This window comes from Myroides sp. DF42-4-2 (assembly GCF_030326445.1).
Lineage (GTDB): Bacteria > Bacteroidota > Bacteroidia > Flavobacteriales > Flavobacteriaceae > Flavobacterium.
This window is the reverse complement of record NZ_JACAKI010000001.1, coordinates 147,937-237,414: the sequence shown is the minus strand read 5'-3', so window position 1 is coordinate 237,414 and position 89,478 is coordinate 147,937. Positions and strand designations below refer to the sequence as shown.

Genomic DNA, 89,478 nt, shown 5'->3' with positions numbered 1-89,478 from the left:
TCGTGGAAAGCTCTGCTTTTCTAAGAGGTTATACATACAAAAAAACAAGGCAAAGCGCAGCGGTGCCGTGGTTTTTCCTTGTGAAAAATACCCCTTCTAGGGAAAACCGTAGCGCAGCGTAGGTAATCCCTTCCTCTCTGCTAGGAAAACCACCAACGGATGTTGGTGGTTTTTTTGTGTTTATATACCTCGTGGAAAGCTCTGCTTTTCTAAGAGGTTATACATACAAAAAAACAAGGCAAAGCGCAGCGGTGCCGTGGTTTTTCTTGTGAAAAATACCCTTCTAGGGAAAACCGCAGCGCAGCGGAGGTAATCCCTTCCTCTCTGCTAGGAAAACCACCAACGGATATTTGGGTTATTAAATAGGCACTACAAATATCCGTTGTTTTGTATTTTGTTGACATTGTCCTATAGATTGAAACAACTATTTTTACCGCACGATTATAAATCCGCCCGATCGGGTGTTTACTATATATTCAATACTAACGTACAGATTGCCGCGCCATTGGGTCACTATAAATCTACTGCCAATATGATCCATTCAATTAATAATTCTCAAAGTACTACTACACAAGAATTATACTTAGGTAGCTATGACAGTATTCCATATACAGAGTTACAACACCCTATACAGAGTAAGCCCCTAACAAAAACCGATAAAAATCTATTGGTTTTCTGTCAGTGATTTACTTTCGAATAAATCGCGGTATCCACAAATTTTCCGTTGTGGTATTCCTTATCTTTAAAATAAGCTTCTCGTACAAAACCACATTTTTCAACTACGCGAATAGAGCCTTTATTCTCGGGATAGATAACTGCTTCTAGGGAGTGAAACCCCAGGTTGTTAAGTCCGAAATCAACTAAGCGTTGTAGTGCTTCGGAAGCATAGCCTTTCCCATAAAACGCTGGCAGCAACATATAGCCGACTTCGGTTCGGTAATGTTGGAGTTGCATGCGATAGAATCCCATCGTGCCGATCATTTCCCCTGTTTCTTTTAGGGTGATCGACCAATTCAGGCATTCTTTATTTTTCATTCGCTCGTCTAGAGAATGGATATAGTCTTCCGCCTCTTTTACATCTGTTGCTAAGGGTACGGGAATATATTGCATCACTATTGCACTAGAACGCATAGAAAATATAGGTTGAACGTCGTCTAAAGTGGTTTGTCTAAGGCGTAATCGATCCGTTTCTAAAACGGGAAATGTAGGTAGGTCTAAAGTTAACATGGTTTACATTCTTGTAATAGGCTTAAAAGTAGGAAAAAAAGCCTTGCTCTCGTCGAAAAAAATAGATTCTTATACCGTCAATACTATTTTAGCTATGCTAGCCCCCTACTATTCAGCAGCAGTGTCGCTCTCAACTCATCCCATCAGTATGTCAGCAAAAAACTTGTTCTTTGAGTACTTGTTTTTTTTATCTTTAAACAAAAAATGATGCAGAAAATTACTCTTTGTTTCTTCTTTTTGTTTTCGGTTCTTACTTGGGGACAAATCACAGAATTTAAAGCACCAGACTACGAAGCTATCGGCAAAGCGATACAGGATGAATCGTCAGATGTATACTATCCTAGGCTCCTGCGCCAGTTCAAGTCGAATACTACAGCACTAACCCCTCGTCAATACGAGCATTTATATTATGGTTATGCCCTACAAGACACCTATAATCCTGATATAATCTTTTCAAAAGAGAAAGAACTGAAGGCATACGCAAGTAAAATACCCGATAGGGCCGATGTTCCTCAAATCAAAGCTTTACTCCAAGAGGCATTAGATGAATTTCCCTTTGATTTTACACAATTGTTATTCCTCTCGTATTTGTATGATTTCACTGGTGAGGAAGAAAAATCAACACTCATTTCCAATCATGTTGAATCACTGGCTAAAATCATTAGTCGCTCAGGGAATGGATTGGCATGTGAAACTGCTTTTCACGTGATTGCCACATCCCATGAATCCTTTATGCTTGATCTTTTTTCCATAGCATCTATAAACCAACAAGTGGATGGTAAGTGTAATTTTTTTGAACTAGACCCTGAATTATATACCCTTGCTGGGTTGTATTTTGACGTAAGTCGATTACAGCAAGCAGCGTACAAAAAGAAAAATAAATAAAATGAATAAGTTAGAGAAAACAGCAGAAATGCTTGATGAAGCACAATTTTGGAGTCTGGTTGATGCCTCTTTAAAAAACACAAAAAATCAGGCGGAACAAGAAGCCTTTTTAATTCAAGCCCTTGAAAAATTAACGCCAAAAGAGCTAATTGGCTTTCGCTTGAGAACAGACAAACTCCTATACGACACCTATGATTCAAGGATGTGGTGTGCGGGTTACCTAATGAATGGCGGATGTTCCGATGATGGATTTGAATACTTTAGAAATTGGGTGATCTCCAGAGGAAAAGAAGTTTATGAAAAGGCAAAGAAAAATCCCGATTCACTCATCGATCAAAAAGACTGCGCAGAAGATGATTTATTCGACTTTGAAAGCTTTTGGTATGTGGCCTTAGAAGCGTTTGAAAATCAAACAGGAGAAGAGTTATACGATTATATCGATGAAGAGAATTTCGAATTGACAGAGGACAATTATCCTTCTTTTGAATTTGATTGGAATGACGATGAACCCGAGAGCATGCAAAAACTTTGTCCACAATTATACGCACACTTTTGGAACTAACTGATCTTACTGTCACTGACCGAAAGAGCTTTGCTGCTTTTTTGGTCCTCCTCCGTCAAAATTTAATCGACCATCCTGAAGAATGGGAAAATCAAAATTTACCTGACTTTTTAGATGCTTTGGCAAGTTATACGGAAGATATACAAGGCTATTACGACAACACCCAACAACGGATCAATGCTGATGAACCTAGTTGGGATACTTTTGCTACTATATTCAAAGGAGCCAAAGTATATGAATAAGAAGAAGTTATCTATAAATAGAAAGAATATGACACCTAAACGATAGTCAACCTAATAGCTCATTAATTTATACAAAGTGTTCAACCAAGAAGAAATAGAAACAACCCAATAGATCGAATATTCTCAATATTTACGATGTGATTTCATTAGTTTACCCCGATGATATGCAGTACATTTGAAATATACTATAGCCAAAAATAAATCATGAAATACCTCAATATCGGGATTGTTCTGCTTGCCATATCCATAATCACAAGTTGTAGCTTTACCAAAAATGCCAAGACATATGAATCCACGACGGAATCTTTTATTGAAGCCTTAAAACAAGAAGATTTTGATACTTGTCTTTCGCTTATGCAAATGGAAAATGGAAAAGGACAACGTCTAAATCCAGATACATTACGCGTAGAATTCACCCAGTTTAAAAGGATGCTAAACGCGCACTTTGGCGAAAAACCATATGAATATGAAGTAGTTAAATGGGAAAAGACGCTATCGACCAATCCTGAAGAAAGTACACCAACCAATGCAACGCGAGCATTTGTAGAATTCAACAACGGAGATGAGCTAGGCGTATTTCAGCTTCTATTTGACGATACCACTAATAAAATCCTAGATATTCGAGCTTTGGATATCAAGGTGAACAAAGCGGATTTACTGTTATTTTGGCTATTGGGGTTGATTCCCTTAGCCGTTGTTCTTTTCAATATTTATGTTATTCGCGAAATAAAGCGAAGTAATTTACAGAAAAAGTGGTTGAAATACCTCGCTGTAATTCTATTGAATGTGCCTACATTTACCTATACTGCTGCAGGGAACGCAACTTTTCACTTGCTGTCCTTCCAATTTCTTTTTGGTGCAGGATTTAGCGGTCAAGGAATAATAGAATCTGCCTGGTCTGTTGGACTCCCTTTAGGAGGATTGTACTGGCTATGGATGCTTAAAAGGTGGAAATAATCTTTATACTACAACATGATGTCTATCTTTTCCTATCACCTCACTCGACTTCCGCTGTTTTCCGCACTAAAAACATTGGCTTTCCCACCTAAAGCGGCAACAACACCGGGATTAATTCACGCGGATACTATGCATATTATGGTATTAGGATCTCCAATTTTATCGCCTTCCCGATTTTTGTTGCGTCAAATCGCAGTTTTTGCCCAATGGGAAAATGAAGAAGCACTCAATCATTTTTTAGCCAAAGATGTTATGGGAAAAAAGTTGGCAAAAGGTTGGCACATTCGCCTGCAATTTGCTCGACAATGGGGCACTCTTTCCAACTATCAAATACCGAGAGAAGGTACACCTATAGCCCTAGAGAATGAAGCCGTTGTAGCAATAACACTTGCTCGGATGAAGTATTTTCAGATTCCGCGTTTTATCCGTTGGGGTAGACCCACTGAAAAACTAGTTCGCGATCATCCTGCGACTACCTTAGCCTTGGCGTCCTTTAGTTTTCCGACGACCATTTCTACGTTTTCCATCTGGCCTTCTGTACAAACAATGACGGATATGGTGATGGGCCACAGTAAAGTAGAACAACCTCAGCGGCATAAAAAAGCCATGCAAGAACAAAGTCGCAAGGATTTTCACCTTGAGTTTAGCACTTTGCGCTTTAAACCTATTGCCGAATATGGAACTTGGCATGGACAACAACGCTTTGTACCTAAACCCAACCCAAAATAGAATAATATGCAACGCGTCTCTACCAAACAACGACTGCAGGATTGGTTTACCCAGCGATGGGTAATGGCAGGAGGGCGGAAACTCAATCCACAAACGACCCCTTGGCTTATCGGTCCTTTTGGAAAGGTGGGCGACGTGGGAGAGCAATTTATTTATCGATTGGCTAAAGAAGAACAATTAAGCGTTCAACGTACTTGCGTCAATACAGGTTTACTTCCTTCGATAAAAGCCCTGGGATTATCTCCAACTCAAGAGGCTCAGATTTCTCCTATTGTTGTTGACTTTTATGAGCGAACCTCATCGTATTACCTAAGTATGAGTCTACGCTGGAATCCGCTTTTTATTGGTTTTGGCTTTTTAGTAAATACGCTATTTAGCAACCGATTGAAACAGTTGTATATTCCTACAAATACAAAAATTAAAAATTCCCCCCTTACCAGCGAAATCATTCAACTGATAACACCCGAAACGAAAGAAGTTCGCTATACGTTTTGGTTGCGAACTCTTGCTTCTTGTGATAGGATCATTTTTTCAGGTGTTTATGGTAGCTGCCAATTGCCTTCGGGAGCTACTGCAGTAAAAGCCGTATTTCCCCTACCCAATGGCAACGCAACAGTATTGATGAATCCTCAAGTGGGTCAAAAAGGAGAATTAACCCTTAATTCTAGTGGTACAAGCTGGGGAGATGCAGGTTTTTACTTCCTCCTACAAGATGCACAAAACCAATATTGGGCGAAGTTTATCGCCTCTTTCAAAGATAAACTGACCGTCCGACCGCATACAACTGGACTACTCGCACAACAGCGCCTGAGACTTTGGGGATTACCGGTCTTATCCATCGTCTATCAAATCAACCTGAAAGATAAGCCCGATCGATCCAAATAAACTTGCGATTTTTCAACAGCAGAAGATTGCCTATTCCACACAAGCGGTTACTACCTAAAAGAAGAAAACGATTGCGTTACTCTTTTTTTGTGTGTTGAAACAACCAATTATACAAGTCGTTATGACGGTACAAATCTTCTACACTACCGTGATTCCCCCCTTTGATGACTTGCAATTCAACAGGTGCATCTGACTTGCACTTTTTAATGGCATTCATTATGTTTTTTGATTCTTTTAGTGGCACTATAAAATCCTTATCTCCATGGATGAGCTTAATGGGTACATTAGTCAAATTACAGGCATCTCTATTTTCACCACCACCACACATGGCAATAGCTGCAGCTAGGCGATTGGCGTACTTACTTGCATATTTCATGGTTCCGTAACCTCCTAAACTCATCCCTGTAACATAAATTCGACGCTCATCGATCGCGTAATGATCAATCATATATTGAACAATCTCATCTACCTTATCGGGATTCCACGGTCCGGAAGGCAATTGTGGAGCAACCAAATAAGCGGGGATCTCCAGTCCCTTTTTCTCAATTCCTCTCAAGGGACCATAGCGTTTAACTCGTTCAATATTGGTTCCGGATAAACTTCTTCCATGTAAAAAGATAACTAATGGATTCTTTTCTTTTACTTCAGTAGGGGCATTGACCCAAAACTGATAAGACGTTTGATCTAAAATTGCTTGAGGTTGAGCCCATAAGCTCAACGAAATCAAACTAATAAACAACGGAAGTATGCGCATATAATTTTTAACTAAATATAGATGTATTCTCTTATTTATTTATATAAATAAATAATTTTTATCTCCATCTTATAACAAAAATTTAAGTGAATACTATTTAAATAAAATCTTATTTTCTATTTATATCTACATTTTATCTACATTTGGTTTAAATATCACATACTTTTAAATATCAACCATGAAAAACACTATTAAACCAATTCTATTTGCTTCCTTGAGCTTATTCTTGTTCAACTGTAGTTCGGACGATTCCACTACCCCTCCACCACCTAAGTATTACATTGAAAAAACGCCCTACATAAGTGAAATCAAACAATACTTTTACGAGGAACCTGATACAACTAGAGAGGGTAATCCACAAGATAAAGCTATCGATATAGCCTACAACTTTTTGTATGATGCTGATTTCAAGTTGCAACACATCAACTATACTGATATGGTGTACAAAAATCAAGTGGTCGTACAACAACAAAACTTAAACCTACAACCAACCTTTGACCAACAAGCTCGCTTACAACTTTGGGAGATTAAAGAGGATGGAGCTGTGGTAGATAATTACGTCTACCATTACCAGAATGACCAACTACATGCTATAACCTATAACCTCAACTCTAGAGGCGGTAGTTTTACGAGTCAGCTTAGCTATAACGACAAGAATCAACTAATTTTGAACGAGGCCTTGGAAGCAAACTTGCTCATCGATTATAAGTATAACGCCAAAAATCAAATCGATAAAATGAAATTCAATGGGCAGAACATTGTTTTTACCTATGACGATAAAAAATCACCTTTCTACACTTTACCATTTGATTTATCAAGTATATTGATCAATTTCAACATGATTCTTCCTTATACCTATCACTTTGAGAATAATGTTACTTCAATTACTTTAGGAGGTGAAACACTGCATGTTGATTTTACATACAACACGGACGATCTTCCTACAAAAGCAGTGTACTACACTCTGGATCAAGAAGAGAAAATTGTTGATTTTGAAATTTATTTCACCTACAAAATGAAAGAGACTAAAATAGAACTAACGAATATATAAGTCGCCTTTTACGTATCGATCAAAACCGATGATCCCATACTGTTCATCGGTTTTTTATTTCCCTTTATTTTCAGCGATGCGCCTCTCGATAGTCTAATGGGCTCATCCCTACATATTTCTTAAAATAGCGACAAAACGTTGTAGAATCAGCAAAATGCAGTTGCTCCGCGATTTGATAGATCGGTAAATCCGTCGCTACTATGTAATTTTTCGCTTTGATTAACACCATTTCAATGATTACTTTCGAAATGGATGTACCTGTACGTTGGCGAATTAACGTGGTTAAGTACTTCGGGCTTAACTTCAGTTGGTCTGCATAAAATCCCACTGACTTTTCCACGAGGTAATACTGATGCAATAAGTTGTAAAACTGAAAGACAATCGCATCTTTTCTCGTACTGGGTTGCATCGCTTCCTCCTCTTGTTGATACACGCGATTAATCTGTGCAATAAACGAATACAAGAGATAGCGCAAAGCATCGTCCTGAAAAATAGACAAGAGGGAAGCTTGTTGTTGAAAGAGCTGCATATACTGTTCAAAAAGAAGTACATCGGCTTCCTGTAACCTCACATGGGGCTGTTCAACCAAGACATTCAAAAAATTGTAATTGGTTGGTAGTATCAGCTCATTCAGGGTGTGAAAATCAAAAACAAGATGAACAAATGCTAGATCCGCACTGTCTTGTTGTACAACAACTAATGACTGGGGTAAAAGCGTTAGTACACTCCCTTTTGACAAGTGGCACGTCTTTGCATTGACTAGAACGGTTGCTGATCCGCCCATGCAATACGATAGCACGATTTGCCCCTCTACTTCACCTCGATCTACATCATCCTGACGAAACAGTCTACTAGCCTTTATTACTTGAATTGTACTCATGCAATCGTTATTTTATCTACAAATATAACCTTTTGCACATTATTTGTTTCAAATAAACAACCAACTTTTTAATTGAATACTAGTACTTTGCATTTTAATAAAGATGAATAATGCAGACGAAACAACTGACACTAAACAACAAAACTTACACCTTGCACATCGCGTATCAAGCCAATGAACGCATGCGCCAGGCCTTTAATGCCATGACCTTTGATTTTTGGGAATTCACCTTTGAGCCCTACTATCAATCAGGTTACTGGGACGATAACTGTATCCTCTTCTCTCTTTTTGAAGGAGAACAGCTTGTTGCACATACCACCTTGAGTTTGTTTACAACCTATACCGCTGATCAACGCTTGCATTTGGGGCAATTGGGGACGGTGATGACCTTACCTAGCCATACCAAACAAGGGCTTTCGCGTTTTTTAATGGAGTCCATTTTTGAGTCTTACAACGATAAACTCGATGGCTATTTCTTATTTGCCAATGACACCGTCTTGGAATTTTATCCCAAATTCGATTTTTATGCTGTACCTGAACATCAGGCAAGTAAAGCGTTCTGTAAACAGCCCACTACGCATACCGTCCAACGATTAGATTTAACTGATATCACTGATTTACAGTGTTTTCAGCACTACCTAAAAAATGGTCACACAGGCTGTCGCTTTGATACCCGTAGCTATGGTTTGGCTCACTTTTACTGCTATGCCAATCCAGCATTTGGATATGCGGAATCCATCTACCTTATTCCGGAACTAGACACGCTTTTAATTGCCCAGCATGAAGAGGATGATCTCATGATCTACCAAGCCTATTACCTAAAAGACAACCTAGTAGATCAAGCGTTTAACGCCTTAGCTGATGCACAAACCAACCGGGTAGTCTTAGGATATACACCTATTGATACAGGTTATACCTATAATCCGTACAAAGAAGAGGACCTTACACTTTTCGTCAGTCCTGCACTTATAACCTACTTTGAAAAACAACCCACGATGATTCCCTTACTTTCTCATACGTAAAAGAAGGGGGCTAAAAAGCCTAAAAAACAAAATCCCGCCTTTTTTAGACGGGGTTTTTTATTGTTTGTCCCAATCGCACGGATCCCTGCTCGCGCAGATTTTTGTTTTTACATGAATGTAGACGAAAAAGAAGTGCTTCATTTCTTGCAGTAAATCGATAAAGGAGGTTGGGGTTTGTTCGGGTCTTGTTCGAGTCAGCTTCGAGTCAGCTTCGGTAAATCGGGCTTAAACCCCCGTAAATACGAAGGTTTATCGAAGAAGACCCGAACAACACTAAAACAAAACTAAACAAACAACTGAATAACAGCCATTTGTGTTATTTAATAAAGGAAAAACAACCCCTTTTTTGCTTTCTTCTTGCAAATCCTGTTGTACTTTTTATCAATCGTATAAGTTTTCGTATACCTTTGTACTACAGTACTTATAATAAACCGCTAATCATGCATAACTTAGACGAAATAGATTTAAAGCTACTCAACTTATTATCAGAGAATTCGAATGTAACTACTAAAGAACTCGCCCAACAAGTAAATCTATCTTCTACTCCTGTTTTTGAACGAGTAAAACGCTTAGAACAAGAAGGATTCATCAAAGGATATATCGCCTTGATTGATGCCGAAAAATTAAACCGTGGCTTTGTTGTTTTTTGCAATATTAAACTCAAACAACACGAACGCGTGATCAACAATAAATTTATTGAAGACATCCTAAACATTGAAGAAGTAGTTGAATGTTATAATATATCAGGGGAATACGACTTTTTACTGAAAGTGTACGCCAATGATATGCGTCACTATCAAGATTTTGTATTTAACAAATTGGCTATGGTCGACAGCATTGGTAGTACGCATAGTTCTTTTGTTATGCGCGAAATTAAGAATGACCACAACATTAAGATCAGCCTATTATAAATTGCCCCCCTTTGCTATGCCTCTTTTATTGCACGACTACAGGTGGCTAATCAGTTGGCTCACATCCGGGTGATATACAGCAGGCTTTTTCATGCTTGGCGTTCATTTTTTCTTCCATTAGAAATAAAAAAACCAAAGCATACTGCAAATTTTATTCATTTTCAGTACATTAATTCTTAGTTTTGTAAGAAAAGGAAGCTATGAAACATTACATTTATTTATTTTTACTACTAGCGCTTAGTGTTAGTTGTAACAGTACCAATAAAAATGCCGAAGATATTTTGCAATTTGAGCAAAAGGATTTTGTACAATCTTCTGACAACTGTATTGACGATGAGTGCACGAGAATTAAGCTGAGCGTTCCGGTGATCACCAACGAATCAAACGAAGTTGCAACAAAAATCAACCAACAGCTTATTGCTAAAATTGACAACATCATTGCGGTAGATGATAGAACGGCAAGCAGTAAAAATTTGGATGAGTTAACAGCCAATTACATTGCCAATTACGATGCATTCAAAGCAAAATATCCAGACGAGACCCTGCCTTGGAAAGCGGAAATAGAAGGTGATATTACCTTTTATAACGAAGATTTGCTTTCGATTGCTTTGGAGTATTATACCTTTGCAGGAGGGGCCTATGGGTTTAAAAGTGAAGTGGCGATGAACTTCAATCCCAAGACTGGGGAACAATATAAAGTAGAGGATTTGATTGGCAATTGGGAGGAATTACAGAAGTTAATGGCACTACAGCTCAAAGATAAAATGGACATCTGGACCAGCAACAATCAATTGGAATATCCTGAGAGTATTTTCTTTTACGAAGACATGGTTGGATTTCTATACAATGCTGTTGATGACGATGCGCAATACAATGGTCCGACGAAAATTGACTTCCCAAAAGCGAGTATTCTCCCTTTCTTAAAAATAAACCTCGACCCCAAGACAACAGAAAAATAAGCTTGATCCTTAACGCTCGACACCGTGAGTATTTATAAAAAAATTTTCCAACAAACAGCCATCTACGGATTGGCTGCTGTTTTTCCAAAAGTAATTGGTTTCTTTTTAGTTCCGTTTCACACGGACTTGATGAAAAATGACGCCTATGGTGAGTACAGCGTGATTTTTTCGATCATGATGCTGTTGAATGTTGTCTTGTCTTTCGGAATGGAAACGGCGTTTTTTAGGTTTTACAATACCCGAGATAACAAACAAGAGGTCATCAATAACAGTATGTTGTTTCTCAGCGGTACCACCTTAATCTTTGGGTTAGTCGGATTTTTCTTGCTCGACTTTTGGGCGAATCTCCTACAGATTCCCACCAACTTGGTGCAATACGTTTTATGGATTCTGATCTTAGATGCCTTGGTTATTGTTCCATTTGCCAAATTACGCGCAGATCAACGACCGATGTACTACAGCGCCATTCGCATTGGTAATGTTTGTATTTATTCCTTGTTGAATGTATTCTTCCTCTATTTCTTGCCTTTATTAGCGACAAATAACCCTTCCTCTGTTTTTGCATCGATGTATGTGGAAAACTTTCAGGTAGAATATATTTTCATTGCCAATCTAGTAGCAAGTGCAGCGACGTTTTTGGTTTTTACTAAGAACTATTTGCAACTCCACTTCAAAATCAACAAAGAACTATTGCAACAAATGTTGCGCTATAGTTTCCCCGTTATGGTGGCCGGATTGGCCTTTGCTATTAACGAGAGCTTTGACAAAATACTCCTACAGCGTTTATTGCCTGCGGATATTGCTTCTGCAGAAGTTGGGAAATATGCTGCTTGTTATAAATTGGGGCTGTTTATGGTACTCTTTAGACAAGCCTATACCTTGGGGATTGAGCCTTTCTTTTTTAACTACGCCAAAAATGACGATGCTCCAACGAAATACGCCACCGTAACCAAATACTTCATCTTAATGGGAAGTGCGATTATGCTGGGGGTTGTTGTCTTTTCTGACGTTTTAAAGGTGTTATTTATTCGCAATGAGAGCTATTGGGATGCGATGATTGTCGTGCCCTTAATTATCTTAGCAAACCTATGTATGGGGATTTACACCAACCTATCCGTTTGGTATAAATTGCGTGACAAAACCAGTATGGGGGCTTATATCTCCATTTTTGGTGCTGTACTGACTTTGATCTTCAACTACCTCTTGATCCCTATTTGGGGCTATATGGGTTCGGCAATTGCTACCTTGCTCGCCTATGGATCCATGATGGTCGTTTCCTATGTGTTAGGTCAAAAGTATTACCCTATCCCCTATGATAAAAAAGCCATTGGTTTATATATGGGACTGTCTATTCTCTTGTCGTATGTTTATTTTTATCACTTCAGAGAAAACTATTTCGTTGGCTTGATCGCGATTGTCCTTTTTGGATTGATGGTATACAGCCAAGAAAAAAATACGCTGAAACGAATGCTTAAAAAATAAAAATCAGATTGTACAATCACCAATAAAAAAGCCACGCTAAGCGTGGCTTTTTTATTTCTTCTTACTAATAAGAGGTTTGTATATTTTTATCTTTACTATACTTCATCGTATAACTCAGGCGTACTTTTTTCACTTCATTCGGTTGCAATTGAACCTCCCAAGTCACCAACCCTTTCTCCTCATTCACTATTCCTTTTGGCGATTCATCTAACACAATTTCAATAGAATTATCCGTACTGATTGGATATTGATCTTCTACTTGAACCGTAACCGCTTCTTTTTTGCTGTTTTTGACAGTAATCTCATACGTAAAGGTCTGTTCCTTCTTGGAGGATAACGTTTTCGTTCCTGACTTATCCGAAATTAACGTACGGCTAATGGAAATATTAGGATCTTTACCGATGTTTAGGCGCAGTTTTTCTTCTGTATTTTCTGTAGATAAATACGTTTGTCCGATATTCATACCATCGTAAATCACATTCGCTTGTCCAGGTAATAAATTGTGTTTACCATAGTCTTTAATCTCTGCTACTAAATACGCATTGGCGTCGAGTTTCGGTGCAGCATAAAACCTGTACTCCCCACTAATAGTAAACGTATTCAAGTCCACACTGTGGCGTTTGCCATTACTCAAAATCGAATACGGAATGGCAATGTCAAAAGTTACGTTCAATTCACTTTCACTTACCGTTGTATACTCTGCAAGAGTCTTTCTATCTTCGTATGAAACATCTTCAAGTGCTGGAGCAATCGATTCATAGCTATCGTAAGAGGTTATTGCATTTTCTGAGATTCTCGCAACAGATCCAGTTATTGAGCGTTTAGATAACGAGCCATACCCTGTAACAACCACTTCATTTTGTTTTTCATACTGTACAAACCACGTCTTCCACGTTGGTAGCGTATAATTTTGGTTTAATTTTCCAGATGTCAAGCTCAAACGCACATTGCGCCAATCGATTCCTGAAGTTTGAACCACTTGAGCCTTATACATCATTTTAATAGGCGCGTTCACCTTTTCTATACGCAAATCATAAGAAGGGACCCATTGTGCGCTATTGGTAGCATAATTAATGCGGAAGGGAACATTCCCCTCTTTTGCACTCATCACTTGTACAATCAACTTTCCTCGACTTACGCGTTCTGTTTTATCCCCACCTAGTGTTAATTGTCCTTTTAAATCATTCCACTTGGTCTCAATTACTTCCTTTTCCTTTTTCTTTACAAATAAGGCATTTTGTACTTCTTGACGTTTTTTTCCGTAATACTCTACCCATTTGGTTACATCGGTAAAACCGAAATTAGCAAAGGATTGACTCGTACTGGTGCGATCCAATAGATTAATAGTCTGCGTATCCGCATTAATTGCATTGGTTATTTTCTCCAACTGAAATTCCACTGCCGCAATACTATCGCGCAAGGGTTTCATCAAAGGGGAGTTATTGACGTTGTCATACTCTTCAATATACGCATTGGAAAACTGTACGGACATAACTGTTACGTCGTTAATCGACCCTACTTTGATGGTATTTTCCATCAATTGATCGGACACATTGGTAATCACAACTTCCGATAATCCTTTGGGTAAGGTGACTTGGGTATTTTGTGTTAATTCTGCTCCGTCGTAATACACCCGTGCGCTTTCTAAATTCGCTTTTGTGTACACGGGCTTTTGTGCCCACACAGCAACAACACTCAGTGCCATTGCTAAAACAATTCCTTTTCTCATCATGCTTTTTTTCAATTTTTATCCAAAAAGATGTTCGACAACATCTTCAATTTTCGTTACTACAATTACTTTTATTCCCGTTCCATGGTAGGATATCTTGTTGTACTTGGAAACGAGTATTTCCGAAAACCCCAACTTTTCAGCTTCTTGAATGCGTTGATCCACGCGGTTTATCGGTCGAATTTCCCCTGAAAGGCCGACTTCTCCAGCAAAGGTTACTCCTTTTTGAATGGAGATATCTTGATCGGAAGATAAAATAGCTGCGACCACACCTAAATCAATCGCAGGATCATCTACCGTGATACCTCCTGTTATATTTAAAAAGACGTCTTTTTGTCCTAAGCGGAATCCCGCACGTTTTTCTAGCACCGCCAATAACATATTCAATCGCTTGAGGTTATAGCCCGTTGCACTGCGTTGAGGGGTTCCGTAAACAGCAGTACTCACTAGCGATTGCACTTCCACCATGAGCGGACGCATCCCTTCTAAAGTGGCTGCAATTGCCGTTCCGGACAACTCTTCATCTTTGTGGGAAATTAAAATTTCGGATGGATTAGACACTTCGCGCAACCCACTGCCTTGCATTTCGTAAATACCTAATTCGGCCGTTGATCCAAAGCGGTTTTTATTCGCGCGCAAAATACGATACACGTGATTGCGATCGCCCTCGAATTGCAAAACGGTATCCACCATGTGTTCTAACATTTTTGGGCCTGCAATACTTCCATCTTTAGTGATATGTCCAATAATTAAAACAGGTGTTCCCGTTTCTTTGGCAAATTTGGTTAACTCCGCCGTAGTTTCTTTGATTTGAGAAACGGTTCCAGCAGAGGATTCGATATAATCCGTATGCAGGGTTTGAATGGAGTCAATAATCAACACATCGGGTTGAATTTCTTCAATCTGACGAAAGATATTTTGGGTATTGGTTTCAGTTAATATATAACAATTTTCGTTATTGGGATTGATGCGTTCAGCGCGCATCTTGATTTGTTTCTGACTTTCTTCTCCAGAAACATAGAGTACCTTATACGGCAAGCGAAGAGAAATTTGTAGGAGCAAGGTACTTTTTCCAATGCCAGGTTCGCCTCCTAGTAGTACCATCGACCCAGGTACAAGCCCCCCTCCTAAAACGCGATTCAATTCACCGTCCAGCGTATTCATGCGAATCTCTTCTGCACTGTCGATCTCACTCACACGCAAGGGTTTTGCAATGCGTTTTGTTGTGGAAGCAGTGGTACTAACCGCCTTCCATGCTGTTTTCTCTTCTTTTTGGATTACTTCTTCTACTAGTGTATTCCATTCCTTACACGTGGGACATTGTCCCATCCATTTAGGCGTTTGAGCCCCACAACTTTGACAGAAAAAAGCAGTCTTTACCTTTGCCATACAACCGTATACTTAAATTTTTAAATATCAAATTTACGATTAAATACCCAAATATGGATTCCTTGTTTATAGTTATGAAACATCCTAGTATTTTCTTACCGTCAAATGGAGATAAATACGGAGTGTGGAGGGAAATACCTCCTGTTAAGTATTTTTTACCGCGGTTTTTTTAATGATGTGTCTGCACCCATTGTTGAAAATCATCCACATAGGTTTTACCAATAGGTATGATTTTATCTTTTACAAAAATTCGATTGCGCTCAATGGTATCAATCTGATCCAAACGCACAATATAAGAGCGATGAACCCGCATAAAATATCCCATCGGCAATTTCTTTTCTAATTCGAGAAACGTATCGAGAATAATTATTTTTTCTGTTTTTAAATGTAAACACAAATAATCTTTCAATCCTTCGACAAAGAGCAATTCTTTAAAAAATATCTTGACCAATTTTCCGTCAGTTTTGACAAATAAAAAATCGGATTCTTCCTTTACTTGCGGAGCTAAAGCAGGGGGAATCAGGGGTTGCTCGATCGGTTGAAAATGCATTTTTGCCTTCTGAATACTCTTGTAAAAACGCTCAAAGGAAATAGGTTTAAGCAAATAATCCAACACTTGATACTCATAGCCTTTTAAGGCATACTCACTATAGGCTGAAGTCACAATATACTTGGTCTGATTACCTAAGATATCCATGATTTGCAAGCCTGTTAGCTCAGGCATTTGGATATCGATAAACAACAAATCAATGGCATTTTCTTCCACTATTTTCAATGCATCAAAGGTAGAAGTACTCGAACCAACCAATTCCAATTGCGGTATTTTTTTGGTGTATTCCGTCAGCAATGAAATTGCCAAAGGCTCGTCATCTAGGATAAAACAGCGAATGGGATTCATAATTCAATCGTTAAGTTACAAAAATACGTAGTTTCCGTTTGTGTAATAGTCAAGGTATGCCGTTGGGGATACTGCAAAGCGAGACGTCTTTTGATATTTTCAACTCCTATCCCCTGTTGTTTATCTTTTTGATACTGGTTTATTTTGTTGCTTGTCTCGAAAATCAATTTCCCTTCTTGCTGAACAATGCGGATTTGCAGTGGATAATTCTCATCGGTAATTTCACCGTGTTTAAAAGCATTTTCAACAAAAGGGAGCAACAAAAGCGGAGGTAATTGTAGCAGAGGTTGTTCAATTGTCTTTTCTAAAACAATAAAGTGTTTTCCATTAATACGCATACACTCCAATTCCATATAGTTGGTTATATAATCCCACTCTGCTTCAAGAGAGACCCATTTCTCTTGACTTTCATAGGTGATATACCGCATCAAATGACTTAATTTCTCAATAGCAGGTAAAGCTAAATCCGATTTTTGGTACACCAAATAATAAATATTGTTCATGGTATTAAAGATAAAATGCGGATTAACTTGAGATTTAAGAAAGTTAATTTCTGCTTCTGTCTTCAATTTTAATGCTTCTGTTTTTTCTTTTTGCGATTGAACAAATTGAACAACAACCCAAATAGTAATGGAAGGAACAATGCTCAAGCTGGCAAAATAAAGATTGTCTACAATATAGAAAGACGTCGGCAGCATGGGGTTATAATTGGTAAAACCAAAAAACACAAACAATAAATATTCCTCTATAAAATAACGCAATCCGATAAAAACAGAATAGATGAAGATAATCCCCAAAACAATGCGCCACAACTTCTTTGACCCGATGAATTTTGGAATCACATATAAATAATTCAAATAAAAAACTACGCTACTCAAGAAGGTAAACAACAGCGGATAGTAACGAAATACTTTTTTCTCAGCTGCATCTCCCCAAAATGCGAGTTCAAACTGCAAATTATCATAATTAAAGTACGTCGAACTGCGGACAATAAAAATGAGCCAGAAAACGATATGAATAATCCAAATTTGCTTCTTTGTCATAATATTTTTGCTAAATACACGCTTTAAAGGTAAGGCTAAAATCAAAACCACTTGACAAACTTCGACCAACACCACCAAATATCCGACGAACATCACATCGGAAAAAAGAGGACGTTGGTCGAAAAAAAATAGGAGGACACAGATGCATTCGCATCTTTGCTTCAAACACATAATCATGAAGTATAGCCTACTCTTTTTTTTGGTTTCTCTTTATTCATTCGGTCAGACTGTTCAGGTAAAAGGTCAGATTTACGAAGGAGAACGCCCCACCGAATTCACTGAAATTCGCTTAACCGACAAGACATCGCAAGCCGTTGTCCAAACCTATACCCAGGCTCAAGGAACCTTTGTCCTTTCCGTTGTTCCAGCTTTTTACCAATTGGCGCTGTATCAATACAACCAAGAAGTCTATCAGGTGGATCTTGACCTCACACATGATATCGACCTAGGCAAGATTACTCTGGAGGAAACAAAACTCTTAGAAGAAGTACAAATTGTCGCTCAAAAACGTTTGGTAGAACGAAAAATTGATCGCTTAGTTTTTAATTTAGAATCTGCCGTAATCGGAACAGGAGGCAATGTCTTAGAAGCCTTAAAGGTAACTCCTGGAGTACAGGTTTCTCCCTCCAGCATTTCGATAATAGGTAAAAATCAAGTCTTAGTTCTACTTGACGATCGCCCAACGTATTTATCTGGCGATGAGCTCCTTCGATTTTTAGAAAGCATCAATAGTTCGGATGTAAAGAGCATTGAAGTGATGACCACACCTCCCGCTAAATATGAGGCAGAAGGAAACAGCGGAATTATCAATATCATTACCAAAAAAACACCGAAAGACACGTGGAATGCAACCTTAGGTTCTACATATCAACGCAGCAAGCGAAATACATTGCGCTACAATGCAGGATTTAACTTGAACCAAAAAAGTTGGAAGGCTAAAGCAACAGCGAATTTTGGCGATGCGCGTTTTCTTCGTACATGGAGCAATGACTTATTCTATACCGATGAAACTTGGGAAAACCGTGCCACCACAGATGGGAAAAACAAATATTACAACCTCAATTTAGACCTCTCATACCAATGGAGTAAAAATTGGGAAATGGGAATTAAATTAGCCAATAACAACTACGATTTCAAGGGAATCATGGAGGGGAAAAACGCGCGTTTCCAATCCAAAGGAATTCATTCCTTTATTACTGAAGACTCCAATGAACAATCCAAATCCGATCGTTTTATACTATCCTATTTCAATGAAATTAAACTAGATACCTTAGGAAAAAAAATAAGCTTGGACTTAGACTACATTAGTGGTAATCAGCCGAGTTATCGCAATTTCACTTCTGAGACACTCGATCCATTGTATCAACCAATCCCTAAAAGCTTTATTGAAGGAGGAAATGACAATCAAAACACAATTGATAATTACATTGGAAAACTAGATCTAGACCTTCCTTTTTCAGGGGTTACCCTTAATGTAGGAGCTAAAATTGCCACTTCAAAGACGAAAAACAAATTGCATATTTACAATTCAACTCTTCCTACTGGAATACAAAAAAATCAATTCGATTACCGCGAGAACAACCAAGCCTTTTATGTGTCGGGAACCAAAACATGGTCAGAGGCCTTGACCCTTCAAGCGGGTTTACGAGTAGAAGCCACACAAACGAAAGGATATGCTGCCGCATTAGATCAAACCAATAGAAATAACTATGTCAAATTCTTTCCTACATTGTATATCAACTATCAATTAAACGAAGAACAAACCTTGGGATTTAATTATGCAAGACGAATTAACCGCCCAAATTTTGAGAGTTTAAACCCGACGCGCTCTACCATTAACGCATACAGCTATCACGAAGGAAATCCGTTTTTAAAGCCGGCCTATACAACAAATATAGAATTAATTCACACCTATAAAAAAATAGAGTCCAAGCTGTACTACAGCCACATGAAAGACGGTATTTCACAAGTTTCTCAAATTAATGCCGAAACAAAACACTACAATTACATATGGATGAACTACGTAGAGGTAAAAGAAATCGGACTATCCGAAAGTCTCTATTTTAAACCAACTCCGTGGTGGAATAGCTCGAATGAATTTACCTTGACCTACTCTTCTGCACAACCTGTTTTAGAAAATGAAGCAGAAGTAAAAGGAACAGCTGCATATTTTTCAACTTCTAATGATTTTATTTTGAACTTACGCCAGACTCTCTTTGCAGGTTTTCAATACACTCAAAGCTTTAAAGGAGTATCCAACAACTTCCATTCCAAAGCTTATGCGGATCTAAACCTAAACGTGAAATATCTTTTAATGGATAAAAAATTAGAATTATCACTTCAATTGAGCAATGTGTTAAACAGCGTGTATTCTACCTATAAAGAGACAACAGAAGCAATGCAGCGCTTTCAAAACCATTGGGACAACCGCACAGTTCGCTTCTCGGTAAATTATAAATTCGGACATAGCACCTTGAGAGTGAAACAAAGAGCAAATGCCTATGAAGAAGAACTAGGCAGAATGTAGTCTTAGGATTTTTTTGTGTGATAGAGCGGTAATACAAAGAAAGATAAAGCCCCTAACACGACAACAATAGCGGTTTGTGTGGTCCACAAAATCCAACCAAAGGCGGTTCCTGCAACAGGAGAGATGTGGTAGAGCACCAAGAGTTCGGCTACAATTAACGGAAATGCACCGAAGCCGCCATTGGTAAATGAAACGGCAAAACTACCAGCAACAAAGGCAGACATAATCATGGGAAAAGTCAATATACTCGTTTCATTTAAGGCCAACGTACCAAAGAAAAAAGTTGCGATATACCCAATCCAAATGAGCAACGTATAAAACAAAAACCCCAGTTTAGCAGGCATTTTAAAAATGCTGTTTACCCCTTCAACGAGTCCTTTTAGCTTGCGTTTCACAAATAAAATAGGCTTCCAAGTCAGCAACATAAATGCAGCAACACACACGCCTAAAGCAACGAGGGCAAGCAAGCCAACCTTCAACAATTGCTCAACAGGAACATAGCGCAAAAGAAAGTGTTCCAATACGTCATATTGCAAAATAAGCGCTGTAAAAACGCAGAGTAACAGGCAAATTAAATCGACCACGCGTTCAGAGACAATACTGCCAAAGCTCTTGTCAAAGGGAATCTGCTGATACTTTTGAAGCACCAACGCTCGAGAAACCTCTCCCGAACGGGGAACGGTTAAATTCATTAGGTACCCAATGTTAATCGCCATAAAATTAGTGGCTGTAGAAGAAGTATATCCCATATAGTTCAAGGCATACTTCCATCGATGGGCACGTGCCCAAAGACTGAGAACAGAAAAGATTGAAGCGATGAAGATATACCTGTAGTTTGCTCCTTTAAAGTGCAGCAACATCTCTTCAATCTGTTCTTGAGTAAATTTTGAAAATGCGTAATAAACTAAAAAAACTCCCAACGCAAGTGGGAGTAGAATATGGATTAATTTATTAACGGTCTTCTTCAATATGCTAAATTAAGTTAGACTATTATTCTCCTCATTTGGAAAAACAATAGCAGGTCTAAAGGTCTTAGCTTCTTCAAAATCCATTATTCCGTACGAAATAATGATCACGATATCTCCTTGGTGCACTTTGCGTGCAGCAGGTCCATTTAACGTAATTTCTCCACTGTTTCTAGGCCCTGGAATAGCATACGTTTCAAAGCGCTCCCCATTGTTGATGTTCACAATAGAAACTTTTTCACCTTCAATCATATTAGCAGCCTCCAATAAAGCTTCGTCTATTGTAATACTTCCAATATAATGTAAATCGGCACCTGTTACAGTTACACGATGAATTTTTGATTTTACTACTTCAACTTGCATTTCGCGATAGTTTAGTTAAAAGATAAATTGTCAATTAATCGAACCCCTTCAATGTGAGCAACCAGAAAACCTCTGTACTTGCGTCCTTCCTCTTTTGAGTTAGCCACTTTTAGTGTTTCTTCCTCAGCAATTGTAAAGTATTCGAGGTCAAAGGTAGAATTATTTTTAAATTGAGACTCAACAAATTGATTAACTTTTTCAATCTCTTGTGTTTTAAACAACTCCCGTGCTTGTACTAAAACCTGATATAAAAACGTCGATTGCTCCAAGCCTTGGGCAGAAATACGTTCATTTCTTGAACTCATGGCTAGTCCATCCGATGCTCTAAAGATAGGAACTCCTATAATTTCCACGTTGAGCTCTTCTTTTTCCACTAGTTTTCGAATGATCTGCAACTGCTGAAAATCCTTCTCTCCAAAATAAGCTTTGGTCGGTTCAACCAATTCAAAAAGTTTTTTAACTATCGTGCCTACGCCATCAAAATGACCTGGACGCTGTGCCCCCTCCATTTCGAATTCTAATCCGTCGTAATCGAACTTTTTAGCTACCGTTTCTCCGGCGTACATTTCCTCTACTGCCGGCGAAAAAACAACAATTTGATCTGATAATGAGCGGATAATCGCTAAATCTCGCTCTAATGTACGAGGATATTTGGCCAAATCTTCCGCATTATTGAACTGCGTTGGATTGACAAAAATACTCACCACAGTACACCCATTTTCTCCTAAAGATTGCTCCATCAAAGAAAGGTGACCGCTGTGTATTGCTCCCATTGTAGGGACTAAACCAATGGATTGGTTCGCCTTGTGAAAAGTCTCTAAATATGCTTGTAATTCGACTTTTGTATGAAAAAGAAACATCTACTACCTGTTTTAAATAATGGCAAAATTAGTTAATTCGAGAAATAACTCCATAAAATTTCGTAAATTTGCACAGTTTTATTTATTTCAACAGAAACTATTTTTGAAGATGAAAGATAAGAGGATATTGTACGTATCATCTGAAGTGGTACCTTATTTAGCAGAAAATGAAGTTTCATTAATGTCTTATGATGCGCCTAAAATGATTAATGAACAGGGAGGGCAGATAAGAATTTTTATGCCGAAATACGGTAGCATCAATGAAAGAAGACACCAATTACACGAAGTAATCCGCCTATCGGGGATGAATCTCGTAGTGAATGATATGGATATGCCTTTGATAATCAAAGTGGCTTCTATTCCTAAAGAGAGAATTCAGGTTTACTTCATCGATAATGATGAATACTTTAAAAGAAAATCAACGTTTTCCGATGAAGACGGTGTATTATACCCAGACAACGACGAGAGAGCTATATTCTTTACCAAAGGGGTAATCGAGACTATTAAAAAACTGAACTGGGTGCCTGATATCATCCATGTACAAGGTTGGATGGCTTCTTTACTACCTACGTATTTGAAGAATTACTACAAAGACGAAGCTATTTTTGCTGATACTAAAATAGTTACTTCTGTGTTTAACGAAGGGTTTGAAGGAACTTTAAGCAGCTCAATGCACAATAAAGTAGCCTTTGACAACTTGCCAAAAGAAGATATTGCAGATTTTGAAAAAGCAACTTACCACAACATAATGGTTAATGCAGTTAAAAATTCGGACGGAGTTATCTTAGCTTCTGAAAACATCCCATCAGATTTAACAAAATATATACAATCTTCAAATAAACCTTTCTTACCTTACGCTACTAAAGAAGAATTTGCTGAAGCATATACTACTTTTTACAATCAATTTTTATAATACTAACGCATATATCGACCTAGTAGATGAATTACAAAAGCATCATAAAAACAGTAGTAATCCTAGCAAGCGTGGCTAGTTTACAATCATGTGATAAAGATTTTAGTGAAGTTGGAGGTGATATTATTGGAGACAATAATTTAAATATCGACACCTATCAGGTAAGTGATCTTACCGCTTATACCCAACCTTATGGTGCGTTGGGCACCCAAAATTTAGCTAATATGCCTTTCGGTTCCCTCGATAATGGTGAATTCGGAAGAACAAACAGCAGTTTTGTAGCCCAAGTTTTGTCCTCTGCCACCTCTTTTAATATGATGAAACCCAATGCGGTGATGGATTCTGTATACGTCTATATTCCCTACTACTCTCAGTATGATAAAGTAGAAAACGAAAAAACGTATTACAAACTATTAAACGTAGTCGGAGACGCCTCATTCAACTTGGAAGTATACGAAAACGGGTATTACTTGCACGATGTGAATCCTGGAACAGGAAAGACTTTGGACTATTTCTCTGACGCAGCAGCGCAATACGAACAGTTCAAAAAACCTACGCTCTTAAACGATTCAAAAAACATCAAGCAAAACAAAGAGTTTACCTTTACAAAAGAGAATATCATCCTCTACAAAAGAGATGAAAATGGCAACGTAGTTTCAGATGAAACAACAGGTAAACCAGTAGAATTAGAGCGATTAGCGCCTGGTTTATGGCTGGATTTGAATGCAGAATATTTCCAAAAATTCGCAGCAAGTGGCGTCAACTTAAATGATCCTTCTCAATTCAAAAACTTCTTTAGAGGGTTGTATTTCAAAGCAACTGGAAACGGCACTACCGGTGCATTAGGCTTGTTAAACCTATCGCTTGGTAAAATTGTGATTAAATACCACCAAGAAGTAGAAGAAACTGATGACGAAGGAAATCCAGTAAAGAAAAAACAACATTTAACGGCGACATTACCGTTCTCAAAAGCTGCAAATGCTGGTGAGGAAGCAACTATTTTTGGAGACAACATCAACGTTAGTTTAAACCAAAACGAAGGCAGCAACCACAATCAAGTTGGAAATAAAACAACCGGAGACGCTAAGGTATACGTCAAAGGTGGAGAAGGAAATGTAGCTGTTATTGATCTTTTCAGCAAAAACGATTTTGAAGAGTTGAAAAAATTAAGAGAACTAGATATCCTTGTCAATGACGCAATCTTAACTGTTCACGTCGACGTAGATGCAATGCCAAAAGATCAAATTCCACAGCGTTTGTACTTATACAACTATGACAATGGAACACCAGTTTCTGATTTCTTAAACGATAATTCCGCTAATTCCCTTTACAGCAAATTAGTTTATGGAGGAATTTACCAACCTGTAAACGAAGAAACCAAAGTCAAAAGCAACACCTATAAATTCAGAATTACGGAATACATTCGAGCGATTCTGAAAAATAAAGAATTAAAAAGTCCAAAATTGGCTATTGCTGCAACTTTTAACTACAATGACCTCCTTATCAACACCGTAACTAAGGGAGTCAACAGTAAATTAAAAACCGAAATAGAAAACACACCTGAAAACGTAACGTACATCCCTTCTTTATCAGCTATGCAGCCGTTAGGAACTGTGTTGTACGGAACAAATACTAGTTCTGACAAAAAAATGACACTGCAAATTTTTTATACTAAAACTAAAAACTAATTATTTATGTGTGGAATCGTTGGATACATAGGGCATAGAGATGCATACCCCGTAATCATCAAAGGACTAACTAGACTTGAATACCGCGGTTATGACAGTGCTGGGTTGGCCGTATTTGATGGAGAAACGATTAATCTTTGCAAGACAAAAGGAAAAGTTGCTGACTTAGAAGCAAAAGCTACGGATGCAATAAAAAATGGTACAATCGGAATTGGTCATACCCGTTGGGCGACACACGGAGTACCGAATGACGTAAATTCTCACCCACATTTTTCAAATTCAGGAGAATTAGTCATTATACACAATGGAATCATTGAAAATTATGATTCCCTAAAACAAGAACTCATTAAGCGCGGTTATATCTTCCATTCTGAGACAGACACAGAAGTGTTAATCAACTTAATTGAGGATGTACAAAAGACACAAAAAGTAAAACTAGGTAAAGCGGTTCAAATCGCCTTAAACCAAGTTATAGGAGCCTATGCAATTGCTGTAATGGACATCAAAAAACCCAATGAAATTGTAGCGGCTCGATTAGGTAGCCCTTTGGCAATTGGAATTGGTGAAAACGAATACTTCATTACTTCAGATGCGTCTCCATTTATCGAATATACGAATAACGCTATTTACTTAGAAGATGAAGAAATGGCTATTATTCGCTTACACAAGCCATTAACCATCCGCAAAATCAAAGATGATTCTTTGGTGGATCACTATGTACAAGAGCTACAATTAAACCTAGAGCAAATTGAGAAAAACGGGTACGATCACTTCATGTTGAAAGAGATATACGAGCAACCCGATGTTATTCTTGATACGTTCAGAGGGCGATTACTTCCAGAGCTAGGTTTGGTAAAAATGGCAGGAATAGAGGATAATTTAGATAAATTCCTCAACGCAAAGCGCATCATTATTGTTGCTTGTGGAACGTCTTGGCATGCAGGATTGGTAGCCGAATACGTCATCGAGGAATTTGCGAGAATTTCAGTTGAAGTAGAATACGCCTCTGAATTCAGATATAGAAACCCGATTATCAACAGTGATGACGTTATTATTGCTATTTCACAATCTGGTGAAACAGCGGATACCTTGGCTGCTATTAAATTAGCAAAAGCAAAAGGAGCCTTTGTATTTGGCGTTTGTAATGTAGTGGGATCTTCGATTTCAAGAGAAACACACGCGGGTGCATATACCCATGCTGGACCTGAAATTGGAGTAGCTTCAACAAAAGCATTTACCACACAAATCACCGTACTAACATTAATTGCCTTACGCTTAGCGAAAGCAAAAGGTTCTTTATCTAATTCGGAGTATTTAAAATACCTTCACGAATTAGAATTAATCCCAGAACGCGTAAAAGAAGCTTTAATTCAAAACGAGGCCGTACTAAAGATAGCAGAAGTGTACAAAGACGCGACAAACTGCTTGTATTTAGGACGAGGATACAACTATCCTGTAGCACTTGAAGGTGCGTTAAAACTAAAAGAAATATCATACATACACGCAGAAGGATATCCTGCTGCAGAGATGAAACACGGACCGATTGCCTTAATTGACGAACACATGCCTGTTATCGTAATTGCGCCGGATCAAATGCACTATGACAAAGTAGTAAGTAACATCCAAGAGATTAAGGCCCGTAATGGAAAAATCATTGCTATTGTTACTAAAGGAGACAAACAAGTGAGAGAATTAGCGGATCACGTGATTGAAGTACCAGGTATTTCTGAAGCGTTGACTCCTATTTTAACCACCATTCCACTACAATTATTGTCCTACCACATTGCGGTTTTAAGAGAGTGTAACGTTGACCAGCCTCGTAATTTAGCGAAGTCGGTAACCGTTGAATAATATAAAAATGCGACCCTTATTTGGGCTCGCATTTTTTTATACATAAATAAATTTTTAATCATTTTCATATTCAGAGAAAAAAACTATCTTTGCACTCTGAAAAAGTAGTTTTTTTCACTAAACGTAAATAGCTGTTAAATAAATACATAAGCAATGTCTAAAGTTACAGGAAAAGTTGCGCAAGTTATCGGACCAGTAGTTGATGTAGTCTTCAACACTGAGAATGCCGAACTTCCAAAAATTTATGATTCATTAGAAATCACTAAACCAGATGGTTCTAAATTAGTACTTGAAGTACAATCACACATTGGAGAAGATACAGTTCGTACAATTTCAATGGACTCAACAGACGGATTAAGTAGAGGTTACGCTGTAGCTGCTACAGGATCTCCTATCCAAGTTCCAATCGGAAAAGAGGTATTTGGTAGATTGTTTAATGTTGTTGGTGACGCTATTGATGGTTTAGGTAATTTACCTAAAGCAGGAGAAAATGGGTTACCTATCCACAGACCTGCACCAAAATTCGAAGATCTATCTACATCGACAGAAGTATTATTCACAGGAATTAAAGTAATCGACTTGATTGAGCCTTACGCAAAAGGAGGTAAAATTGGATTATTTGGTGGAGCTGGAGTAGGAAAAACGGTATTAATCCAGGAGTTGATTAACAATATCGCTAAAGGACACGGTGGACTTTCTGTATTCGCTGGAGTTGGAGAGCGTACACGTGAAGGAAATGACTTACTTCGCGAGATGTTAGAGTCTGGTATTATTAAATATGGTGATGATTTCATGCACTCTATGGAAAATGGAGGATGGGATTTATCTAAAGTAGACCGCGAATTAATGAAAGATTCTAAATGTACTTTCTTATTCGGTCAGATGAATGAACCACCAGGGGCACGTGCACGTGTTGCATTATCTGGATTAACAATTGCTGAGTTCTTCCGTGACGGTGCTGGAGACGACCAAGGAAAAGACGTACTTTTCTTCGTTGACAACATCTTCCGTTTTACACAAGCAGGTTCAGAGGTATCAGCTTTATTAGGACGTATGCCATCTGCAGTAGGATACCAACCGACATTAGCAACAGAAATGGGTGCAATGCAAGAGCGTATTACTTCAACAACAAAAGGATCAATTACTTCAGTTCAAGCGGTATACGTACCTGCGGATGACTTAACTGACCCGGCACCGGCTACAACGTTTGCCCACTTAGATGCTACTACAGTATTGTCTCGTAAGATTGCTGAGTTAGGTATTTACCCTGCGGTAGATCCATTGGATTCTACTTCTCGTATTTTATCTCCAGAAATCTTAGGTAAAGAACACTACGCTTGTGCACAACGAGTAAAAGAAATCTTACAGAAATATAAAGAATTACAAGATATCATCGCGATCCTTGGTATGGAAGAGTTATCTGAAGAAGATAAATTGGCTGTACACAGAGCACGTCGTGTTCAACGTTTCTTGTCTCAACCATTCCACGTTGCAGAACAATTTACAGGTATCCCAGGAGTTCTTGTAGACATCAAAGATACAATCAAAGGATTCAATATGATTATTGACGGTGAATTAGACCATTTACCAGAAGCAGCTTTCAACTTGAAAGGTTCAATCGAAGAAGCGATTGCAGCTGGAGAGAAAATGCTTGCTGAAGTTTAATAATCACTTAAAAAAGAACTATTATGAGATTAGAAATTGTATCACCTGAAGCTACATTATTCGCTGGAGAAGTTACTTCTGTATCGGTTCCAGGTGTTAATGGTGAGTTTCAAATGCTAAACAATCACGCGGCTATCGTTTCTTTATTAACGAAAGGCAATGTGAAGTTTACAGGAAGTAACATTTCTATTAAAGAACCATTTAATTCAAAGTTCGTTAAAGTTAGCAACGATACTTACCACTTGCCTATCACAATGGGTACAGTTGAATTAAGTGATAACAAGATTATTATTTTAGCTAATTAAGTAGCTACTAACAGATAAAAAAAGCCCGATTCTTACGAATCGGGCTTTTTTATTTATGCCCTATCAACGTACGCAAATCATATAAACAAAAAAAGCCTTACAAGAAATCTTGTAAGGCTTTTTGCTGCTCCCCCTCTTGGGCTCGAACCAAGGACCCTCTGATTAACAGTCAGATGCTCTAACCAACTGAGCTAAGGAGGAAGGTATTTTATACCTACCTAAAGGTTACACGTTTAAAGCTTTTGCTTTGCTCCCCCTCTTGGGCTCGAACCAAGGACCCTCTGATTAACAGTCAGATGCTCTAACCAACTGAGCTAAGGAGGAAGGTGTGTTACCTTTATTGCGATGCAAATATAGTGTGTTTTCTGCTTTTTACAAATATTTTCTGCAAAAAATCTAACTTTTTTCAGCTCTCTCCCTTTAATGTTGGTAGCCCTAGACGATAACGAGTTGCTATCAAACGAATTACAAAAACAGAAACTGCAGTAGAAATTTGTACAATAACCGCATCTAAGCCGATCGACTGCAACGTATAGTAGATAATTACCCCAAAAATACAAGCCAATGCATACCATTCTTGACGGAAGATCGCTGGAATTTCATTGATCAACGTATCGCGTATCATTCCGCCAACTACACCCGTAATAGTAGCCATAATAACTACAACCCAAAAGGGATAGCCCATGGCAAGGGTTTTCTCCGTTCCTACAACAACAAATAACCCCAAGCCAATACTGTCAAACCAAAGAAAGGTGTTATTTAATCGGATTAATTTCTGCGGAAAGGCAATTACGAGTATTAAAGCAATAATGGTACACCAGACATATACACTCGTCAACATCCAAAAGGGAGTGACACCAAGCAGTAAATCGCGTAGAGTTCCCCCACCCGTTGCTGTTACAAATCCGACGACAAAAGCACCAAACCAATCCACACTCTTAGCAGAGGCTAATCGGATTCCAGAGATGGCAAAGGCGATTGTTCCAAAAAATTCAATGACATCGACAAATTCTATTGTCGTCCAAAATTCCACAAAGGTGTTCACCAACTCATTCATAAACCAAAATGAAAATTACGCTATTTAATTACAACTGTTTTTTTATTGACAAAGGCCAACAAGCCTTCCTCTGACATTTCTCTTCCTATACCTGAAAATTTGGATCCACCAAAAGGCACACGAGGATCCGAAATCACCATTTCATTTATAAAAACAGCACCATCGTCAAAGTGATGGATCCAGCGTTTGAGTTCTTCAATATCTTTGCCAAAAATGGAAACCCCTAGACCAAAACGAGAATTATTACTCAACGCTACGGCTTCTGCTACTGTTTCGAATCCAACAACAAGGGCGAGTGGACCAAATGTTTCTTGGGTAAAAATGGGCATTTGATCTGTCACAGCTGTAACCACCGTGGGTTCAAACCAATTTTTATCGCGAGTACCACCACAAACTATACGAGCACCCATAGCTATGGACTCATTTAACAGGGTTTCTAGCTCAATTGCGAGGTCTTTACGCGCCATCAGCCCTATCCTAGTATCTGGATGCATTAAGTCGCCCTGAGTAAACTGCTGCGCTTCTTGTGCCAAACGAGATGTAAATTCTTCCACTAAGGAGTGGTGCACTAAGAATCGCTTGGCGGCGATGCAGCTTTGTCCTGTATTTTGAAAACGAGCATTCACGGCTATTGGAATAATCGAATCGAGATCTGCCCCCTCGGTTACGATAAACGCATTACTACCTCCCAACTCCAAGAGCACGGGTTTAATCAAGCTTCCTGCCTTTTGTGCCACTGCACTCCCCGCAGGTTCACTCCCCGTTAGTGATACTCCTTTTACTACAGGATGTGCGATCACCTCCTCTACTTCACTTCCTGAAATTCCCAAATTAAAATACACTTGCTCATACCCGTCAACTGCAAAACAAGATTCCAACGCCTGTGCTGATAAAGGCACATTACTGGCGTGCTTCAACAAGACTGTATTTCCAGCCAACAAGGTGGGAATCGCAAATCGAAACACCTGCCAAAAGGGAAAATTCCACGGCATAACACCTAAGATCACACCCATCGGGTCGTGTACTATATAGGTTTCTGACCAACGAGTTTCAATCGTTCTCCCTTGCAAAATAGCCTCCCCCTCTTCGATATAGTAGTCGATCAATGTGGCACACTTCTCCACTTCAGCGATGGATTGACTGATGGGTTTAAACATATCTTGGGTGATCATCGCACCATAGCGCGCCTTATTTGCCAAGAGTTTTTCTTTGACCTTTTCCAGATATACGATGCGATTTGCAATCGACAAACTGCGCCAATAGCCAAAGGCCTCTTGCGCTTTTTCAATGGTATTTTCAACTTCTTTTTTCATCTTAATTTTTTTTCTATCATAAATTTACAACATCAACTAAACTAATCGCATCAATCGCACAAAAAAAGACAATTTCTTTTTTTTCATTGCGCAAAACAACGGGCACACAGAAAAATATTCTGTTCTTCAAATAAAAGGGAAGAAGTGCATCTTTCAATATAAGGTTTATCTTTGCAAGAATCAAATCATACACCCATGAATAAAAATGCAAAATTACTGACGATTGGATTAATTCTCTTCGCGTTAAGCTTGATTTTAAAAGCACTTCAGATCATCAATACAACAGTGAGTACAATTGTTATATTACTTGGATTTGCTTTTATTGTCGTTTCGCTATACAACTTAGTTTTTAAGCGATTGAGAAAAAAATAATTCCTTCTGTGTAGAAGCTTTCCCTCTTCCTAATGGTACAAAAAAAACAGCAGCAAACGATTGTTTACCACTGTTTTTATACTTGTAGATCCTTGTTTAAACGAAGGAATATATTATTTCTTTAAAACTTTTGATAAGTTTTCAAGCATCACAGTTGTCATACCCGCTAGATCGTACTTGTGTTTCCAGTTCCAATCTTGTTGAGCACTGCTATCGTCTATACTTGCAGGCCAGCTATCAGCAATAGCTTGACGGAAATCAGGTTCATAGGAAATAGTAAAATCAGGAATGTGTTTTGTAATTTCTGCGGCAATTTCTTCTGGAGTGAAGGAAATTCCACCCAAATTGTAAGAAGAGCGAATTTTAACTGCTTCTTTTGGTGCTTGCATAATACCCACAGTTGCGTCTAAAGCGTCGTCCATATACATCATTGGCAATCCTGTTTTCTCAGACAAGAAACAGTTGTAATGTTGGTCTTCAATAGCTTTATAGAAAATATCAACTGCGTAATCTGTTGTTCCACCACCTGGAGGAGTTGTCCAAGAAATCAAACCAGGGTAACGGATACTGCGCACATCAACGCCGTATTTATTAAAATAGTATTCGCACCAACGCTCTCCTGTTTGCTTTGAAATACCATAAACCGTACTTGGCTCCATTACGGTGTATTGTGGCGTATTTTCTCTAGGCGTTGTAGGACCAAATACAGCAATAGAAGACGGCCAAAATATTTTTTTAATTTTACCTTCTTTCGCTAGGTTTAGGACGTGAAACAGGGAGTTCATGTTTAGATCCCAAGCAAAAGCTGGATTTTTTTCAGCTGTTGCAGACAATAAAGCGGCCATCAAATAAACTTCGTCCACTTGATGTTTCTCAATTGCTTGAGCCACTTCTTCAAACACCATCGCGTTCACAATTTCAAAGGGTCCTGAGCTCATTAATGCTTCATTTCCCTCTCTAATATCTGAGGCGATTACATTCTCATTTCCATAGATACCACGTAGCTTTAACGTAAGTTCAGAGCCAATTTGTCCACAAGCTCCAATAATTAATATTTTGGTTCCCATTTGTTTTGTATTTAGTTGCGCAAATATAGCCGTTGCCAAACAATAAATCAATGATTAAAAGCACATTTCTATGACTTTATAAATAATTTATCGTATAGAAATAAAATCCCCTCGCCATAATTCGCTATGGTTTATCGCAAAGCAAGTCGAAAAAATTCAATAACATTCGTAAATTTGAGCTTTGAAATTCAAGCATATGAAAAATATTGGGATAATTCTACTTCTAGTTGTTGGATTGAGTCTAGGCTCTTGCAAAAAGGAGATTGATCAAAGTCAGGTAGAACAAACAAAACTACAGCAGTACAACGATAGTATCTTTAGTCATTTAATGAAGGAATGGAAATTTAGAGTTCCCAAAACATCCAAAGAGTTAACTCCAATTCTAACGGATTGGAAGCCGTGGAACAACCTAATGAACGAGGTAAAATTACGCCCAGTTTCGACGATTGGCGCATTTCAGAAAAAAGCAGCTACTTTAACTGAAGTTGCACAGAATCTTACCTACCAGGCCTATCCTAGTCAATTAAATACACCCGATATTCAGGCGCGCTATACCACTTTGCTTACTTCATTTCAAAATTTGGAGATGTACATTGACTTAGATCCAATCGATGTAGAAAAAGTAGATGAATGGTTGGACCGTATTCAGATCAATATGGATGATCTGGTTCGCATGATGGAGGAAAACTTAGTGCGTCAAAATTATGCAAAACAAGCAGGTGAAGACGCCATGCTTGAGGAAATGCAACAAATGAGAAACGAAGTTCGAAATGCAAACCCTGAAGAAGAAGCACACTAATTTATGGAAATAAAACAATATTTTAATGAAGCTCTACAAACCAAACAGGTTCTACAAGATTTATTAAATAGTCGACAACACCTATTTTTCAAAGGACTAGTGGGAACAGCGCTGTCCTTTCAAATTGAAAGTTTATTTCGACAGTCCGAACTTCCTTTCTTATTGATCTTTAACGACAAAGAAGAAGCCGCATATTACCTGAACGATTTAGAACACTTGATCAACAAACAAGATGTGTTGTTCTATCCAGGGTCGTACCGTCGTCCTTATCAAATTGAAGAAACAGACAACGCCAACGTATTGTTGCGTGCAGAAGTACTCAACCGCATTAGCTCGCGCAAAAAACCCGCGATCATTGTATCCTATGCCGAGGCAATCTTTGAAAAGGTAGTTACAAAAAAAGTTTTAGAAAAAAATACCCTCAAAGTTCAAATTGGCGATCAATTGTCCATTGATTTTGTCAATGAAACCCTATTTGAATACAATTTCAAACGCGTTGATTTTGTTGCTGAACCAGGAGAATTCTCCGTTAGAGGGGGTATTATAGACGTATTTTCATTCTCTAATGACCATCCGTATCGCCTTGAATTTTTTGGTAATGAAATCGACAGTATACGAACGTTTGATGTGGAAACACAACTTTCAGTAGACAAACAGAAAAAGATCACCATTATTCCCAATGTGGAAAATAAATTTACGGCTGAAACCAGAGAGAGCTTCTTAGAGTACATTGCTGAAAAAACGGTAATTCTCGCTCAAAACACTGCATTTATTGTGGATCAGTTGAACCGAAATTTTGAAAAGGCAGGGGCTATTTTTGAAAAGTTAAACAAGGACCTACAGTATTCGAATCCCGATCAGATGTTTTTAAAGGGGGACGTTTTCGTACATCAAGCAGCGCTATTCAACTATATTGAGCTTACCGATAGTTCGTATATAAGCCCGAGTAAAACATATGTTTTCCACACCAAACCTCAGCCGTCATTCAACAAGCAGTTCGACTTATTGGTGCGCAATTTAAATGATAATTCCGATGCGGGATACACCAATTATTTATTCTGTGCGAACGAAAACCAAGCACGTCGATTCAAAGATATTTTTGATGCTATTCGCGATGAAAATCAAAACCAAGTCGTGCAGCAATACAAAACTGTCGTTAGCCCGATATACGAGGGGTTTATTGATGAAGAGAAACAAATTGCCTGTTATACGGACCATCAAATTTTCGAACGCTACCACAAATTTACCCTTAAAAACGGTTATACGAAGAAGCAAACCATCACCCTAAAAGAGATCAACTCTTTGAGTGTTGGAGACTATGTGACACATATCGACCATGGAATTGGGAAGTTTGGAGGTTTACAGAAGATTCAAGTCGAAGGAAAAACCCAAGAAGCGATAAAATTAGTTTACGCAGACAACGATATAGTGTATGTGAGTATTCACTCCCTACACAAAATAGCCAAGTACAATGGCAAAGATGGAGCCGTACCCAAAATACACAAGCTGGGTTCATCTGCTTGGAAAAATTTAAAGACAAAAACCAAAGCTCGCGTAAAACACATAGCGTTTAACTTGATTCAGCTTTATGCTAAGCGAAGAACGCAAAAAGGATTTGCTTGTGCACCAGACAGCTACCTTCAACACGAATTAGAGAGTTCTTTTATATACGAAGATACGCCTGACCAATTAAAAGCTACACAAGAAGTAAAAGCCGATATGGAGTTGGAGCGCCCTATGGATCGCTTAGTATGTGGGGATGTAGGTTTTGGGAAGACGGAAGTTGCCATTCGAGCGGCCTTTAAAATGGTTGACAACGGCAAACAAGTAGCGGTCCTCGTTCCAACGACGATATTGGCATTCCAGCACTTCAAGACCTTCTCTGAACGTCTAAAGGATATGCCTGTGCGGGTGAGTTACTTGAACCGATTTAGAACGGCCAAGCAAAAAAGCGATATTTTGCGCGATTTGGAAGCCGGTCAAATCGACATTCTCATTGGAACCCATCAATTAGTAAATAAAAACGTAATTTTTAAGGATTTAGGCTTGCTCATCATTGATGAGGAACAGAAATTTGGGGTAGCCGTAAAAGACAAATTAAAAACGATTGCCGAAAATGTAGACACCCTTACCTTAACGGCAACGCCAATTCCGAGAACCTTGCAATTCTCGCTCATGGCGGCTCGTGATTTATCAGTCATTACAACGCCTCCACCCAATCGATACCCGATAGAAACCAATGTAGTTGGTTTTAATGAAGAAGTGATTCGCGATGCAGTTGCCTACGAAATAGAACGCGGCGGACAAGTGTATTTCATCAACAATCGCATTGAGAACATACGCGAAGTTGCGGGTATGATTCAGCGCCTAGTTCCCGATGCTAAAGTTGGAGTGGGACACGGTCAAATGGATGGCAAAAAATTAGAGGAACTCATGCTCGCTTTTATGGATGGTGAGTTTGACGTACTGGTGGCAACGACCATTATTGAAAGTGGTTTAGACGTACCCAATGCCAATACAATTCTAATCAACAACGCCAATAATTTTGGCTTATCCGACTTGCATCAAATGCGCGGCCGCGTAGGTCGAAGCAATAAAAAAGCGTTTTGTTATTTCATATGCCCGCCTTATTCTGTGATGACAGAGGAAGCACGCAAACGCATCCATGCGTTAGAACAATTCAGCGACCTAGGCAGTGGTTTTAACATCGCTATGAAAGACTTAGAAATCCGCGGTGCGGGGGATATACTAGGTGGAGAACAAAGTGGTTTTATCAATGAAATTGGCTTTGAAACTTACCAAAAAATTATGCAAGAAGCGATCGAGGAATTGAAAGAAAATGAATTCAAAGACCTCTATGCTGAAGAATCCAAAGAAGAGAAGAAAGTATTTGTCCGCGATTGTCAGATCGATACGGATTTCGAAATCCTATTCCCAGATGAATACGTCAACAATATTACTGAGCGCTTAAATCTTTACAATGAATTAAGTGTTATCACCACAGAAACGGGCTTACAAGAGTACGAACAACGCCTCATTGACCGTTTTGGTCCCCTACCAAGACAAGCTATTGCTCTTTTAGACAGTTTGCGCATCAAATGGCATGCTAGTAACCTCGGGATTGAAAAAGTGATTCTAAAGCAAGGAAAAATGGTTTGCTATTTTATCGGTGACCAAAAATCGGAGTTCTTTACATCGCCAAAGTTCAGACAAGTATTGACCTTTGTGCAACAGCGCTCGCACTTGTGTAAAATGCGTGAAAAAGAAACGAAAAATGGCTTGCGCCTCATGCTTACTTTTGATCAAGTAAAATCAGTTAAAAAAGCCCTAGAGTATTTAGCTGGAATTGATTTGATGTGATAAGTAGTGTGGTTTGTCCTTTGCGCGATTTGGCTTTTGGCTTTCGTGTAAACTGTGAACTGTAAATCTATAAAAAAAGCCAGCTCGATGAGCTGGCTTTTTTATTAATATCCGAATAAGTCTTCTAAAGTTAATTCTTTGATTGTACCGAATTTTTTAACGGCTTCCCAATCTAAGTTTTCTTTCTTACCTATAAGACCTACGTTAAACGTTTTTCCTTTTACGTGTTGGTTAAAGAAGTTTACCAAGTCCGTCATTTGCATGTCTTGGGTTTGTTTGTAGATATCTTTGTTGATATCATAGTCAATGCCTCTTTCTTGCAATCCTAACCAGTAGTAAAAAATTTGCGCCTTTGTATAACGCTGTGTAGCGATATTTTTCAACGCTGAATTTTTCGCATTTTCGAACTGATTTTGTGCCTGTGGCATATCATTCATCAAGTCCATCATCGCATCAACGGCTTGTGGCAATTTGTTTGCTTGTGTACCAACATAAGCCATTACATAGTTGTATCTATCCAATTTACCTGCATTGGCATATGCTGCATAAGCAGAGTAAGCCAATGATTTTGACTCTCTAATTTCTTGGAACACAACAGATGCCATTCCTCCACCGAAGTAGCTATTAAACACACTTGAAGTGGCTAATAAATCTTTGTTGAATTTAGATTCTCTACCACGGTAAGAAATTTCTGCTTGTACCATATCATAAGGAGCAAAGTAAACCGTTCCGTCTGTAGCTGGTTCAGCGTATACTTTCTTCACAGGCGGTGTTTTTCCTTTTCCTAAGTTGTGCGTAGACGTAATTGCTTTTTTCACTGTAGCTAAATCATTTCCGTAGTAAAATACTTCTTGATTATAGTCGAAGAAATTGTGTAATAAGCCTACTAATTCTGTTGGCTTGATCGCTTTCAATTCTTCTTCGCTCAAAATATCTTTGAATCGGCTCAATTGATTTCCAGATACAATATAGCTGTTCAACGCACGTTGAATTCCCCCTTTACTCGATTTCGCATCAAAACGAGATTTCAGGATTTGGTCTACTAAATTATCGTATGCTGCTTGATCTGCTTTCGCATCTGTTACTAAATGCTCTAACAATTTAATTCCTGCAGGGATATTTTCTTTTAGTCCCGAGATCGTAATATACGACTTGTCGATTCCTGTATTCAATGAATAATCCACTCCTAATTTGTAGAATTCCTTGCGAATATCTGCTGGAGAATACGTATTGGTACCGATGTAGTCTAAATACTCTAGCGCTAGGTTCAATTTCTTATCGTGATCTGATCCAACAGGTGTTATATACGTAACAGTAGCCAAGTCGTTGGTTACATTTTCAATGCTGTATAATGTAGTATTGATCTTGCCTATTTTCTCTTTTTTCAACGCTTTATTGAAATCGATAAATTCGGGTTGAATATCTTTAACGGCAACTTGATTTAACGCTTTATAGAACTCAGATTCACTATCTCTATTTAGGTCGATTGGCGTGATACCTGGATTTTCAACGCGAACTAAGTCTTTGTTTTCGCCTTGACGTTTGTAAACTATAGCGTAGTTATCTTTATAGTTTTCATTGGCAAAACGGATGATGTCAGCTTTGGTAATACGTTCCATGCGGTCAATTTCACTAACTGCTTCTTCCCATGTTCTTCCATGGATAAATGCTTGGTACATTTCACTTGCCATTGCATCGTTATCCTCCAGTGCTGCCATAGAGTTCTTTCTCAACTCATTGATTACCGCTTGTAACAACCACTCGTCAAATTCACCTGCTTTAATTTTCTCGATTTGCTCTAATAGGATGTCTCTCACTTCTTCTAGGGTTTGTCCTTCATTGGGCATACCTGTTAATTGGTGAACTGAGTAATCCTTCATAATCATCGGAGAACTTCCAGCATATAATGTTTTTTGTTTTTGGTTGATATCTAAGTCGATCAACCCAGCTTGACCGTTGCTCAATAACATATCAATCATCGCTACATACAGGGCATCTTGTGTTTTTGCACCTCCTAAGCGGAATCCCATTTCTACGCGTTCTGCCTGTGGGCTAAATACTTCCGCAGATTTAATTCCCGTAATCGGTTGTTCCACAGCCACATATTCCTTCGGCTGTGCTCCTTTTTTCATAGAACCGAAATACGTATTGACCAGTTGAATTGTTTCATCAAATTGGATATCCCCTACTAAAACAATCGCAATATTATTTGGTACATAATATTGATCGAAATAGTTGTGAATCGCAACCATAGAAGGGTTCTTCAAGTGCTCAGACGTACCGATAGTCGTTTGTGTACCATAATGTGTTGTTGGAAACAACAACGTCATCATTTTTTCGTGAGACGCCCAAAAATCGTTGTCTTGACCACGGTTAAACTCCTCGTATACCGCCTCTAATTCCGTGTGGAATAAACGCAAAACTAGTTGAGAAAAACGCTCTTTTTCAATGATTAAGAATTTCTCTAACTCATTAGAAGGGATCACGTTTTTATATACTGTTTCATCAAACCACGTATGTGCATTCGTTCCTGTTGCACCAATAGAAGCAACTGACTTGTCGTACTCATTTGCAACAGCGTATTGAGAAGCTTCTTTGGAAATTTCGTCAATGCGCTTATAAAGTGCTTTTTTCTTTTCTGGATTTGTTTCGTTTTTATGTTGCTCGTACAAATCGGAGATTTGCTTAATCAGGGCTTGCTCTACCTCCCAATTAATTGTTCCTAATTTAGATGTTCCTTTGAACAACATATGCTCCAAGTAGTGAGCTAATCCTGTATTGTCTTCAGGATCATTGTTTGATCCCGTACGCACTGGAATATAAGTTTGGATTCTTGGCTCATCGTGATTTTGTGCTAAATAAACCTTTAATCCATTATTTAATGTGTAAATTCTAGCCTTTGCTGGATCGTTTTCTACGTATTCGTAGGTGAATCCCTGAGCATCCGTTTTTGTAAGCGTTTTATATTGAGCGTGTAAAACTCCACTCATAGAAAATATAAAACCTAACAAGAGGTGTCTTTTTTTCATAAATAGAACATTTTGTATGTCCAAAGCTAAACATAATTCTTATTTATCAAACAAAAATTACGTATGGATAAAAAAGAAAACGTCCTAAGTTTGTATACTTAGGACGTTTTTTATTGGTGTACTATTTAATAGCTTCGTAAATTGGTGTTCCAATGTTCCCATTGGGAAATTCAATTTTTAAGATTTGCGCAAGGGTAGGCGCTATATCTGTCATATGGGTCTGACGGGTTGTTTTTCCTGGTTTCACCCCCCATCCTAAGAATACAGCAGGAATATGAGCATCATATGAATTCCAACTTCCATGTGTTGTTCCCTTTCCATCTTGTACTCCACTAAACCATTGAGGTTCAAGGATAATTTGAATGGCTCCACTGCGCTTGTAGTTATATCCATTGACAATGCGTTCACGTAACATCTGTGGTACTGCCGCTGTAGCAGCGTCTTGCATATCCACAACAAAAGCTACGCCATCTAATTTTCTCAACTCCTTCATCGCCATCTCAATAACATCCTCCTCTTCAATATCATTCGCCTCAATAGCTTCATAATTTAAGTGTACTTGGTAGTTTGACAGACTTCTTACCAATCCTGCCACACCAAATTTCCCCTCTAATTTTGCATTTAAATCTTTGCGAATAACTTTCGTATCAAAGTATCCTGAATTTCCTTTTTGATCGGCAAAGAACTTTGGATTATGAGCTGCTCCGTGATCTGCGCTCAAAAACAAGGTGTAATTTCCCTTTCCAACTGTTTGATCTAAATACGCTAAAAAATCAGCAATATCGCGGTCTAAACGCAAGTAAGTATCTTCAATTTCAATGGAATTAATCGCAAATTGGTGTCCGATATAATCAGTTGATGATAAGCTCACCGCTAAGAAATCTGTTACGTTTGCTGGATTATTTCCTAACTTTTCACTATCAATAGCGCGTTTAGCAAAATCAAGCGTTAACGTATTTCCCTGTGGAGTACTCTTGATTAGTTCATAGCCATTGTCCTTTTTCAATTTTACTAAATCACGGGGAAATGTCGGTGCTTTCTCTCCTTTGAAAGGCTCTTCATATACATTGTCATCCGCTGTACTCAACGCATAGGTTTGTATAGGATACAGTGTATTCCACCCTTCTTTATAGTATTTATCTACTAATTTTTCCTTATTGAATCCCTTTACCCAAGTAGGCAAATCATTCATATAGTACGTACTCGTAATCCAGTTTCCTGTTTTGCCGTCTAACCAATAGGCAGCATTGGCAAAATGACCTGCGGGTAAAATTCCACCGCGATCTTTAATTGCAATTCCAATTACTTTAGATTGAAAATTAGTCGCTAATTTTAGCTGATCGGTAACAGTTGATACTAAGAGATTTTTAGGAGATTGTTGTCCTACTTTACCCTCGCCACCAACGGCTTGCACACTGTCATCTTGTGTACAGTACATCGGCTGTCCTGTCGCTTGGATGATAAAATCATTTCCTGCAATTCCATGAATCGCTGGTACACTCCCTGTATAAATGGTACTGTGTCCGATTGCAGTATAGGTAGGGACATAATCTATTAAAGTATTTTCACTTGAAAAACCTTCGTTTAGCAAGCGTTTGAATCCCTGATCACTATAGCGGTCGTAGTAACGATAGAGGTAATCCCATCTCATTTGATCCACTACAAGCCCCACTACTAACTTTGGTTTCTCTAGCTTCTCACTTGCAAAAATAGCCAGTGAAAATAAGCAGCTTAACGCTGTAATTACAGTTGATTTAACGTTCATTGTACTTCTTTTATTTGGGTGTTATTTAAGTAATTAAAAAGGTATAACAAAGCTATAAAAGTCATTTAACATAGAAAATAGTCTCTGTCTTAAAGTTTGCTACTCGATTTAACGAGCGCAAATCCATCAATTTTGACAAATAAAGTCTATTTGCACTAATTTCATATTACCTCAACATTAAATATGCATAATTATTCCTTTTATAGAAATAGTAAAGCTTCCGTTGTTTGCTTGACTAGAGCACCCTTTTTTAGCAGAATACCGTATCTTTGTATACTAGGACCTGGTCCTTTTCATTTGGCACAGTATGGATATCGAACAAATTCTAACGGCAATCTACCCGCTACCTGAACCCTCACTCACTGCTTTAAAGCACTTGTGTAGTGAGTTGCACCTGCCTAAAGGGCATATCTTACTTGAAGCAGATCGCATCGAACACAATATCTACTTTATCAAGCAAGGCGTTGTACGCGCCTTCTCCACACATGAAGAAGGCGAGATTACCTTTTGGTTTGGGGAAGAAGGTAGCACCATTCTCTCGATGAATAACTACGTTGAAAACAGAAAGAGTTATGAAAGCATTGAGCTCCTGGTTGACTGTGAACTATATCAAGTGAACTTCAACGAATTAAGCCAGTATTACCTTACCGATATTCACATTGCTAACTTTGGGCGAAAATTGGCAGAAAAAGAACTGATGCGCGTTGAAAAACGCATTATATCGCGAGATTTACTCTCTGCAACAGAGCGATACAAAGAACTAATTACCAATTTTCCAACCATAATTCAACGCGTTCCCTTAAAATACATCGCCTCTTACTTAGGCATTACCCAAGTGAGTCTAAGTCGAATACGCAAAGATGTTTAACCTTGTGGATTGCATAATTGCTAAAATTATCTTATCGCTAAGGTGTTCGCCTGATCTTTACTTATCTTTAGGGTGATTATTACAACACACTATGAATAAAATTAAAGTTGTTGCATTTGATGCAGACGATACGCTTTGGGTTAACGAACCTTTTTTTAGAGAAGCAGAACAACAGTTTTGTATTCTATTGGAAGACTATTTAACTCACCAAAGCATTTCACAGATTCTCTTTAAAACACAAGTAGATAATTTACCTCTTTATGGCTACGGCATTAAAGGGTTTACCCTATCGATGATTGAGGCGGCGGAAATTATTTCCAAAGGAACACTAAACATTAAGATTATTGATAAAATTGTCAAGATAGGAAAGGAACTCCTGACCAAACCCGTGGAGTTACTAGATGATGTAGAGGAAATTCTTCAAGGACTTCAAGCTGACTACCGCTTGGTTGTAGCCACAAAAGGCGACTTGAAAGACCAACACCGCAAGCTACACAAATCGGGTTTAGGCCCCTACTTCCATCACATTGAAGTCATGACAGATAAGGAAGAAGTCGATTATGAAAAATTGCTCAAGCGACTTGACATACAAGCGGAAGAATTTATCATGATTGGCAATTCGCTTCGTTCCGATGTTTTACCTGTATTAGCTTTAGGCGGTCACGCCGTTCACGTGCCTTTTCACACCACTTGGCTACACGAGCACATCGACCATGCTGTGGTTCATCCAAACTTTAAGTCTATAAAAAAACTATCGGAAATTAAAGCCTTCCTTTAGGTTTTCTTGGATGAAATCGTACCTTTATTTACACCTAAAACATAAACATTAAATAAAAAACCTATGAAAACACGTTTGTTTACTTTAGCCTTGCTCCTAACTTCGGGTTTAGTGCTAACAAGCTGTAAAGAACAAGTCAAAGAAAATTCGACTGAAACGCCTACAGCAGTGGAAAATACTCAAGAAACGACAGAAACAACAGCCGATACAAAGCTGATTGACCTAACGTTTGCGTCGGAAGGCTATGCAACAAGAGAAGCAGGATCTGACTGGGTAAAAGTAAACCTAAAAAGCACTTCACCTGATCAAGTAACAATTGTCGTTAGCTCGCGTGAGGACATCAAAAAACCAACTTGTTCGCTAGAAACAGTGGCGACTAAGGTAGCAGACAACACCTACCAGGCAGTGTTACAAAACAGTCAGGTAAACTTTTCGCTTGGCGAAGGACAATTAACCATTGACACAGTAAACGAAAGCGACCGAGGGGTATTGTCATTCTACTGCTCAGGGGGTGGTTCTTTACAAGGTACTTATACTACTGTTGACTAAGGCATCAACCGGTTGGACATCGATTAATACTATACAAAAAAAAGGAAACCGCTGTGGTTTCCTTTTTTCTTTCTTTTTCTTTGCATTTTTTCTACCTAAAAACGGTAGCCTACATAAACACCAATATTTTGGTTGTATATTTTGAAGTCATTTGCTCCAGTATTTTCTTCTACGCCAAACGTATTCGAATTGTCAAAAATAGAAGCAAATCCACGGGTGTATTGCGCCCCTATTAGTAGACCAAATTTAAATTGGTACTCAATCCCTGCAGTCACGCCATAATCCATTTTTTGCAGGTATTTACTATCCTCTTGATCGTCTTCTGTCGATCCAAAAATGCCGTGATCTTTATAGGTATTTCCCTGTTCATCTACGGCTGTAATAGAGGAGTACAACAGCATATTAATATAAGGTCCAGCATATACTTGTAGACCTCCAATTTTAAAAGTAGGACTGATAGGGTTTAAACGCAAGCTGTGCATTTCAAGGGTGGCATCAAACGTATGATCCTCCAATTCACGTTTGAAATCCGCTCCGTAATTTTGGTAATACAATTCGTGTTTCAAACCAAAATAAGTTCCAATGCTATTGTCAACACTTACTCCTACAAAAAAGGAATTGCGTTGGTCAATAGTTCTATCGACTGCTAAGTCTTTTACGTCATCTCCTTTGAGCGTAGACTGTAACCATCCTGCTTTAACACTAAAAGAAGTTTTTCCTTTTAGATCTTCATTCAAGTCCTGTGCTTTCACCGAAAGCCCAGTTAATACTAGTAAACTGAATATAATGTGTTTCATACTACTTCTCCTTAAAAATCAATATCCCAGATTCCAACTGCTTTCTCTAACTCCACCAATGCTTCTGCATAACCAAATAGGGTTTCAGCATAAGCTTGTTGGATCTCATTATAAGTGCGTTGGGCGTCCAACACTTCCAATAAACTACTTGCCCCGCGTTGGTAGCTGTATTTAATTCCTTCAAACACTTGTTTTGCTTCCTCTAACATCCCGTTTTCAAAACGGTAAATTTGCTTTTGCTTGGTCAAATAATTGCGATACGCTTGGTTAATTTCTTTTTCTAATTCTAACTCGATGATATCGTATTCCAACTCTGCTTGTCTTTCCTCATACAAGGCAGTTTTCAGACCAGCATCTCGGCGGTTCGAAAACTTTAAAGGGATGGACACTCCTGCTTTTACCACAGTATTCCCTGGGGTTGGTGCAACGGCATTTTTTACAAAGGAATTGTTTTCAACACCTAGATTTAATCCTAAATCAATCACACGTTCGGCACGAGCTAAAGCCACTTGCCTCCCTGCTACCACTTTATTTTGTTGGGCAACCAAATAATCAGCACGATTATTTTGTGCGGTTACAATTAAATCTTCCAAGGCAAACAAGCGCACAAACTGGCTAAAATCACCCGTTGGTAAGTAAACACTATCTTGACGTGAAGCACTGATAATGTTGCGCACTTCCATCAAACTATTTTCCCAAGTGTCATCCGCATCGTGTAAATCATTCAGCATCGACTTTGCCTCCAATTTACTTTGAATGGCATCAACCTTACTAATTTGCCCTAGCGAATAGCGAATACTATCCGACTTGGCCACTTGCAACATGGATTCATACGAATCTTTTTGAATATCGTACAACATTTTATTTTGCATGGCTTCTAAAAAGGCAATGGTTGATGCTGCACGCAAGGTGTGGAAGAATTCTTGTAGTTCTAGCTCGGCCAATACTTTCTGATCGCGTGCAAGGTTTTTTCTCGCTTTTCGCTTACCACCAAGTTCGAGATCCCAGGACAATTCAGCTTCAAACCCATAGCCCAGCTGCATGCGTTTCTGTTGGTTATCAGCCCAACCGAAACTCAACTCTGGATCGGGAAAGGCTTTAGCCGCTTGTACTTCCGCCTCGGCAATACTGATGTTGTATTTTTCTGCTGCATAGCTCAGGTTGTTTTCTATCATCTTAGATAAAAACTCCTTATACGTTAGCGTCTGTTTATTTGTAGCTTGCTCTGTATGCCCGTCTTGAGCATACAAAACACCACTACACATCATAGACATAACACTTATACTTATATATTTTTTTAAAATATTCATCTCCCTGTTAGTTTTCTTCTGTTTCTTCTACTTTCACAAAATCACTGTCTTTTCCCCATTTGCGTTCTACTAAGTAGTACAAAGCAGGTAAAACGAAAAGCGTTAAAATCGTTGCAAACAACAAGCCATAAACGATTACGGTAGCTAGTGGACGTTGCACATCCGAACCAATTCCCGTGGCCATAGATGCAGGGAACAAGCCCAAAATAGCTACGGTAGCTGTCATCAATACAGGTCTAAATCGCTGCTCCGCTCCTAGCAATACCGCTTCTAATAAGGCGTGACCGCGTTTTCGCAAATCGTTGATGTGGGAAATCATAATCACCCCATTTTGAATAGCTACACCAAATAGCGCAATAAATCCAACCGCAGAGGACACATTCAAAGACATCCCTCTAATATTCAAGGCTAACATCCCTCCAAAAAGAGCTAAGGGAACTACCACCATCAATAAACCAGCTTGTCTGAATTGTCCAAAAGCACCGTATAGCAAGACAAACATCAAACACAAAGTCAATGGTACAATAATCGCCAATCGGTTGTAGGCGCGGTGTTGATTTTCAAACTGTCCACCCCACTCAATGTGGAACTTATTGTGGTCATACGTAATGTTCTCCTCAATTTTTTGTTGTGCTTCTTTCAACAAAGAACCTAAATCGCGGTTACGCACGTTTAATTTTACTGTTAGATGACGTCTGTTCATCTCACGTGTAATCGTACTTTCTCCTGTACTCGTTTTTACATCTGCCACTTGAGACAGTGGTATTTTTGCTCCCGTACTTGAAGTCAACATCAAGTTGGCAATCTTTTCAGGGGTATTTCTACTCTCTTCTGTATAACGAGCACTGATATCGTATACTTTATTTCCAATAAAGATTTGTGAAATTGCCTTTCCACCAATCGCTACTTCAATTAGCTCTGCCACGTCAGCTACATTCAATCCGTACTGTGCAATTTTATCTCGATTGGCGTGAATTTGCAATTGCGGTAATGGCGGTTCTTGATCAATGGCCAAGTCTACTGCTCCATCTACTGTTCTCAAGGTGCCTAATACCTCATTGGCAATACGTCTTGTTTCGTGGAAGTCCTCTCCATATACTTTAACCACCAATTCACTGTGAGCCCCAGAAATTTTATCCATTACTCCATCGATCATCGGTTGCGCAAAACCTACCGTAAACCCTGGTAAAGATTCATATTCTGCTGCCAATTCCTCGATTAAGTCGTTTTTGGTTTTCCCTCTTGGCCACTCTTTATACGGTTTGATCCCAATCGAACACTCAAAATGGGAAGGAGTAAAAGGATCCGTACCATCGTCATTTCTTCCTGCTTGCACCATCACATAGGTTACTTCTTCGTATTTCATAGTTCTCGCTCGCAACGTATCACTCATTTCTTTGGATTTTTCCAAGGAAATTCCCGGTGGCAAAGTTACTTGTAGCCAAATAGAACCCTCGTCTAAAGGCGGTAAGAAATCTTTTCCAACCTTTACAGTTAAACCAATGGTAATTGCCAATACAACCAAAATAGGTAGGAAAACCTGTTTGGGTTTTTTCATAATCTTTTCAATTCGATTATGATAGTGTGCCGTTAGTTTTTCCAACCATTTATTGTGGTATATTTTTCTTGGTTTTTTATAAACCGCATACGCCAATCCAGGAATTAAAAACAACGCCACCAACAGGGCTCCTAGTAATGCAAACCCAACGGTAAAAGCCATTGGGGTAAACAGTTTCTTCTCAACGCGCTCAAAAGCAAATAGCGGTAAATAGGCTGTGATAATAATAATCGTAGCGAAAAATACTGGTTTTGCCACTTCTTTGGTTCGTTGGGCAATGGATTTTTCCTTGAGTTCCTCCTCCGGATTGTCTTCCCGTTTCTTGAGAATGGATTCCATCATTACAATGGCTCCATCGACAATAATACCAAAATCAATGGCTCCTAATGATAATAAGTTGGCAGGAATATCTGTAAAATGCATCAAAATAAAGGCAAATAACAGGGATACAGGAATGGTAATTGCTACCAATAACGCCCCTCTCCAACTACCTAAGAAAACAATCAATACGATGATAACTAAACTAATCCCTTCAATTAAAGTCGTCGATACGGTATGTAACGTCGTGTCTACTAATTCTGTACGGTCTAGGAAGGTATGAATCTTCACCCCTTCTGGCAATAGTTCATTATTTAATTCATCGACATATTGATGAATTTTTTCTAGTACAATAGAAGGATTCTCCCCTTTTAACAAGAGTACAATTCCCTCAATACTGTCAGAGTAATTGCGCTCTTTATCCGAATAGCCTAAAATACCTTTGCGCTCTACATTTCCATATTTTAATCGACCTAAATCTTTTAAGAAAATAGGAATTCCATTTTCGGCTTTTACGACGATTTTGCCTAAATCTTCTAAATCCTTTACCAATCCAATTCCACGTACCACATAGCCCAAATCTCCACGGGTAAGTACACTCCCTCCTGAATTAACGTTATTTTCTTCAATGGTTTCTGTAACATCACTTAGTGAAAGGTCGTATTGTTCTAATTTATGTGGATCTAATTCAATTTGAAATTGTGTGGTGATTCCTCCAAAATTGGTTACCTCAGCTACACCTGAAACTTGATTCAGTTTAGGAATAATAATAAAGTTCTGAATATCCGTTAGCTCGCGTAAACTATAGCCATCTCCTTCGATAATATAGCGGTATACTTCTCCGATTGGCGAGGTTAACGGGTCTAATTCGGGAATGGCATCATAGGGCAATTCCACGCCATTGAGTCGTTCTTGGATACGTTGACGGGCAAAGTAATCGTCTACTCCATCTTCAAAAACGATGGTAATCATCGAAAGTCCGAAGGTACTATTACTACGCATCACGTGCATACCTGGCATTCCGTTTAGCGCACGCTCAATCGGAATGGTAATTTGCAATTCTATTTCTTCTGCTGCTAAACCTGGTACTTGCGTAACTACTTGAGAGGTTGTATCTGCAATATCTGGATAGGCTTCAATAGAAAGTTGTTTCCATGAATAATACCCAAAAATACACAGTAAGCCAAACAAAGCAGCAACAAGCCATCTTTTGTGTATAGCTGTATCTATTATTGATTTTTTCATTTTTTGCTGTTTTATTGGATTACTACAGTTGTGGTAAATAAATACCTCCTTCACTCACTACTTTATCTCCTTTTTCTAAACCGGATAAAATAACAGTTTGATTGCCAGAAACCCCTCCAATGACAACATTTTTACGGGTGTATTCATTTGGCGCTACCTCCACAAAGACAAAAGAATCGTCTTCTCCTTGTAAAACAGCACGTGAAGGCACGAGGATTACTTTTTCAGGTTGGTCGATAAAACGCACATTCACATACATACCTGGCTTTAAAATGCGGTTGTTATTGTCTGCCTCGATTAAAACATCTATACTTCTCGTTTCTTCATCTACAATTTCATTTACATGATAGATCGTTCCCACAATCGGTTGATCGGGATAAGCTGCCAATTCAATTTGCACTTTATTCAATTTGGTTAAGTGTTGGATATCTTTTTCTTTCACTTTCCCCACAATCCATATTTTGTTTAATGCTGCAATTTTTACTACGGGATCTGCATCGTCATTGATGTATTGCCCTAGTACAATATTGTTTTCTAAAATCTCCCCTTCAATGGGTGAACGAACAATAAGCGGTTGTCCTAAAGCCAAAGATCCCGGTTGTACATTGTATATCTTGATTGCTGCTGTTGCATTGTCAAATGCCGCTTTAGCTATCGAATTTTCAGTTTCTGCTTCCTCATACTCTTGGCGAACTCCAACGCCATTTTCCAACAAATCCGCTTGTCTTTTTAGGTTTAAAGACGCTTGTTTATATTCTTGTTTAGAATCAAAGTAATCTTTTTGTGCTTCGAAATAATCAGGGGAAGAAACCTCAAATAAAGGTTGATTTATACCTACTTTTTGCCCCAATTTGATAAATGATTTGACAATTCTTCCGGAGAAGGGAGAAGCGATTTCCGCATAATGGTTTGGTATAGCTTTTACTAAACCCGCAGTTACTAGATCAAACGTGAAGTCTTCTTCTGCGACTTCCGCAACTTTAATTCTGCTTTTCAGATTTGAATTTTCTGTTAAGGAAATCACTTGATTATTCACTTGGTATTGTGCAACATCACTGGTTTGTTCCTTCTTTTCAGAGCAAAAACTCAATAAGATACTCAAGCTCAAAACTCCTGCTATTTGTACTTTTTTTGCCATTATGATTGTTTTAAATTTTTACGTTCTAATATTCTCTTAATTTACGAAATTTTACCCCATATTTTTAAATATAAAAATAAAACATTACGTTTATTTAACAATTAAAATAATTATCCCTTATCCATAGGGGGGGGTAAATCACAGCGGAAACGCCATTTTTTCATTTTGTTTATTTTTATAGCGTTTGAAACGCCTTTGTTTTACTAATGCAAATCGAACATATAAGCAGCTAATCCAAAGTAGAGTAATAAGCCAATAATATTAACGATCGTTCGAATTGCGGGGCTTGCTACAACTGCAGGATCAGCTCCCATTTTTTTAACGAGTAAGGGGAAAGCAGCTCCAATGACAGTAGAAAAAATAACTTGTAAAAACAAGGCTACTGCGATTACACCACCAATTGCCCACAGCGTAAATGTTGCTGGAGTTTCCGTTTCCCAACTAAGAAAAACGACTTTGCCAAAAGCGAGTAAACCTAAACACAGGGCCAATAAAAGCGCAATTCTCATTTCTTTCCACAACACACTCATCCACGACTTCACCGTTATTTGTCCCAAAGCCAAAGCACGTACGACAACCGTTGCGGATTGACTACCTGCATTACCTCCTGAATCTGCCACCATTGGCATATACAAGGCGAGAATAACCATTTGAGCCAGGGCTCCTTCAAAATTGTGAATGATTAAACCCGAAACTAACCCTACAATGGCTAAGGTTACCAGCCAAAAAACGCGTTTTTTAAAGTGTTCTACAATAGAAGTTTCTGCATAATCTGCATCTTCACTGCTTCCCATCACCCCCATAAACTTTTGCATATCTTCCGTGTGTTCCGCCTGAATAATATCCAGTGCATCATCATGGGTAACAATACCGACCACTTGTTTTTTTCGATTGAGAATGGGCAGTGCCACTAATTCGTACTTGTCAATCTTGGCCGCCACTACTTCGCTATCTTCATCGACATAACCAAAAACAAAATCGCGGTGTAATTCTTCTTCAACCAATTGATGAGGTTCGGCAATAATTAAATCTTTCAAGGTGATAAATCCCAATAGCGTTTGGTCTTCATTCACCACATAGATATAGTAAATTGTCTTTTTAGACGGTGCATCTTGTCTTACTTTGTGAATGGCTTCAAAACAGGTCATATCTTTCGATACAGTAGCAAAATCGGTGCTCATGATTCCCCCTGCAGTATCTTCAGGATAGGAACTCAAAGCCAATACATTTTCTCGGACTTGTTTAGTCAAAAAAGGCAACAGATCAATTTGTTCTTGTTGGGTTAAAATCTGGAATAAATCAGCGCGATCTTCTGAGGGCATTTGCTCAAATAATCGAGCAAAGCGCTTCATACTCAACTGCTGAAAAATGGAAAGTTGTTTTACCAAAGGAAAGGCCGCAAATATTTCAGCTTGATGTTCCAATGGAAATTCCCTCAAAATGACAAATAATTCTTTGGTATCCATCAAAGACAACGCCTCACTCACATCGATAATAGGCATCTTCTTTAATACAGGAAGCATTTTAATCATTTGATCTAAACCTTGAAAATCTGCTGCTATTTTATGCAAATTACTGCGTTCATACTTCATTGTTCTCATGACATTCCACTTTTAAAGATTAATAGGTAATTAATTCCCAAGAAACTTCTGACACGCCAAATTCCAAAGAAACTTTTTGTGTAATTTGTTCTAAAATATCGTCTTTACGTCCGATGCAGTACACCTCAAACTTGAGGTATGAAAAAGCGGGATTTCCATTATCCGAGCTTTTTAACGAACGCATTTGCAATTCTTTTTGCGCTTTGAGGTGTTTGAGCACCATAACACGTATATCATTTTCTACTTGTTCTTTACATCCTACAATGATCTCATAAAACACTTCTGCTGAATCACTTTCTGTCTCGAAAGACATTTTATTCATTAAACTACCTATTGGACGCAACAGCAAGTGAGCAGAAACAATTAATATCGTCATTACAAGGGCCTCTTTCCACAACCCTACTCCACACATAGAGCCAACTGAAGCTGAGCACCAAATAGTCGCTGCGGTATTCAACCCACGGATGCTAAATCCATCCTTCATAATCACTCCCGCTCCTAGGAAACCAATTCCACTTACAACATAAGAAGCTACACGTCCTACAGCAGTTCCGCCTATTTGGTAAGACATCAATACAAATCCTGCTGCTCCAATACACACCAAGGTATTGGTTCTCAACCCTGCACTTTTTTGTCTTACTTGACGCTCAGCGCCAATTAATGCTCCTAAAATAAAAGCAAGTAATAATCTTGAAATAAATACTGTAATTGCCATAACTTCATTTTTTTCTCCTACATTCTGAATACTTCTTCGTTATAAACAATTAGCAGGAGGATTAACATTCTTTAGTTAAAAAGGATTCTGTGTCCATCATTTATTTTTTTTGATGGGACAAAAGTAGAGGTTACAAGCACTGGAGGCTATTAGAAAGTCTTTAGAAAAAAATTAGAATTCTATTAGAAAAAAAAACGCTTGCAAAATTGCAAGCGCTTTTATTATAATCGAATGGTAAACGTCGTTCCTTCTCCTACTTTAGATACGACCTGTAGTGAACCTTTATGCAGGTTAATAATCTTATTGGTCAATGGAAGTCCAATACCATTCCCTTCCTTATAAGTTTGATTTTTTCCGCGATAGAAAGGGATAAAAATAGAATCCAAATCTTCTTCTGCAATTCCAATTCCCTTGTCGATCACCTCAATAACCAATCGATAATCACGGTAAGAAATTTGAATTGTACAGGCTTTATTTTCCGAAAATTTACAAGCATTTTCCAAGAGATTGACTAAAGCTACCTCCAATAAATACGGATTGGCATTGACAATCATCATTTCCTCATTGGTTACGGATTCATCAACTACGAAATTGAATTTATACGAGGCATCCATTTTTTGCAATTTCTGACACGCATCAATAATCACCTCATCTACGCGAATAGATTTAAATACAATTTCCGTTGGATCATAACTCGCTTTGGCAAAATCCAACAGGCTATTAGATAAACGCACAATTTTTTGGGAATCGTTGAGTGCATTTTCAAGGGTTTGAATATAGTAAGCTTGGTCTTGTTCTTTACTTAGGGCCAATTCCAATTCTGCAATAATAGCCGCCAAAGGCGTTCTCAACTCATGGGATATATTGGAAACAAATTGTTTTTGCGAATCGAAAGAGTTTTCTAGACGATTGAGCATTTCATTAAAGGTATCCGCTAAAGCTCCAAGTTCATCTTTATTTTTTTCTGTACTAATACGCAAATCTAAATTAGTAGCCGTAATTTTATTTACCTCATTGTTCATTTTGGTAATGGGTAACAGCACTTTATCAGCAAAAAACAGTCCTACAGAATAGATGACTAGCAGCGAAATCACCACTAATACGACAATGGTTACAAAGAGATTTTGCAGCTTAGTATAACCACATTCATCGTAAGCTGTTGCTGTGATCACATAGTCTTGATCAGCAAAGGTATAGGTAACTCCAATCACTTGCCAATCTTCTTGTGTATAGTGTAAACTTCCCTTGGCAATAATGGACTGAATCATTTCTTTTGTTTCCTTTACTCGGTCAATTTCTACTGCATCGTGATACAGCAAATTAAATCCATAATCGTAAACCGCTACTTCTACTTCGTTGATAATTTCACTGTTATTGAGGTAAATTTTGTGTAAGGTTGTCGGTTTAACTTGAGCCTCCAAAAACAACTTAGCCTTGGTAATGGCTTCTTTTTCTAATTCTTCATAAAATTCAACTTCTCTACTTTTGGAAGAGGACCAATAGATCACACTAGCAAACACCAATAAAATAGAGGCAACCAGCAAGGTAAACAGCAGGGTAAGTCTCGTTTTAATTCTCATTATTCTTCAATATGAAGCCCATTCCTGATTTGGTATGGATCAGCTTGTTATGGACATCTAACTCTATTTTCTTTCTCAAATAATTGATATACACATCAATAAAATTCGTTCCTGTGTCGAAATGCGTATCCCAAACCTTTTCAGAAATCTCTGCCCGTGATAAGACGCGTTCTGGATTTTCCATCATATACTGTATCAGATTAAATTCTTTCGGAGTAAGGTGTATCTCTTGTCCCGCGCGTTTGAACTTCTTTTGATTCAAATCAATTTCTAAATCGGCATATTTTAAGGTAGCGCTATTGGTTTCTTTTGCATGTTCAAAGCGTTTGAGTAGTGCTCGAATACGAACATAGAGTTCTCTTAATTCAAAGGGTTTAACTAAATAATCATCTGCGCCTGCATCAAATCCTTCTACTTTATCATCTGTCGTTCCCAAAGCGGTCAGCATAATAATAGGGGTATTAGGCAAGGTTTGTTTGAGTTCTTTACACAAATCAATCCCATTAATCTTGGGCAGAATCACATCCGTAATAATTAATTGGTACTTTTTCTGTAGGGCTAATTTCTTTCCCATATACCCATCATAGGCAACATCTACTGTAAAGTTTTGATCTTGTAAGCTCCGTTGAAGCAATTCAGCAACGCGAATATCGTCTTCTATTACTAATATTTGACTCAAAAGATTATCCATTTTAATTAATCTTGAGCAAGATAAGTCTTTTTTGGAAAAACAGAGGTTATTTATCCTGTAAAACAACCTCTACTTCCCTTTTCACCCTACTTTAGTTTACTAAAAAAGCAGTTCAGAAACGACAATTTCCGTGATGTATCGCTTCTTATTTTCTTTATCCTCATAGGAGCGATTGACTAATTTTCCTTCAATAGCGACCTCTTTACCTTTAACCACATACTTCTCGGCAATATTGGCTAATTTTCCCCATACCACAACATTGTGCCATTGCACATGTTCGACTTTCTCCCCTTTATCGTTGAAATAAAATTCATTAATTGCAATAGAGAATGTAGCTCTTTTTTTTTCTGATCCAAAAACAATAATTTCTGCATCTTGTCCTGCTCGTCCGATTAATTGAACGCGATTTCGTAATGAACTCATAATATACCTGCCTTTTAAATTAAAAATAAACTAGTGATGTTTTTAGCAAAAAATGCACCAAATACGAAGATCAACCGGCTTTTACCTTCTAAAATATTTACTTATTAGAAGTTTTATTTGTAATTTGCAATAAAAAATTCATGGATACTACAATTAACAAGATTGAACTTCGCAATCTTCAATTGGATGACTATTTAGAGCTTAAAAATTCAATGCTAGAATCCTATACGGGAATGGAAGATCCGTATTGGGATAAAAGTGAAATAGAAAACTTACTGAGTATTTTCCCTGAAGGACAATTAGTCGTTTTAGTTGACGACATTGTCGTAGGATCTGCACTTTCTATTATCATCGATGAAAAGAAAGCAATGTCCACCCATAATTATGATCAGATTACGGGTCACTCTTCCTTTAGTACGCACAATCCAGAAGGAAACGTCTTATACGGAATTGACGTTTTTATTCATCCAAAATACAGAGGCTTGCGATTAGGACGTCGTTTATACGATGCACGTAAAGAATTGTGTGAACAACTCAATTTAAAATCCATTGTATTTGCGGGAAGAATCCCTAAATACGCTAAATATGCCAGCGAACTTACGCCAAAGCAATACTTAGAAAAAGTAAGAGCCAAAGAGATTAACGACCCTGTGATGTCTTTTCAAATGTCGAATGACTTCCACATGGTTCGCCTAATGCGCAACTATTTAGATGGAGATAAAGAATCCAAAGATTATGCTGTTTTATTGGAGTGGAACAATATCTACTATGAAAAAGATGTGCAGTTGATCAACACCAAAAAAAGTGTCGTACGCTTGGGGTTAATTCAATGGCAGATGCGTCCGTTCAACGATCTGGAAGAATTCTTTGATCAAGCGGAATTCTTCATCAATGCCGTGTCCGACTATGAAAGTGACTTCGCCATGTTTCCTGAGCTATTTACCGCTCCTTTAATGGCCGCGTACAACCACTTATCAGAGGCTGACTCTATTCGTGAACTCGCTCGTTATACTACACCAATCCGCAAGCGATTCCAAGAATTTGCAATCTCTTACAACATCAATATTATTTCGGGTAGTATGCCCTATCTAATTGATGGGACGCTATACAATGTTGGCTTTCTATGTAAACGAGACGGTACATACGAAATGTATTCTAAAATACACATTACACCTAATGAAGTACACTACTGGGGGATGCAGGGAGGATCAGCCATTCGAACGTTTGATACCGACTGTGGAAAAATTGGAATTATTGTATGCTATGATGTGGAATTCCCAGAATTACCTCGTTTATTAGCTGAAGAAGGCATGGAAATCCTATTTGTACCTTTTTTAACGGATACGCAAAATGGATATACACGTGTACGGAACTGTGCCGCTGCCCGTGCCATTGAAAACGAATGTTATGTCGCTATTGCAGGATGTGTTGGAAACTTACCAAAAGTAAACAACATGGATATTCAGTTTGCTCAAGCGGCAGTATTCACTCCTTCAGACTTCGCCTTCCCAACCAATGGCGTAAAAGCAGAAGCGACTCCCAATACTGAAATGACCTTAATCGTCGATGTGAATTTAGACCTACTAAAAGAACTACACGAACATGGTAGCGTTCGTATCCTGAAAGATCGACGCCTAGATCTATACGATTTACAAAAAAGAAACCATTCCAAATAAAAGAAAAAGCTTGAACTCCCATTCAAGCTTTTTTTATCCCTTCAATTGCCCTAATTATTAGCACGTTTCGGATTTTAGAATTGATTTAATATAGAGATATTTGTGAAATAGTTGACGATTGACAGACTAGGTGTGTAACAAACCGAAACGCAGTGTAGGTTCATCGAATACCAAAACAAAATATTAACTAGATGAGATAAATCGAAGCGCAGTGAGATAAACCGCGCAAAGAGCAAAAAAACTGTTTTTCGGCTTTCGGCTTTTGGTTTATTACATCTAGTTGAAAAAGAAGATTCTCTTATGATGAAAAAATATCACAAAGAACAAAGAGCAAATAAAATGAAAAACCAATCTTCCTTAAATTATACCCGTATTGCTCAGGCTATTGAGTACATTCAGACCCATTTTAAACAACAACCTCGTTTAGAAGAAGTCGCTAGAGCTTTACATTTAAGTCCTGCACATTTTCAGCGGTTATTTACAGAATGGGCGGGTACTAGTCCGAAAAAATTTCTTCAATTTACTAGTATCACTCATGCCAAATGGCTTTTAAAAGAAAAACAGGTGTCGCTTTTTGATGCTACCTTTGAGACGGGCTTATCCAGTACCAGTCGGCTACACGATTTGTTTATTACCTTAGAAGGGATGACACCTGCTGAGTATCAAAATGGTGGTGAGCAACTCACCATCAATTACAGCTTCGCACCTAGTATTTTTGGTTCTCTATTCATTGCTTCTACATCCAAAGGGATTTGCCATCTTGTATTTACTGAAAACGAAGACGAGGCACTACAAAATTTACGAGCCAAGTTTCCAAAGGCAAAATTCCAAGCGGCAATGGACCTACAACAGGCCCAGGCCTTACAAATCTTTCAGCGCGACACTCCAGATTTAAATCAAATCAAATTACACCTAAAAGGCTCGGAATTTCAGCTCAAAGTTTGGCAGAGTTTGCTCACCATTCCGATGGGTGCTTTAACTACCTATGGCGCCATTGCCACACAGATTGAAAACCCTAAAGCTTCACGAGCAGTGGGAACCGCTATTGGCAGCAATCCTGTTGCTTTTTTAATTCCCTGTCATCGCGTGATACAATCCTCAGGAGTACTCGGCAACTATATGTGGGGAGCCACGCGTAAAAAAGCCATAATAGGATGGGAAGGCGCACAAGTGTACAACGAAATAGAACCAGAAAATGGACTTATTTAATACACTGGATTCTACACAATACAATTTCCTCCCTTATGATGGGACGGTGAATTGTTATGGCTATCTGCTACACACTGAAGAAGCTGCTTTTTACTTTGACCATTTACTACGTCACATCGAATGGAAAAATGACGAAGCGGTGATATTTGGCAAACGCGTAATTACCAAACGCAAAGTGGCATGGTATGGATCCAAGTCTTTTCAATACACCTACTCCAATGTAACGAAACTCGCTTTACCTTGGACGCCAGAATTGCTTGCATTAAAAGACCGCATTGAAAAAACAACGGGCGAAACCTATAATTCCTGCCTGTTAAATCTATATCATGATGGCAGTGAAGGGATGGCTTGGCACAGTGATGGTGAAAAAGATTTGAAGAAAAATGGCGCAATTGCTTCCTTGAGTTTAGGAGCTACGCGAAAATTCATGTTTAAGCACAAAACTACACAAGAAAAAGTAACTTTTATACTAGAAAGTGGACACTTATTGGTCATGAAAGACGAAACACAAACGTTTTGGGTCCATCGTCTACCCCCGACAAAAGTCGTTCATCATCCACGTATTAACCTAACATTCAGAACCATATAAAAATAAAAAACAGCCCCCCAACCTAGAGAGCTGTTTTAAACTAAAAACATAATAACTAACTCAATTATTCTCGCAAGTAAGAATAATCAAACCAATAAACAACTATAGAGTTATTGTTACAACATCGAAGTTGGACAAACAAAAGCTGTTTTATCCAAACTAGTACGAGGCGCTAGTGCTTGGAATCCACCAACGACATCTACTACTTTTAAAAAGCCATTGGCACGTAATATTGAAGCGGCAATCATACTGCGATAGCCCCCTGCACAAAACACCACATGGGTTTTTTCTTTATCTAGTGTGCGTAATTTTTCTTCTAATATATTAAGCGAAATAAAGGCGGAATCCACTAAATGTTCCGATCGGTATTCATTTTCCTTTCGCACGTCTAACAGGGTTGCATGTTCACTTTCGATATAAGCATCAAATTGATGCGCTTCTAAACGCGGAATCGTATGCAAGGGGCGATTTGCTTTTTTCCACGTTTCCACTCCACCTGCTAAAAAGCCAACGGTATGGTCGTAGCCTACACGAGATAAGCGAATCATGCTTTCTTCTTCCTTACCTACTTCGGTAATCAAAAGAATGGGCTGTTGAATATCTTTAATCAACTCCCCTACCCAAACGGCAAAGGGTCCACTTAAACCAATATTAATACTCTTTGGAATAAAACCTGTTGCAAAATCTTGAGGAGTGCGTGTATCAAGTACCAATACCTCTCCTGTGTCCAACATTTTATCAAACATGGCTAAGGTTAACGGTTTATACGCGCGATCCAAAACCTCATCTAACTGCTCATATCCCCCTATGTTTAGCAAGACATTTTTTGGAAAATATTGAGGAGGGGTAGCCAGCCCAGTAAGCAACTCCTCGACAAATTCATCTTCCGTCATATCAGCACGTAGTGCATAATTGGTCTTCTTCTGATTGCCCAATGTATCTGTAGTTTCCTTGCTCATATTTTTACCACATGCACTTCCAGCTCCGTGATTTGGGTACACGATTAAATGATCGGGTAGTGGCATGATTTTGTGGCGTAGTGACTGATATAAATGCCTTGCTAATTTTTCTTGTGTTAATTCTGATTTGACAAGCTGCACCAAATCAGGACGTCCAACGTCGCCAATAAACAAGGTATCCCCAGTAATAATGGCTTGTGGTTCTCCTGCTTCGTCAAAGATCAAATAGGTGCAACTCTCCATAGTATGTCCTGGTGTATGCAATACTTGAACCTTAACACCTCCTACGTAAAAGATTTGATTGTCCGTGGCGATAATAGCCTCATAACTCGGTGACGCAGTAGGCCCAAATACAATCTTGGCACCTGTTTTTTGCATTAAGTCCAAATGACCACTGACAAAGTCTGCGTGAAAATGAGTTTCAAAAACATAGTTAATCACAGCACCATCTTTTGTTGCTCGATCCAAATAAGGTTGCACATCGCGCAAAGGATCAAATATCGCTGCTTCTCCATTACTTGACAGATAATATGCGGCATGTGCAATACACCCGGTATAAATTTGTTCAATTTTCATAATCAATCTTTTAAGTCAAGTAAAAGTAGCTCTTCTATACCGAGATAAAAATGACAATTATCATACAGATCTGCACTATTTTATATTTATTTTAAGAATTAAAGCAGGCATCTGCCCGATGCAATCCATTATTTTTTTGTAAATTGGGAAAAACTAACAATTATGAGAAATTACAAAATAGCCTCGCTTAAAAAGCTACAAGACGAGGGCAAAAACATGCATCGTTTGCCTTTCTCAATTCGCATTCTCTTAGAAAACGTACTGAGAAATCACGACGGCTTTGCCATTACAGATGAGCACATCGATACGTTAGTCAATTGGCAACCTCAACCCACAGATAAGGATATTCCATTTAAACCGGCACGTGTATTAATGCAGGATTTTACGGGTGTTCCTGGAGTAGTAGATCTTGCATCCTTACGTGCTGAATATGTTCGACAAGGAAAAAATGGAGAAAAAATCACACCCGCTATTCCCGTTGATTTAGTGATTGACCACTCGGTGCAAGTAGACTATTTTGGAACTGACTATTCATATAAAGAAAATGTAACCAAAGAGTATGAGCGCAATGCCGAACGTTATGAACTTCTCAAATGGGCTCAACAAGAATTAAAAGGATTTACTGTAGTGCCACCAGGCATGGGAATTTGTCACCAAGTAAACTTAGAATACCTCGCTCAAGGGGTCATTAATCGAGACGGTTGGTTATTTCCAGATACTTTAGTAGGGACAGATTCTCATACCCCTATGGTCAATGGAATTGGTGTAATTGCTTGGGGAGTTGGAGGAATTGAGGCAGAAGCAGCCATGCTAGGTCAACCGATTTACTTTACTTGTCCCGAAGTTGTTGGACTCAAACTAACGGGAAAAATTCCCGAAGGTGCTACCGCTACCGATATGGTGCTCTCTATTACCAAAGTATTGCGCAAGCAAGGTGTTGTCGGAAAGTTTGTTGAGGTGTATGGTGATGCTTTAGATCACTTATCCGTTACGGATCGCGCAACAATCTCCAACATGTCTCCAGAGTTTGGGTGTACTGTAACTTACTTCCCTATTGATGATCAAACGCTACATTATATGCGTCAAACCAATAGAGATGAAGACCACGTGAAATTAGTTGAAGAATACTGCAAAGAAAATCTTCTTTGGCGAACAGGTAAAGAAGACATTACCTATTCTGCTGTGGTAGAATTGGATTTAAATACACTAGAGCCAACAGTTTCAGGACCTAAACGTCCACAAGATAAAATCTTGGTGCGCGATTTAGATAAAACCTTCTCTTCCTTATTAGAAGAAGAATACAACCGCGCTTATGTTGCGGTGAAAGACCGCCGTGAATCGGCTTGGTTATCTGAAGGTGGATCAGGGACTGAATTCATCTACAAACAAGCCGAAAATTCTACCAATCAACCCACTGAAGTGGTGAAAGAAGCTATGCGAGCAGTTCGCATCAAACAAAAAAACAAAGAATACGTCGTAAGTGATGGTAGTATCGTACTAGCCGCCATTACGAGTTGTACCAATACCTCTAATCCTGAAGTAATGATTGGCGCAGGATTAGTTGCTCGAAAAGCCATACAACGTGGATTGCGCACCAAATCATGGGTTAAAACAAGTTTAGCTCCTGGTTCAAAAGTAGTAACCCATTACCTCGATCGCTCTGGTTTATCAGAAGATTTAGAAGCTTTGCGTTTCCATACCGTTGGATACGGGTGTACGTCATGTATTGGAAATAGTGGTCCTTTACCAGCACCTATTGCAGAAGCGGTAAACCAAGGAGATTTAGTTGTTGCTTCTGTTCTTTCGGGAAATAGAAACTTCGAAGCTCGTGTACATCCACAAGTTAAAATGAATTTCTTAATGTCACCTATGCTTGTAGTTGCCTATGCTTTAGTAGGACGTGTAGACATTAACCTGATGACAGATCCACTGGATTACGATCCAAATGGAGAACCAGTATATTTACGCGACATATGGCCTACACATGAAGAAATTAGAGCCGTTATCAACGACTCTTTAAAACGTGAAGACTTCAAAGAAGTATACGATCAAATTTTTGAAGGAGAAGAAAACTGGAAGAATCTACAAGCCCCAAAAGGAGCAAGTTTCGAATGGAATCCAGCCTCTACTTACATCCGTCATGCACCCTTTTTTGACCATTTACCGAAAGATCCAAAACCGCTAACAGATATTCATGCAGCAAGAGTTTTACTTTATTTGGGTGACTCTGTAACAACAGATCATATTTCTCCAGCAGGTTCCTTTAACGAAGAATCAGCCGCTGGAAAATATTTGTTATCGCAAGGGGTAAAACCAGAAGATTTTAACTCCTATGGATCCAGACGTGGAAATCACGAAGTGATGATGCGTGGTACCTTCGCCAATGTGCGCATTAAAAATAAAATTGCACAACGCGAAGGAGGTTATAGTACCTACTTCCCTACAAATGAATCCTTAACGGTATACGATACCGCTATGAAGTACAAAGAGACTGAAACGCCTCTGATTGTTATTGCTGGAAAAGAATATGGAAGTGGCTCGTCTCGTGATTGGGCGGCTAAAGGAGCTTATTTATTAGGTATAAAGGCTGTGATTGCAGAAAGTTTTGAACGCATCCACCGCAGTAACTTAATTGGAATGGGGATTGCACCTTTGCAATTCTTACCCGAGCAGTCAGCAGAACGTTTAGGCCTTACGGGTACAGAGACCTTTACTATTACAGGATTAGCTGAAAACCTAACACCACATAAAATTGTAGAGATCACAGCGACGAATGAAGCCAATCAAACGATTAAGTTCCAAGCCTTGGCGCGATTTGATTCACTCATCGAAATTGAATACTATAAAAATGATGGAATTCTCCAATATGTTTTGAGAGACTTCTTGAAAAACTAAAATAGAAAGAGGGTGTCCCAAAAGGTCACCCTCTTTTATATTAAACAAATCCTAGTCTTATTGCATCTTGCACTAAATTTGCCGAATCGAAGGAGCCAAACGCCGTTTTCATTTTGGCAATTCGCTTTTTGATGGTTGGCGTAGATAAAGGAATATAATTTTCCAAATCAACCAATTTATGTCCTTTAGCCAATAGAATCAATATCGCCCGATTGTAATCGTCATACATCACTGCTTTATGCAACATCTTTTCTAAGCACTGCTTAACCAATGGACTTTGGTAAGTACCTCCACCTAACACCGTAGTCACAATATCAATCAATACTTGTGGTGTAATTTCATTTTTTCCAATAACACTTGTGGGTCTGATATTCTTTACAATTTCATAAATTGTAAAGATTTCTGTATGTCCAGTTATGGTAATTGTCCTACAACTAGGCATTTCTTTCTTGATGTAGCGAATAATATCTCCACCATCTTCCCAAGAAGACAGTTCTCCTTTTGGCAAGGAGAAATCCACAAGTGCCAAGTCATACGGCTTTTCTTCCTCTATTGCTTGATCTATTTTTTGTTTGGCTTCTGAGCAATCAAAGGCTCCCTCAAACCTATACGATTGGGCTATTGCTTCATGACCTGACAAAGCCATTCGATATCCCTCAACAATTAAAGGATGATCGTCTACTAACAAAATTCTCTTCATAAAACAATCCTTAATATCTCTAGTCTAGCCTTTTTTCAACCTTAGGGAATCCCCCTTAATCCATTCCCCAACAGATTATAGGTTTAAATCGACATTCAATCAACACGTTACGCAATGAACCTGTTACCTGCTAATGTAATAAAAAACAGTATTTGTTTTTGTGCCCTCCTGTATATTTATACATTTTTATACTAAAAGGATACAAGAGAAAGCTCATTCCTCTTTCAAAGGAATAAAAAAAGGTCAATTCCCTGGGGAATTGACCTTTTCTATCTTGTGAATTCGTTCGTTATACCAGTTGATTAGCAACTAAATACTCGGCAATTTGAATGGTATTTGTAGCGGCTCCTTTTCGCAAGTTATCTGCTACAATCCACATATTTAATGTATTGGGTTGCGTTTCGTCTCGGCGAATTCGCCCAACAAAAACGTCGTCTTTTCCTTGTGCATAAATAGGCATTGGATACGTATTGGTATCAATATTATCCTGTACAACAAGGCCAGGAGTTTCATGCAACAATCGACGTACATCTTCGACAGCAAAATCGCGTTCAAAAGAGACATTTACGGTTTCACTGTGTCCACCCACAACAGGAATACGCACTGCAGTAGCTGTTACTAATACCGTATCATCTTCTAATATTTTTTTGGTTTCATTGACCAATTTCATTTCTTCTTTCGTATATCCATTGGCTTCAAAAACATCGCAATGAGGCAACGCATTTTTATGGATAGGGTAAGGATATGCCATATCGCCTTTTTCACCAGCGTATTCATTCTCCAATTGTTTCACCGCTTTAACCCCTGTTCCTGTAATGGATTGATAGGTAGAAACTACGACGCGTTTTACCTTGTATTTCTTATTTAATGGTGCCAATGCCATCACCAATTGGATGGTTGAACAGTTAGGATTGGCAATAATTTTATCTTCTTTGGTCAAACTTGACGCATTAATTTCTGGAACGATTAATTTTTTGGTTGGATCCATTCGCCAAGCCGATGAATTATCAATCACGGTAGTTCCTACTGCTGCAAATTTAGGGGCCCATTCCATAGCGATTGTTCCACCTGCAGAAAAAAGGGCTATAGCAGGTTTCATCTTTACAGCATCGGCCATTGATTGTACTACAAACTTCTTTCCTTTAAATTCTATCTCACTTCCTACTGATCGTTCAGAAGCCACAGGTATTAATTCTGTTACTGGAAAATTGCGTTCTGCTAATACTTTTAGCATAATCTCTCCTACCATGCCGGTAGCGCCTACTACTGCTACTTTCATTTTAAATCAATAAAATTATATTTAGTTAAATTTTTGCTTCAAACAAGCTGCATATCTTTGATTTGCAACTGATTGTTAATTTCACCTTTCCATTCGTTTTCTTCAATCGAATAGACTAAATCAAAAAATGAACGATTTTGTATATCATCTAAGAACTTACCAAAGGAAAATCCGATGGCACTAAATCCTTTATCGAGATGCCCGCGTTGTCTCACATACATTTTCAGGTGCTCCTGATTGGCTCCTAATCCACGAGCATATCCAGTATCATAGACGTTTTTAGTCAAGAAAACTGGACTCATATTTTCCGGTCCAAAGGGTTCGAATTGTCTTAATATCCGACAGAACTTGGGCGTTATCTCAGCGAAATTAAGAATTGCATCTATTTCTACTTCTGGTATTAAATCTCGCTCCAATATGGTGCTAGATACCACCTCTTCGAACTTGGCTTTGAACTTATGGTAATTTTCTTTCTTACACGTCATTCCAGCGGCGTACATATGTCCTCCAAACTGAATTAATTCATCCGAACACGCTTCTAAAGCCGCATAGAGATCAAAATTTTTAACCGATCGAGCAGAAGCTGCTAGCACATCTCCACTAGCCGTAAATACAACGGTTGGTCGATAATAGGTTTCAATCAGGCGGGAGGCCACAATGCCGATTACTCCTTTGTGCCACGACTGATGAAAAACAACCGTCGACTTATTGTTAATTTCTCTATTTTCAATAATCTGATCTTTGGCTTCTTCTGTAATGTTTTGGTCTAATACTTTGCGTTCTTCATTAAAGGCAATAATCATTTCTGCTGTTTCTTCAGCTTCTCGCATCGAGAATCGAGTTAACAAGTCAACGGCGTAATTGCCGTGTTGTATTCGTCCTGCAGCATTAATTTTCGGTGCAACTTTAAAAACAATATCACTAACCGTATAATTACTTTGCTTATATACATTAAGCAGTGCTTTTATTCCTGGGCGCGGGTTGCTATTAATCACCTCTAAACCAAAATAGGCCAAGATTCTATTTTCACCTGTAATAGGTACAATATCCGCTCCAATAGCCGTTACGACAAGATCGAGATAAGGGCGTAAATCTTCAATAGTCTGATTTCGATTAGCAGCTAACGCTTGCACTAATTTAAATCCTACCCCACATCCACACAATTCATCATAAGGGTAGGTGCAATCCCTGCGTTTGGGATCGAGTACGGCTACTGCATCTGGAATTTGATCACCGGGTAAATGATGATCACAGATCACAAAATCAACTCCTTTCTGCTTGGCGTATTCGACGTGTTCAATGGATTTAATTCCACAATCAAGTGCAATAATTAGCTTAATATCATTATCTGCTGCATAATCAATCCCCTGATACGATACGCCATACCCTTCTTTATAGCGATCTGGAATATAGCGATCTACCTGAGAATAATAGGTTTGGATATACGAATAGACTAAGGCTACCGCTGTAGTGCCATCCACGTCATAATCGCCAAAAACCATTATATTTTCTTTGTTCTCAATGGCTTGTTCTATCCGCTTTACCGCTTTGTCCATATCCTTCATCAGATAGGGGTCATGCAATTCCTCTAAAGCAGGGCGAAAGAAACTTTTCGCTTGCTCATAGGTTGTAATTCCACGATCAACCAAAAGCTTGGCTAAGATGGGATCAATACCCAATACGCGAACTAAATGGTCAACACTCTCTTGGTCTTTTGTCTCTTTTAAGGTCCACCGCATTATTGTTGTTTATGGTAATGAATAGTGGTTTCTACTTTCGCAAATTGCGTAAACATATGCATTACTCCACAATATTTTTCGACCGATAAATCAACGGCTTTTTTTAGTTTGGCTTCATCGAGATTATCGCCATAAAAATGGTAATCTACACGCACAGTATGGTATACAGCAGGATCTTCATCTGTTAATTTTCCTTCTGTTTCAATTTTGAAATCAGCAACATCTAATCTCATTTTTTTGATTAAAGAAGCAACGTCTAATCCTGAGCATCCTGCCAAAGCAGATAGCATCAAGGCTTTAGGGCGAAACCCTTTATTATCTCCTCCATTTTCTGGTCCTGCATCTATTCGCATGGTTTCTCCACTTGGATTCGTCGATTCAAATTGCATATTCTCTAACCAAGTAGTGGTAACTTTATGTGACATAATCTAATATCATTTTTATCAAATGTATCAAAAAATTTCAAGGATTAACCCTTTTAAAACGTTAATAATTAACCGTCCTTCGGCGTCAATTTCTCTGTTCTATCCTTGTAAATCAGAATAAAAAACGGCAAATAAATTTGGTTTTAGTTTTTACACGTACTTGTACAGGATGGTTATTTAGCGAAACTGACGAAGATCAGTAGAGCATTTTCAAGTATTTTAAAAGAAAAAAGGAGTTAAACTTTTACAGCTACAACTCCTATTAATTCTTTATTTTTTTCCTGCCACTACGACAACAATTTCTCCCTTTGGTGGTTTTTCTTCGAAGTGTTTGAGTACTTCTACTACCTCTCCTCTTACAGTTTCTTCATGCAGTTTAGACAATTCTCTTGAGACAGAAATCACGCGATCATCGCCAAAATAGGTTTGAAACTCTCCAAGGGTTTTTACCAATTTATGTGGAGAGACGTAAATAATCATTGTTCTTGTCTCCTCTGCTAATTGCAAATAGCGAGTTTGACGTCCTTTTTTATCTGGTAAAAAGCCTTCAAATACAAATTTGTCATTTGGCAATCCGCTATTAACTAGAGCGGGAACAAAGGCAGTTGCTCCAGGCAAACACTCTACTTCGACCTTGTTTTCAATGCAGGCTCTCGTCAGTAAAAAACCAGGATCTGATATCGCTGGAGTACCGGCATCGGAAATTAGGGCAAATGATTCTCCTGTTTGCATGCGTTTCACTAAACCTTCTACCGTTTTGTGTTCATTGTGCATGTGGTGACTCATCATAGGTGTATTCACCTCAAAGTGTTTCAACAATTTGCCACTATTTCTTGTGTCTTCTGCTAAAATATAATCTACCTCCTTTAATACCTTAATGGCACGAAAGGTCATATCTTCTAAGTTGCCAATCGGAGTTGGTACAACGTATAATTTCCCCATAATCTTATTCGAAACGCTTTTCTATTAGCGCCATAAAACGCTCTGCATATTCTTCTTTACCTTCCCAATTGTTGTATTCGGGTTTAACCAAGTGTTCTACAAAACTTCTTGCTTCATCAAATGTACTCACAGTGTTCAACTGAGACAATACGCGATTAAAATCTTCTGAACTGTTAGAGAACAAGTGTTTTTCAAATGCAATGCGATCATTTAATCCTACCATGATCGTACCGCGGTAAATATCGTTGATTGATTTCTTGACAATTCGAGGTTCTCTAACGGATACTTGATCTAAGTTAAACAGCATGTTTTGCTGATTATCCGTTTTTTCTTCTTCCTTTGTGTGTGTCTCCCCTTTCTCTTCTTGTTCCACTTCTTGTTGTGCGAAGAAACTAGCTGTACTTTGTACTTTTTCTGTTTCTGTGGGTTGTTCTGTTGTTAGGCGTTCAAACATGTGATCATCAACCAAAATTGCATCTTCTTTTGCAATATCTTCTACGCGAATGAATTCAATTTCTCCAAAATCAAACCCTTCAAAAGGATTATCCTCTCTTTGATCTGTGGTTAGAGAAGAAAAAACATCTTCTTTAGCGATTTCCTCTTCTCGGAGTTCAAAAGTCGATACATGTGACGTTTCCGCTACCACCTGATCTGCTAATTCTTCCTCTTCAAATGACTCTAAAGCATCTTCTTCTGTGTCTATTTCCTCTTCTTCCTCTTCGTCAAAGGCGATCTCAAGTTCATCTTCCTCTTCTTCGATTTCATGTTCCAATTCAATCTCAACTTCAGCTTCTTCCTCTAGTTCGGCTTCCATTTCAATCTCCTCTTCAGCCACAAGATCATCACTAAAATGAGGTTGTTCTTGACTTTCTTCCTCTTCTTTGTGCTCTGATTCAAATTCATCTTGTTCTTCTTCTAAGGTTGCTTGTTCTTCCTTATTATCAGCAAATGCTTCAAAATTGACTACCGTTTCTTTTTCTGCTTCTACAACAATAGGATAGTCTTCCACAATTAAATCAGTGGGTATCTGCGATCGCACTTCCTCCTCTTCAACCAAATGTTGTTCAACAGGTTCTGTTTCGCGCTTACTTGTTTCGACAAGAGTCAACCCGCTTACTTTTTCTACTAACTGATCTTCAGTGATGTCTTTTACAAGTCCTAACGCTAGGTTTTCTTGGTAAAATTTTAAAATTTGAAGCTTTTCGTATAGTTCTTTTGCTTCAACATACAACTTATCCACATCAGTATCTTTCATCTGCAATACGCGATGAACGATGCTCAACAACTCTGCCTCTAAGACTTTCTTCATAACTTTTAATTTCATTTAGTAAATTATACAAGCTTTTTTTGATAAATTTGTCCTTCACAAAGTAACAAAAAAACTACTGGTTTCAGCCTGAAAATTACAAAATGTTTCTAGAAATTCCTGTTAATCACAAAGAGCAGTTTGGATGGATCGAAGTAATCTGTGGATCAATGTTTTCTGGAAAAACGGAAGAACTGATTCGCCGCTTGAAAAGAGCCCAATTTGCCAAACAAAAAGTCGAAATTTTTAAACCTGCCGTAGACACGCGTTATCACGATGAATACGTGGTATCACACGATGCGAATGAGATAAGATCGACGCCTGTTCCTACAGCGGATAGCATTCGAATCTTGGCGAGTGGTTGCGATGTGGTGGGAATTGATGAAGCTCAATTCTTCGATGCGGAGATTGTTCATGTTTGTAATGAATTGGCCAATTCGGGTATTCGCGTTATTGTTGCTGGTTTGGATATGGACTTCAAAGGTAATCCATTTGGACCGATGCCGGCATTGATGGCTACTGCTGAATATGTAACAAAAGTACACGCGGTATGTACGCGCACAGGTAACTTGGCTCATTATAGTTATAGAAAAGCAGCGAGTGAAGATATTGTGATGCTTGGCGAAACTGAAGAATACGAACCTTTAAGCAGAGCGGCGTATTACAATGCGATGCGAGAAGCTGAAAAGCTCAAAAAAGAAAAACCCAAACCCTGATTATATAGATTAAACGCTTTATGAGAAAAATATACCAAATTTATCTGGACTCTTATCGAGGTTTATCCTCAGCATCTTGGATGTTAGCCATTGTCATGTTAATCAATAGAGCCGGATCGATGGTATTTCCTTTCTTAGGTGTTTACATGAGTAAAGAACTTCACTTTAAGGATGAGCAAACGGGATACGTATTGGCTTGTTATGGAATCGGGTCGATGATCGGTTCTACCATAGGGGGTTGGATTACGGATAAAATCGGAAATTACAAATTACAGTATTTGAGTTTATTGGGAAGTATTCCCATGTTTATCTTATTGCCTCATTTTACCTCTGTGGTTAGTTTGGCTATTATGATTCTCGTTCAAAGTACAGTTAGCGAGATGTTTCGTCCTGCAAACTCCGTTGCTATTACTAAATACGCTAGACCCGAAAATATCACACGCGCCTTTTCCCTCAACCGAATGGCGGTAAATTTAGGCTTTTCTATCGGTCCGGCTATGGGAGGAATGTTAGCTGCTATTTCTTATTCCTTGTTGTTTTACATCAATGCCGGTGCTGCTTTCTTTGCTGCGGTGGTGTTTATTTACTTTTTTAAAGGTCGCAAAGAAAACCCCAAACCAACAGTTTCTGTTGAGGATGACAAAGATATTACGCTCGGTACGTCAGGTACAAAGCGCCAATCTCCTTATAAGGATGGATTATTCTTGTTTTACAGCTTTTTCTGTACGTTGTACTCCATCGCCTTTTTACAACTATTTAGCACCTTACCTATTTTTTACGAAAAAGTAGGTGGACTCAATGAGTTTCAAATTGGGCTTGTATTAGGGTATAGTGGGTTGTTGATTTTCTTAACTGAGATGCTACTAGTGCATTTAGCAGAACGTCATTTGACGACGCAAAAAACCATCTTTTACGGTGCTTTAGTAGCTCCTTTTGCCTTTTTAATTTTCCTTTTGGATTACAGCATTGTATCCATCGTTTTATCTATTACCTTATTAAGTGTATCGGAAATGTTGATCTTTCCTTATACCTCAACGGTAACGGCTATGCGTGCAGATGACAATAGCAAAGGCTCCTACATGGGAGTAAACGGATTGACTTTTGCAGTTGGATTCATCATATCTCCTGTTTTAGGAACAAAACTCGTTTCTTATTTTAGTTATGATGTGCTGTGGATTGTTATGGGATCTATCTTTTTGATTGCTGCTTTTGGATTAAATTATACCGTTGGCAAAATGGTTCAACCAAAAGTATAAGTACTCTCGTTGCATTTCTATTTTTTTACTAAAATAAATAGAATCCCGTTAGTTATTGATTACAAACAGGATAGCTCAACAGGCATAAAAAATATATGTTAAAATTTAAAAGTCTAAATAAAATCGAGCTTTTAAGCCTTGCATTGTATATAATTTGTTCTATATTTGCACTCGCATTAACAAAATAATGCAGTCCAATATACGGCGAGGTAGCTCAGTTGGTTAGAGCGCAGGATTCATAACCCTGAGGTCACGGGTTCAACTCCCGTCTTCGCTACAAGGTAAAAGACCTAATCTTTCGATTAGGTCTTTTTTTTGTTTATTACTAGCTTGAGCGCACAGACTGCAAGTCTGCGCGATTGGAATTCCTTCTAAACTAAAACTATCCCATATTAATCACCGATGGTGTGAATTTAACTTCTTATTCTTGATTCAGTAATTTGTAAAACAGTGAATCGATATAAATCTGATTGATTTCCTGTTCTCTATCATTTCTATCAGAACTATAAAGTGAGAAGGAATAAAGTAGGTCAATATCCACAGCTAAAAATGAAATGTAATCCACTTCATATTCACTCCCTTTCACTCCCTTTGTTTTGACCTTCACATTCTTAAAACTCTCTTTATAAAGCTCTCTCAATACGTCAACTTCATAAGAAGCACACAATATATCAAAAACCATATGAACGGCAGCCGAATTATCAGCAAGTCTATTCTCAAGGAGATTTGGCAGTAATACTTCAATGGCTTTATCGGGTTGATTTAACCCCATATAGCATTTAGCATAAAGTAGACTTACATATATATCTTCTTCAGCAAAAGCGTTACCACAAAAATGTTGATAGGGGAATTGCTCTGATAACTTTAAATAAGTCAATGCCTCTTGAAAATTTCCTTCTTCAATTCCTATTTTCACTAACTCTTTAGCAGCTCTATTCTTGAAATTAGCCCCATCTAAGTTAGCCCCCTTTTTATTTTTATTCTTATTATTTGTATCACCCATTATAATACGTTGAAAGACCTCCTTTGCCCTATCGTATTGTTGCATGGCTAATTCGGCATAACCTATATTGTTTAATGCGTAAAATAACCAAGGTGAATTGGGATAATCTTCCACTAGTTCATAATACAAATCCACTGACTTATTCAACATGGCATTTTTTGTATGTTCTGCAAGTGTTCTTGCTGATGTATCTGCATTCTTGTCGTTTAGATAATAGTCCAAATCCAACTCTCCCTCAACGAGTTCTTGAATTAGAACAGCCTTTTGAAATAGAACCTCATCTCCTTTAATTGGAGCGTTTTGTCCTATCACCTGTCCTAAAGGCATTAAGAAAAATAAAGCCACTAAGTATTTCATTCTCACTCCTTTATAAAATCAAAATCAATAGCCATTTCTTTATTAAAAATTTTGGCTTTAAGGATATTATTTTCAAGTTTGTAGGCGATATGCGTTGGAAAGTCATGACTTTCATTTACACAAACAAAAGAGTTCTCTTCTAATTCTGTCATTTTAAATTCAACTGTATCAGCATCGTCTGATGTTTTTACGACCAAGTTCCAATGCCCATCAGCGAGTATAAAACGCATGTATTCTTTGCTTAATGTATCCCCTTGTGCCAGTGTATATCCAATTCCATCGTATTGAGAAGGGCTTGTTTTATTCCAAGACTCAAAAGTGGAGCGACCTTCCTTATCGTTGGTTCTCTTCCAGTTTCCTAACAGCCAATCGATAGATGCTGTTTGTGCAACTTCTTCTTGAAGTCGATCTAGGTCTACTACTATATTCTTCTTATCATCTTTACAAGAACCTAAGGCAAGGACTACTACAACTAATACAACTATTTTTTTCATGTTTTTTTGGTTTTTGTTAACTGGGAACAATAAATTAAAGATAATACTTTACTTGCTATCAAATACAGAGGCCTCAGCTTATATTAGATTCTATTATTCCAATACCATCACAAAGATTTGTTCTCAAATTCCAAATTCCAGGAATCTTGTAATACACTAACACCTGGAGCCCAACAAGGAACAAGTTTTCGATTATTAGAATGAGAAAGACTACTTTCATATAGATTACAATTGTAATAAACATTGTGAATCTTACCATTGCTTATAATCCATGTAGACTCAATAGTTGGCACTGCGTCTACCCAGGTATAAACCGTTCTTCTGTTGTCCGTAACAAAGGAGCTAGCATATAAAAATTCTTTGTAATAGGTATTAAATATATAGTATTCATCTGTTTTCCCAGAAGGAAGTAACACCCAAAAACCATTAGTAACTTTACCTCCTGACTCCCAACCAAATACCTCTCGCCTTTTCTTAGCGGTGTCCATATATAGTGAAGCGTAGAAATAATGTTGCCCATAGTAATTGTTATAGATCGTGTATATCGGAAGATCTTTAAAGTACTTGTTTTCGTTTCTTTTGATGATCTCAGTAACTAAATCATTGGTGTAGAAATCCATCACAATTATACCTATATGTGGTGCTTCATTTTGAGAATTATCAACTTGCTGTGCCCCCAATCCCTCTTTCAAATCACGAGTAATAGCAGGTAACAATACCCCTGCAAATGACTTTGGGCTTGACAAGGGAGGATTTGTTGCACTACAATGATTTAGGTATAAGGAAGGATTACCGCCGTTTCTGTTTACTCTTACTGATTCATTAGCCAAATTAACAATCTTTTCCCTTTTACTCGATACTGATGTATCTGAGTAATCATCTTGCACTTTGATCGAACTATAAGGTATTCCAGGAACAGATAATACATTAGAAAGAACAACTATCTTCCCTCTTACGCTACCTAGGTTTGGGATAGCGGTTTCTAAATACATCATTTGCTGATAACCACCGTATTTCGTATCAAAAACAGTGCGAAACTCCGCATCTGAAACTGAAGAATTTTCTTGTTTAATTCTCATAATAATTGTTTCAGAACTATTGGTGTTCAAAAAATCTACACACTGATTCAGCACATCTCCAAAATTAATGTTCAGGTAAAATTGTCCATGATGAATAGTAAATACGCCATCAATTACACAGCATCTTATATCAAGATAACGAATGCCATCTTCCAATTGTTTTTTTATTGTACAGTCATAATTCTGCGCTGCAACATATTCATCAATCCCAGGAGCTTGTCCAGATTGACCTTTTCGGGCACAACTATCATGCGTTCCTGGTATTGATATGTGAGCAATGCTCTTACTATCTTCGATACAACTCATCCAGTTTTTGGTATCGCTTAACAATGAATATCTCATATACATCTTCTTTAAAATTAATCAATATTTAAGTTTTATAAAGCACCTGTTAAGATTGCTTTATCAATCAAAAAAACAGCTATTCGACTACGGATTTACTAGAAAAAGGAAGGGTTTACTCGTTTTGCTTGTTGTTTTACAAGACTAAACCCTGATAAATTTAGGAATCCGTAAACGGATTATTTTCCTACACTATAAACAAATATTATGCCTTATCTTTTTATCAAGCAACAATATTTTTCAAGTATTTATACCTTTGAATTGTGTAATTTCTATCTAATTATTTAACTACAATAACCGCAATTAGTCTACTACTTCCACCAGAAGCACCCCTTGTTACTTATGCGTTTATAGTGAGCTGAAATAAGTCAAAACTGCTTAGGTTTATACTTTGCAAAGTCAAAGAATGCAAGTACATTATTTCCAATCCAAACACAAATCTTGATATAGGGATATTGCATTAGACTTATTTAAGAACTACCTGACCAATAAACCAATACGCCTATTCACAAAAGAAATCACAGTAGATTAAAGCATTCTCTTAGTTAAAATGCAAACCGAGTTTTTATTATTTTTCCTTCCTAAACTTTACCCAAAAAAGCGAAGCTATTTCCAAAAACTAAATATATTTGCTTCATTCATGATGAAGTACAATCGACATATCGCTCAATTTTTGTGTCTCCTATTTGTGTTGTTAGGTGCGGAAAAGATTAATTTCTTCACTCAACAGGATTGTGAGTCGAAGATCTCCTTTTGTCCGATTGCCAATATGTATGTTTATCAGTTGAGTTCTTCCGCAGATCATGCAGAAAAAACCACCAAAAACAAAAATTGTAAGGCAACCAACATTAGCTGTGAGACTTTCTTTATTGCACAAACGGTAGAGCAAGTGCAAAGCAAAAAGCGAATTTTCTTTGTGCATAAACAGTACTTCTATCAACCTGTCATCCATTCGAATCCATATATAACACTAATAGATCCCCCTCCTAATATTGAACAAGTATAAGATGAAGAGTTCCAAACGGAGCTCTTTTTTTTACCCTAGCATGAAAAAAAAGGGCTACTTAAAATAAGTAGCCCTAATGGGAAGTAAAAATTTGTTGTTTATAGCGGCCCTGAATTTACATTTTTACAATTATAAATTCACTTCTTCTATTCTCTTGGTGTTGTTCTTTTGAACAAGGAACTCCGTTTGTACACGAATTAATCAATTGACTTTCTCCATACCCTCTTCCTGTGAGGCGATCTGGATCTATGCCTTGATCAATCATCCACTTCATGGTTGATTTTGCTCGACGATCTGACAACTTCATGTTGTAGGCGTCATTGCCTCGACTATCAGTATGCGAACAAACATCAATGCTAATGTTTGGATATAGTTTTAATACCTCAACCACTTTTGCTAATTCTGCTGCAGCATCTGGGCGAATATTCGCTTTATCAAAATCAAAATAAATCGGTTGCAGTTTCAACTTCTTGAACAAGTCATCATCTTCTGTGATGGTTTCTTGCACAGGTTCAAGTCCTATTTCTACCTTATTGACAGTGCCTAATTCAAAACTCATTGTTTGTGCAATTTCTTTGGTTTGGAATCCTGTAGCTTCTGCTTTTAGGCGGTATTTCTTACCACAATCTAAATCAGCAAGTGCAAATTTTCCTTGATCATCTGCGTGAATACTATCTAGGACAGTATACGTCGCATCATACAAGGTGATCTTACTTCCTGCTAGAGATTCTCTGGTAGAGGCATTGAATACCCAACCATCAATACTTTGTTTACAAACGATCTCTTTTTTCTCTTGTACAAAGTAGATATCATCTCCGCCTGTTCCTCCTATTCTATTAGAGCTAACAAAACCCTTCTTTGCTTTTGGATCAAAATAGTATCCAAAATCATCCGCTGGGCTGTTCATGGGTTCGCCAATATTGGTAACCGTACCGAAAGAGCCGTCGACGTTAATCTTTGCCATAAAGATGTCTAATCCTCCTAGACCAGGTCGACCATCTGTAGAAAAGTACAGCATATAATCACTAGAAATAAACGGAAATGTTTCTCTTCCTTCTGTATTAATTTGCTTACCTACATTTTCTACTTTACCAAAACTTTCATCGGCAAGTATTTCCACTCGAAACAAATCACTTTGTCCGATTGACCCGCTTCGATCTGAAACAAAATACATCCATTTATCGTCCGGAGTTAATGCAGGATGCGCATTGTTTGCCTTAGGATCGTTAATTGTCAACGCCACAGGTTTGCTCCACGTTCCATCTTCCATTCGAATAGATTTGAACAATTGTAGCAAAGCATTTTTGTATCTATTTTGTTGCACATCATCTTTAATGGCTGTTGCATTTTGAGTAAAATAGACCGTATTTCCATCTTTAGTAAAAACGGCAGTGGATTGATTAATCGTTTGATCTTCTTGCTTGAAAAACAATTGAGGATCATCAAAGCTTCCGTCGTTATTGATTGTAGAAGCATACAAACTTGTGTAAGCCTCGTTGGTCCATTTGTGCACTTTGTTACCTGAAACCTCAGCCGAATTTCTGGCCGAGGTATAAATCAATTGTCCTTTATAGATTGTAGCTCCATAATCAGAAAACGCACTGTTTAATTCTAATGCTGCTACTTCATAACGATTAGAACGCTTCTCAATATCTGCTCTATAATTCGTTTTATTTGCCTCGAACAATTGAGCACGAGAATCGCTTTGTTCCATAGCAGTAAACTTAGCCATATAGGCGTCGGCCTGATCATACTGCTGCATCGCACGCAACGTTTGTGCATAGCGATAGTAGTACTCTGATCCTATGGCTTCTTGACTTTCATTGGCAAATTGAAACAGTTCTTGATACCATTTGTTAGCTTCTACTAGCTTTCCATTGAAATAATAAGCATCTCCTAGTTTTTGCAAGGTGTTTACACTCTTGAATCCTTTTTCAACTGCTTTTTCATAGATTTCTATGGCATTGATATACTCGTACTTTTCAAATCTTTGATCTGCCTTAATTTCGCGTTTTTCTTGAGCCCATCCTATAGATGTTGTAAACGCGATGGAAGATAAAACTAGTAAAGTAATTAATCTTTTTTGCATAATTTATCATCTTTAGGTTAGAAGAAACGCGGAGAAGTTTTTCTCGTGTATCGATTAAAAATATCGGCACGCAAGAAGAACTCATGCGATCCACTGTTGTAATGGCGCAATTTGGATGTATCTGCATCGTAAGAATACCCTACAAACAGCGTTTCATTAATTTGGAATCCGACTAAGCCGCTAACTGCTGCATCCCAACGATAAGCAACTCCTGCTGTAAACTTGTCAAGAAACAAAAAGTTAGCTGTTAAATCCAATTGTACAGGCGCTCCTTGTACTGCTTTCATCAAGAAAGCAGGTTTGAACTTCACATCTGGATTGATTTCAAATACATATCCTCCCATTAAATACACCTGCATGCGTTGTTTCATGGTTGTCACCTCGTTGTCATCGTAACGATGTGTTTCTAAGAAACTAGGTACAGACAATCCCAAGTAGGAACGATCCGAATAGAGATAAACTCCAGCACCGATATTAGGGGTAAATTTGTTGGTAATATTTTCTTGAATATTCACATCTGAAGGATCAAAAGGATGTCCTTTGGCATAGTCAACATTTAGTAGATCAGCCGATGCTTTTAATCCAAATGCCAACTGATAGTGGTAATTTAATTTTACTTTATAGGAAACATCCACTGCGATATTATTCTCGTCCATGATTCCTATTTTCTCATTGACAAAAGAGAATCCAATTCCAACATTAGAGTTGTTAATGGGTGTAGAAACAGAAAAACTTGCTGTTTTAGGTGCACCGTCTAATCCTACCCATTGCGTTCTATAGTTTCCAAATAAGCTCAATACTTCTCTATTTCCAGCATAAGCGGGGTTATAGATAGACGTATTGTACATGTATTGGGCAAACTGTGGTTCTTGTTGAGCAAAACCTTGTTGAGCAGCACTTATTAATACTAAGGCTATACCAACTTTTTTGAGTTTGTTTATAAATTTCATCCTTATTATTAATTTGTTTCTAAATGTAAATACCCTGCTTTCTTAATAGTTCTCGACACTCCATCCTTTTCTACTTCATAAACGATTACGTAATAATAGGTTCCTGAAGGAAGTTTTTCGCTATCGTTTAACGTCATTTTTCCTTTAGAATAACCGTCAAAAACATTTCCGTTTGAATCGTAATTTTTGGTTTCAAAAACTTTTGCTCCCCATCTATTATAGATTTGAACACTGTTGTTTGGAAATCGCTGAATATTATCAATAAGGAAATAATCATTTACTCCATCTCCATCAGCTGTAACTATATTGTAGATCACAACATCTCCCTCTAGTAACCAGTCTGTTTTTACGGTTGCTAAGGTAAAATATCCCAAACCTTTCACTGATGTGGGTGTAGTAATACGACGAGCGCTAACATCTACAATTCCTCCTTCGTCTACCCATATTTTTTTCACCTCATCCCAACGGACAATGTGCAAATCTTTTTCTGGGCTGTTTAGAACTTCAGGTGCAGTAGTACGCTCATCCCATGTCAGTTCCAGAATGACATTTTTTTCTTCCTTACTTCCTTTGCTAACATACCAATACTCATTTGTATTTAACGTGTTAATTACCCCTGAGGCGTTAGCATGTGCGGTAAAGAATGCTTCATCTTTATACTTATACGCTCCAGCATAGACCTCTTCTTTATCCGGTGCTGTAATATAAGCAGCTCGATAGTAGCCTTGGTTTCCAATAGGAAAGGTAAACGCTTCGTTTCCTACTTTATCAACTGTTCCATCGACGTGACTTTCGTCTGATGCATCGTTAGCTTTTGCTCCTTTTAAAAATGCAAAAGCTCCTTTTTCATCGTCTATGGTTACAATACCATCCAAGAAATCAACTTCTCCTTTTACCGAAATTCCATTCGCTAAATAAAAAGCGCTTTTTGCGGTTGAGTTATTGAATTCAAGGTGGTTGAAACGAATCAACTGACTTCCGTCAATTGCTTGTTTTTGATTGGATGTAAAAATTGTTTTCCCTGATGTTTTCAGTTTGCCTTCTTCTCTGAAATCGAATAATCCGTTATTCGTCAGATCTCGGTGTACATACAACGTACCGTTGTTAAATACCATGGCATTTTCTTTGTTTTCTAAGGAGAATAGCGTTGCCATTTCTGTATTAGGCATAATGTACAAACCGCCGTAATTAACGGTTTGTCCAAACGCTAAACCACCAGTCAAGATCAAAGAGCCAAGCAAGATTTTGTGGTTTATCTTCATTTGCTCCTTATTCTTTAACAACGAAAACAATATTCATCACCGAGTAAGGATTACCCGTTCCAATCACCTCATACGTCATTTTTCCATCTGCTTGAATGACGATATTAGAAAACACCGTTGCATCGTAATCTGTTACATAATAGTATAAATCTGTTGCTTCTGGAAAATGAGGTATTACAGCAGGTGCTCCAATACTACTAGCTGTATTACCTACTAAGGTAAATTGATTCACATATTCTTGGTACAAATCTTTGTTTCCAGCACCAGGTGTTCCTGTATTAAAAACAATTGAAGGCATGTAGAAGAATTTAACTGCTTTATTATCTGAAGTTACCATTTGTTGCCATTTAGTTCCATCATTGTAGTAAAATCCAGGTACAACATCATTTTGTCTTTTTGTATTATACACTGTCATACCTGCTACATGCGCTTGTAATGGGGCGAAATCTGTTGTGCTAACCAACTCTAATCTTGGCAATAACAATCCTTTATTTGGTGCTTCAATTTCAAGCATGGCATTAGCATTGATTGTAGGTGTTCCTCCCACTTTTGTTTGAGCAACAGCAACAGTGCTTAACACTGAAAATAAAAATCCTAAATATATCTTTTTCATCTTGTTGTTTAATTTTAGTTTAAAATGATGGGGCTCTAGGCTTTGCTAATAGACACCCATCATTTCGCTATTGATTAATTTAAATTAGAGTTGCACTTCTTCATTAGAAGTAAATTCAACGACAACTTCGTAAGTACCTGGTGTCAACATCATATATTGATTACCCACACCGATATTAAAGTTGATTTCAGTTCCGTTTATTACCACATCTGTTGTATTAGACGTCACGATATGCCCTGCAGCTGTAAGAAGCTTTATTGACAATACTTGTCTAATTTCTACACCATTTTCTAAGGTTAATGTTACAGGAGTTGCCTCTGCAGAATACGCTACAATTGTTGTTGCACCTTTCCCTAAATACACTTTGTATCCATTGTATGTGTCACCCGTGTAAACTGTATCACCTTCGTTTGTGATGTGATCCCCTAACTCTTGTTTGATGATGTCTTTGTATTTCTTAATCAAGTTAACCAAGAAAGAAGCTGGTAATTCAATTTCTTTATTCGTTTTTGTTCCATCAGGATTTGTAATCACTTGGTAGAATACATGAGGAGTCGCGGCATTTCCTTTGTTATCATCTCCATCGTGATCCCCAAAGTAAACGTTACCTCCTTGATTCAACACATTCGTAATTGCATTCTTAATCTCTTCGTTATTGTTGATTGAGTTTAAGATATCTTCCGTCATGTTGATGTAATCTTTCTGATCTCCTTCAGCACTGTACTCATAGAAGATTTCACCTTGTTTTACATCTCCTGCTACTGGTGCCGTACGAACCGCTTCAAAAGCTGGCAATGTACCATCAGCTACAACCTCTGAACGCTTAATTTGCGTTTTCGTTTCTGTTGCAGCAACTAAATCTCTTAGATTAATTGTTTCATATGAATTTGTTGCTTCATCCCAATATTGGAATACCCACATTGTCTGTCCTGCATTAGCTGGATCTGCAATCTCAGTATAAATTACATTTCCATTTGAATACTGTGAAATATACTGTAAGTACTCTTCAACTGTTGTAAATGTTTTATCACCTTCAACTGTTGTGATTGTAATATTCGTTGGCTTTTCTAAAATCTCTTGGATATTGTTAACCACTCCACCTACTACATCTACGTGAATGGCACCTGCAGGAACACTCGTCCAATTTGCTGGATTTGTTTCCCCACCTGCTTTGATATACGATTCAGATAAGTAGTATTGTTTGTTGTTGTAGCTAACAATTGTTGTGTTCGTTTCAGCAGCTTCTACTAATCCTTGGATGTCTATAATTTGGTATTTATTCGCTGCTTCATCCCAATATTGGAATGCCCAAATGGTCTGTCCGGGATTCGCTGGATCTTCAATCTCTGAATAGATTACATTCCCATTAGAGAACTGCGTGATGTATTGTAAGTACTCTTCTACTGTTGTAAATGTTTTATCACCTTCAACCGTTGTGATTGTAATAGTCGTTGGAGATTCTAAAATCTCTTGAATATTGTTAACCACAATATCTGTAACTTTGATTGTCGTTGCCCCTGGTGCCGTATTTGGAATATTATCAACGGTATTTACATCAGCTGCCTCTAACCAATCGAGAATCGTTTGTTCAGAGAAATAGATGACCCCGATTACTTTACCTTCCGCATTCGATATCTCTCTCATGAATGTCTTCGTCTCTGCTCCATTCACCAAGTCTTCGAAATTGATTTCTTGTGTAGTGTACGTTTGCGTTGTAGCATCATACGTTACAGTATAAAATTTCCCATCCTTATACACCACAGTTGTATGTGTCTCTGGTGTTGTATCATCATTTGATGGGTTTGAAGGCAAGATGTAGTTAATTACTGCTTGTAAATTTTTTACATCTGCTTCTAGGTTGGTAATATTATCTCCTAAATTCTCTATTACTTGGTCTAACTCAGCTTTACCCACGATTCTATTCCACTTTGAATCTACCCAATAGTAGAATCCTGTTGGAATAGCAACACCGTTGCTATTATATACTAATAAACTCTCTGTTTGTGCACCTTCGATAGGTTTAAATACTTCTATTGAAGTTAATGCAACACGAGGAATTAAAATACCTTTATCTTTAGCTGTTACATCTAATTGAGTAGAGGTGATAGGTGTAGGTGTTCCAATACCTACTTGAGCATTTGCAAAATACGATGCTCCTAATACTGCTGCTAATAATGTGATTTTTTTCATAGTACTATATGTCTTAATTCTCTAGTATATCTTATTTAATTTTTTGTGTGACGTTCAGATTTGATTTTACCGAACAATTTTTCAATATTATACGAATAGGTAATCTTCTACCTACAACACAGCCATTTCTATAGGTCTGTACATAAACAACACTGTATTTTGGTCCAAAGCCAGCGTCTTCTGGTAATTCATCCTGATATTCAGGTAAATGATAAGGTAATCTGAAGTTATTCAACCCTTCTGTCGGAACTGGTGTACCACCTGTTTCTTCGGTATAAACTTCATAAGTAGAACAGTTGTCTTCTGCATTAATCGTTAGAATACCCCCTTGACATACATCTAAATATTCCTCTTCGATATCAATTCCAACATCAATGCGAGGAGCCACTGTTACTTCATATATTTTTGTAAAGTCTCCGAGTACTCCAACAACGCTTCCATAAGAAATTTTAACGCGGTCGAAAGGTTGATCGATTTCTTTGATAATCATTTTGTACTTATTGCTGTATCCCAATCCAAGTAATTTTAAATCTAGAATTTGAGCACCATTTGTTCCATCAATCTCGTCTCCTACTTTTTGATCTCCTAAATAGCGTTGGATTGTATATCCTTTAATTAATTCTAAACTCAAAATAGGGTTTCCAGGAACTTCTGTTACGATATGTAATTTATCACCTGGCATGGCTTGTTGTTTGAAGACTACGGTTAAACTCGCTGCGTTCAATACAGCAACTCCTCTCGATATTGTGGCATACGTATTAAGATTACCATCCACGGCATTCCATGGATTAACAACAGACGCTGTTGCACTTGCCACACCTAAACCTAAATCTTGTACTCCATGTAATACATCTAATACTGCTGGATGCACATTATCTGAAACAGGTTCACAATATGTTGGTGAAAATGCGCTAACATTTTTCGTATGGTATACGTGGAATACTTTAGCTAATTGAGCAACACTCAATAAAGATCCTTGAGAAACGCGAACCCCTTTATACTCCTTCGGTCCATTTTTATCAGAAGGCACGAAAGTAAATTCAACCACATTATCCGCTGCTAATAAATCTAACAAACCACCTTGAACTGATTTTAACGTTCCGATGGTATTGCCATCAGCATCTAATCCTAAGACAGAAATACCTCCAGCTAGCATCAATCCACTGTATTGTTTTCCAAGCTTAATAGTTACAGGAGTACCTGCAGCAACTTCTTCTTCAAAGTAGATATTTTGCCATACCGTACCAATTCCCAAAAGTCCAATACCCGTTGTTAACGTCGAGTAAGTTGTTGGATCACCGTCGATAGTTTTATCTGTACCACTAACTCCTCCCGTGATGATAGATCCCCAGCTTGATGAACCTCTTGCATAGACTCTTTCTATCGTTGGCGGACATAAGCTATCATCATAAACAGTGATCATTACATTCTCAAAAGATTCACATCCATTACCCGAAGTTGCCACTACAGTTAAGGTATAAACCCCAGGTGTCGTAAATTCTATTGATGTACCAGCAAATTCTACAGCATTATGATTATACCATTTTATAGTTCCATTTCCTCCCACAACAGTAGCTGTTGGCAAGGTTACCGTTACTGCATTTTGATCTCTTGGTATCGTCACGTTAATACGTTGACTCGATGAAAATTCAATAACTGGTGCAGGACTTTGCGTCACGACAAAAGGATCTGATTCAACAGAAACTTCTACTCCTTTGGTATACACAACCGTATAACTACCCGGATAATTAGTTGTTAGTGTTTTTTCCTTTCCGTAATTTGGATTCGTCGACCCTGCCATTGTCGCATCAATTGCCTGTCCATCAACATACCATTGGTATGCATCTGCCTCAGCAGGACCTTTATTAGAATCTAACGTAAACTCTGTGTCTGGACATACCGCATTTGCGTGATCTGAAGTGATAATCGCTTTAGGCAATGCCGTGCTATGTGTTACGTGGATAATTGTTCCAGGGGTCTTCGTTAGATCTGGTTCTGTCGGGTTGGTATTATCTACTGGTGGGTAAGAAGGATATGAAATAATACTTCCCGCTTCTTTGGTAAAAGCAGTATTCTTGATTTGCAAGATACCCTCTAATGTAGGATTCACATCCACGGTGAAAACAAATCTTTGCTCATTCCCTGGTGTCATCGTACCGGAGAAATCGTAGAGTACCGATTGACCATCATCAGACAATCTTCCTTGCAACACAGAAAAGAATGACGTACCAATAGGTAATCTATCTGAAACTGTAAAGTTATTAACCGTCGTTGCACCAACATTTTTCACGTGAATCGTATATTCTATTTGCTCGCCTCCTGATACACTATTAGTAGAAGCAGAACCATTTACTTTATACGATTTCCACGATACTAAGTTTTGATTCGATCCATATGGGCTACAAAGTCTTTCAACTTTATAAATTTCAAGAGCTGAAAGCACGCCAACATTAACCAAACTTTTTAATCCAACGCTAATGCGATCATATTGACCATTCGGTTTAAAGGGGATATCCACTAGAGATCCTGTTCCTAATAGATTAGCAATTTCAGTTCCTTCTAATAACCCATTATCCCAATTCAGTTGATCCACAAACGTATCTCCTCTGTAGGCTTTAATTTCTAATTTTTCCAACAAAGGAACTGCAATAGCGCCCGTACCTGTTTTCAATCGAATGTTGGCTACATCCTCTATCTCAGAGAGCGAGTTAAAATAAAACCATTGTTTTACACTTCCACCTACGTTGATCGTACCTAAACTCATTTGTGAGCCATGCGTAGAATTATTATCAATGGCGCGTTCTGGATATTGTACTCCACCACCGCTTAAATCTGTCACATCCAAACTAACTCCCTCATATTCAAATGAAGTAACGAATGGAGCAACACAAGCCTCTGAAGCAGTTTCATAGCACATTCCGTAGACACTCATGCTATTTGGTTGTGCTAAAAGACCTAGTGCGCTATTAGTTTTATCAATAATACGAACTGATTTATAAGCACTTGTCGGTGTAATCGCTAAATAGGTACGACCTAATTTATCAACAACAACTCTAATTTTTCCATTGCTAGTAGAAGAAGATGTTTCACGTGTTCCGGCATTTAAAATGATTGCTCCTTGAGCATCTTTCACTTCAACTTCAAAATCGTGATTGCCAAATACCAATCCATTCAATACACCAGAAAGCAAATTCCCTAAGCTTCCGCCCAGTAATTTATTCAATTCAGTATCTTCAAAATCCACGCGAACATACGAAGTTGTGTTTGCTGGCACAGGAGCGTCATATCCTAGCTCTACGGACCCTTCAAATTTATTTCCAAGTCCCAATAAAATACCTGATCCTGATTGCAACGTTGCATAAGAGTCAAAATTATCGTCAAATAAGTTTTCGATATCATTGGCATTACTAGCTCCCAGTAATTGAGTTGCACAAACAGGTGCGATAAAAGGAGAAGCTGTGCTTATTTCAGGACAAGTAGAACCAACTCGTTTTACATCATACAAGCGAATACTTGATACAAGTGATGCACTTACTGTTGTTCCTACTTGAATTTCAACGCGATCAAAGATTTGCGCTGTATCAAAAGTCAAGGTTTGAATACCCCCCGACTGAAGTAAATTCAACGCATTTAGATTGTTAATCAATCCTTGTTGAAGCGTGAATGATTCTTTTTGTTGGTCACCTAAGAAGGTAACTATTTTATAACCACCTAATAATTCTAAAGACAATAAACTAGGTGAATTCAATTGCAAACGAACCTTTAATTGGTCTCCCGTTTGAGATGGTTTATTAAAATAAATCGCTTGTTTCACTAAACCAAGAACAGAAACAATACCCGTACTAATTTCAGCATATTCAGATGAATTACCGCTAATTGCATAGTATGGATTAGTTACTCCTGCTCCATTTAATTCTCCAACATTCACAGTCAATCCACTTTGATCATACGAAGTAAACTGTGGAGGAAAACAAGGGTCTGCTCCTATTTCGCGACACATATTATACACCTTTAAATCGCGTATTTCTCCATTTGGAATACCAGATACTTTGTTGGTAATCTTGATACTTTTATACGCTTGACTGGGTGTAACAGCAAGATAATATCTTCCAATTTTATCTTGAACAACGGTCATTTTTCCACCAGTTGTTGAAATAAAACCATCGTTGCTGACTGTATGCGCAATCGGAGAAGGATTAGTTCCATCAAAAACATCCACTTCAAAGTAGTGATTGCCAATTAGCAATCCCGCTACATTGTCAATTAATTTACCTAACGTTCCGCCTAATAACTTACTTATAATTTCTGGCTCCATATCTATGCGGATATAAGAAGTCGTATAAGCTGGTACCACAGACGGATAAGCCATGTGAATCATTCCATTAGAAGGCAGTGAAGACAAAAGAGAACCCGTGTTAGCATAAAGCGTTGCATAGGTTTCATTATTGTTATCGATAACATTCGTTGCAAAATTAACATTTTCAAAATCAACCAACGACGTAGCACAACTTGCTGTTTCAAATGGTACTTGAGTTGGAGACGGAATAGTTACATTCGGATTGGTACAAGCTATACCATCATAACGTTCAACATCATAGATTTGAACAGAAGATCCTAAAAGTGTCACACCCACAGGTGCATTCAATCGCACTTCTACTTTATCAAATGCTTTACCAGGAGCGATAGTCACAGTAACAGCCTCTCCGTTACCTAGTAAATCCAAAAGATTTGTTCCCTTGAGGATTCCACCGTCTAATGGCATTCGATATACTTCTTCCTCCTCATTCCAAGCCACTAACTCAATAGAGCCTAAGAGTTTAAGATTTAAAACGTTGTTTCCTTTTGTTGCAGCTAATTTCACATTAACTGTTCCTGTTTCGGAAGTCTTATCAGCAAAGTAAAAAAATTGAGATAGACGTCCAGCCACATTTAGATCTAATAAACTCGCAGCTTTCAAACTAGAAAAACTATCAAGGTCATTGTCAATTGCATCAGACAGGTTTCCACCTCCTAAAGGCAAAACAGTTAGATTAAGTCCCCCTCCATCAAATGAAGTCCCGATGGGTTTGCCACAAGCAGACGGGCTGTCAGCATAGGTAAAAGCACTAAAAATATCAAGATACTTCTTTGATCCTAATCCTAATAATGCAGCACCCGTTCTATTTTGAATATAGATTCGGTCATAAGCCTCCGTTGGAGTAATAGCGATATACTTAATTCCGCCAAGTCCCTCAATAACTTTTGATTGTCCACTATTAGCAACTAACGCATCTTTACTATCTGTTGTTAGAACAGGCGTATTTCCCATTCTTGCTTCGACAGCAAACTCTTGCTCACCAGCAATAACGATCTGCAAAACAGAAGACAGTAAATTACCTAATGACCCGCCTAACAAAGCATCAAGGATCTGTCCTTCCGATGCGATTCTAATATAAGAGGTTTGATTTGCTGGTACTACGGAAGGAAACTTAAGGATCAACTTGCTATCATATGCGCCAACGCCAAGAGCTACCCCTGAAGAAGCTTCCATATGAGCAAAACTAGCATCGTCTCTCAACGCTAAAGTAGGATTTTCCGTATTAGAAGAAGATACTACTTCATTCACAAGTATTTTGCTTTGCCCATAACCTTGGGTCAATGGCACAAAAAGTACCAGAAGAATTAATGTCCTCATCCAGGAGGAAATTGTAATTTTCTCTTTCATGTGTTGTGTGTTAAACATAATATTTTTGAATTTCTTAGGTTGTAAGGTGTATATGTTCGCACGACAACAATGTGCTGAGCACATTGGTCATCCATAAAAGATCTACTAAAAGTATAGAATAAGAGACCCCCTCATACAACTGTGTATAGGGAGTAAAAAATGCAACAAAGCTTGAGCATAGCTTCAGAATACTATGCTCAGTCTTTTTTTCGATTTGCTGCTTTCTGTTCACTCAGCCCAAGCGAACAGAAAACCTTGTGTTATTCATTTTTTTTTCGATCGATCCTGCGTAGCTTTCAAGCATCCCACTTAAAATATCTACAGAAATACAAGTTGTCTCTTCTTATAGGTCTTTTTCTTTTTTTTACACTTTTTAGTCGTAAAACTTCTAAAATTCACTCAGCCCAAGTAAATTATTAGAAAACTATTAAAAAGTACTTTATACTTATAAACACGTATTTTTTTACGTCTTTTTTTCGCTTTTATACAATTTTAGAAGTAAAAGGTATAAATAAATTTTCATTATTTTACACAATTATGTATAAAATCCATACAAAAATAAACAATAATACAAACATAACAAACCTTTTATGTAATATATCTACAAAATAGACAAACTAATTTTTTGAATATAATGTCAAAATTTATAAAAATAAAAACCACTATTGAATTAATAAAAGTTAATCTTAGACAAAAAGAGTATTAAAAAAGTTAATAAGTAGATATTATCCTCATTTTATTCTTTTTTCAAAACACTTTCTTAAGATCAACTCAAAAATCAGTTGTTTTAAACAGACATAAAACACGTCACAAATCAAAAAAACAGAAAAAAACACCGCTCTTCTTACAAAGCGAAAAAAATGCACAAATGCAGAGTTTACTGCACTTAATGTCCCTTCTTTACTTCAATCATGTGCTGTTTTTTTCCAATCGGTCAAAACAAATCAACCTATCTATTTTATTCGCATTTTGTCACTTTAAAGTGACGGAAAAAAAAGTTAAAAAAAAATCAATCCTCTTCTAATTTATACGCTTTCTAAATAGAAG

The 89,478-nt window shown here is 38.0% G+C and carries 70 protein-coding genes and 3 tRNA genes; 31 read left to right on the top strand and 42 right to left on the bottom strand.

Annotated elements, in window-relative coordinates; all coding sequences use genetic code 11:
* Positions 1 to 678: 678 nt before the first annotated feature.
* Entirely contained in the window at positions 679 to 1,227 is a 549-nt protein-coding gene (locus tag HX062_RS01035; protein WP_286465987.1) for a GNAT family N-acetyltransferase, read from the bottom strand.
* Positions 1,228 to 1,431: 204 nt separating this feature from the next.
* Here HX062_RS01035 and HX062_RS01030 point away from each other — a divergent pair, with 204 nt between their 5' ends.
* The 6 genes from HX062_RS01030 to HX062_RS01005 all read left to right on the top strand — a co-directional run bounded on the left by HX062_RS01030 (position 1,432) and on the right by HX062_RS01005 (position 5,487).
* Positions 1,432 to 2,112 (top strand): DUF4919 domain-containing protein, encoded by a 681-nt coding sequence (locus tag HX062_RS01030; protein WP_286465985.1) that lies wholly within the window; start codon positions 1,432 to 1,434, stop codon positions 2,110 to 2,112.
* Position 2,113: 1 nt separating this feature from the next.
* Positions 2,114 to 2,674 (top strand): DUF4240 domain-containing protein, encoded by a 561-nt coding sequence (locus HX062_RS01025; RefSeq protein WP_286465984.1) that lies wholly within the window; start codon positions 2,114 to 2,116, stop codon positions 2,672 to 2,674.
* Positions 2,665 to 2,916 carry a DUF7660 family protein gene (locus tag HX062_RS01020; protein WP_182628729.1) on the top strand — a complete coding sequence of 84 codons (252 nt, stop codon included), beginning with the start codon at positions 2,665 to 2,667 and terminating at the stop codon, positions 2,914 to 2,916. The genes HX062_RS01025 and HX062_RS01020 overlap by 10 nt, the downstream gene beginning before the upstream one ends.
* A 204-nt stretch (positions 2,917 to 3,120) precedes the next feature.
* On the top strand, positions 3,121 to 3,873 hold the full coding sequence (locus HX062_RS01015; RefSeq protein WP_286465982.1) for a hypothetical protein: 753 nt from the start codon (positions 3,121 to 3,123) through the stop codon (positions 3,871 to 3,873).
* 15 nt (positions 3,874 to 3,888) lie between these two features.
* Positions 3,889 to 4,602, top strand: coding sequence for a hypothetical protein (locus HX062_RS01010; protein WP_430530036.1), 714 nt, complete (start codon positions 3,889 to 3,891; stop codon positions 4,600 to 4,602).
* A gap of 6 nt (positions 4,603 to 4,608) precedes the next feature.
* A complete protein-coding gene (locus HX062_RS01005; RefSeq protein ID WP_286465981.1) occupies positions 4,609 to 5,487 on the top strand; it encodes a hypothetical protein in 879 nt (292 codons plus the stop codon).
* Positions 5,488 to 5,563: 76 nt separating this feature from the next.
* On the opposite strand, the gene HX062_RS01000 is transcribed toward HX062_RS01005, so the two are convergent.
* On the bottom strand, positions 5,564 to 6,241 hold the full coding sequence (locus HX062_RS01000; protein WP_182628726.1) for a carboxylesterase family protein: 678 nt from the start codon (positions 6,239 to 6,241) through the stop codon (positions 5,564 to 5,566).
* Between the two features lie 178 nt (positions 6,242 to 6,419).
* Here HX062_RS01000 and HX062_RS00995 point away from each other — a divergent pair, with 178 nt between their 5' ends.
* Positions 6,420 to 7,292 (top strand): hypothetical protein, encoded by an 873-nt coding sequence (locus HX062_RS00995; protein WP_182628725.1) that lies wholly within the window; start codon positions 6,420 to 6,422, stop codon positions 7,290 to 7,292.
* Positions 7,293 to 7,362: 70 nt separating this feature from the next.
* On the opposite strand, the gene HX062_RS00990 is transcribed toward HX062_RS00995, so the two are convergent.
* Complete coding sequence (locus HX062_RS00990; protein ID WP_286465978.1) at positions 7,363 to 8,172, bottom strand: helix-turn-helix domain-containing protein; 810 nt, start codon at positions 8,170 to 8,172, stop codon at positions 7,363 to 7,365.
* Between the two features lie 110 nt (positions 8,173 to 8,282).
* Here HX062_RS00990 and HX062_RS00985 point away from each other — a divergent pair, with 110 nt between their 5' ends.
* The 4 genes from HX062_RS00985 to HX062_RS00970 all read left to right on the top strand — a co-directional run bounded on the left by HX062_RS00985 (position 8,283) and on the right by HX062_RS00970 (position 12,546).
* Complete coding sequence (locus HX062_RS00985; protein WP_286465976.1) at positions 8,283 to 9,194, top strand: GNAT family N-acetyltransferase; 912 nt, start codon at positions 8,283 to 8,285, stop codon at positions 9,192 to 9,194.
* 440 nt (positions 9,195 to 9,634) lie between these two features.
* A complete protein-coding gene (locus HX062_RS00980) occupies positions 9,635 to 10,105 on the top strand; it encodes an Lrp/AsnC family transcriptional regulator (RefSeq protein WP_182628721.1) in 471 nt (156 codons plus the stop codon).
* 200 nt (positions 10,106 to 10,305) lie between these two features.
* Entirely contained in the window at positions 10,306 to 11,064 is a 759-nt protein-coding gene (locus tag HX062_RS00975; RefSeq protein ID WP_182628720.1) for a PdaC/SigV domain-containing protein, read from the top strand.
* A 24-nt stretch (positions 11,065 to 11,088) separates the two neighbouring features.
* Positions 11,089 to 12,546, top strand: a complete 1,458-nt coding sequence (locus HX062_RS00970; RefSeq protein ID WP_286465971.1) for an oligosaccharide flippase family protein — start codon at positions 11,089 to 11,091, stop codon at positions 12,544 to 12,546.
* 64 nt (positions 12,547 to 12,610) lie between these two features.
* Here HX062_RS00970 and HX062_RS00965 read toward each other — a convergent pair whose 3' ends face one another.
* The 4 genes from HX062_RS00965 to HX062_RS00950 form a co-directional block, all read right to left on the bottom strand.
* Positions 12,611 to 14,278 (bottom strand): DUF4139 domain-containing protein, encoded by a 1,668-nt coding sequence (locus HX062_RS00965; protein WP_286465969.1) that lies wholly within the window; start codon positions 14,276 to 14,278, stop codon positions 12,611 to 12,613.
* 15 nt (positions 14,279 to 14,293) lie between these two features.
* Positions 14,294 to 15,664 (bottom strand): DNA repair protein RadA, encoded by a 1,371-nt coding sequence (gene radA, locus HX062_RS00960; RefSeq protein ID WP_182628718.1) that lies wholly within the window; start codon positions 15,662 to 15,664, stop codon positions 14,294 to 14,296.
* Positions 15,665 to 15,833: 169 nt separating this feature from the next.
* Positions 15,834 to 16,562: a LytR/AlgR family response regulator transcription factor gene (locus tag HX062_RS00955; protein WP_182628717.1), complete on the bottom strand. Its 729-nt coding sequence runs from the start codon at positions 16,560 to 16,562 to the stop codon at positions 15,834 to 15,836.
* Positions 16,559 to 17,605 carry a sensor histidine kinase gene (locus tag HX062_RS00950; protein WP_286465966.1) on the bottom strand — a complete coding sequence of 349 codons (1,047 nt, stop codon included), beginning with the start codon at positions 17,603 to 17,605 and terminating at the stop codon, positions 16,559 to 16,561. Before HX062_RS00950 ends, HX062_RS00955 begins: the two co-directional genes overlap by 4 nt.
* Before the next feature lie 175 nt (positions 17,606 to 17,780).
* On the opposite strand from HX062_RS00950, the gene HX062_RS00945 reads away from it, so the two are divergent.
* Complete coding sequence (locus tag HX062_RS00945) at positions 17,781 to 20,132, top strand: TonB-dependent receptor domain-containing protein (RefSeq protein WP_286465964.1); 2,352 nt, start codon at positions 17,781 to 17,783, stop codon at positions 20,130 to 20,132.
* A gap of 2 nt (positions 20,133 to 20,134) precedes the next feature.
* Here the strand turns inward: HX062_RS00945 and HX062_RS00940 are convergent, their stop codons facing one another.
* From HX062_RS00940 to panC, 3 genes are read right to left on the bottom strand one after another with little or no spacing between them, the layout of a single operon-like run.
* A complete protein-coding gene (locus HX062_RS00940) occupies positions 20,135 to 21,100 on the bottom strand; it encodes a lysylphosphatidylglycerol synthase transmembrane domain-containing protein (protein WP_286465962.1) in 966 nt (321 codons plus the stop codon).
* Between the two features lie 9 nt (positions 21,101 to 21,109).
* Complete coding sequence (gene panD, locus HX062_RS00935) at positions 21,110 to 21,460, bottom strand: aspartate 1-decarboxylase (protein ID WP_182628713.1); 351 nt, start codon at positions 21,458 to 21,460, stop codon at positions 21,110 to 21,112.
* An 11-nt stretch (positions 21,461 to 21,471) separates the two neighbouring features.
* Complete coding sequence (panC, locus tag HX062_RS00930) at positions 21,472 to 22,320, bottom strand: pantoate--beta-alanine ligase (protein ID WP_286465959.1); 849 nt, start codon at positions 22,318 to 22,320, stop codon at positions 21,472 to 21,474.
* Between the two features lie 109 nt (positions 22,321 to 22,429).
* On the opposite strand from panC, the gene HX062_RS00925 reads away from it, so the two are divergent.
* The 5 genes from HX062_RS00925 to HX062_RS00905 all read left to right on the top strand — a co-directional run bounded on the left by HX062_RS00925 (position 22,430) and on the right by HX062_RS00905 (position 28,742).
* A complete protein-coding gene (locus HX062_RS00925; RefSeq protein ID WP_182628711.1) occupies positions 22,430 to 23,233 on the top strand; it encodes a glycogen/starch synthase in 804 nt (267 codons plus the stop codon).
* A gap of 26 nt (positions 23,234 to 23,259) precedes the next feature.
* The gene (gene bamH, locus HX062_RS00920) at positions 23,260 to 24,921 is read left to right on the top strand and encodes a BamH family beta-barrel-assembly machinery protein (RefSeq protein ID WP_286465956.1); all 1,662 of its coding nucleotides are present in this window, start codon (positions 23,260 to 23,262) and stop codon (positions 24,919 to 24,921) included.
* Between the two features lie 6 nt (positions 24,922 to 24,927).
* Entirely contained in the window at positions 24,928 to 26,772 is a 1,845-nt protein-coding gene (glmS, locus tag HX062_RS00915; protein WP_286465954.1) for a glutamine--fructose-6-phosphate transaminase (isomerizing), read from the top strand.
* 153 nt (positions 26,773 to 26,925) lie between these two features.
* Positions 26,926 to 28,437 carry a F0F1 ATP synthase subunit beta gene (gene atpD / locus HX062_RS00910; protein ID WP_182628708.1) on the top strand — a complete coding sequence of 504 codons (1,512 nt, stop codon included), beginning with the start codon at positions 26,926 to 26,928 and terminating at the stop codon, positions 28,435 to 28,437.
* A 23-nt stretch (positions 28,438 to 28,460) separates the two neighbouring features.
* Positions 28,461 to 28,742: a F0F1 ATP synthase subunit delta/epsilon gene (locus HX062_RS00905; protein ID WP_182628707.1), complete on the top strand. Its 282-nt coding sequence runs from the start codon at positions 28,461 to 28,463 to the stop codon at positions 28,740 to 28,742.
* Positions 28,743 to 28,869: 127 nt separating this feature from the next.
* On the opposite strand, the gene HX062_RS00900 is transcribed toward HX062_RS00905, so the two are convergent.
* From HX062_RS00900 to HX062_RS00885, 4 genes are all read right to left on the bottom strand, one after another.
* Positions 28,870 to 28,943: transfer RNA gene (locus HX062_RS00900), tRNA-Asn, on the bottom strand.
* Between the two features lie 49 nt (positions 28,944 to 28,992).
* A tRNA-Asn gene (locus HX062_RS00895) sits at positions 28,993 to 29,066 on the bottom strand.
* An 82-nt stretch (positions 29,067 to 29,148) separates the two neighbouring features.
* Positions 29,149 to 29,799, bottom strand: coding sequence for a trimeric intracellular cation channel family protein (locus HX062_RS00890; RefSeq protein ID WP_182625812.1), 651 nt, complete (start codon positions 29,797 to 29,799; stop codon positions 29,149 to 29,151).
* A 20-nt stretch (positions 29,800 to 29,819) separates the two neighbouring features.
* Entirely contained in the window at positions 29,820 to 31,112 is a 1,293-nt protein-coding gene (locus tag HX062_RS00885; RefSeq protein ID WP_286465952.1) for an aldehyde dehydrogenase family protein, read from the bottom strand.
* Between the two features lie 195 nt (positions 31,113 to 31,307).
* On the opposite strand from HX062_RS00885, the gene HX062_RS00880 reads away from it, so the two are divergent.
* Complete coding sequence (locus tag HX062_RS00880; RefSeq protein WP_182625814.1) at positions 31,308 to 31,484, top strand: hypothetical protein; 177 nt, start codon at positions 31,308 to 31,310, stop codon at positions 31,482 to 31,484.
* Positions 31,485 to 31,597: 113 nt separating this feature from the next.
* Here the strand turns inward: HX062_RS00880 and HX062_RS00875 are convergent, their stop codons facing one another.
* Positions 31,598 to 32,551, bottom strand: coding sequence for an NAD-dependent epimerase/dehydratase family protein (locus HX062_RS00875; RefSeq protein WP_182625815.1), 954 nt, complete (start codon positions 32,549 to 32,551; stop codon positions 31,598 to 31,600).
* Between the two features lie 196 nt (positions 32,552 to 32,747).
* On the opposite strand from HX062_RS00875, the gene HX062_RS00870 reads away from it, so the two are divergent.
* Together HX062_RS00870 and mfd are read left to right on the top strand one after the other, a co-directional pair.
* Positions 32,748 to 33,350, top strand: a complete 603-nt coding sequence (locus HX062_RS00870) for a hypothetical protein (protein ID WP_182625816.1) — start codon at positions 32,748 to 32,750, stop codon at positions 33,348 to 33,350.
* 3 nt (positions 33,351 to 33,353) lie between these two features.
* Positions 33,354 to 36,710 (top strand): transcription-repair coupling factor, encoded by a 3,357-nt coding sequence (gene mfd / locus HX062_RS00865; protein ID WP_286465949.1) that lies wholly within the window; start codon positions 33,354 to 33,356, stop codon positions 36,708 to 36,710.
* Between the two features lie 104 nt (positions 36,711 to 36,814).
* Here the strand turns inward: mfd and HX062_RS00860 are convergent, their stop codons facing one another.
* Both HX062_RS00860 and pafA read right to left on the bottom strand, forming a co-directional pair.
* Positions 36,815 to 39,739: a M16 family metallopeptidase gene (locus HX062_RS00860; protein ID WP_286465948.1), complete on the bottom strand. Its 2,925-nt coding sequence runs from the start codon at positions 39,737 to 39,739 to the stop codon at positions 36,815 to 36,817.
* Positions 39,740 to 39,860: 121 nt separating this feature from the next.
* On the bottom strand, positions 39,861 to 41,504 hold the full coding sequence (pafA, locus tag HX062_RS00855) for an alkaline phosphatase PafA (RefSeq protein ID WP_286465946.1): 1,644 nt from the start codon (positions 41,502 to 41,504) through the stop codon (positions 39,861 to 39,863).
* 307 nt (positions 41,505 to 41,811) lie between these two features.
* Here pafA and HX062_RS00850 point away from each other — a divergent pair, with 307 nt between their 5' ends.
* From HX062_RS00850 to HX062_RS00840, 3 genes are all read left to right on the top strand, one after another.
* Complete coding sequence (locus HX062_RS00850) at positions 41,812 to 42,372, top strand: Crp/Fnr family transcriptional regulator (RefSeq protein ID WP_182625820.1); 561 nt, start codon at positions 41,812 to 41,814, stop codon at positions 42,370 to 42,372.
* A 91-nt stretch (positions 42,373 to 42,463) separates the two neighbouring features.
* Positions 42,464 to 43,150, top strand: a complete 687-nt coding sequence (locus HX062_RS00845; RefSeq protein ID WP_182625821.1) for an HAD family hydrolase — start codon at positions 42,464 to 42,466, stop codon at positions 43,148 to 43,150.
* 63 nt (positions 43,151 to 43,213) lie between these two features.
* A complete protein-coding gene (locus HX062_RS00840; RefSeq protein WP_286465943.1) occupies positions 43,214 to 43,699 on the top strand; it encodes a hypothetical protein in 486 nt (161 codons plus the stop codon).
* Positions 43,700 to 43,794: 95 nt separating this feature from the next.
* Here the strand turns inward: HX062_RS00840 and HX062_RS00835 are convergent, their stop codons facing one another.
* The 9 genes from HX062_RS00835 to HX062_RS00795 form a co-directional block, all read right to left on the bottom strand.
* Entirely contained in the window at positions 43,795 to 44,496 is a 702-nt protein-coding gene (locus HX062_RS00835; protein WP_286465941.1) for an outer membrane beta-barrel protein, read from the bottom strand.
* Positions 44,497 to 44,507: 11 nt separating this feature from the next.
* Positions 44,508 to 45,806 carry a TolC family protein gene (locus HX062_RS00830; protein WP_286465939.1) on the bottom strand — a complete coding sequence of 433 codons (1,299 nt, stop codon included), beginning with the start codon at positions 45,804 to 45,806 and terminating at the stop codon, positions 44,508 to 44,510.
* 7 nt (positions 45,807 to 45,813) lie between these two features.
* On the bottom strand, positions 45,814 to 48,927 hold the full coding sequence (locus HX062_RS00825; protein ID WP_286465937.1) for an efflux RND transporter permease subunit: 3,114 nt from the start codon (positions 48,925 to 48,927) through the stop codon (positions 45,814 to 45,816).
* A 22-nt stretch (positions 48,928 to 48,949) separates the two neighbouring features.
* Positions 48,950 to 50,065, bottom strand: coding sequence for an efflux RND transporter periplasmic adaptor subunit (locus HX062_RS00820; RefSeq protein WP_286465935.1), 1,116 nt, complete (start codon positions 50,063 to 50,065; stop codon positions 48,950 to 48,952).
* A gap of 203 nt (positions 50,066 to 50,268) precedes the next feature.
* Positions 50,269 to 51,666: a magnesium transporter gene (mgtE, locus tag HX062_RS00815; RefSeq protein ID WP_286465932.1), complete on the bottom strand. Its 1,398-nt coding sequence runs from the start codon at positions 51,664 to 51,666 to the stop codon at positions 50,269 to 50,271.
* A 19-nt stretch (positions 51,667 to 51,685) separates the two neighbouring features.
* Positions 51,686 to 52,381 (bottom strand): MgtC/SapB family protein, encoded by a 696-nt coding sequence (locus tag HX062_RS00810; protein WP_182625828.1) that lies wholly within the window; start codon positions 52,379 to 52,381, stop codon positions 51,686 to 51,688.
* Positions 52,382 to 52,602: 221 nt separating this feature from the next.
* Positions 52,603 to 53,961: a sensor histidine kinase gene (locus HX062_RS00805; RefSeq protein ID WP_286465928.1), complete on the bottom strand. Its 1,359-nt coding sequence runs from the start codon at positions 53,959 to 53,961 to the stop codon at positions 52,603 to 52,605.
* On the bottom strand, positions 53,951 to 54,652 hold the full coding sequence (locus HX062_RS00800; RefSeq protein WP_182625830.1) for a response regulator transcription factor: 702 nt from the start codon (positions 54,650 to 54,652) through the stop codon (positions 53,951 to 53,953). The genes HX062_RS00805 and HX062_RS00800 overlap by 11 nt, the downstream gene beginning before the upstream one ends.
* 99 nt (positions 54,653 to 54,751) lie before the next feature.
* Complete coding sequence (locus HX062_RS00795; RefSeq protein ID WP_182625831.1) at positions 54,752 to 55,075, bottom strand: single-stranded DNA-binding protein; 324 nt, start codon at positions 55,073 to 55,075, stop codon at positions 54,752 to 54,754.
* A gap of 140 nt (positions 55,076 to 55,215) precedes the next feature.
* On the opposite strand from HX062_RS00795, the gene HX062_RS00790 reads away from it, so the two are divergent.
* From HX062_RS00790 to HX062_RS00780, 3 genes are all read left to right on the top strand, one after another.
* Complete coding sequence (locus HX062_RS00790; protein ID WP_286465925.1) at positions 55,216 to 56,751, top strand: GNAT family N-acetyltransferase; 1,536 nt, start codon at positions 55,216 to 55,218, stop codon at positions 56,749 to 56,751.
* A gap of 339 nt (positions 56,752 to 57,090) precedes the next feature.
* Positions 57,091 to 57,960 (top strand): methylated-DNA--[protein]-cysteine S-methyltransferase, encoded by an 870-nt coding sequence (locus HX062_RS00785; protein WP_286466326.1) that lies wholly within the window; start codon positions 57,091 to 57,093, stop codon positions 57,958 to 57,960.
* On the top strand, positions 57,947 to 58,549 hold the full coding sequence (locus HX062_RS00780; RefSeq protein ID WP_182625834.1) for an alpha-ketoglutarate-dependent dioxygenase AlkB family protein: 603 nt from the start codon (positions 57,947 to 57,949) through the stop codon (positions 58,547 to 58,549). Before HX062_RS00785 ends, HX062_RS00780 begins: the two co-directional genes overlap by 14 nt.
* 116 nt (positions 58,550 to 58,665) lie before the next feature.
* Here HX062_RS00780 and HX062_RS00775 read toward each other — a convergent pair whose 3' ends face one another.
* Positions 58,666 to 60,084, bottom strand: a complete 1,419-nt coding sequence (locus HX062_RS00775) for an MBL fold metallo-hydrolase (protein WP_182625835.1) — start codon at positions 60,082 to 60,084, stop codon at positions 58,666 to 58,668.
* A 162-nt stretch (positions 60,085 to 60,246) separates the two neighbouring features.
* Here HX062_RS00775 and acnA point away from each other — a divergent pair, with 162 nt between their 5' ends.
* On the top strand, positions 60,247 to 62,979 hold the full coding sequence (gene acnA / locus HX062_RS00770) for an aconitate hydratase AcnA (protein ID WP_182625836.1): 2,733 nt from the start codon (positions 60,247 to 60,249) through the stop codon (positions 62,977 to 62,979).
* Positions 62,980 to 63,019: 40 nt separating this feature from the next.
* Here the strand turns inward: acnA and HX062_RS00765 are convergent, their stop codons facing one another.
* From HX062_RS00765 to HX062_RS00740, 6 genes are all read right to left on the bottom strand, one after another.
* The gene (locus HX062_RS00765) at positions 63,020 to 63,679 is read right to left on the bottom strand and encodes a response regulator (protein WP_182625837.1); all 660 of its coding nucleotides are present in this window, start codon (positions 63,677 to 63,679) and stop codon (positions 63,020 to 63,022) included.
* Between the two features lie 289 nt (positions 63,680 to 63,968).
* On the bottom strand, positions 63,969 to 64,958 hold the full coding sequence (locus tag HX062_RS00760) for an aspartate-semialdehyde dehydrogenase (RefSeq protein ID WP_182625838.1): 990 nt from the start codon (positions 64,956 to 64,958) through the stop codon (positions 63,969 to 63,971).
* 38 nt (positions 64,959 to 64,996) lie between these two features.
* The gene (gene recJ / locus HX062_RS00755; RefSeq protein ID WP_286465922.1) at positions 64,997 to 66,697 is read right to left on the bottom strand and encodes a single-stranded-DNA-specific exonuclease RecJ; all 1,701 of its coding nucleotides are present in this window, start codon (positions 66,695 to 66,697) and stop codon (positions 64,997 to 64,999) included.
* Positions 66,697 to 67,122, bottom strand: coding sequence for an OsmC family protein (locus tag HX062_RS00750; protein ID WP_286465921.1), 426 nt, complete (start codon positions 67,120 to 67,122; stop codon positions 66,697 to 66,699). Before HX062_RS00750 ends, recJ begins: the two co-directional genes overlap by 1 nt.
* A gap of 270 nt (positions 67,123 to 67,392) precedes the next feature.
* A complete protein-coding gene (gene rsmI, locus HX062_RS00745) occupies positions 67,393 to 68,064 on the bottom strand; it encodes a 16S rRNA (cytidine(1402)-2'-O)-methyltransferase (protein WP_286465920.1) in 672 nt (223 codons plus the stop codon).
* Positions 68,065 to 68,068: 4 nt separating this feature from the next.
* On the bottom strand, positions 68,069 to 69,373 hold the full coding sequence (locus tag HX062_RS00740) for a DUF8457 domain-containing protein (RefSeq protein WP_286465917.1): 1,305 nt from the start codon (positions 69,371 to 69,373) through the stop codon (positions 68,069 to 68,071).
* A gap of 101 nt (positions 69,374 to 69,474) precedes the next feature.
* On the opposite strand from HX062_RS00740, the gene HX062_RS00735 reads away from it, so the two are divergent.
* From HX062_RS00735 to HX062_RS00725, 3 genes are all read left to right on the top strand, one after another.
* Positions 69,475 to 70,086: a thymidine kinase gene (locus tag HX062_RS00735; RefSeq protein WP_286465915.1), complete on the top strand. Its 612-nt coding sequence runs from the start codon at positions 69,475 to 69,477 to the stop codon at positions 70,084 to 70,086.
* Between the two features lie 20 nt (positions 70,087 to 70,106).
* Complete coding sequence (locus HX062_RS00730; protein ID WP_286465914.1) at positions 70,107 to 71,342, top strand: MFS transporter; 1,236 nt, start codon at positions 70,107 to 70,109, stop codon at positions 71,340 to 71,342.
* 203 nt (positions 71,343 to 71,545) lie between these two features.
* Positions 71,546 to 71,619: transfer RNA gene (locus HX062_RS00725), tRNA-Met, on the top strand.
* Between the two features lie 144 nt (positions 71,620 to 71,763).
* Here the strand turns inward: HX062_RS00725 and HX062_RS00720 are convergent.
* The 3 genes from HX062_RS00720 to HX062_RS00710 form a co-directional block, all read right to left on the bottom strand.
* Complete coding sequence (locus HX062_RS00720) at positions 71,764 to 72,702, bottom strand: tetratricopeptide repeat protein (RefSeq protein WP_286465912.1); 939 nt, start codon at positions 72,700 to 72,702, stop codon at positions 71,764 to 71,766.
* Between the two features lie 2 nt (positions 72,703 to 72,704).
* Positions 72,705 to 73,196, bottom strand: a complete 492-nt coding sequence (locus tag HX062_RS00715) for a DUF6265 family protein (protein WP_286465910.1) — start codon at positions 73,194 to 73,196, stop codon at positions 72,705 to 72,707.
* A gap of 107 nt (positions 73,197 to 73,303) precedes the next feature.
* Positions 73,304 to 74,617, bottom strand: a complete 1,314-nt coding sequence (locus HX062_RS00710) for a phosphatidylinositol-specific phospholipase C (RefSeq protein WP_286465908.1) — start codon at positions 74,615 to 74,617, stop codon at positions 73,304 to 73,306.
* Positions 74,618 to 75,257: 640 nt separating this feature from the next.
* Here HX062_RS00710 and HX062_RS00705 point away from each other — a divergent pair.
* The gene (locus tag HX062_RS00705; RefSeq protein ID WP_286465906.1) at positions 75,258 to 75,623 is read left to right on the top strand and encodes a hypothetical protein; all 366 of its coding nucleotides are present in this window, start codon (positions 75,258 to 75,260) and stop codon (positions 75,621 to 75,623) included.
* Between the two features lie 115 nt (positions 75,624 to 75,738).
* On the opposite strand, the gene HX062_RS00700 is transcribed toward HX062_RS00705, so the two are convergent.
* The 6 genes from HX062_RS00700 to HX062_RS00675 form a co-directional block, all read right to left on the bottom strand.
* Positions 75,739 to 77,712 carry an OmpA family protein gene (locus tag HX062_RS00700; protein WP_286465903.1) on the bottom strand — a complete coding sequence of 658 codons (1,974 nt, stop codon included), beginning with the start codon at positions 77,710 to 77,712 and terminating at the stop codon, positions 75,739 to 75,741.
* 17 nt (positions 77,713 to 77,729) lie between these two features.
* Positions 77,730 to 78,662, bottom strand: coding sequence for a PorP/SprF family type IX secretion system membrane protein (locus tag HX062_RS00695; protein WP_286465901.1), 933 nt, complete (start codon positions 78,660 to 78,662; stop codon positions 77,730 to 77,732).
* Between the two features lie 8 nt (positions 78,663 to 78,670).
* Positions 78,671 to 79,924 carry a T9SS type B sorting domain-containing protein gene (locus tag HX062_RS00690; protein ID WP_286465899.1) on the bottom strand — a complete coding sequence of 418 codons (1,254 nt, stop codon included), beginning with the start codon at positions 79,922 to 79,924 and terminating at the stop codon, positions 78,671 to 78,673.
* Positions 79,925 to 79,931: 7 nt separating this feature from the next.
* The gene (locus tag HX062_RS00685) at positions 79,932 to 80,537 is read right to left on the bottom strand and encodes a phage tail-like protein (RefSeq protein ID WP_286465897.1); all 606 of its coding nucleotides are present in this window, start codon (positions 80,535 to 80,537) and stop codon (positions 79,932 to 79,934) included.
* 84 nt (positions 80,538 to 80,621) lie between these two features.
* Positions 80,622 to 82,727 carry a phage tail-like protein gene (locus tag HX062_RS00680; RefSeq protein WP_286465894.1) on the bottom strand — a complete coding sequence of 702 codons (2,106 nt, stop codon included), beginning with the start codon at positions 82,725 to 82,727 and terminating at the stop codon, positions 80,622 to 80,624.
* Positions 82,728 to 82,758: 31 nt separating this feature from the next.
* A complete protein-coding gene (locus HX062_RS00675) occupies positions 82,759 to 88,431 on the bottom strand; it encodes a DUF11 domain-containing protein (protein WP_286465892.1) in 5,673 nt (1,890 codons plus the stop codon).
* Between the last annotated feature and the right edge of the window lie 1,047 nt (positions 88,432 to 89,478).

Coding starts and splice junctions, on each gene's coding strand:
- HX062_RS00850 (WP_182625820.1), top strand. CDS start 41,812: ATGGATATCGAACAAATTCTAACGGCAATCTACCCGCTACCTGAACCC.
- HX062_RS00860 (WP_286465948.1), bottom strand. CDS start 39,739: ATGAAAAAAAGACACCTCTTGTTAGGTTTTATATTTTCTATGAGTGGA.
- HX062_RS00775 (WP_182625835.1), bottom strand. CDS start 60,084: ATGAAAATTGAACAAATTTATACCGGGTGTATTGCACATGCCGCATAT.
- HX062_RS00705 (WP_286465906.1), top strand. CDS start 75,258: ATGATGAAGTACAATCGACATATCGCTCAATTTTTGTGTCTCCTATTT.
- pafA (WP_286465946.1), bottom strand. CDS start 41,504: ATGAACGTTAAATCAACTGTAATTACAGCGTTAAGCTGCTTATTTTCA.
- HX062_RS01010 (WP_430530036.1), top strand. CDS start 3,889: ATGATGTCTATCTTTTCCTATCACCTCACTCGACTTCCGCTGTTTTCC.
- HX062_RS00795 (WP_182625831.1), bottom strand. CDS start 55,075: ATGAGTTCATTACGAAATCGCGTTCAATTAATCGGACGAGCAGGACAA.
- HX062_RS00825 (WP_286465937.1), bottom strand. CDS start 48,927: ATGAAAAAATCAATAATAGATACAGCTATACACAAAAGATGGCTTGTT.
- HX062_RS00685 (WP_286465897.1), bottom strand. CDS start 80,537: ATGAAAAAGATATATTTAGGATTTTTATTTTCAGTGTTAAGCACTGTT.
- HX062_RS01005 (WP_286465981.1), top strand. CDS start 4,609: ATGCAACGCGTCTCTACCAAACAACGACTGCAGGATTGGTTTACCCAG.
- HX062_RS01035 (WP_286465987.1), bottom strand. CDS start 1,227: ATGTTAACTTTAGACCTACCTACATTTCCCGTTTTAGAAACGGATCGA.
- HX062_RS01025 (WP_286465984.1), top strand. CDS start 2,114: ATGAATAAGTTAGAGAAAACAGCAGAAATGCTTGATGAAGCACAATTT.
- HX062_RS00765 (WP_182625837.1), bottom strand. CDS start 63,679: ATGAAGAGAATTTTGTTAGTAGACGATCATCCTTTAATTGTTGAGGGA.
- mfd (WP_286465949.1), top strand. CDS start 33,354: ATGGAAATAAAACAATATTTTAATGAAGCTCTACAAACCAAACAGGTT.
- HX062_RS00710 (WP_286465908.1), bottom strand. CDS start 74,617: ATGAGATATTCATTGTTAAGCGATACCAAAAACTGGATGAGTTGTATC.
- atpD (WP_182628708.1), top strand. CDS start 26,926: ATGTCTAAAGTTACAGGAAAAGTTGCGCAAGTTATCGGACCAGTAGTT.
- HX062_RS00680 (WP_286465894.1), bottom strand. CDS start 82,727: ATGAAAAAAATCACATTATTAGCAGCAGTATTAGGAGCATCGTATTTT.
- HX062_RS00925 (WP_182628711.1), top strand. CDS start 22,430: ATGAAAGATAAGAGGATATTGTACGTATCATCTGAAGTGGTACCTTAT.
- HX062_RS00690 (WP_286465899.1), bottom strand. CDS start 79,924: ATGAAGATAAACCACAAAATCTTGCTTGGCTCTTTGATCTTGACTGGT.
- HX062_RS00695 (WP_286465901.1), bottom strand. CDS start 78,662: ATGAAATTTATAAACAAACTCAAAAAAGTTGGTATAGCCTTAGTATTA.
- HX062_RS00720 (WP_286465912.1), bottom strand. CDS start 72,702: ATGAAATACTTAGTGGCTTTATTTTTCTTAATGCCTTTAGGACAGGTG.
- HX062_RS00875 (WP_182625815.1), bottom strand. CDS start 32,551: ATGGGAACCAAAATATTAATTATTGGAGCTTGTGGACAAATTGGCTCT.
- HX062_RS00790 (WP_286465925.1), top strand. CDS start 55,216: ATGGATACTACAATTAACAAGATTGAACTTCGCAATCTTCAATTGGAT.
- HX062_RS00810 (WP_182625828.1), bottom strand. CDS start 52,381: ATGGCAATTACAGTATTTATTTCAAGATTATTACTTGCTTTTATTTTA.
- HX062_RS00845 (WP_182625821.1), top strand. CDS start 42,464: ATGAATAAAATTAAAGTTGTTGCATTTGATGCAGACGATACGCTTTGG.
- HX062_RS00945 (WP_286465964.1), top strand. CDS start 17,781: ATGAAGTATAGCCTACTCTTTTTTTTGGTTTCTCTTTATTCATTCGGT.
- HX062_RS00780 (WP_182625834.1), top strand. CDS start 57,947: ATGGACTTATTTAATACACTGGATTCTACACAATACAATTTCCTCCCT.
- HX062_RS00980 (WP_182628721.1), top strand. CDS start 9,635: ATGCATAACTTAGACGAAATAGATTTAAAGCTACTCAACTTATTATCA.
- radA (WP_182628718.1), bottom strand. CDS start 15,664: ATGGCAAAGGTAAAGACTGCTTTTTTCTGTCAAAGTTGTGGGGCTCAA.
- HX062_RS00830 (WP_286465939.1), bottom strand. CDS start 45,806: ATGAATATTTTAAAAAAATATATAAGTATAAGTGTTATGTCTATGATG.
- HX062_RS00840 (WP_286465943.1), top strand. CDS start 43,214: ATGAAAACACGTTTGTTTACTTTAGCCTTGCTCCTAACTTCGGGTTTA.
- HX062_RS00740 (WP_286465917.1), bottom strand. CDS start 69,373: ATGAAGAAAGTCTTAGAGGCAGAGTTGTTGAGCATCGTTCATCGCGTA.
- HX062_RS01000 (WP_182628726.1), bottom strand. CDS start 6,241: ATGCGCATACTTCCGTTGTTTATTAGTTTGATTTCGTTGAGCTTATGG.
- HX062_RS00675 (WP_286465892.1), bottom strand. CDS start 88,431: ATGAAAGAGAAAATTACAATTTCCTCCTGGATGAGGACATTAATTCTT.
- glmS (WP_286465954.1), top strand. CDS start 24,928: ATGTGTGGAATCGTTGGATACATAGGGCATAGAGATGCATACCCCGTA.
- HX062_RS00800 (WP_182625830.1), bottom strand. CDS start 54,652: ATGGATAATCTTTTGAGTCAAATATTAGTAATAGAAGACGATATTCGC.
- HX062_RS00990 (WP_286465978.1), bottom strand. CDS start 8,172: ATGAGTACAATTCAAGTAATAAAGGCTAGTAGACTGTTTCGTCAGGAT.
- HX062_RS00955 (WP_182628717.1), bottom strand. CDS start 16,562: ATGAATCCCATTCGCTGTTTTATCCTAGATGACGAGCCTTTGGCAATT.
- recJ (WP_286465922.1), bottom strand. CDS start 66,697: ATGCGGTGGACCTTAAAAGAGACAAAAGACCAAGAGAGTGTTGACCAT.
- HX062_RS00870 (WP_182625816.1), top strand. CDS start 32,748: ATGAAAAATATTGGGATAATTCTACTTCTAGTTGTTGGATTGAGTCTA.
- bamH (WP_286465956.1), top strand. CDS start 23,260: ATGAATTACAAAAGCATCATAAAAACAGTAGTAATCCTAGCAAGCGTG.
- HX062_RS00700 (WP_286465903.1), bottom strand. CDS start 77,712: ATGCAAAAAAGATTAATTACTTTACTAGTTTTATCTTCCATCGCGTTT.
- HX062_RS00905 (WP_182628707.1), top strand. CDS start 28,461: ATGAGATTAGAAATTGTATCACCTGAAGCTACATTATTCGCTGGAGAA.
- HX062_RS00735 (WP_286465915.1), top strand. CDS start 69,475: ATGTTTCTAGAAATTCCTGTTAATCACAAAGAGCAGTTTGGATGGATC.
- HX062_RS00880 (WP_182625814.1), top strand. CDS start 31,308: ATGAATAAAAATGCAAAATTACTGACGATTGGATTAATTCTCTTCGCG.
- HX062_RS00785 (WP_286466326.1), top strand. CDS start 57,091: ATGAAAAACCAATCTTCCTTAAATTATACCCGTATTGCTCAGGCTATT.
- panD (WP_182628713.1), bottom strand. CDS start 21,460: ATGCAAGTTGAAGTAGTAAAATCAAAAATTCATCGTGTAACTGTAACA.
- HX062_RS00835 (WP_286465941.1), bottom strand. CDS start 44,496: ATGAAACACATTATATTCAGTTTACTAGTATTAACTGGGCTTTCGGTG.
- HX062_RS00985 (WP_286465976.1), top strand. CDS start 8,283: ATGCAGACGAAACAACTGACACTAAACAACAAAACTTACACCTTGCAC.
- mgtE (WP_286465932.1), bottom strand. CDS start 51,666: ATGAGAACAATGAAGTATGAACGCAGTAATTTGCATAAAATAGCAGCA.
- HX062_RS00750 (WP_286465921.1), bottom strand. CDS start 67,122: ATGTCACATAAAGTTACCACTACTTGGTTAGAGAATATGCAATTTGAA.
- HX062_RS00715 (WP_286465910.1), bottom strand. CDS start 73,196: ATGAAAAAAATAGTTGTATTAGTTGTAGTAGTCCTTGCCTTAGGTTCT.
- HX062_RS00890 (WP_182625812.1), bottom strand. CDS start 29,799: ATGAATGAGTTGGTGAACACCTTTGTGGAATTTTGGACGACAATAGAA.
- HX062_RS00995 (WP_182628725.1), top strand. CDS start 6,420: ATGAAAAACACTATTAAACCAATTCTATTTGCTTCCTTGAGCTTATTC.
- HX062_RS01030 (WP_286465985.1), top strand. CDS start 1,432: ATGATGCAGAAAATTACTCTTTGTTTCTTCTTTTTGTTTTCGGTTCTT.
- HX062_RS00950 (WP_286465966.1), bottom strand. CDS start 17,605: ATGACAAAGAAGCAAATTTGGATTATTCATATCGTTTTCTGGCTCATT.
- HX062_RS00885 (WP_286465952.1), bottom strand. CDS start 31,112: ATGAAAAAAGAAGTTGAAAATACCATTGAAAAAGCGCAAGAGGCCTTT.
- HX062_RS01015 (WP_286465982.1), top strand. CDS start 3,121: ATGAAATACCTCAATATCGGGATTGTTCTGCTTGCCATATCCATAATC.
- HX062_RS00975 (WP_182628720.1), top strand. CDS start 10,306: ATGAAACATTACATTTATTTATTTTTACTACTAGCGCTTAGTGTTAGT.
- HX062_RS00730 (WP_286465914.1), top strand. CDS start 70,107: ATGAGAAAAATATACCAAATTTATCTGGACTCTTATCGAGGTTTATCC.
- HX062_RS00820 (WP_286465935.1), bottom strand. CDS start 50,065: ATGGCAAAAAAAGTACAAATAGCAGGAGTTTTGAGCTTGAGTATCTTA.
- HX062_RS00965 (WP_286465969.1), bottom strand. CDS start 14,278: ATGATGAGAAAAGGAATTGTTTTAGCAATGGCACTGAGTGTTGTTGCT.
- acnA (WP_182625836.1), top strand. CDS start 60,247: ATGAGAAATTACAAAATAGCCTCGCTTAAAAAGCTACAAGACGAGGGC.
- panC (WP_286465959.1), bottom strand. CDS start 22,320: ATGTTTCTTTTTCATACAAAAGTCGAATTACAAGCATATTTAGAGACT.
- HX062_RS00760 (WP_182625838.1), bottom strand. CDS start 64,958: ATGAAAGTAGCAGTAGTAGGCGCTACCGGCATGGTAGGAGAGATTATG.
- HX062_RS00805 (WP_286465928.1), bottom strand. CDS start 53,961: ATGAGAATTAAAACGAGACTTACCCTGCTGTTTACCTTGCTGGTTGCC.
- rsmI (WP_286465920.1), bottom strand. CDS start 68,064: ATGGGGAAATTATACGTTGTACCAACTCCGATTGGCAACTTAGAAGAT.